Source organism: Microbacterium cucumeris, assembly GCF_058349845.2.
In genome coordinates, this window is record NZ_JBYRIZ020000007.1 from 1 (window position 1) to 101,997 (window position 101,997).

The 101,997-nt window shown below is 70.4% G+C and carries 95 protein-coding genes and 3 pseudogenes; 70 read left to right on the top strand and 28 right to left on the bottom strand.

Translation table 11 applies throughout. The annotated features are described in order from the left end of the window. Positions 1–140: 140 nt before the first annotated feature. On the bottom strand, positions 141–1,088 hold the full coding sequence (locus AC3RXZ_RS16380; protein ID WP_491494719.1) for an SRPBCC family protein: 948 nt from the start codon (positions 1,086–1,088) through the stop codon (positions 141–143). After that, positions 1,085–1,330 (bottom strand): helix-turn-helix domain-containing protein, encoded by a 246-nt coding sequence (locus tag AC3RXZ_RS16385; protein ID WP_243228392.1) that lies wholly within the window; start codon positions 1,328–1,330, stop codon positions 1,085–1,087. Before AC3RXZ_RS16385 ends, AC3RXZ_RS16380 begins: the two co-directional genes overlap by 4 nt. Positions 1,331–1,517: 187 nt before the next feature. Here AC3RXZ_RS16385 and AC3RXZ_RS16390 point away from each other — a divergent pair, with 187 nt between their 5' ends. From AC3RXZ_RS16390 to AC3RXZ_RS16415, 6 genes are all read left to right on the top strand, one after another. Next, on the top strand, positions 1,518–1,727 hold the full coding sequence (locus tag AC3RXZ_RS16390) for a heavy-metal-associated domain-containing protein (RefSeq protein ID WP_243228391.1): 210 nt from the start codon (positions 1,518–1,520) through the stop codon (positions 1,725–1,727). After that, positions 1,727–2,683, top strand: a complete 957-nt coding sequence (locus AC3RXZ_RS16395; protein ID WP_491494720.1) for a DUF8832 domain-containing protein — start codon at positions 1,727–1,729, stop codon at positions 2,681–2,683. Before AC3RXZ_RS16390 ends, AC3RXZ_RS16395 begins: the two co-directional genes overlap by 1 nt. Before the next feature lie 69 nt (positions 2,684–2,752). Beyond that, positions 2,753–5,041: a heavy metal translocating P-type ATPase gene (locus AC3RXZ_RS16400; RefSeq protein WP_491494721.1), complete on the top strand. Its 2,289-nt coding sequence runs from the start codon at positions 2,753–2,755 to the stop codon at positions 5,039–5,041. Between the two features lie 12 nt (positions 5,042–5,053). After that, a complete protein-coding gene (locus AC3RXZ_RS16405; protein WP_491494722.1) occupies positions 5,054–5,311 on the top strand; it encodes a YHS domain-containing protein in 258 nt (85 codons plus the stop codon). Positions 5,312–5,377: 66 nt separating this feature from the next. Then, positions 5,378–7,561 (top strand): heavy metal translocating P-type ATPase, encoded by a 2,184-nt coding sequence (locus AC3RXZ_RS16410; protein ID WP_498265596.1) that lies wholly within the window; start codon positions 5,378–5,380, stop codon positions 7,559–7,561. Positions 7,562–7,618: 57 nt separating this feature from the next. After that, positions 7,619–8,344: a VIT1/CCC1 transporter family protein gene (locus tag AC3RXZ_RS16415; protein WP_243228386.1), complete on the top strand. Its 726-nt coding sequence runs from the start codon at positions 7,619–7,621 to the stop codon at positions 8,342–8,344. A 52-nt stretch (positions 8,345–8,396) separates the two neighbouring features. On the opposite strand, the gene AC3RXZ_RS16420 is transcribed toward AC3RXZ_RS16415, so the two are convergent. Together AC3RXZ_RS16420 and AC3RXZ_RS16425 are read right to left on the bottom strand one after the other, a co-directional pair. Next, a complete protein-coding gene (locus tag AC3RXZ_RS16420) occupies positions 8,397–8,999 on the bottom strand; it encodes a response regulator transcription factor (RefSeq protein WP_243228385.1) in 603 nt (200 codons plus the stop codon). Continuing rightward, the gene (locus AC3RXZ_RS16425; RefSeq protein ID WP_491494724.1) at positions 8,996–10,204 is read right to left on the bottom strand and encodes a sensor histidine kinase; all 1,209 of its coding nucleotides are present in this window, start codon (positions 10,202–10,204) and stop codon (positions 8,996–8,998) included. Before AC3RXZ_RS16425 ends, AC3RXZ_RS16420 begins: the two co-directional genes overlap by 4 nt. Positions 10,205–10,361: 157 nt before the next feature. On the opposite strand from AC3RXZ_RS16425, the gene AC3RXZ_RS16430 reads away from it, so the two are divergent. Further along, positions 10,362–10,922, top strand: coding sequence for a small multidrug efflux protein (locus AC3RXZ_RS16430; protein ID WP_243228383.1), 561 nt, complete (start codon positions 10,362–10,364; stop codon positions 10,920–10,922). 30 nt (positions 10,923–10,952) lie between these two features. On the opposite strand, the pseudogene AC3RXZ_RS16435 reads toward AC3RXZ_RS16430, so the two are convergent. Together AC3RXZ_RS16435 and AC3RXZ_RS16440 are read right to left on the bottom strand one after the other, a co-directional pair. Beyond that, positions 10,953–11,960 (bottom strand): annotated as a pseudogene (locus AC3RXZ_RS16435) (carboxylate-amine ligase); the annotation flags it as partial. A gap of 87 nt (positions 11,961–12,047) precedes the next feature. Then, a complete protein-coding gene (locus AC3RXZ_RS16440; RefSeq protein WP_243228381.1) occupies positions 12,048–12,221 on the bottom strand; it encodes a CsbD family protein in 174 nt (57 codons plus the stop codon). Positions 12,222–12,922: 701 nt separating this feature from the next. On the opposite strand from AC3RXZ_RS16440, the gene AC3RXZ_RS16445 reads away from it, so the two are divergent. Next, a complete protein-coding gene (locus AC3RXZ_RS16445) occupies positions 12,923–13,129 on the top strand; it encodes a cold-shock protein (RefSeq protein WP_136034351.1) in 207 nt (68 codons plus the stop codon). Positions 13,130–13,237: 108 nt separating this feature from the next. Here AC3RXZ_RS16445 and AC3RXZ_RS16450 read toward each other — a convergent pair whose 3' ends face one another. The 3 genes from AC3RXZ_RS16450 to AC3RXZ_RS16460 are packed head-to-tail and all read right to left on the bottom strand — an operon-like array spanning position 13,238 to position 15,465. Beyond that, a complete protein-coding gene (locus AC3RXZ_RS16450; RefSeq protein WP_491494725.1) occupies positions 13,238–13,906 on the bottom strand; it encodes an HAD hydrolase-like protein in 669 nt (222 codons plus the stop codon). 39 nt (positions 13,907–13,945) lie between these two features. Next, positions 13,946–14,641: an endonuclease NucS gene (gene nucS, locus AC3RXZ_RS16455; RefSeq protein ID WP_491494726.1), complete on the bottom strand. Its 696-nt coding sequence runs from the start codon at positions 14,639–14,641 to the stop codon at positions 13,946–13,948. A 38-nt stretch (positions 14,642–14,679) separates the two neighbouring features. Next, positions 14,680–15,465, bottom strand: a complete 786-nt coding sequence (locus AC3RXZ_RS16460; protein WP_491494727.1) for a GAP family protein — start codon at positions 15,463–15,465, stop codon at positions 14,680–14,682. A 117-nt stretch (positions 15,466–15,582) separates the two neighbouring features. Between AC3RXZ_RS16460 and AC3RXZ_RS16465 the strand changes: the two genes are divergently transcribed. Together AC3RXZ_RS16465 and AC3RXZ_RS16470 are read left to right on the top strand one after the other, a co-directional pair. Next, entirely contained in the window at positions 15,583–16,761 is a 1,179-nt protein-coding gene (locus tag AC3RXZ_RS16465; RefSeq protein WP_491494728.1) for a sensor histidine kinase, read from the top strand. Continuing rightward, positions 16,719–17,420: a response regulator gene (locus AC3RXZ_RS16470; protein ID WP_491494729.1), complete on the top strand. Its 702-nt coding sequence runs from the start codon at positions 16,719–16,721 to the stop codon at positions 17,418–17,420. The genes AC3RXZ_RS16465 and AC3RXZ_RS16470 overlap by 43 nt, the downstream gene beginning before the upstream one ends. A 6-nt stretch (positions 17,421–17,426) precedes the next feature. Here AC3RXZ_RS16470 and AC3RXZ_RS16475 read toward each other — a convergent pair whose 3' ends face one another. Then, positions 17,427–18,653, bottom strand: coding sequence for an MFS transporter (locus AC3RXZ_RS16475; RefSeq protein ID WP_491494730.1), 1,227 nt, complete (start codon positions 18,651–18,653; stop codon positions 17,427–17,429). Between the two features lie 59 nt (positions 18,654–18,712). Between AC3RXZ_RS16475 and AC3RXZ_RS16480 the strand changes: the two genes are divergently transcribed. Continuing rightward, positions 18,713–19,768 (top strand): LacI family DNA-binding transcriptional regulator, encoded by a 1,056-nt coding sequence (locus tag AC3RXZ_RS16480; protein ID WP_491494731.1) that lies wholly within the window; start codon positions 18,713–18,715, stop codon positions 19,766–19,768. 18 nt (positions 19,769–19,786) lie between these two features. On the opposite strand, the gene AC3RXZ_RS16485 is transcribed toward AC3RXZ_RS16480, so the two are convergent. Continuing rightward, the gene (locus AC3RXZ_RS16485) at positions 19,787–21,286 is read right to left on the bottom strand and encodes a hypothetical protein (RefSeq protein WP_491494732.1); all 1,500 of its coding nucleotides are present in this window, start codon (positions 21,284–21,286) and stop codon (positions 19,787–19,789) included. Between the two features lie 95 nt (positions 21,287–21,381). Between AC3RXZ_RS16485 and AC3RXZ_RS16490 the strand changes: the two genes are divergently transcribed. The 4 genes from AC3RXZ_RS16490 (at position 21,382) to AC3RXZ_RS16505 (ending at position 26,076) form a co-directional block, all read left to right on the top strand. Beyond that, positions 21,382–22,449, top strand: a complete 1,068-nt coding sequence (locus AC3RXZ_RS16490; protein WP_243228372.1) for a histidinol-phosphate transaminase — start codon at positions 21,382–21,384, stop codon at positions 22,447–22,449. Positions 22,450–22,589: 140 nt separating this feature from the next. Continuing rightward, positions 22,590–23,735, top strand: a complete 1,146-nt coding sequence (locus AC3RXZ_RS16495) for a thiamine pyrophosphate-dependent enzyme (protein ID WP_491494733.1) — start codon at positions 22,590–22,592, stop codon at positions 23,733–23,735. After that, positions 23,732–24,712, top strand: coding sequence for an alpha-ketoacid dehydrogenase subunit beta (locus tag AC3RXZ_RS16500; protein ID WP_491494734.1), 981 nt, complete (start codon positions 23,732–23,734; stop codon positions 24,710–24,712). Before AC3RXZ_RS16495 ends, AC3RXZ_RS16500 begins: the two co-directional genes overlap by 4 nt. A 23-nt stretch (positions 24,713–24,735) precedes the next feature. Then, on the top strand, positions 24,736–26,076 hold the full coding sequence (locus AC3RXZ_RS16505) for a dihydrolipoamide acetyltransferase family protein (RefSeq protein WP_491494735.1): 1,341 nt from the start codon (positions 24,736–24,738) through the stop codon (positions 26,074–26,076). A 49-nt stretch (positions 26,077–26,125) separates the two neighbouring features. Here AC3RXZ_RS16505 and AC3RXZ_RS16510 read toward each other — a convergent pair whose 3' ends face one another. The 3 genes from AC3RXZ_RS16510 to AC3RXZ_RS16520 form a co-directional block, all read right to left on the bottom strand. After that, positions 26,126–26,644, bottom strand: a complete 519-nt coding sequence (locus AC3RXZ_RS16510) for a MarR family winged helix-turn-helix transcriptional regulator (RefSeq protein WP_491494736.1) — start codon at positions 26,642–26,644, stop codon at positions 26,126–26,128. Between the two features lie 45 nt (positions 26,645–26,689). Continuing rightward, positions 26,690–29,623 (bottom strand): glycosyl hydrolase, encoded by a 2,934-nt coding sequence (locus tag AC3RXZ_RS16515; RefSeq protein ID WP_491494737.1) that lies wholly within the window; start codon positions 29,621–29,623, stop codon positions 26,690–26,692. Positions 29,624–29,748: 125 nt separating this feature from the next. Next, positions 29,749–30,972, bottom strand: coding sequence for an ROK family protein (locus tag AC3RXZ_RS16520; protein WP_491494738.1), 1,224 nt, complete (start codon positions 30,970–30,972; stop codon positions 29,749–29,751). Between the two features lie 109 nt (positions 30,973–31,081). Here AC3RXZ_RS16520 and AC3RXZ_RS16525 point away from each other — a divergent pair, with 109 nt between their 5' ends. The 18 genes from AC3RXZ_RS16525 (at position 31,082) to AC3RXZ_RS16610 (ending at position 48,000) form a co-directional block, all read left to right on the top strand. Continuing rightward, positions 31,082–32,386 carry an ABC transporter substrate-binding protein gene (locus AC3RXZ_RS16525; protein WP_491494739.1) on the top strand — a complete coding sequence of 435 codons (1,305 nt, stop codon included), beginning with the start codon at positions 31,082–31,084 and terminating at the stop codon, positions 32,384–32,386. Next, entirely contained in the window at positions 32,383–33,294 is a 912-nt protein-coding gene (locus AC3RXZ_RS16530) for a carbohydrate ABC transporter permease (RefSeq protein ID WP_243228364.1), read from the top strand. The genes AC3RXZ_RS16525 and AC3RXZ_RS16530 overlap by 4 nt, the downstream gene beginning before the upstream one ends. Beyond that, positions 33,294–34,172 (top strand): carbohydrate ABC transporter permease, encoded by an 879-nt coding sequence (locus tag AC3RXZ_RS16535; protein ID WP_491494740.1) that lies wholly within the window; start codon positions 33,294–33,296, stop codon positions 34,170–34,172. Before AC3RXZ_RS16530 ends, AC3RXZ_RS16535 begins: the two co-directional genes overlap by 1 nt. A gap of 43 nt (positions 34,173–34,215) precedes the next feature. Next, positions 34,216–35,895 (top strand): glycoside hydrolase family 13 protein, encoded by a 1,680-nt coding sequence (locus AC3RXZ_RS16540; RefSeq protein WP_491494741.1) that lies wholly within the window; start codon positions 34,216–34,218, stop codon positions 35,893–35,895. 102 nt (positions 35,896–35,997) lie between these two features. Continuing rightward, a complete protein-coding gene (locus AC3RXZ_RS16545) occupies positions 35,998–36,984 on the top strand; it encodes a metal ABC transporter solute-binding protein, Zn/Mn family (protein ID WP_491494742.1) in 987 nt (328 codons plus the stop codon). After that, positions 36,981–37,826: a metal ABC transporter ATP-binding protein gene (locus tag AC3RXZ_RS16550; protein ID WP_491494743.1), complete on the top strand. Its 846-nt coding sequence runs from the start codon at positions 36,981–36,983 to the stop codon at positions 37,824–37,826. The genes AC3RXZ_RS16545 and AC3RXZ_RS16550 overlap by 4 nt, the downstream gene beginning before the upstream one ends. A gap of 8 nt (positions 37,827–37,834) precedes the next feature. Further along, on the top strand, positions 37,835–38,698 hold the full coding sequence (locus AC3RXZ_RS16555) for a metal ABC transporter permease (RefSeq protein WP_243229189.1): 864 nt from the start codon (positions 37,835–37,837) through the stop codon (positions 38,696–38,698). A gap of 24 nt (positions 38,699–38,722) precedes the next feature. Beyond that, the gene (locus AC3RXZ_RS16560) at positions 38,723–39,139 is read left to right on the top strand and encodes a Fur family transcriptional regulator (RefSeq protein ID WP_243228359.1); all 417 of its coding nucleotides are present in this window, start codon (positions 38,723–38,725) and stop codon (positions 39,137–39,139) included. Positions 39,140–39,144: 5 nt separating this feature from the next. Then, positions 39,145–40,158, top strand: coding sequence for a permease (locus AC3RXZ_RS16565; RefSeq protein ID WP_243229187.1), 1,014 nt, complete (start codon positions 39,145–39,147; stop codon positions 40,156–40,158). Further along, positions 40,151–40,936 carry a TIGR03943 family putative permease subunit gene (locus tag AC3RXZ_RS16570; protein WP_243228358.1) on the top strand — a complete coding sequence of 262 codons (786 nt, stop codon included), beginning with the start codon at positions 40,151–40,153 and terminating at the stop codon, positions 40,934–40,936. The genes AC3RXZ_RS16565 and AC3RXZ_RS16570 overlap by 8 nt, the downstream gene beginning before the upstream one ends. Continuing rightward, positions 40,926–42,689 carry a hypothetical protein gene (locus tag AC3RXZ_RS16575; RefSeq protein ID WP_491494744.1) on the top strand — a complete coding sequence of 588 codons (1,764 nt, stop codon included), beginning with the start codon at positions 40,926–40,928 and terminating at the stop codon, positions 42,687–42,689. The genes AC3RXZ_RS16570 and AC3RXZ_RS16575 overlap by 11 nt, the downstream gene beginning before the upstream one ends. A gap of 3 nt (positions 42,690–42,692) precedes the next feature. Further along, positions 42,693–43,352, top strand: coding sequence for a DNA-3-methyladenine glycosylase (locus tag AC3RXZ_RS16580; protein WP_491494745.1), 660 nt, complete (start codon positions 42,693–42,695; stop codon positions 43,350–43,352). 150 nt (positions 43,353–43,502) lie between these two features. After that, positions 43,503–43,739, top strand: coding sequence for a 50S ribosomal protein L28 (gene rpmB, locus AC3RXZ_RS16585; protein ID WP_243228355.1), 237 nt, complete (start codon positions 43,503–43,505; stop codon positions 43,737–43,739). Continuing rightward, on the top strand, positions 43,739–43,909 hold the full coding sequence (rpmG, locus tag AC3RXZ_RS16590) for a 50S ribosomal protein L33 (RefSeq protein WP_046014935.1): 171 nt from the start codon (positions 43,739–43,741) through the stop codon (positions 43,907–43,909). Before rpmB ends, rpmG begins: the two co-directional genes overlap by 1 nt. Before the next feature lie 3 nt (positions 43,910–43,912). After that, the gene (gene rpsN, locus AC3RXZ_RS16595) at positions 43,913–44,218 is read left to right on the top strand and encodes a 30S ribosomal protein S14 (RefSeq protein ID WP_243228354.1); all 306 of its coding nucleotides are present in this window, start codon (positions 43,913–43,915) and stop codon (positions 44,216–44,218) included. Positions 44,219–44,505: 287 nt separating this feature from the next. After that, positions 44,506–45,330: an endonuclease domain-containing protein gene (locus AC3RXZ_RS16600; protein ID WP_491494746.1), complete on the top strand. Its 825-nt coding sequence runs from the start codon at positions 44,506–44,508 to the stop codon at positions 45,328–45,330. A gap of 259 nt (positions 45,331–45,589) precedes the next feature. Then, positions 45,590–45,877: an HU family DNA-binding protein gene (locus AC3RXZ_RS16605; protein ID WP_243228351.1), complete on the top strand. Its 288-nt coding sequence runs from the start codon at positions 45,590–45,592 to the stop codon at positions 45,875–45,877. 122 nt (positions 45,878–45,999) lie between these two features. Then, positions 46,000–48,000: a bifunctional copper resistance protein CopD/cytochrome c oxidase assembly protein gene (locus tag AC3RXZ_RS16610; RefSeq protein WP_491494747.1), complete on the top strand. Its 2,001-nt coding sequence runs from the start codon at positions 46,000–46,002 to the stop codon at positions 47,998–48,000. 2 nt (positions 48,001–48,002) lie between these two features. Here the strand turns inward: AC3RXZ_RS16610 and AC3RXZ_RS16615 are convergent, their stop codons facing one another. Further along, entirely contained in the window at positions 48,003–49,064 is a 1,062-nt protein-coding gene (locus AC3RXZ_RS16615; protein WP_491494748.1) for a hypothetical protein, read from the bottom strand. A gap of 73 nt (positions 49,065–49,137) precedes the next feature. Between AC3RXZ_RS16615 and AC3RXZ_RS16620 the strand changes: the two genes are divergently transcribed. Further along, positions 49,138–50,529 carry an ATP-dependent DNA helicase gene (locus tag AC3RXZ_RS16620; RefSeq protein WP_491494749.1) on the top strand — a complete coding sequence of 464 codons (1,392 nt, stop codon included), beginning with the start codon at positions 49,138–49,140 and terminating at the stop codon, positions 50,527–50,529. 9 nt (positions 50,530–50,538) lie between these two features. On the opposite strand, the gene AC3RXZ_RS16625 is transcribed toward AC3RXZ_RS16620, so the two are convergent. Together AC3RXZ_RS16625 and AC3RXZ_RS16630 are read right to left on the bottom strand one after the other, a co-directional pair. Continuing rightward, a complete protein-coding gene (locus AC3RXZ_RS16625; protein ID WP_491494750.1) occupies positions 50,539–51,186 on the bottom strand; it encodes a biliverdin-producing heme oxygenase in 648 nt (215 codons plus the stop codon). A gap of 47 nt (positions 51,187–51,233) precedes the next feature. Continuing rightward, positions 51,234–51,548, bottom strand: coding sequence for a DUF2470 domain-containing protein (locus AC3RXZ_RS16630; protein WP_243228346.1), 315 nt, complete (start codon positions 51,546–51,548; stop codon positions 51,234–51,236). Positions 51,549–51,642: 94 nt separating this feature from the next. Between AC3RXZ_RS16630 and AC3RXZ_RS16635 the strand changes: the two genes are divergently transcribed. Further along, positions 51,643–52,926, top strand: a complete 1,284-nt coding sequence (locus AC3RXZ_RS16635) for a serine hydrolase (RefSeq protein WP_491494751.1) — start codon at positions 51,643–51,645, stop codon at positions 52,924–52,926. A 7-nt stretch (positions 52,927–52,933) separates the two neighbouring features. Next, positions 52,934–53,614, top strand: coding sequence for a FadR/GntR family transcriptional regulator (locus tag AC3RXZ_RS16640; RefSeq protein ID WP_491494752.1), 681 nt, complete (start codon positions 52,934–52,936; stop codon positions 53,612–53,614). 20 nt (positions 53,615–53,634) lie between these two features. Here the strand turns inward: AC3RXZ_RS16640 and AC3RXZ_RS16645 are convergent, their stop codons facing one another. The 5 genes from AC3RXZ_RS16645 to AC3RXZ_RS16665 form a co-directional block, all read right to left on the bottom strand. Continuing rightward, a complete protein-coding gene (locus AC3RXZ_RS16645) occupies positions 53,635–54,291 on the bottom strand; it encodes a response regulator transcription factor (RefSeq protein ID WP_491494753.1) in 657 nt (218 codons plus the stop codon). After that, positions 54,288–55,589 (bottom strand): sensor histidine kinase, encoded by a 1,302-nt coding sequence (locus AC3RXZ_RS16650; RefSeq protein ID WP_491494754.1) that lies wholly within the window; start codon positions 55,587–55,589, stop codon positions 54,288–54,290. Before AC3RXZ_RS16650 ends, AC3RXZ_RS16645 begins: the two co-directional genes overlap by 4 nt. A 41-nt stretch (positions 55,590–55,630) precedes the next feature. Next, the gene (locus tag AC3RXZ_RS16655) at positions 55,631–56,458 is read right to left on the bottom strand and encodes an ABC transporter permease subunit (RefSeq protein WP_491494755.1); all 828 of its coding nucleotides are present in this window, start codon (positions 56,456–56,458) and stop codon (positions 55,631–55,633) included. After that, on the bottom strand, positions 56,455–57,366 hold the full coding sequence (locus tag AC3RXZ_RS16660; RefSeq protein WP_491494756.1) for an ABC transporter ATP-binding protein: 912 nt from the start codon (positions 57,364–57,366) through the stop codon (positions 56,455–56,457). Before AC3RXZ_RS16660 ends, AC3RXZ_RS16655 begins: the two co-directional genes overlap by 4 nt. 163 nt (positions 57,367–57,529) lie before the next feature. Then, positions 57,530–57,694, bottom strand: coding sequence for a hypothetical protein (locus AC3RXZ_RS16665; protein ID WP_243228339.1), 165 nt, complete (start codon positions 57,692–57,694; stop codon positions 57,530–57,532). Between the two features lie 154 nt (positions 57,695–57,848). Here AC3RXZ_RS16665 and AC3RXZ_RS16670 point away from each other — a divergent pair, with 154 nt between their 5' ends. From AC3RXZ_RS16670 to AC3RXZ_RS16700, 7 genes are all read left to right on the top strand, one after another. Then, positions 57,849–59,009 (top strand): MalY/PatB family protein, encoded by a 1,161-nt coding sequence (locus AC3RXZ_RS16670; protein ID WP_243228338.1) that lies wholly within the window; start codon positions 57,849–57,851, stop codon positions 59,007–59,009. A 47-nt stretch (positions 59,010–59,056) separates the two neighbouring features. Continuing rightward, positions 59,057–59,833 carry an alpha/beta fold hydrolase gene (locus AC3RXZ_RS16675; RefSeq protein WP_243228337.1) on the top strand — a complete coding sequence of 259 codons (777 nt, stop codon included), beginning with the start codon at positions 59,057–59,059 and terminating at the stop codon, positions 59,831–59,833. Positions 59,834–59,912: 79 nt separating this feature from the next. Further along, on the top strand, positions 59,913–60,476 hold the full coding sequence (locus AC3RXZ_RS16680) for a Dps family protein (RefSeq protein WP_491494757.1): 564 nt from the start codon (positions 59,913–59,915) through the stop codon (positions 60,474–60,476). Positions 60,477–60,478: 2 nt separating this feature from the next. Then, the gene (locus tag AC3RXZ_RS16685; protein WP_243228335.1) at positions 60,479–61,282 is read left to right on the top strand and encodes an SDR family oxidoreductase; all 804 of its coding nucleotides are present in this window, start codon (positions 60,479–60,481) and stop codon (positions 61,280–61,282) included. A 4-nt stretch (positions 61,283–61,286) separates the two neighbouring features. Next, complete coding sequence (locus AC3RXZ_RS16690; protein WP_491494758.1) at positions 61,287–62,108, top strand: DUF72 domain-containing protein; 822 nt, start codon at positions 61,287–61,289, stop codon at positions 62,106–62,108. 32 nt (positions 62,109–62,140) lie between these two features. Then, positions 62,141–63,310 carry an FAD-dependent oxidoreductase gene (locus AC3RXZ_RS16695; RefSeq protein ID WP_491494759.1) on the top strand — a complete coding sequence of 390 codons (1,170 nt, stop codon included), beginning with the start codon at positions 62,141–62,143 and terminating at the stop codon, positions 63,308–63,310. 45 nt (positions 63,311–63,355) lie between these two features. After that, entirely contained in the window at positions 63,356–63,838 is a 483-nt protein-coding gene (locus AC3RXZ_RS16700; protein WP_243228332.1) for a MarR family transcriptional regulator, read from the top strand. 36 nt (positions 63,839–63,874) lie between these two features. Here AC3RXZ_RS16700 and AC3RXZ_RS16705 read toward each other — a convergent pair whose 3' ends face one another. Then, entirely contained in the window at positions 63,875–64,129 is a 255-nt protein-coding gene (locus AC3RXZ_RS16705; RefSeq protein WP_491494760.1) for an SGNH/GDSL hydrolase family protein, read from the bottom strand. 283 nt (positions 64,130–64,412) lie between these two features. Between AC3RXZ_RS16705 and solA the strand changes: the two genes are divergently transcribed. The 7 genes from solA (at position 64,413) to AC3RXZ_RS16740 (ending at position 71,309) form a co-directional block, all read left to right on the top strand. Then, positions 64,413–65,540 carry an N-methyl-L-tryptophan oxidase gene (gene solA, locus AC3RXZ_RS16710; RefSeq protein WP_243228330.1) on the top strand — a complete coding sequence of 376 codons (1,128 nt, stop codon included), beginning with the start codon at positions 64,413–64,415 and terminating at the stop codon, positions 65,538–65,540. A 202-nt stretch (positions 65,541–65,742) separates the two neighbouring features. Next, a complete protein-coding gene (locus AC3RXZ_RS16715; protein WP_491494761.1) occupies positions 65,743–66,693 on the top strand; it encodes an ABC transporter permease in 951 nt (316 codons plus the stop codon). Beyond that, positions 66,690–67,655 (top strand): ABC transporter permease, encoded by a 966-nt coding sequence (locus AC3RXZ_RS16720; RefSeq protein WP_491494762.1) that lies wholly within the window; start codon positions 66,690–66,692, stop codon positions 67,653–67,655. Before AC3RXZ_RS16715 ends, AC3RXZ_RS16720 begins: the two co-directional genes overlap by 4 nt. Beyond that, positions 67,652–69,226, top strand: coding sequence for an ABC transporter substrate-binding protein (locus AC3RXZ_RS16725; protein WP_491494763.1), 1,575 nt, complete (start codon positions 67,652–67,654; stop codon positions 69,224–69,226). Before AC3RXZ_RS16720 ends, AC3RXZ_RS16725 begins: the two co-directional genes overlap by 4 nt. Then, positions 69,223–70,092, top strand: coding sequence for an ABC transporter ATP-binding protein (locus tag AC3RXZ_RS16730; RefSeq protein ID WP_243228326.1), 870 nt, complete (start codon positions 69,223–69,225; stop codon positions 70,090–70,092). The genes AC3RXZ_RS16725 and AC3RXZ_RS16730 overlap by 4 nt, the downstream gene beginning before the upstream one ends. Continuing rightward, a complete protein-coding gene (locus AC3RXZ_RS16735; RefSeq protein WP_491494764.1) occupies positions 70,089–70,859 on the top strand; it encodes an ATP-binding cassette domain-containing protein in 771 nt (256 codons plus the stop codon). Before AC3RXZ_RS16730 ends, AC3RXZ_RS16735 begins: the two co-directional genes overlap by 4 nt. Positions 70,860–70,883: 24 nt before the next feature. Then, a complete protein-coding gene (locus AC3RXZ_RS16740; RefSeq protein ID WP_491494765.1) occupies positions 70,884–71,309 on the top strand; it encodes a cupin domain-containing protein in 426 nt (141 codons plus the stop codon). A gap of 4 nt (positions 71,310–71,313) precedes the next feature. On the opposite strand, the gene AC3RXZ_RS16745 is transcribed toward AC3RXZ_RS16740, so the two are convergent. Together AC3RXZ_RS16745 and AC3RXZ_RS16750 are read right to left on the bottom strand one after the other, a co-directional pair. Beyond that, positions 71,314–73,224, bottom strand: a complete 1,911-nt coding sequence (locus tag AC3RXZ_RS16745) for a helix-turn-helix domain-containing protein (RefSeq protein WP_491494766.1) — start codon at positions 73,222–73,224, stop codon at positions 71,314–71,316. Positions 73,225–73,299: 75 nt separating this feature from the next. Further along, positions 73,300–74,157, bottom strand: a complete 858-nt coding sequence (locus tag AC3RXZ_RS16750; protein WP_491494767.1) for an alpha/beta fold hydrolase — start codon at positions 74,155–74,157, stop codon at positions 73,300–73,302. A 208-nt stretch (positions 74,158–74,365) separates the two neighbouring features. On the opposite strand from AC3RXZ_RS16750, the gene AC3RXZ_RS16755 reads away from it, so the two are divergent. The 9 genes from AC3RXZ_RS16755 to AC3RXZ_RS16795 are packed head-to-tail and all read left to right on the top strand — an operon-like array spanning position 74,366 to position 84,658. After that, complete coding sequence (locus tag AC3RXZ_RS16755; protein ID WP_491494768.1) at positions 74,366–75,640, top strand: hydroxymethylglutaryl-CoA reductase, degradative; 1,275 nt, start codon at positions 74,366–74,368, stop codon at positions 75,638–75,640. Further along, positions 75,637–76,620 carry a hydroxymethylglutaryl-CoA lyase gene (locus AC3RXZ_RS16760; RefSeq protein ID WP_243228320.1) on the top strand — a complete coding sequence of 328 codons (984 nt, stop codon included), beginning with the start codon at positions 75,637–75,639 and terminating at the stop codon, positions 76,618–76,620. The genes AC3RXZ_RS16755 and AC3RXZ_RS16760 overlap by 4 nt, the downstream gene beginning before the upstream one ends. Then, positions 76,617–77,846, top strand: a complete 1,230-nt coding sequence (locus AC3RXZ_RS16765; protein WP_491494769.1) for a CaiB/BaiF CoA transferase family protein — start codon at positions 76,617–76,619, stop codon at positions 77,844–77,846. Before AC3RXZ_RS16760 ends, AC3RXZ_RS16765 begins: the two co-directional genes overlap by 4 nt. After that, positions 77,843–78,664 (top strand): FAS1-like dehydratase domain-containing protein, encoded by an 822-nt coding sequence (locus tag AC3RXZ_RS16770; RefSeq protein ID WP_243228318.1) that lies wholly within the window; start codon positions 77,843–77,845, stop codon positions 78,662–78,664. Before AC3RXZ_RS16765 ends, AC3RXZ_RS16770 begins: the two co-directional genes overlap by 4 nt. 45 nt (positions 78,665–78,709) lie before the next feature. Beyond that, positions 78,710–79,363 carry an FMN-binding negative transcriptional regulator gene (locus AC3RXZ_RS16775; RefSeq protein ID WP_491494770.1) on the top strand — a complete coding sequence of 218 codons (654 nt, stop codon included), beginning with the start codon at positions 78,710–78,712 and terminating at the stop codon, positions 79,361–79,363. Beyond that, positions 79,360–80,388 (top strand): ornithine cyclodeaminase, encoded by a 1,029-nt coding sequence (ocd, locus tag AC3RXZ_RS16780; protein ID WP_491494771.1) that lies wholly within the window; start codon positions 79,360–79,362, stop codon positions 80,386–80,388. The genes AC3RXZ_RS16775 and ocd overlap by 4 nt, the downstream gene beginning before the upstream one ends. A gap of 45 nt (positions 80,389–80,433) precedes the next feature. Beyond that, complete coding sequence (locus tag AC3RXZ_RS16785; RefSeq protein ID WP_491494772.1) at positions 80,434–81,903, top strand: amidohydrolase; 1,470 nt, start codon at positions 80,434–80,436, stop codon at positions 81,901–81,903. Between the two features lie 2 nt (positions 81,904–81,905). Then, positions 81,906–83,489, top strand: coding sequence for an amidohydrolase (locus AC3RXZ_RS16790; protein WP_491494773.1), 1,584 nt, complete (start codon positions 81,906–81,908; stop codon positions 83,487–83,489). 29 nt (positions 83,490–83,518) lie between these two features. Beyond that, complete coding sequence (locus tag AC3RXZ_RS16795) at positions 83,519–84,658, top strand: CaiB/BaiF CoA transferase family protein (RefSeq protein WP_491494774.1); 1,140 nt, start codon at positions 83,519–83,521, stop codon at positions 84,656–84,658. A gap of 9 nt (positions 84,659–84,667) precedes the next feature. Here AC3RXZ_RS16795 and AC3RXZ_RS16800 read toward each other — a convergent pair whose 3' ends face one another. Next, positions 84,668–86,146, bottom strand: a complete 1,479-nt coding sequence (locus tag AC3RXZ_RS16800) for a helix-turn-helix domain-containing protein (protein WP_243228313.1) — start codon at positions 86,144–86,146, stop codon at positions 84,668–84,670. 73 nt (positions 86,147–86,219) lie between these two features. Between AC3RXZ_RS16800 and AC3RXZ_RS16805 the strand changes: the two genes are divergently transcribed. The 11 genes from AC3RXZ_RS16805 (at position 86,220) to AC3RXZ_RS16855 (ending at position 100,862) form a co-directional block, all read left to right on the top strand. Then, positions 86,220–87,326, top strand: a complete 1,107-nt coding sequence (locus tag AC3RXZ_RS16805) for an S-methyl thiohydantoin desulfurase family protein (protein WP_491494775.1) — start codon at positions 86,220–86,222, stop codon at positions 87,324–87,326. Then, entirely contained in the window at positions 87,323–88,897 is a 1,575-nt protein-coding gene (locus AC3RXZ_RS16810; protein ID WP_491494776.1) for a hydantoinase/oxoprolinase N-terminal domain-containing protein, read from the top strand. Before AC3RXZ_RS16805 ends, AC3RXZ_RS16810 begins: the two co-directional genes overlap by 4 nt. 37 nt (positions 88,898–88,934) lie before the next feature. Further along, positions 88,935–90,527: an ABC transporter substrate-binding protein gene (locus AC3RXZ_RS16815; RefSeq protein WP_491494777.1), complete on the top strand. Its 1,593-nt coding sequence runs from the start codon at positions 88,935–88,937 to the stop codon at positions 90,525–90,527. 1 nt (position 90,528) lies between these two features. Beyond that, entirely contained in the window at positions 90,529–91,572 is a 1,044-nt protein-coding gene (locus tag AC3RXZ_RS16820) for an ABC transporter permease (RefSeq protein ID WP_243228309.1), read from the top strand. A gap of 3 nt (positions 91,573–91,575) precedes the next feature. Next, a complete protein-coding gene (locus AC3RXZ_RS16825; protein ID WP_491494778.1) occupies positions 91,576–93,372 on the top strand; it encodes a dipeptide/oligopeptide/nickel ABC transporter permease/ATP-binding protein in 1,797 nt (598 codons plus the stop codon). Further along, a complete protein-coding gene (locus AC3RXZ_RS16830; RefSeq protein ID WP_491494779.1) occupies positions 93,369–94,139 on the top strand; it encodes an ABC transporter ATP-binding protein in 771 nt (256 codons plus the stop codon). Before AC3RXZ_RS16825 ends, AC3RXZ_RS16830 begins: the two co-directional genes overlap by 4 nt. Continuing rightward, positions 94,136–95,347: a M20 metallopeptidase family protein gene (locus AC3RXZ_RS16835; RefSeq protein ID WP_491494780.1), complete on the top strand. Its 1,212-nt coding sequence runs from the start codon at positions 94,136–94,138 to the stop codon at positions 95,345–95,347. The genes AC3RXZ_RS16830 and AC3RXZ_RS16835 overlap by 4 nt, the downstream gene beginning before the upstream one ends. A 120-nt stretch (positions 95,348–95,467) precedes the next feature. Then, entirely contained in the window at positions 95,468–96,826 is a 1,359-nt protein-coding gene (locus tag AC3RXZ_RS16840; RefSeq protein WP_491494781.1) for an MFS transporter, read from the top strand. Continuing rightward, positions 96,823–98,088 carry a CaiB/BaiF CoA transferase family protein gene (locus AC3RXZ_RS16845; protein WP_491494782.1) on the top strand — a complete coding sequence of 422 codons (1,266 nt, stop codon included), beginning with the start codon at positions 96,823–96,825 and terminating at the stop codon, positions 98,086–98,088. The genes AC3RXZ_RS16840 and AC3RXZ_RS16845 overlap by 4 nt, the downstream gene beginning before the upstream one ends. Further along, positions 98,088–98,906: an enoyl-CoA hydratase/isomerase family protein gene (locus tag AC3RXZ_RS16850; protein ID WP_491494783.1), complete on the top strand. Its 819-nt coding sequence runs from the start codon at positions 98,088–98,090 to the stop codon at positions 98,904–98,906. Before AC3RXZ_RS16845 ends, AC3RXZ_RS16850 begins: the two co-directional genes overlap by 1 nt. 57 nt (positions 98,907–98,963) lie before the next feature. Beyond that, complete coding sequence (locus tag AC3RXZ_RS16855) at positions 98,964–100,862, top strand: helix-turn-helix domain-containing protein (RefSeq protein ID WP_491494784.1); 1,899 nt, start codon at positions 98,964–98,966, stop codon at positions 100,860–100,862. 42 nt (positions 100,863–100,904) lie between these two features. On the opposite strand, the pseudogene AC3RXZ_RS16860 reads toward AC3RXZ_RS16855, so the two are convergent. Together AC3RXZ_RS16860 and AC3RXZ_RS16865 are read right to left on the bottom strand one after the other, a co-directional pair. Then, positions 100,905–101,069, bottom strand: a pseudogene (locus tag AC3RXZ_RS16860) (LacI family DNA-binding transcriptional regulator); the annotation flags it as partial. A gap of 72 nt (positions 101,070–101,141) precedes the next feature. Further along, a pseudogene (locus AC3RXZ_RS16865) lies at positions 101,142–101,684 on the bottom strand (CGNR zinc finger domain-containing protein); the annotation flags it as partial. Positions 101,685–101,997: the final 313 nt, after the last annotated feature.

A 101,997-nucleotide genomic window follows, 5' to 3' on the forward strand; every position in this document is an offset into this window, starting at 1 on the left:
AGACATCCCGCGCACGCATGCGGCAGCGTTCACGATGCCTTGAGACACCCGTTCACGATGTCCTGAAACCAGACACCCCCTCGCGCACCGCAGGGCAAAGGCCTCCGACCGGATGATCCGGACCGGAGGCCTTTCGCGTGTCACCGGAAGACGCGGCTGATCGCGCTTCCCGTCTGCAGCAGGCGCATCCAGTTCAGCAGGCGCTGCAGCGGGCGCAGCATCCGCCCGATCATGCCGCGCCAGCCGGCGTGGGTGGTCCACGAGCTCGTCAGGGTCAACTGCGTTCCGCCTGCCGCGGGCGCGAGGTCGAGGGTGAGGCTCTGCGCGTTCGAGCCCGGCGCGTCGGGGAAGGTGAACCGCCAGGTGACACGGGTCGGTTCGAGTGCCTCGAGTCGCTCGATCCGGCGGGCGAGGAACGGGGGCTTCACCGAGATCGGTCGGCCGTCGTCGCGGACGGTCCGCGCTCGCGCATCCCATCCGTCGTCGTCGCGGGGTGACACGGAATCGATCATCGGCTCCCAGTCCGGCATCCGTTCGGCGTCCGAGACGAGGGCCCACACGTCGGCGATGGATGCCGGGATGAACGTCTCGAAGCTCGTGCGCGGCGTCCGGCCGGCCCGTGCGTGCCGGGGCAGGTGCTCGAGGACATCGAGCTCGGCGGTCACGGCGTCCGCCGACGTGCCCAGCTGTTCCAGGATCTCGGCGATCATGCCGCTCGGCTCGATCACGAGGCCGCGCAGCACGTCCGAGGCGCCTCCGTCGCCGGCGAGGTTCAGCACGCGCAGCGCGCGGTCGTTCCACGCGTATCCGGACGTCTCATGGAAGACGATGCGGCCGGGCTGCTCGGCATCCGTCGTCACGCCCAGGGAGCTCAGCTGCTGGGCATGCTGTGCGGCGACGGCCGTCCGCACCGCTTCGAGTGTGACGCCCTTGCGGCGCAGGACCTGACCGGCGATCTGCTCATTCAGGGTCAGAGCCATCAGCAGATGCTCGATGTCGGCCTCACGCCGGCCTTCCCGGGACGCCTCCTCCATGGCGGCGAGGCTCAGTGTCTGCATCGTCGCGGCCATGGACAGGAAGCGGCTCATGCGTTCCTCCGCGGGAACGGGATCGACGGGTCGACGCGCTTGGCGTACTTCTTGTGAACCGCCTGGCGGCTGACACCGAGCGCATCCGCGATGTCCTGCCAGCTCAAGCCGGCGCGCAGCGCCGCCTCGACCTGACGGAGCTCGAGGGTGTCGGCGAGCTTGCGCAGCGACGACACGGCGCGCAGCCCGGCGCGCGGGTCGCTGATGTCGGCGGCCGCCGAGGCGAGGGTCGTGGATTCCATGCTGTCAACCTACGTTGCTTCGCCGGTCTTGTCAACGTCGGTTGCTTGGAGTGGGTGACCAGTCTCCGAATCCCGCTATAGCTCTTGCCGCCCACCCGAAGCGGATTGACGGGAATACCCCGCCCAGGTATAGGGTTGAGTCAGATATACCCCCTAGGGGTATTCGAATCGTACGAAAGGAAGCACCATGAGCACCACCGAGTACCAGGTCACCGGAATGACATGCGGTCACTGCGAGATGTCCGTCCGCGAAGAGGTCTCCCAGGTCACCGGTGTCTCCGGCATCGATGTCAGCGCGCAGACCGGCAAGCTCGTCGTGACCGGCGACCAGCCTCTGGACGACGCCGCGATCATCGCCGCCGTCGACGAGGCCGGCTACACAGCCGTCCGGGTCTGATGAACACCGTCGGCCGGCTCGGCCTCTACGGCGCAGGACTCGTCATCGCCTTCGGCGCCGCCTACGCGGCGGCCGGGGCACTCGTGCCGGCGAGCATCGTCGCCGAATGGACCCAGGCGGGCCACGCCGAACCGGCCGGCCACGCCGAACAGGAACAGCAGGGCGCCGATCCGGCGCCGAAGGAGGAGCAGAACGTGAGCGGCGTGACCATCTCGGCATCCGGCTTCGTCCTCGACCGCGTCGAGGCCCCGGCGGAGGCCGCCACCGAAGGGACACTGTCCTTCCGCATCCTGACGACCGCGGGTGAACCCGTGACCGACTTCGAGACCGCCCACGGAAAGCAGCTGCACCTCATCGTGGTGCGCAGCGACGGCACCGGCTATCGACACGTCCATCCCGAACTGGACGCCGCGACCGGCACCTGGTCGCTGCCGTGGACGTGGGATGCCGCGGGAACGTACCGCGTCTACGCGGACTTCACGGCGGACGGCAGGAGCGCCACGCTCTCCCGCCAGGTGGACGTCGCCGGCGCCGTCGCGCCGCGACCCGCGACGGCGATCGTGACGAAGGACGAGGTCGACGGCTTCGACGTCGCCGTGAGCGGCGATCTCGTCGCCGGAACCGGCAGCGAGCTCACCATCGAGGTCACCCGCGACGGCGATCCCGTCACGACGCTCGAGCCGTATCTCGGCGCCTTCGGACATCTCGTGGCCCTGCGCGAAGGAGACCTCGCGTACCTGCACGTCCACGCCCACGGAGAGGAACCGCGGCCCGACGACCTGGCCGGACCCACGGTCGCGTTCACCGCAGAGGTGCCGTCCGCCGGCCGCTACCTGCTCTACCTGGACTTCCAGGTGGACGGCGAGGTCCGCACGGCGCAGTTCGTCCTGGATGCCGCGGCATCCGCTTCCGTGCCCGGCGAGGAGCCGGCCGACGGCGACCACGGCGGACACTGACACATCGAGAAACCACCTGCCTCGCGGCGGGAACGGTTTCTCGCCCTTCGAACTCCTGAGGAGACACACATGAGCGACACGACGAACGACGTAGCCAGCGTGGAGCTGGAGATCGGCGGCATGACCTGCGCGTCCTGCGCCATGCGGATCGAGAAGAAGCTCAATCGTCTCGAGGGCGTCACCGCGACGGTCAACTACGCCACCGAGAAGGCGAAGGTCACAGCCCCCGCCGGCTTCGACACGGCACTGCTCATCGCCGAGGTCGAGAAGACCGGCTACACGGCCGAACTGCCGGCTCCGCCTGCAGACGCAGGTCAGGCCGACCCCGAGGACGCTCCGGATGCCGAGCTCACCGCTCTGCGCACGCGCCTCGTCGTCTCGGCGCTGCTGACCGTTCCCGTCATCGCGATGGCGATGATCCCCGCCCTCCAGTTCCCGTACTGGCAGTGGCTGTCGCTCGCGCTCGCCGCCCCTGTGATCGTGTGGGGCGCCTGGCCGTTCCACCGGGCGGCCTGGACGAACCTCCGTCACGGCGCGGCGACCATGGACACGCTCATCTCGATGGGCACGATCGCCGCGTTCCTGTGGTCCCTGTATGCGCTGTTCTTCGGCACGGCCGGTGTCCCGGGGATGACCCATCCGTTCGAGCTGACCGTCGCGCCGAGCGACGGTGCCGCGAACATCTACCTCGAGGTCGGCGCGGGCGTCACGACGTTCATCCTCGCCGGGCGCTACTTCGAGAAGCGCTCCAAGCGTCAGGCCGGCGCCGCCCTGCGCGCGCTGCTCGAGCTCGGCGCGAAGGACGTCGCCGTGCTGCGTGGCGGCATCGAGACCCGCATCCCGATCTCCGACCTCGCCGTCGGCGACGAGTTCCTCGTCCGCCCGGGCGAGAAGATCGCCACCGACGGAGTGGTCGTCTCGGGGACCTCGGCCGTGGACGCGTCGATGCTCACCGGGGAATCCGTTCCCGTCGAGGTGGGCCCCGGCGACGCCGTCACCGGAGCGACCGTGAACGCCGGCGGACGCCTCGTGGTGCGCACGACCCGTGTGGGCGCCGACACCCAGCTCGCGCAGATGGCGCGACTCGTCGAGGATGCGCAGTCCGGCAAGGCCGAGGTCCAGCGTCTGGCGGACCGGGTGTCCGGCATCTTCGTGCCGATCGTCATCGCGATCGCCGTCGTGACCCTGGGGGCCTGGCTGGGCGCCGGCTTCCCGGCATCCGCCGCCTTCACGGCCGCTGTCGCCGTGCTCATCATCGCGTGCCCGTGCGCCCTCGGACTCGCGACCCCGACCGCCCTGCTGGTCGGCACCGGCCGCGGCGCGCAGATGGGCATCCTCATCAAGGGCCCCGAGGTCCTCGAGTCCACGCGCACGGTCGACACGATCGTGCTCGACAAGACCGGCACCGTCACATCCGGTCGCATGACGCTCGTCGGCGTGCACCCCGCGGACGGCGTGGACCGGGCCGACCTGCTCCGGCTCGCGGGAGCCCTGGAGGATGCCTCGGAGCACCCGATCGCCCAGGCCATCGCGAAGGCTGCGACCCAGGAGCTCGGCCCGCTCCCGGCGCCCGAGGACTTCACGAACATCGAGGGCAAGGGTGTCCAGGGCGTCGTCGACGGACACGGCGTGCTCGTCGGCCGCGAATCGCTGCTGGCAGACTGGGCGCAGCCGCTGCCCGCCGACCTCGCAGCCGTCAAGGCCGAGGCGGAGCGACAGGGCCGGACGGCCATCGCTGTCGGCTGGGATGGACGCGCCCGCGGCATCCTGGTCGTGTCAGATGCCGTGAAGCCGACGAGCGCCGAGGCCATCGCGCAGCTGAAGGCCCTCGGCCTCATGCCGATCCTGCTGACCGGTGACAACCGCGCGGCCGCCGAGCAGATCGCGGCCGAGGTCGGCATCGACGAGGTCATCGCCGAGGTCCTTCCCGCGGACAAGGCCGAGGTCGTCACGCGCCTGCAGGCCGACGGCAAGGTCGTCGCGATGGTCGGCGACGGCGTCAACGACGCCGCCGCGCTTGCCCAGGCGGATCTCGGACTCGCGATGGGCACCGGCACCGACGTCGCGATCGAGGCCAGCGACATCACGCTGGTCCGCGGCGACCTGCGCAGCGCGGCCGACGCGATCCGGCTCTCGCGCCGCACGCTCGGCACCATCAAGGGCAACCTGTTCTGGGCCTTCGCCTACAACGTCGCCGCGATCCCCCTGGCGGCGCTCGGACTGCTCAATCCCATGCTCGCCGGAGCCGCCATGGCGTTCTCCAGCGTCTTCGTCGTCGGCAACAGCCTGCGACTGCGGTCGTTCCGCAGTCGTGCGACGGAGTCATCCACGTCGGCGGTCGCCGGCTCCCACCACTGAGAGGAACACCACATGTCCGAATCGACAGGATCCTGCTGCAGCATCGACGGTCGCGGCGGCGTCGACGCCGCAGGCCGCAAGGACCTTCTCGCCCGGTCCGCATCCGACCTGGCCGAATGCCCCGTCATGGCTGGCAGCGTCGTCGTCAAGGCGGATGCCGAAGCGGCCGGGCTCTACCGAGACTATGAGGGCGAGCGCTACTGGTTCTGCTGCGCGGGCTGCGGGCCGAAGTTCGACGCCGACCCCGCGAGGTACGTCGCGGCGGCGTGAGCCGGGACGCTGTGCGGGGCGCCCGACGGCCCCCGCACAGCACGGGTGAACGAGGAGGAGAAGAGGATGTCGGACCAGCACGAGAACGGTCACGCGGGGCACGGGGGGCATGAGGAGCACGCGGGGCATGATGGGCACCGCGTTTCGACTCGCTCCGCTCGCTCAACGAGCGACGGAGGGGCTCGCTCAACGAACGAAGGAGGGGCTCGCTCCGCGAACGAGGGAGGCGGACACGAGGCCCACGGCGGGCACGGCGGGCATGCGGGGCACGGCGACCACGTCGGGCCGTTCCGGCGGCTGTTCTGGATCATGCTGGTCCTCGCCGTCCCGACGGTCGTGCTGTCGGGCATGTTCGCGATGATCCTCGGGTACCGGCTTCCCGCGATTCCCGGCCTCGGCTGGGTCTCCCCCGTGCTCGGCACGGTCATGTACATCTGGGGAGGTCGGCCCTTCCTCACCGGCGCCGTCGGTGAGATCCGGGCACGCAGGCCCGGGATGATGCTCCTGATCGGACTCGCCATCACGGTCGCCTTCCTCGCATCGTGGGGCGCGAGTCTCGGCATCCTCCATCACGAGCTCGATTTCTGGTGGGAACTCGCCCTGCTCATCGTCATCATGCTGCTCGGCCACTGGATCGAGATGCGCTCTCTCGCGCAGACGACGTCCGCCCTGGACTCCCTCGCGGCCCTGCTGCCGGACGAGGCCGAGCGCCTCGAGCACGGTCAGGTGGTCGTCGTCGCCCCCGACGATCTCGTCGTCGGCGATCTCGTCGTCGTGCGCCCCGGCGGAAGCGTCCCCGCCGACGGCCGCATCGTGGACGGACGCGCCGCCATGGACGAGTCGATGATCACCGGGGAGTCCCGCACGGTGACGCGAGGCCCCGGCGAGTCCGTGACCGCGGGCACCGTGGCCACCGACTCGGGCCTGCGGGTCGAGATCACCGCCACCGGTGACGACACCGCTCTCGCCGGCATCCGGCGTCTGGTGACCGAGGCGCAGAACTCGTCCTCCCGCGCCCAGCGGCTGGCAGACACGGCCGCCGGCTGGCTGTTCTGGTTCGCCCTGGGAGCCGCGGTCGTCACGGCGCTGGTCTGGACGCTCGTCGGGATGCCGGACGAGGCCGTCATCCGCACGATCACCGTGCTCGTGATCGCCTGCCCGCACGCGCTGGGTCTTGCGATCCCGCTGGTCGTCTCTATCGCGACCGAACGCGCGGCGCGCGGCGGCGTCCTCGTGAAGGACCGGCTGGCGCTCGAGAGCATGCGGACGGTCGACACCGTCCTCTTCGACAAGACCGGGACGCTCACCAAGGGCGAGCCTGTGGTCTCCGACATCTCGGTGATCGACGGAGAGGGCGCCGACGCCGTACTGGCTCTCGCCGCGGCCGCCGAGGCCGACAGCGAGCATCCGCTCGCCCGTGCGATCGTGCGGGCGGCGTCCGACCGCGGGCTGCCGGTCGCGTCCAGCGCGGACTTCTCCTCGTCCCCCGCCGTCGGGGTGACGGCGACCGTCTCCGGATCGACGGTCCGGGTCGGCGGTCCGCACCTGCTCACCGAGGAGCGAGCCGAGGAACTCCCGATCGCCGACACGTGGCGCGCCGACGGTGCCATCATCCTGCACGTCCTGCGCGACGGGGCGGTCGTGGGTGCCCTGAAGCTGGCAGACGAGATCCGCCCGGAGTCGCGGGACGCGGTGGACGCCCTGCACGCGCTCGGCGTCCAGGTCGTCATGATCACAGGGGATGCCGAGGCCGTCGCCCGTTCGGTCGCGAACGATCTCGGAATCGACCGGTTCTTCGCGGGCGTCCGACCCGAGGACAAGGCTGCCACGGTGCAGGAGCTGCAGCGCGAGGGGCGGAGGATCGCCATGGTGGGCGACGGCGTCAACGACGCTCCCGCCCTGGCGCAGGCCGACGTGGGTCTCGCGATCGGCGCCGGAACCGACGTCGCCATCGCGTCGGCCGGCGTGATCCTCGCGAGCGACGATCCCCGATCGGTGCTGTCGGTTATCGAGCTCTCGCGCGCCGCCTATCGCAAGATGAAGCAGAACCTGTGGTGGGCCGCGGGGTACAACCTCCTCTCCGTGCCGCTCGCGGCCGGGGTCCTCGCACCCGTCGGCTTCGTGCTCCCGATGTCGGTGGGGGCGATCCTCATGTCGCTGTCGACGGTCGTCGTGGCGGCGAACGCGCAGCTGCTGCGCCGGCTGGATCTGCGCCCCGAGGTGACGACACGCGCGATCCTCGGACGCTGAGCCGGGTTTCGCCGTCCGCCGGACTCGGACAGAATCAGGCGTGACGGACGGAGGACCATGGAAGCCGACGGTGTGCCCGGAGCCCACCCGGATGAGCCGCATACGCAGGGCCTCGCACAGCGGCTGAACTGGCTGCGCGCGGGTGTCCTCGGGGCGAACGACGGGATCGTGTCGACCGCGGCCGTCGTGGTCGGTGTCGCCGGCGCCACGGCGGACACCGGGCCAGTGTTCATCGCCGGGGCCGCAGCGCTCGTCGGAGGCGCCATCTCGATGGCGCTCGGTGAGTACGTCTCCGTCTCGAGTCAACGGGATTCGGAGCGTGCGCTCATCGCGAAGGAGAAGCGCGAACTCGCCGACGACCCCGAGGCCGAGTTCGCCGAGCTGATCGGGCTCTACGAAGCGAAGGGCCTGTCCCGCGAGACCGCGACGCAGGTGGCGCACGAGCTGACCGCCGAAGACGCCCTGGCCGCGCATCTGTCTGTCGAGCTGAACATCGACGAGGACGACGTGGTGAGCCCCTGGCATGCCGCGTTCGCCTCGGCCGTCGCGTTCGTCCTGGGCGCGCTGCTGCCGATGGCGACGATCCTGCTCGCGCCGCATCCCGCGCGCATCGCGCTGACATTCGTGACGGTGCTCGTCGCTCTCGCGATCACGGGATACGTCGCCGCGTGGATCGGCGGCGCGAACCGGGCGCGCGCGATCGTGCGGACGGTCATCGGCGGCGCGCTGGCGCTCGCCGCCACCTACCTCGTCGGCAGTCTGTTCGGCACGACCGTCGTGTGACGCGGGATGCGCCGGTCGCGGTACGGGTCGAGGATGCTGGGGCGGCCGAGGCTCAGATCCAGCCGCGCTCCTCGGCGAGGAGCACCGCCTGCTGCCGGGTCGCGACCTGGAGCTTGCCCAGCACGGCCGACACGTGGTTGCGCACGGTGCCGGGTGCGAGGGAGAGAGCGCGTGCGATCTGTCCGGTCGTCTCACCGCGGCGGCCGGCGCGGAGCACGTCCAGCTCGCGGTCGGTGAGCGGGCAGCGCTCGTCGCTCAGCGCGTCTGCGGCGATCTCGGGGTCCACGTAGCGCCCACCGGCGGCGACGCGACGGATGACCTGGGCGACCTCGTCGGCGCCGCGCGACTTCGGCAGGAAGCCCGAGACGCCAGAGGCCAGCGCGCGCCGCAGCACACCGGGGCGGGCATGGCGGGTCACGACGATGCAGCGGGTCGGGACGCGGCGGTTCAGCTGTTCGGCCACCTGCACGCCGTCGAAGCGCGGCATCTCCAGGTCGAGCAGGCAGATGTCCGGCTCCAGGCGCGTGGCCTCGGCGATCGCCTCAGCACCGTCGGCGCACTCGGCCACGACCTCGATGTCGTCCTCCAGGCGCAGCAGTGAGGCGAGGGCCGACCGGATCATCGCCTCGTCGTCGGCCACGAGTACGCGGATCATCGTGCTCCCTCCGGGACCGTCACGACGACGGTGAACTCGGTGCGCCCGCGGTCGATCCGCACATCTCCGCCGGCCTCGGCCGCGCGGCGCTCGATGCCTTCCAGGCCGGACCCGTCGGGGCTCGCGGCCGAGGAGCCGGCGTCGTTCGCGATCTCGTAGCGCCAGGCGCCGTCGGTGCGGGTCAGCGAGAGCCGCGCCCACTTCCCGCCGCCGTGACGCAGGACGTTCGTCGTGGTCTCCCGGATCACCGGTCCGAGCACGGATGCCGGGGCGGCGTCGGCCGCGGCATCCACCGTGGACTCCGCGGTCGTCCCGGCCGCCCGCAGCAGATCGACCGCGTTCGCGATCTCGTCGGTCAGCGGCACCGAGCGGAACCGCAGGGCGAGATCCCGCGTGCCCTGACGCGCTTCGTCGACGCTCGTCCTCGCGAGCCGGATCTGATCGAGCGCGGCGTCCGGGTCCTTGGCCATGAGGCGCTCGGCGAGTTCGAGCTGCAGCGCGATCACCTGCAGGTGGTGCCCCTGCAGGTCGTGCACGTCGGTCGCCACCCGGAGCCGCTCCTGCGTCGCGCCCAGGCGCGCCTCGGCGACCCGCGCCCGGTCGAGGGTCCTCAGCACGTCCCACCACCACAACGAGGTGACCGACATCACGGGGAGGAGGATGGCGAAGACGGCGAACACCCACCACGCGGCCTGCGCGGCCGTGTCCACCGCACCGGTGCGCTGATCGACGACCCACAGGGCGATCAGCAGGGCGGTGGCGGCGAGGACCAGTCGCAACCGCACCCCGCGCGGCCAGTTCAACAGCACCAGAGGCTGCAACAGCGCGATCGCCGCCACGGTCCACATCCCGGTCACCGCACCCGCGGCGACCGCGTAGGCGGCGCCGACCACCAGGGGGAGGAGGAACCGCTGCCAGGGTCCGGTCCCGGCCGTCTCGTCTCGATGCCGGTACGCGAGCAGCAGCATCAGGGTCGCGCCCCACCAGGCCAGTCCGCCGAGACCCACCACGAGAACGGCGCCGACCGTTCGACCGGTCTCGGCGAGAGCGCCCATGGCGAACAGCACGACCAGCAGTTCGAACAGGATGACGGCGGACGCCGTGTACCACCACGTCGCCGTGATGCCGCGCGCGAGGCGGCGCGCTCCGACGGCGCCGTCTCCCAGGGCTTCCGCCGCGTCGTCTCCCCCGGTCGGACTCGTCATGTCCTCCACATTACGGCCATGACACATGTCACCCACGGAACGTGCGGACCGCCCGGAATCCGGTGACAGCGGCACACTTCCCGGCCGCCGCGACGGCCGGTGAAATGGAGTCATCGCCAGGCGGAAGGGCCGCCGCGGACAACCACAGGAGCAGGACATGAACCTCATCGAGACCTTCCAGAACCTCGTCGCACAGGTGCCCGAGTTCATCCAGCCGCTGATCGTGGCCGCGGCCGGTGCCGTGCCGTTCATCGAGGGCGAGGGTGCCGCCGCCATCGGGATCATCGGCGGCATCCCCCCGGTGATCGCCGCCATCGCGGCCATCGTCGGCAACTTCGTCTGCGTCGCGGTGCTCGTCTTTATCAGCGCCGGAGCGCGCAACGCGGTCGTCACCCGGCACCGCGCGAAGGTGCAGGCCCGCGAGGCCGTCGCGGTGGGCGGCTCGGGGGCGACCGTCACCGTGCCGGTCGACGAGCCGGAGGAGAGCGAGCGCAAGGCCGCGCGGCGCGCGAAGTTCCAGCGGGCGCTGGAGCGCTACGGCGTTCCCGGTGTCAGCCTGCTCGGCCCCCTGCTGCTCCCCACGCAGTTCACCGCCACGATGCTCGCGGCCGGCGGCATCGGCAAGGCGCGCATCCTCATCTGGCAGGGCGTGGCGATCGTCGGCTGGACGACCCTCATCACGCTGATCCTGACCGGCGTGATCCACGCTGTGGCCTGATCGACCGGCGGAAGCGCAGGGCGGGTGGCGTCACGCCACCCGCCCTGCGCGTGCTCCGAGGAACCGCGCGAGGCCGGGCACTCCCCCGGTCCGCAGCGCCGCGAGCTGCCGCTCTGCACCGGTGCCGGCCGATCGGATGTGCGCGATCCGCTCGCGGACGAACGCGGTGTCGCCGGTCCGCTCCAGCTGAGGCTCGATGAGCCGCATCAATTCCTGGAGGAGCATCCGGGCGTTGGAGACCTCCCCGGTGGACGGATCGATCAGGGCGGCGTTCAATCCCTCGCGCGCCGCCATCCAGAGCGTGGCGTCGATGAGGTCGGTGTCGAGGGTGGTCCCGGCATCCTGCTCCGTCGTCAGGATCGCGCGGGTCAGGGCGGCCAGCAGGAGCGTGTCGTCCGGGTCGAGCTGGGAGTCGAACACGCGCACCTCGACGGTCGGGAACCGCTCCGACAAGCGCGCCGCCCATGCGAGGGACGCCGCGTCCGGCGCGGCGCGCACACGGATCAGCTCCTTGAGATGATGGCGGTAGTGCGCGTGATCGCGGAACAGGGGAGGGCAGCCCATGGTCGGCAGCCGCCGCATGAGGACGGTGCGCCAGCTGCGGTAGCCGGTGATGCGCGAGTGCCAGAACGGCGAGTTGCCGGCCAGGGCGAGCAGCACGGGAAGCCAGGGGCGCAGCCGGTTCAGCGCACGGACGCGGTCTTCGGGGTCGTCGATCTCGACGTGCACGTGCAGCCCGCAGACGTGATGTCCGCCGGCGATGTCGGCCAGCCAGCGGGCGATGTCCCGGTAGCGCGTCGTCGGAGAGATGTGCGCATCCCCCGTCCCGAAGGGCGTTCCGACCGGCCCGAGAACGCAACCGTCCTCGCGGGCGAACTCCGCGATCGCTGCGCGGGCTCCGGTGATCTGCTCGCGCGCCTGCATCAGCGTCTGCGCCGGAGAGGTGGCGTACTCGAGCTGGCAGGTGAGGAACTCGCTCGTGAAGGCGCCGGCGATCTCGGCATCCCCGAGGGTGCTTTTCGCTCGCGCGGCCGCGGGGACCGGGGGCGAGAGAGTCGGGGTCGAGGAAGAAGTACTCCTCCTCGACCCCGAAACGTGTCATGGCTCACCGCCGGTGCAGCGGGACTAGTCCTTGACCGCGTCCTTGACGTTCTCGGCAGCCTGCTTCACATCGGCCTTCGCCTGCTGTGCGCGACCCTCCGCCTCGAGCGTCTCGTCGTCGGTCACCTTGCCGGCCGTCTCCTTGACGTGCCCGGCCACCTTCTCGGCGGCGTTCTTGGCCTTGTCGTCGATTCCCATGTCATCCTCCTTCGTTCGGATGACCCACTCTGCGCCGAGCGGTGCTCCAGGTCGACGGGGTTGACGCACACGGCCTCAGCGGTTATCGGCGCCGGGCGGGCGGAAAGCTCGCGGTTTCGGGGGAGATGGGCGGCGGATGCGGCATCCGCGCTGTGCGCCTATCTCCTCCCGGAACCTGCGACCCGGACGGGTCCTCCCCCACCTTCACGGGCCGCGATCCGTGGTCCGAGACCATGGACGCGGCCACTCACCCTCCCCTATGGTGAAGGTGCATGTGAACGGGGATCGATCGTCACCGTCTCACCCCAGAAGACGGTTGGTTCTCCCCAGAGCCGGACGATCCTCACATGCGATTGGGCCCCCTCGAGTAGTTCAGTCCCCAATGGGCTATTCGAGGGGGCCGCTATCGAGACATCATCCCACGATTTTCCAGATTTGTCCCCCAAATGGGGGACAAGTTTCCGGATTTCGGGTTAGGCTGTATCCGACGCACCCTCCGGTCGTCTTCTGGCCCTCATCGCTCCCCCCGCGATGGGGGCCACTTCCGTTCCTGCCGCCGCTTCGGATGCCGGCGCATGACGCGCATGCAACATTTGGGTTACCTTCTTCGCGCTGGCCGTTTCCGCGAACGCCGTGCTCCACTAGCGTTAGCCGTGTCGGTGCATCCTGCGTCGGCTTTCTACCCAGCAGAACGGCAGTACATGAGCACCCAGGGCACGGTCAAGTGGTTCAACTCGGAGAAGGGCTTCGGCTTCATCTCCCCTGACGACGGAGGCGCCGACGTGTTCGCGCACTACTCCGCCATCCAGTCCTCCGGCTACCGCTCGCTCGACGAGAACCAGCGCGTCGAGTTCGATGTGGCGCAAGGCCCCAAGGGCCTGCAGGCCGAGAACATCCGCCCCCTCTGAGGGCGAATCTTCACTGAGCTCCCCGACCGGTGCGCAGATCCGCGCATCCGGCGGGGAGTTCTGTGCTTCTGAGGGCTGGCCGGGCCGGTGTCTTTCCGGGGCCGCGCGTCACGGCGTGAGCAGCAGGCTCCGCAGTTCGCCGACGTTCGCGGCGCGGAACGCCGCGTCATCCCCCTCGACCGGGTCGCTGAAGCCCCACTCGACGAAGATGACCGGCACGCCGTTCGCGGCGCCGCCCTCGACGTCGTGATGACGGTCGCCGATCAGCACGGGTCGTGACACGTCCGCCCCGCGCTCGTCGAGGCGCCGCAGCGCCTCCGCCACGATGTCGGTCTTGGACGCGAGCGTGGCCTCATCGGGTGTCGCGCCGACCGTGGTCAGGAAGGACGTCCGCAGGCCGAAGTGGTCGACGAGCGCGTCGACCTGCATCTCGGGCTTGGAGCTGGCCGTCGCCTGCGGGATGCCGTCGGCGTGCAGTTCGCGGATCAGCTCCGCCACCCCTGGGTAGGTGACCACATCGGTGGTGTAGCCATCCGCCTTGCCGAGCGTGCGGTAGAACGCCACGGCTTCCCGGGACTGCTCCGGGGTCATCCCCGCCTGGTCCTGGAACGACTGGAACATCGGCGGTCCGATCCAATGCGTGAGCTGCTCGTAGGTGGGAGCGGGGTGACCGAAGTGCGTGAGCGCGACGGTCAGGCGGCGCAGGATGCCGACGGAGGCATCCACGATCGTGCCGTCGACGTCCCACAGCACGCAGGAGTACGGGGAGTGGGGCATGCTTCCAGCCTAGGTGCGCCGGAGGGTGCGCTCCGACCGTCAGAACAGGCGGGGGACCCCGGACTCGATGCCCTTCATCTCGTCGTAGTCCAGGACGAGGCAGCGGATGCCGCGGTCCTCGGCGAGCACCCGGGCCTGCGGCTTGATCTCCTGCGCGGCGAAGACGCCGGTCACGGGTGCGAGGTGCGGGTCGCGCCCCAGGAGCTCGAGATAGCGTGTGAGCTGCTCGACGCCGTCGATGTCCCCGCGGCGCTTCACCTCGACCGCGACCGCGGCGCCCGCGGCATCCCGGACCATCAGGTCCACAGGGCCGATCGCGGTCGGATACTCGCGGCGCACGAGCGTCGTGCCCTCGCCGAGGAGCTCGACCTGTTCGGCGAGCAGGCGCTGCAGGTCGGCCTCGACGCCGTCCTTCTGCAGGCCGGGGTCGATCCCGAGGTCGTGGTTCGTGTCGTGCAGGATCTCGTAGATCTGCACCCGGAGCGCATCCCCGGTCTTCTTGTGCGTGACGCGCCAGACTTCGACGACGCCGGCGGTGGACTCCTCTTCGCCCGGAGCCTCGGTCGCGAGCGAGCACGGCGGGCTCATCCAGTTCAGCGGCTTGTAGCTCCCGCCGTCGGAGTGCACGAGCAGGCTGCCGTCGCCCTTGTGCACCAGCAGGCGCGTGGCGAGGGGCAGATGGGCGTTGAGACGGCCGGAGTAGTCGACCGAGCAGCGGGCGATGACGAGACGCACCCGACGAGCCTAACCGTCCCGGCGGCGCGCTCGGCGCGTCACCCTCCGAGGAACTCGAACAGTCCCAGCTCCGTGGCGGCGGCCCTGGCGATGAGGAATCCGAGGATGCCGATGATCCATGCGGTCGTCTCCCCCGCGGTGCGCTGCATCCAGGCGGCGAGGCGCTCGAGCGGACCGGCGATCGCGCGGGCGGCGACGACGCGGATCAGCAGCAGCATCAGCGCGGGCACGATCATCACCAGGCAGTAGCCCACGAGCGCGAGCACGCGGACCGAGGTGTCCACTCCGGAGTCGGCGAGCATCGTCATCCCGACGATGTACGGCACCATGGTGGCCACCTCGACGACCCCGGCGGCGATCGCGACCGAGACGAGCGCCCACCGCGTGGCGTCGGGGGCGAGCAGGCGTGCGCGCCAGCGTGCGATGCGTCCTTGCCCGGCCGTGTCCGCGGTCGCGGACTCGGACCCGACCTCGCCGGCTGCCGGCGGCCCCGCCGGGACCTTCTGCTTCGAGGACGTCGGGATGAGGAACGATCCGACGAGCAGCCCTGCACCGACCACGAGCCGGACTGCGGCCCCCGCCGGAGAGGACAGCATCTCCGCGGCGACGTCGACGACGTTCACCAGACCCCACAGGAACAGAAGTCCGACGACGAGATAGAAGCCCGCGATCGTGACGAGGTACAGCAGGACGCGCCCGACCCGCACCCGCCCTGGCGCGAGCAGCAGGAAGAGCGGGATGAGCAGCGTGCCGATGCTGAGGCTGTCCACGAGTGCGAGCACGGCGAGCGACAGCAGCAGCGGGGCTCCGGCGAAGATCTCCATGCGTCCAGCGTCCTGTCACGCCGTCGCGGGCGGATCGGGCGAAGGTCGCGATGGGCACTCATCCCTTGGTCGGATGTGACGGGCGGGCGGGCGTGATTGCATGGGGTGATGGAGGGGATGAGCCGATCGCGCGCCGGGGCGGCGTATCTCCGGCACCGATGGCTGCTGGATCCCCTCGCGATGGCGCTGCTCGGCGTGATCTTCGCGGCGTTCGGGTTCCGCGGGATCTGGGGGCCGTTCACCCTCCCCGGCATCGAACTGTCCCCGTGGTGGGCGCTGGCCTTCGCCCTCCCGGCGTGCGCCCTCGCGCTCGCCAAGCGCCGGCATCCGATGCTCGTCCTCGTTCTCGTGTCGCTCCTGTTCATCGGGGACGTGCTCACGGTGGGCGGCATCGGGACCCTGCTGGTCCTGCTCGACGTGCTGTGGACCGCGGTCTTCCTCGCGAGCCCGCGCATGCGCGGCATCCTCGCGGGCTGTCTCATCGGCGCCGTGGTCGTGCTGTTCGTCGCGGCCCTGTTCGCCACCCGTGCGGACCTGCCGACGGCCTTCGTGATCGCCGTGCAGTTCGGCGCCATCTTCGGCACCGACTACTGGTGGGCGGTGGCCGTGTCGCAGGCGCACGAGCTCGCCGAGCTCCACCGGCTGCGCGCTCAGGAGGTGGAGAGGCAGGCGGCGCGGGACCAGGAGGTCGCCGTGCGCCGCGAACGAGAGTCCATGGCGCGCGAACTGCACGACACGGTCGCCGGTCACGTGCTGGCCATGGCCATCAGGTCGGAGGCCGCGCTGTCGAACCCCGCGGATGCGCACGCCGATCGCGCGGCTCTGCAGGCGGTGCGGGATGCCGGGCTCGACGCCCACTCCGCCCTGCGCACGATGATCACCGTCCTGCGCGACGGCGACGCCGAGCTCGTCGCGCCCCTCGGGGCCGCCGACTGGGATCGGGCCGTCGAGTCGGCGCGCCGTTGCGGGCTGTCCGTCACGGCCGGCGAGGCGCCGCGCGGTCTCTCGGCCCCCGTCGAGCAGGCCGTACTGCGGGTCGTGCGCGAAGGTCTCGCGAACTGCGAACGTCACGCCGCGGGTTCCGCTGTCGACGTCGCGGTCGCGCGAGAGCCCGGAGAGGTGCGGGTGTCGGTCGAGTCCCGCGGCGGCCGGCCTCGCCCCGGTGCGCAGGGATCCGGCTGGGGGCTGAGCATGCTGGGCGAGCGGGTCCGTGCCCTCGAGGGCACCTTCTCCGCCGGGCCCGTCCCCGGGGGATGGTCCGTGCAGGCTTCGATCCCCGAGGAGGCGCGGTCGTGACGGCGTCGGTGCGCGTGCTGCTGGCCGATGATCACGGTGCGATCCGCGAGGGCCTGCGCATCATGCTCGAGACGCACGGAATCGAGGTCGTCGGCGAGGCCGCCGACGGCGACGTCGCGGTGCGCAACGCGGCGGCTCTGCGCCCGGACGTGGTGCTCATGGACCTGCGGATGCCGGGTCGCGACGGCGTCTCCGCGACGCGGGAGATCGTCGAGCGCGGCCTGGCCGACGTCCTCGTGCTGACGAGCTTCGACGAGGACGACCTCGTGATGGGAGCGCTCGCTGCGGGAGCGGCCGGATTCCTGCTCAAGACGGCCGATGCGCCCACGCTCGTGCAGGCCGTGCGTGCCGTCGCCGCGGGGCACGGCACGCTGGACCCGCGCGTGACCCGGCGCGCGCTCGCCGCGATCGTCTCCGCGGCCCCCACCGACACGGCCGAACCGGGCGTCGAGGTCGAGCTCACCGCCCGCGAGCGCGAGGTGCTCGACGGCATCCAGAGCGGACTGTCGAACGCGCAACTCGCTCAGCGGCTCGGGATCTCGGTCCCGACCGTGAAGACCCACGTCTCCAACGTGCTGGCGAAGCTCGGCGCGCGCAGCCGTTCGCACGCCGCGGCCCTCGTGCGCTCGGGCGCCGTGAGCATCCCCGGCGACCGGTGAACCGCGTCAGCGCACGGCGGTCTTCTGGGAAGCGGTGAGCGGACGCGCCGCTCCCGAGGCGAGACCGGATGCCGCGACGAGCGCCACCAGGATGAACAGCGTGTTCAGCAGCCCGATGTGCTCGCTGATGAGGCCGAGCACCGGCGGACCGCACAGGAACGCTGCGTAGCCGATCGTCGCTGCGGCGCTCACGCGCGCCGCGGCCTTGGCCGGATCGTCGGCGGCGGCGGACATGCCCAGCGGGAAGCCGAGCGAGGCCCCGACACCCCACAGCGCCGCACCGACGAACACGAGCGGCAGGTTCGGGGCGAGGATGAACAGCAGGATGCCTCCCGCCGCCGAGACCGCGAGGATGCGCAGCACGAGCACGCGGCCGAAGCGGTCGACCAGCGGACCGCCGAACACGCGGACAGTGGTCATCGCGACGGAGAAGACGGTGAGTGCTGCCGCACCGTTCTGGGCGCCGAACCCGTGATCCTCGGAGACGCCGAGCGCCAGCCAGTCGTTCGCGCCGCCCTCCGCGAAGGCCATGCCGAGGATGACGATGCCGAGCACGTAGGTGCGCGGCTCGCGCCAGGCCTCCAGTGCCGTGTGCGTGCGTTCGCGCCAATGGGGCTTCTCCCCCGGTTGCGCGGTGTCCAGGGCCTCGTCGCGATTGGGGACGTTCGCGATGGAGACGAACGCCGTGACCAGGATCAGCACGGCGATGACGCCCGCATGCGGCGCCACCTCGACGTGAAGCCGCGTGGCCGCCCACGCGGCACCGGCGCCGATGACCGTGCCGAAGCTGAAGAAGGCGTGGAACAGCGGGAGGATCGTCTTCCCGGCGTGCTGCTCCACGGCGGTCGCCTCGACGTTCATCATGACGTCGAGACACCCGTTCCCGAACCCGAACAGCACGAGACCGACGATGACCACGGGGAACGATCCGAGGACGGTGGCGCCCAGGCCCACCACGGCGATCCCGACCGCGAGCATGACGAGGAGCATGAGCATCCCCCGGCGCGCACCGGTCCTGGCCATGACGGCGGGACTCGTCGAGACGCCCACGATCGACGCGATTCCCATGCCGAGCAGGAGGAGCCCGATCTGGGCGTTGTCGATGTCGAGCGCGGTCTTGATGTCGGGGACGCGCGCGGCCCAGGTCGCAATCGAGACGCCGCTGGCGAGGAAGATCGCGAAGATCGCATTGCGCCACCGCACGTACTGGGATCGGGTCAGCCGGGCATCCATGCTTCACAGCGTATCGAATCGATTCGATCTGCGGAAACGGACCGCGTATCCTCGGAGGCATGGACCCAGCTCCCCGTCGCGCGACCATCGCCGACGTCGCCCGCGCGGCCGGTGTGGCCCCGTCCACGGCATCCGTGGTGTTCAGCGGCAAGGCCCACGTGGCGGAGGCCACGCGCGAACGCGTGCTGGCGGCCGCGGCATCCCTCGGCTACGCAGGACCGGACCCCCGCGCTGCATCGCTGCGGACGGGTCGCAGCGGGATCGTGGCGGTCGTGCTGGAGGGACCGGTGCGCACCGTCTTCCTGGACCCGGTCACGATCGCGATGATGGACGGCATCACGGACGGACTCGCTGAGCTGGGGGCGGCCGTGCTCCTCCTGCGTGAGGACGCCGCCGCCGAGGGCGCGAACCTGACGAACGCGCCGGTCGACGCCGTCATCCTGATCGGATGCTCCGGCCGCACCCGTCGGTCTCTCGAGATCGTGCGCGGACGCGGCATCCCCGTGGTCGTCATCGAAGGAGACGCTGGCGAGGACATCCCCCGGATCACGCTGGACAACAGGGATGCCGCGCGCGACGTCGCCCGGCATGTCCACGGACTCGGCCACCGTGACGTCGCGGTGCTCACCCTGGCCCTGGACAGCGCGCGCGAGCGCGGTCCGGTCACCCCGGAGCGCCTGGCCGCGGCGACGGTCGACGTCACGCGCGACCGCCTCGACGGGATTCGGGAGGTGTTCCCCGACGCGCCCGCCGTGTCGGCCGCGCACAGCTCGATCGACGAGGGGCTCATCGCCGGCCGTGCGCTCCTCGCGGACGAGGAGTCCCGGCCGACCGCCGTGCTCGCGCAGAGCGACCTGCTGGCCGCCGGGGTCATCCGCGCCGCCGAGGAGCGCGGACTGCGCGTCCCTCAGGACCTCAGCGTGACGGGCTTCGACGGTGTCACGGTCGACGGACTCGGCCGGCACATCCTCACGACCTCCGTGCAGCCCGCCACCCGCAAGGGCCGTGCGGCCGGCGAGCAGGCGACGCGCATGCTGCGCGGGGAGGCCGCGGTCTCCCAGCATCTGACCTGCTGGTTCCGCGCCGGCACCACGACGGCCGCGCCCGCGCACTGACTCCGTCGGGCTCCGCGGTCAGGAGTGCGGGAAGCCCAGGGGCAGCTCCTCGGGAGCGAGGTCGTAGATCGTGTACCGCCCGCAGTCCACGACGTCGATCTCCATCGTCCCGAGCGACACCTCCCAGCTCTGCGTCTTCTCATCCGCGAGCAGGAAGCTCACGGACGTGGTGTCGAAGTCCGCGCGGTTCACGAGCCAGGAGTAGCCGTTCAGCCGGTGATCGACCTGGATGAGTTGCGTCGGATCGGCCAGGTGCAGCTTCGGCAGACGCACCGTCCAGAACTGTCCCGCTCCGGTCTGGCCGGACTCGTCGATCCAGTCCGTGACGCAGGCCAGGTCCGCGTCGGGCGCCGTGGCGGCGATCGCGGAGCGCGGCACGCTGAGGCCGGCCCCGACGAGCAGCAGGACGGCGGCGGCCGCGGTCGCGGTACGGCGGACGGCAGGGGAGAACCGCAGGGTGCGGGGAGCGGCGACGAGAGCGAGGATCGGCGCGAACACGACCGGCTCGAGGTATCGGGCGGCGTTCGTCCCCAGGGCGATCGCACCGACCACGACGAGGACGGGGAGCATCCAGGCGGATGCCGCGACCAGCCGCTCACCGCGCGAGGATGCGCGCAGCGTCCGTCGCACCGCCAGGACGAGCAGCGCCACGATCACGGCCGCGGCGACCCAGCCCAGCGGCGTCGACAGGCGCTGCGCGAGCAGGTCGCCGTAGTACTGCGCCGACTCCGGCCAGAGCTGCGGCCGGGCGTACCCGAGCCCCGAGTTCTCGATCCATGCCGATAACGGAATACGACCGAGAAGGCCCACCGCCGTTCCGCCCAGGAGCCACCACAGCAGCGACAGCATCCGGGCGCGGTCGTTCTCGCGCAGGGCGGCGAAGCCGAGCACCGCTCCCAGCGGGACCGTCGCCCACACCAGGTACAGCGGGTTCGAGAGCGAGGCGACGGCCGCCACGGCCGCCAGGGCGATCAGCATGCCCCGGCGGGATCCCGGCCGGTCGCAGAGGCGACGCGCGATCCCGATCGAGACGACGACGGCGATCACGGTCGCCGAGTAGTACGTGGTCGTGAGCAGCAGCGAGGCGAGCTCGAGGGAGTCGCGGGAGGCCGAGACCTCCGTAACGGCGAGGAGCCCGAACACCGCCACCGCGATCACCGACCAGGCCACGGGTGCGCGGCCGTCGTCGCGTCGGCCCGCCACGAACCGGATCGCTCCGTACAGCGCGAGCACGTTGACGGCGGCGTTGACGAGCATCACCGCGTCGATGCCGATCGGCAGGACGAGGTGCAGCAATGCGAAAAGAGCCGACTCCGGAAGGAACAGCACCGTCGACATCGCCCAGTCCCAGCCCTGCCCCTCGAGCACGGAACGGACGAACATCGGCACCACGAGGGAGTCCCCGTCGCGCAGCAGGAGCTCCCCGCGCGCGGTCGAGACGACCTGACCCGTGACGATGACGGCGATCGCCGCCGCTGAAAGCCATCCCGCGACCTCGCGCACCCACCCGTGTCTCACGGCATCCACTCTTCCATCACCGCCTGTGGTCGCGATCAGAGCGGGAGGGAACGGCCCCCCCGATGGATCGCGACGCGCCCTCGTAGACTCGGAGCGTGACCGAGCCGATCCTGCCCCGCATCCGCCCCGAGATCGCCGCGCTTCCGCCGTACCGGCAGGGCAAGCAGGCCGGAGCCGACGCCTTCAAGCTGTCCAGCAACGAGAACCCGTTCGATCCGCTGCCCTCGGTCGCCGAGGCGCTGCGCAGAACGGTGCCGGTCAACCGCTATCCGGACGCGACCGCGGGCGCCCTGCGCGCCCGGCTGGGGGAGCGGTACGGTGTCGAACCGGATGCCGTGCACGTCGCCGCCGGTTCCGTATCGATCCTGTACCAGCTGATCGCCGCCGCGGCCTCCGTCGGCGACGAGGTGATCTATGCCTGGCGGTCCTTCGAGGCCTATCCGGGCATCCCGCTCATCGCAGGGGCCACGGCCGTGCCGGTCCCCCTGCGCGCCGACGCCACCCACGACCTCGACGCCATGGCGGATGCCGTCACCGACCGCACTCGCGCGATCCTCGTCTGCACGCCGAACAACCCGACCGGCCCCATCGTCACGAGCAGCGAGTTCGCCGCTTTCGTCGCCCGCGTCCCCGCCGACGTCCTCATCATCCTCGACGAGGCCTATGCCGAGTTCGTGACCGCCGACGGCGCTGTCGACGGGCTCGCCGAGCGCGTGTTCGAGGAGCATCCGAACGTCGTCGTCCTGCGGACGTTCTCGAAGGCGTTCGGTCTGGCGGGACTCCGCGTGGGCTACGCGATCGGGCATCCGCGGGTGCTGGATGCCGCGCGCAGCACCGGGATCCCGCTGTCGGTCACGAGCGCCGCCGAGCGTGCCGCGATCGCGAGTCTGGATGCCGAGGCCGAGCTCCGCGAGCGGGTGGCCGTGATCGTCGAGCGCCGCGCGCGTCTGCGCGACGGTCTGAACGCCCAGGGATGGGACGTGCCGGATGCCCAGGGCAACTTCGTCTGGCTGCCGACCGGAGAGCGGACCGATGAGGTCGCCGCGGCCTTCGTCGCGGCCGACCTGATCGTCCGGCCGTTCGCCGGCGACGGCATCCGCATCTCGGTCGGCGAGGAGGAGTCGATCGCCCGCGTGCTCGAGACGGCCGCCGCCCTGCGCTGAGGTCCCTCTCGGGCCATCGCGGCGCCCGGGCATCGGTCCTCGACGGCCCGGAAACCGCGGAATTCTCCGGAATCCGGGCAGAAAGTAGGGCCCCCTAGGTATGCGTGACGGGGCATGCGGGCGGGGGTAGCGTGGGGCGGGTGACCCCTCCTGAGACCCCCCTCGTGCGCGTGCTGCAGGCGGACGGCACGTTCGCCGCCTCGGAAGCCGCCGACCGGTACGTGCCGCTGATCGAGGCGATCGGCGACGCCGAGCTCGAGCAGTTCTACCGCGACATGGTCGTCATCCGCGGGATCGACACCCAGGCCACCAACCTGCAGCGGCAGGGACAGCTGGCGCTCTGGCCGCCGAGCCGCGGCCAGGAGGCCGCGCAGGTGGGATCGGCCCACGCCGCCCGTGCGCAGGACACGATCTTCCCGTCCTACCGCGAGCACGTGGTGACGCGGATCCGCGGTGTCGATCCGCTCGACATCATCAAGCTCATGCGGGGCGTCTCGCACGGCGGCTGGGATCCGACCGATCCCAAGAACGGCAACACCCGGCTGTACACGCTCGTGCTCGGATCGCAGACCCTGCACGCCGCGGGCTACGCCATGGGCCTGGTGTTCGACGGTCGCACCGCAACCGGGGACCCCGAGCGCGACGAGGCCGTCGTCGTCTACTACGGAGATGGCGCGTCCAGCCAGGGCGATGTGCACGAGGCGATGGTGTTCGCCGCGAGCTACCAGGCGCCCACCGTGTTCTTCCTGCAGAACAACCACTGGGCGATCTCGGTCCCTGTGTCGACGCAGTCCCGCGTCCCGCTCGTCGAACGCAGCGCCGGCTACGGCATCCCGAGCGTCCGCGTCGACGGCAACGACGTGCTCGCCAGCTACGCGGTGTCCCGCGTGGCCCTCGATGAGGCGCGGGCCGGTCACGGCCCGCGCGCGATCGAGGCCGTGACCTACCGTCTGGGGGCGCACACCACCAGCGACGACCCGACGAAGTACCGCGGCAGCGACGAGGAGCAGCACTGGGCGCTGCGCGACCCCATCGTCCGCATGCGGGCCTTCCTCGAGGGGCGAGGTGCCGCGGCATCCTTCTTCGCCGACGCGGACGCCGAGGCGGCCGACGCGGCCGAGGACCTGCGGACCCGGACGCTGGAACTCGGGCCGCCCACCGCGGATTCGATGTTCGCGCACGTGTACAGCGAGCCGCATCCGCTCATGGAGCAGCAGCGCGCGTGGCTGGCGCAGTACGAGGCCTCGTTCGACGAGAACCAGGCTCAGGCGGGAGGCGCGGCATGACCATCGAGACGATGCCGTTCAGCAAGGCGCTCAACGCCGGGCTGCGCAAGGCCATGGAGGACGACGCGAAGGTCCTGCTCATGGGGGAGGACATCGGCAAGCTCGGCGGCGTCTTCCGCATCACCGAGCACCTGCAGCGCGACTTCGGTCCGCAGCGCGTGCTGGACACTCCGCTGGCCGAGTCCGGGATCGTCGGCACCGCGATCGGACTGGCGATGGCCGGCTTCCGCCCGGTCGTCGAGATCCAGTTCGACGGCTTCGTGTTTCCCGCGTTCGACCAGATCACGACGCAGCTCGCCAAGCTCACCAACCGGCACGAGGGCTCGCTCAGCCTGCCCGTCGTGATCCGCATCCCGTACGGCGGGCACATCGGGGCGGTCGAGCACCACCAGGAGAGCCCCGAGGCCTACTTCGCGCACACCCCCGGACTGCGAGTGGTGAGCCCCTCGACGCCGAACGACGCGTACTGGATGATCCAGGAGGCGATCCGCTCGAACGACCCCGTGATCTTCATGGAGCCGAAGAGCCGCTACTGGCCCAAGGGCGAGGTCGATCTCGCCGGCTCGGCGGCGCCACTGCACTCCTCGCGCGTCGTGCGTCAGGGGTCCGATGTGACGCTCGTCGGGCACGGAGCGATGGTGACGACACTGCTCCAGGCGGCGGCGCTGGCGGATGCCGAGGGCACCAGCTGCGAGGTCGTCGACGTCCGTTCGCTGTCGCCTGTGGACTACGGGCCGATCCTCGACTCGGTGCGCAAGACCGGGCGCATGGTCTACGCGCAGGAGGCTCAGGGCTTCGCCAGTGTCGGCGGTGAGATCGCCGCCACCGTCATGGAGCAGGCGTTCTACGCCCTGGAGGCTCCGGTGCTGCGCGTGTCCGGCTTCGACGTCCCGTTCCCGCCCGCCAAGCTCGAAGGCGTCTACCTCCCGGATGCCGACCGCATCCTCGAGGCCGTCGACCGTTCGCTGGCCTACTGACCCGTTCTGAAGGGAATCCACCCATGAGCACGCAGAACTTCACGCTCCCCGATGTCGGCGAGGGTCTCACCGAGGCCGAGATCGTCACCTGGAAGGTCGCCCCGGGCGACGAGGTCGCGATCAACGACGTCATCTGCGAGATCGAGACCGCCAAGTCGCTCGTGGAGCTTCCGTCGCCGCACGCCGGCACGGTCGGCGAGCTGCTCGTCGCGGAGGGGACGACGGTCGAGGTCGGTACGCCCATCATCACCTTCGTGTCGGCGGATCAGGCGGCGGCTCCGGCCGAGGCGGCCGCAACCGCCCCCGAAGAGGGCGGCGGTTCGGTTCTCGTCGGCTACGGCAGCGGCAGCGGGGCGACCTCGCGCCGCAAGCGGCCGGCGCAGCGCCCGGTGCGCTCCTCGGTGGGCGTGATCGCGAAGCCGCCGATCCGCAAGCTGGCGCGGGACCTCGGCGTGGACCTCGCCTCGGTCACGCCGACCGGTGCGGACGGCGAGGTGACCCGTGATGACGTCGTGAAGCACGCGTCGCAGGCCAGCGTGTTCCGCAACATCCAGACGCCGGAGTGGGGCGAGGTGCGCGAGGAGACGGTGCCGGCACCGCAGCAGGCCCCGGTCGGCGTCGCGCGCGGCGTCGCCCCGGCATCCGATCCGGCCCAGGCCGAGGCGCGCAGCGAGGCGATCCCCGTGAAGGGCGTCCGTAAGGCCAGCGCGAACGCGATGGTGCAGAGCGCCTACACCGCCCCGCACGTGACCGTGTGGAAGGACGTGGACGCCACCCGCACGATGGAGCTCGTCAAGCGGCTCAAGGCCTCGCCGGACTACGCCGACATCCGGGTGTCACCGCTGCTGATCGTCGCCCGCGCCGTCATCTGGGCGGTGCGCCGCAACCCGATGGTCAACGCGGCGTGGGTCGAGACCGAGAACGGCGCCGAGATCCGGGTGCGCCACTACGTGAACCTCGGCATCGCCGCCGCGACACCGCGCGGCCTGCTCGTGCCGAACATCAAGGACGCGCAGGACCTCAGCATGAAGGACCTCGCCCGCGCCCTGAACCGCCTCACGCTCACGGCTCGCGAGGGCAAGACGCCTCCGGCCGACCAGCAGGGCGGCACGATCACGATCACGAACATCGGCGTGTTCGGGATGGATGCCGGTACGCCGATCATCAATCCGGGCGAGGCCGGCATCGTGGCGATGGGCACCATCAGCCAGAAGCCGTGGGTCGTGGACGGCGAGGTGCGCCCTCGCTACGTGACGACGGTCGCCGGGTCCTTCGACCATCGCGTCATCGACGGAGACAGCATGAGCCGCTTCGTCGCCGACGTCGCCGCCATTCTCGAGGAGCCCGCGCTGCTCGTCGACTGATGCGCGCGGGGTGACGACGATCCGCGCCGGACCAGGCGCACCACGTGCATCAGCGCGGGAGCGCGAGGGCGGGTGATCTGCGCGCGAGTTCGAGCATGGCGCCGCGTGCGAAGCGGGCGAGCAGGCGCTGAAGCTCCGCGATGTCCTCGTCGTTCCAGCCCTCGATGACGGAGCGGTAGTGCGCCTCGGACCCTTCCACGATGCGGTGTCCGATCTCGCGTCCCGCGGGGGTCAGGGCGACGAGGATGCTGCGTTCGTCGGTCTCCGAGGCGACGCGGGTGACGAGTCCGGCCTCTTCGAGCCGGCGGACGATCTTGCTCATGTTGGCCTTGCCCGTGCCGAGCGTCGATGCGAGATCGGTGGGGCGGAGCGCGCCTCGATAGGCGAGCTGGTTGACGACGAGGAACATGGGGATGTCGTCGGTGGGGAAGCGGACGTAGCGCATCATGGCTTCGCGCACCTCGCGACCGTCGGCCCAGTGGATGATCGACGCGATCGCGAGTCGGATGTCGAGAGGATCCTGGTCGAAGACGGGAGAGATGTCCGGTGTGGTGCTGTGCGATGTCATGGCCGTGTCCTCCGATCCGATTGTCTCAGCCGTCACCGTCCCGTTTCACCGCCAGTTCTGGACGGTGACGGGGCCCTGAAGTCCGTAGTCGCGAACCGTGGTCTGCAGGGTGGCCGGGCTTCCGCCGCCCGCCAGAGTGGCCAGGATGTCGGGGATCTGGTCGTAGTAGCCGCGCGCCAGGAGCCGGTTGTTCAGCGAGCTCGCCACGCGCACGGTGATCTCGTTCCGGCCGACGTGCACATGAGCGGTGATGTCGACGACCGGGCGGGAAGTGTCGAACCCGAGTGGCGCTGAGCTGTTCACGCTGACCGAACCGAGCCCCCCGGATGTCGAGCCCAGGTCGAGCACGACCCGTCCTTCGGGCCTCTCCCGGAGCTCGAACACGGCCCGGTACTCGCCGACTCCCGAGACGTCGGGACCGACGCGTGTCAGGTCCTTCCAGGGGCGCAGCTCGGTGTCCGGGGTCTCGATGCGCGTGACCGCGGTGGTCGGTTTGACTTCGCGGGTCTCGTATCCGAGGCCCCTGTCCTCGACGATGAGCTCGTTCTCGCCGGCGTCCCAGCTCTCCACGGCGATGTCCCAGCGGTCGATCTCTGTGAGGGTGCTGGCCTGCTCGGGGGCGGACGCGACGGCGGAGGCGGACCGGTCGATCGTGAACAGCGCCGACTCACCGGGAGCGAGTGTCACGGTCATGACGGTGTTCTCGTTCGCGGTCCGCACGCCGCGGTGGGGCGTCATCTCGCCGGTGTTCGGGTCGATCCGGTAGGGCGCTGCCGACCCGGGGATGACGATGTCGACGGTGGACTCTGCCCCGGTCTCGTAGAGGAAGTGATAGGCGAAGAGATGCAGGAGATCACCGTCTTCGCGAAGGTAGGTCAGAACGCTCCGGTTCTCGGAGGCGAACTCCGCCCGGCCCGTGACCCCGAGTCGGCGCAGAGCCTGGACGGTCTGGGCGGGATCGTCGACCTCGGCCACGGTCGGCAGCGACCGGAGGGCGGTGAGCGTCTCGGCGAGCTCACTGTCGCGTCCGTCCAGGCCGGGGGTGCGGGAGGCCGCCGCAGCATGCGTGGTGTACTGCTTGAACGCCAGCATCTTCAGCTCGCGGGCGCCGTTGACGATGAGGATCCGCAGCCCGTTCCTCGCCCAGTCCAGCAGGAGCGCCGCGGCGTCGGGGTCCAGTGTCTCCTGGTAGACGATGAGCGCCTGATAACCGGGGCCGTCGGGCTGCACCATCCCGTCGGCGAACGAGACCTCGGGATGCAGGAGCAGTGACGCGTCGAAGAACTCGTAGGACCAGCCGGCATCCTGCATCCCGAGGTCCTGCCACCAGTGGTTCTCGCGGTTGCGCATCCACCAGTTCCCGTAGGCGTGCTCGTCGGACACTCTCCTGCCGTTCTCATCGATCATGGCCATGCCCGACATGTTGTCGACGAAGTGGTCGGTCCGGAGGATGCCGACGTCGATGCGCGGACGCCCCTGCCGGAGCAGGTACTGGTAACGCCCGATGGCGTCGTTCCACAGCGGGTAGAACTCCGCGGCCGGCTGTCGCACGTCGAACCGCTCCGAGAACATCGACCACATGCCTTCGTGTCCCGGCCAGTGCGTTGCGCCCTCCGCTCCGGCGACGCTGGCCCAGCCGTGCAGGACGGTCTTGGTGACACCGGCGGCGAGCTGCGTGCGGATGATCTGGTCGTAGAAGCGGTGATCGAGCATGTGGTTGCTGGTGGTCGCACCCGTCTCGGAGGAGTACTGCTTCCCGAACAGATGCGCCGCACCCGCCAGCAGCCGGTACGCGTCGATCTGCGATGCGAACTCCAGCGACTCCGTCTCGATGCCGTCGACGGCGGGGCCCGGACGGGTCAGCTCGAACGGCAGCCCGTAGCTGATCTCGGAACGCAGGGTGATGCCGTTGGCATGCAGGAACGCCGCGAACGGCTGCAGCATGTTCTCGATGTAGAGGTCAGTGAGCGTCTGCACGTAGTCGTGACGGACCTTCTCGACCATCGCCTGCTGGTCGCCGGCGCCGTCGTAGGTGTAGGTCGTGGCGACGGCCATCATCCGGATCTGACGGACGAGGAACGGCAACCAGGGCGTGATGTCGTAGCCGCGTCGACGCTGGAACTCCTGCGCGACGGTCCGGCCCCAGAACATCCCTCCCGCGCCCCACGTGGACAGCTCGAGCGAGTCCATGTACATCTGGGCGCGGGGATTCCTGGCGATCTGCGCGCGGAGCTCAGGGGTGAGCACGGTCGAGTCCCAGTACTCGATCACGGCGTCGACGCCGTCTCGGTCGAGGTAGTTCACGGTGTAGTTGACCGTCGCCGAAGGGTTGGCGGTCTGTCCGGTCCCGTGACTCCAGAACACGAAGAGGCGCCACGGGCGGTCATCTCCCGGCGCCCACTCGAGATGCCGGTCGCGCACCCGCTCTGTGAGGTCGATCACCGATGACGAGTCCAGCGTGCCCTCGTCGACGAGCGCGGCCGCGACGACGGCCTCGAAGGTCTGCGTCTTCGGTGCGATGCGGTGCCCGGGGACGTCGCTCGTGCCGCGGTCCGCAACCAGATCGATCTCCGGCAGGACCCCCGAGAAGGTATTGCCGGCCGAGACGTCGACCGTGACGTAGTCGAGCTCTCGCGCGGCCGCCGGGTGATCGGCGTCGATGGTGGGGAGGTTCGCGTTGGACCAGTTCGTGCCGGACGTGAAGCTCACCGACATCCCGCGTGCGGTGGTCTCCTCCACGACGATCCCCGAGTCGTGCACCCATTCCTCGGAACCCCAGCCGTATCGGCCGTGGTCGATGGCCTGCTCGTCCATCGCCAGGAACTCCATCCCGCCGAACCCGAGCAGATGGGCCGTCTCCACCTCCGTGCGCAGCGTGAGATCGGTGTGGAGACCTTCGGCCAGCCACCACCGCAGCTCCGGACGGTACTCGATGGGCGGGCTCTTCAGGCGGGCGCGGTGGTCATCGAGACGTGACATGGGTTCTCCTTCGAACGGACGGCGGCGTTCTTGTGATCGCGCACCTCAAGTGCTTTGCCCAGCATACCAAGTGGTTTGCAAAGGACACTAAATCCACGTTGCGGAGATGTCGGCCTCGGGTGACCTCAGCGCCCCGCGAGGCGGCGCTCGGCGAGCTGCGGGACGGCTCGCTCGCGCGCCGCGCGGCGTGCGGTGGCGACGGCGCCGAGGGACACGACCTCGGCGCCGAGCGCCGAGGCGAGCAGCTCCGGCGCCGGGAGGTGCAGTTGTTCGGGCAGGATGCCGCGGGCGGCGGTGAGCACGGGCTCCACGCTCTCCGCCACCGCTCCGCACACGATGACCTTCGCCGGGTCGTACATGCTGCCGAGGACTCCGACGACACGCGCGAGCGTCTCGGCGACACCGCCCGTGACGAGAACGGCGTCTGCGTCACCGGATGCCGCGAGCCCGAGCAGCGCGCGGGTGTCGACCCGGTCCGAGGCGGCGAGTTCCCCGACGGGACCGTCAGCGGCGATCTCGCCGTCGTCCAGCGCTCGGCGGGCCTGGTCCTGCAGGGCGGGGCCCAGCCCGAAGGCCGAACCCACGCCGACGATGTGATCGAACACGACGCCCTCGCCGACGCCGCCGTGAGCGCCGTGCAGCACGTGCCCGTCCACCACGACGCCGCCGCCGAAGCGCTCTCCCGCGAGCAGGGCGACATAGTCCCGGCATCCGATCGCGGCTCCGCGGGGATCGGATGCCTCTGCGACCGCGGCGAGCAGGGCGTCGTTCTTGACGTCGACGATCGGCGCCCAGTCCGCCAGTGCCGCAGCGAGGCCCGGGTTCGTCCGTTCCCAGAACCCGTCCGGATGCGGCGGTGAGATGCCGTCGCGATTCACCGGCGCGGCGACGCCGATGCAAATCGCGAGGACGGCATCGCGCGACGACCCCGCTTCCTCCAGGCGGAGACGCAGCTGCTCGAGGATGGTGTCGCGACGCTCGTCGGGGGAGTGGCCGGGATCGAGATCCGTGCGGTGGTGCACGAGCGTGCGGTCCAGCGGGTCTGCGACGGTGACCGCGAGATGGGTGTCCCCGGCATCCACTCCGATGACGACGCCGAGCTCGGACGAGAGCGCGAAGCGCCTGGCCGGACGGCCCGCCCGATAGCTGCCGGCGGCGCGGGCGTTGGGCAGCTCGCGCAGGACATCGGCGCTGACGAGCGTATCGATGGCGTCGATCGTGGTCGACCGCGTCAGCGAGGTCGCCGCCATGGCGTCGGTGGCGGTGAACTCGTTCGCCGTCCACGCGAAGTCGAGCACGGCGCCGACGCTCGCGCGTCCCGTGCCGAGATCCGCAGAGACTTCCGTCACAGCTCTTGACCTCCCCGGTCGTTCAATGAGACAGTACCGTCCAGTCAAGTAAATTCGCTCACTAGATTTACTCTGCGTATCTACGTGGAGGATCGACGGAAGGACGACGGTGTCTGCGAAATCCACATCCGCGATACGAGGGGCGGCGGCTGCGGCCGCCCTCGTGCTCGTCGGCACAGCGCTCGCGGGCTGCTCGGCCGACGGTCGCGAGACGATCCGCTTCACGTTCAGCAAGCGCGAGGCGATCGCGTTCATGACCGACCTCGTCGCGCAGTACAACGCGTCGCAGGACGACGTGCGGGTCGAGATCGACACCTCCGGCGTGGACGTCGTCTCGGCGAGCTTCGTCCGCGGCAATCCGCCGGACATCATGCTCGCCAATTACAACTACGAGGTCGCGCGCTTCGTGCAGCGCTGTGCGCTCACCGACCTGTCCGGCACGGACGCGGCGGCGAGCACGCGGGACGACCTGCAGCCGCTGATGGACCAGTACGGATCGTGCGAGGGCCGGGTCAGTGCCCTGCCGTACTCGGTCATGGCGGCATCCGTGATCTACAACGAGGAGATCTTCGCCGCGCACGATCTCGAGGTCCCCCGGACCTGGACCGAGCTGCTCGCCGTGTGCGATGAGCTGCAGGCCGCCGGCGTCACCCCGTTCTACGCCACCTTCAAGGACGACTGGACGGTGGGCCAGGGCTGGTACGACTACGCGGTCGGCGGCTCGCTCGACGTGATCGAGTTCTTCGACGACCTGGCCGCCGAGGGCGCCGACGTCGGACCCGATTCCGAGGTCTCGTTCCAGAAGGACTTCGCCGACCCCATGGACCGGATGCTGCAGCTCACGGAGTCCTACGTCAACGAGGATGCGCCCAGCCGCGGCTACGGCGACGGCAACCTCGCCTTCGCCAACGGCGAGGCGGCCATGTACCTGCAGGGGCCGTGGGCGTTCAGCGAGATCGCGAAGACCGCGCCGGACCTCGACCTCGGCACGTTCCCGCTGCCGATGACGGACGACCCGGAGGACCTCGCGGTTCGGGTCAACATGGATCTCGCCGCCATGATCCCTGAGGGCTCGCGTCACCAGGAGGCGGCACGCGACTTCCTCGAGTTCCTGTACCTGCCCGAGAACATCGAGGCGTACAACGCGTCCCAGCTGGGCTTCACGCCCACGAAGGATGCCGCGGCCCCGGACGATCCCCGCATCGCCGGGATGATCCCGTACTACGACGAGGGCCGGATCTACCAGGGACCCTCGGTGCTGGTCCCGAAGACCATTCCGGTCTTCAACTACGCGCAGGCCATGGTGCTCGGGGCCGACCCTCGGACGACCCTCGCCACCATGGATGCGGACTGGGCGCGCCTCGCCTTCCGAGCGCCGGCCCCCTCGACCGAGACGAAGGAGTCCCAGGGATGAGCACGACGACGACCATCGTCACTCGAGGCGACACCAAGGTGCGACGCACGTCGCGCCGTGTCGAGCCGATCTATTATCTGTTCCTGCTGCCGAGCCTCGTGCTCTTCACGCTCGCCATCACGGTTCCCGGCGTGATCGGGATCTTCTTCAGCTTCACCGACTCGATCGGCATCGGGGAGTGGAGCTTCACGGGCCTGACGAACTACATCGCGCTGTTCAGCGACCCTGCCATCCTGCAGAGCTACCTGTTCACCTTCGGATTCTCGATCGCCACCGTGATCGTGGTGAACGTGCTCGCGTTCCTGCTGGCCGTCGGCCTCACCTCCCGGGTGCGGTTCAAGGCCGGGCTGCGGACGATCTTCGTCATCCCGATGGTGATCTCGGGCATCATCATCGCCTACGTCTTCAACTTCCTGTTCTCGAACTCGCTTCCCGCTCTCGGCTCTGCGCTGGGAATCGAGGCGCTCCAGACCAGCCTGCTGGCGAACCCGGATCTCGCATGGGTCGCGATCGTGATCGTCACGGCGTGGCAGGCGATCCCCGGGACGCTGCTGATCTACATCGCGGGGCTCCTCTCGGTGCCCGGTGAGGTGTACGAGGCCGCGGCGATCGACGGGGCCAACAGGACGCAGCAGCTGATGCGCATCACGGTGCCGCTGGTCGCGGGCTACGTCGTGATCAACGTCATCCTCGGTTTCAAGGGCTTCCTGAACGCCTATGACATCATCGTCGGCCTCACGAACGGCGGCCCCGGAACCTCCACCCGCAGCATCGCGATGACGATCATCGCGGGGTTCAACGGCGGCGACTACGCCTACCAGATGGCCAACGCGACGATCTTCTTCATCGTGGCCGTGCTCATCTCCCTCCTCCAGCTCTCGCTGACGCGCGGAAGGAACGCGTTCTGATGTCGACGCAGACCATCACCACCCAGACCCCTGAAGGACGCCGTCCCCGCATTCGCATGGAGCGCGTGAACTGGTCGGGGACGATCATCCTGCTGTTGTGCGCCGTGACCGTGCTCCTGCCGCTGTACGTCACGATCTCGATGGCGTTCAAGACCACCGGCCAGGCCGTGGACGGCAACGCCTTCTCGCTGCCGGCGCCGTTCTCGATCGACGGCTTCGTCGAGGCGTGGAACCTGACGAAGTTCCCCGTCGGCGCGGCCATCTCTCTGCTCGTCACGGCGGGAACGGTGGTCGCGACGATCATCCTCGCCGCCTTCGCGTCCTACGCGATCGTCCGCAACTGGGACCGCCGGCTGTTCCGGTACTCGTTCTTCTACCTGCTCGCCGCCATGTTCATCCCGTTCCCTGTCGTGGCGCTGCCGCAGATCCAGCTGACCGGGCGCGTGGGTCTCGACAACCCGCTGGGCGTCGTCATCCTGGCCACGATGTTCCAGCTCAGCTTCAGCGTGCTGCTGTTCACGGCGTTCCTGCGCTCGATCCCGCTGGAGCTCGAGGAAAGCGCACGCATCGACGGCGCGACCACGTGGCAGACGTTCTGGCGGCTGATCTTCCCGCTGCTCGCGCCGATGAGCGCCACGGTCGGGATCTTCGCCTTCCTCTACGCCTGGAACGACTTCATGATGCCGTCGCTGATCATCTCGGATCCGGCCTTGCAGACGCTGCCCGTTCGGCAGAACCTGTTCCAGACGCAGTTCAGCAACAACTACAACGTCTCGTTCGCCTCGTATCTCATGGCCATGGCGCCGGCGATCGTGGCCTACCTGTTCACGCAGCGCTGGGTCATGGAGGGCGTCACGCAGGGCGCCGTCAAGGGCTGACCCCACCGAAACCGCAAGAAAGACAGAAGGAGTTCTCCCTCTCATGACCGATGCGCTCGTCATCGACACCCCCGACGACCAGCAGACCCCTGCGTGGTGGCGTCAGGCCGTGGTCTACCAGATCTATCCCCGCAGCTTCGCGGACGCGAACGGCGACGGACTCGGCGACATCCCCGGCATCCTGTCACGCGTCGACTATCTCGCCGAGCTCGGCATCGACGCCGTGTGGCTGAGCCCGTTCTACCCGTCGGCGCTCGCCGACGGCGGGTACGACGTGGCCGACTACCGCGACGTCGATCCGCGACTGGGCACTCTCGAGGACTTCGACGCCATGGTGGCGGCGCTGCACGCACGCGGCATCCGCGTCGTCGTCGACATCGTGCCGAACCACACCTCGAACCTGCACGTCTGGTTCCAGGAGGCGCTCGCCGCCGGCCGCGGCTCGGCGGCGCGCGACCGGTACATCTTCCGCGAGGGCACGGGGCCGGACGGCTCCGAACCCCCGACGGACTGGCAGTCGACGTTCGGCGGAGGCGCGTGGGAGCGGGTCGAGGACGGACAGTGGTACTTCCACCACTTCGCGGTCGAGCAGCCGGATCTGAACTGGGCCAACCCCGAGGTGCGGGCCGACTTCGTGAAGACGCTGCGCTTCTGGTCGGATCGCGGCGTCGACGGGTTCCGGATCGACGTCGCCCACATGCTGACGAAGGATCTCGCCGATCCGCTGCCGAGCCGCGTCGAACTGGAGGCGATCCCCAGGGACGGCAACCACCCGCTCTTCGACCGCGACGACGTGCACGAGGTCTACGCCGAGTGGCGCGAGGTCTTCAACTCCTACGATCCGCCGCGCACCGCCGTGGCCGAGGCGTGGGTGGAGACGCCCGAACGCCGCGCGAAGTACGCCTCGGCGGAAGGGCTCGGGCAGGCGTTCAACTTCGATCTGCTCGTCGCGGACTTCGACGCCGCGCAGTTCCGCCGGATCATCACGGCGAACCTCGCCGAGGCGCTCGTGACGGGATCGTCCACGACCTGGGTGCTGTCCAACCACGACGTCACGCGTCACGCGACGCGGTACGGCCTCGCTCCGCTGAACGGCCGCGCCGTGAAGCAGGGAGCCGAATGGGTGGCGGCCGGCGGACCCGCCGAGCAGCTCGACCGCGAGGGCGGACTGCGCCGGGCGCGCGCCGCGACACTGCTCCTGCTCGGCCTGCCCGGCAGCACCTACCTGTACCAGGGGGAGGAGCTGGGCCTGCACGAGGTGGCGGAGATCACTCCGGAGCAGCGTCAGGATCCCGCGTTCTTCCGCGGGGGCGAGTTCGACGGGCTCGGGAGGGACGGATGCCGCGTGCCGCTGCCCTGGACCGCGGACGGCGCCTCCTTCGGCTTCGGCGCCGGTGGGGCGCACCTGCCGCAGCCGTCCTGGTTCGCCGACTCCGCCGTGGATGCCCAGGAGTCCGATCCGGCGTCGACGCTGTCCCTCTACCGCCGGGCCCTCGCGCTGCGCCACCGCCTGCAGGCCGGGGAGTCCCTGAAGTGGATCGAGACCGGCCGCGACGACGTGCTGCGGTTTGCACGCCCCAACGGCTGGCAGGTCGTGACGAATTTCGGCGCCGAACCGTTCGCCATGGATCCGGTCGAGGGCGAGGTCGTGCTCACCAGTGGTGCGGATGCCGCGGCATCCGTCCCCGGCGAGACCACCGTCTGGATCGCGCCGTCGTCCTGAGCCGTGAAGGGGGTCGTCTCGTTCGCGAGGCGGCCCTCTGCCGGCGTCCGCCGCGCCGTCGTCCGATTTTGAGAATCATTCTCAGGAACGTACGATGAAGGAATGAAGAAGCCCGTTGCCGCCCTCGTGCTCGTCTCCGCATCCGCCCTCGCGCTGGCCGGATGCTCGTCGACTCCGGCCGCGGACGGCGGGACGGACGGCATCACCGTCATCGCGACCACGAACATCTACGGATCCCTTGCCGAGCAGATCGGCGGCGATCGTGTCTCGGTGACCTCGATCATCGACTCGGCATCGCAGGACCCGCACTCCTACGAGGCGTCGGCGCGCGATCGTCTGACGGTCCAGGACGCGGACCTGGTCATCGAGAACGGCGGGGGATACGACTCGTTCATCGAAGACCTCCTCGAGGGCTCGGACGCCGCGACCGTCACGGCCGTCGAGTTCTCGCACGACTACCCCGGGAACGAGGGTCACGACGAGGAGGCCGAGGAGCACGCCCACGAGGAGGAGCACGATCACGCCGAAGAGGGTGACGACCACGAGGGCCACGACCACATCGAGGGCTTCAACGAACACGTCTGGTTCGACCCGCACACGATGATCCACGTCGTCGAGGACATCGCCGCGGAGCTGAGCGCGCTCGACCCGGACGGCGAGGCCGACTTCACCGCCGCAGCCGAGGACATCATCGCGGATCTGGAGGGCTACGAGGCCGACCTGGCGGACCTGAACGCGCAGTACGCGGGGACGGGCGTGTTCATCACCGAGCCGCTGCCCGGCTACCTCGCCGAGGCCGCCGGTCTCACCGACGTCACGCCCGAGGGCTTCGCGGAGGCCGTCGAGGAGGGCAGCGATGTGGCACCGGCCACGCTGCTCGCCGCGATCGAGGTCATCGAGGCCGGGGATGCGGCCGTCGTGCTCACGAACGCGCAGACCGGCGGGGCCGAGACCACACGCGTCGAGGAGACCGCGGAGGCGGCCGGCGTCCCCGTCGTCGCCTTCACGGAGCTGCTCGAGGACGGATCGTCGTACTCTGAGTGGATGGCCGACGCGATCCAGAACCTCGCCGACGCGCTCGCATCGTGAGCGCGGCCGGCGTCGAACCCGCGCAGCACGACGCCGCCCCCATCCTGACGATCCGCGACGCCGCCATCCGGCGCGGTGATCGCGAGCTGTGGGCGGGACTGGACCTCGACGTGCGTCCCGGGGAGTTCATCGCCGTCCTCGGCCCTTCCGGATCCGGCAAGACCACGTTGCTGCGAGCCATCCTCGGGCTCCAGGACCTCTCGGGCGGAAGCATCCGCGTCGCCGGCGAATCGGTGCAGCGCGGCAACCCGCGCATCGGCTACATCCCGCAGCAGCGTCCGTTCGCCCCGGATACGAGCATGCGCGCCAGGGACGTCGTCGCGCTCGGGGTGCACGGCACCCGGTTCGGATTCCCCGTGCCGCGTCGTGGCGACCGGGAGCGCGTCGAGGAACTGCTCGCGGCCGTCGATGCGGAGGAGTTCGCCGACCGCCGTGTCGGGCTGCTCTCCGGCGGCGAACAGCAGCGGCTGCGGGTCGGCCAGGCCCTCGCGGACCATCCCGATCTGCTGCTGTGCGACGAGCCGCTGTCGGCGCTGGACCTCGCGAATCAGCGCGCCGTGACCGAGATCATCGAGCGACAGCGTCGCGACCGCGGCGCAGCGGTGCTGTTCGTCACGCACGACATCAACCCGATCCTCGGCCGCGTCGACCGGATCCTGTACATCGCGGGCGGGCGCTTCGTCCTCGGCACCCCGGACGAGGTACTGCAGAGCCGCGTGCTCACGGACCTGTACGGCACGCCCGTCTTCGTGCTGCGCGCCGGCGATCGGCTGGTCGTCGTCGGGATCCCGGATGCCGAGCCCCACCACGACCATGATCACCGCGAGGAGGGCGCCGCGTGAGCGTCCCGATGGTCGAGTGGGGCGACGTCTTCTCCTTCCAGGACTACGGAGCGCTCGTCGCCCTGCTGTCGAACTCGATCATCGCCGGAGCGGTCCTGGGCCTGGTCGGCGGCCTCGTCGGGGTGTTCGTCATGCAGCGGGACCTCGCGTTCGCCGTGCACGGCATCAGCGAGCTGTCCTTCGCCGGCGCCGCGGCCGCCCTGCTGTTCGGGGGCAGCGTGGTGTTCGGCTCGATCGGCGGAGCACTGGTCGCCGCCATCCTCATCGGCCTGCTCGGATCCCGTGCGCGCGACCGGAACTCGATCGTCGGCGTGCTCATGCCGTTCGGCCTCGGCCTCGGCATCCTGTTCCTCTCGCTCTACGACGGACGCAGCGCGAATCGCTTCAGCCTGCTGACGGGTCAGATCGTCTCGGTGTCCAACCCCGACCTCGGGTGGCTCATCGGCATCAGCCTCGTCGTGCTCCTTGGCCTGCTGCTGATGTGGAACCCGCTGCGCTTCGACTCGCTCGATCCCGTCGCGGCGTCCGCCCGTGGCATCCCGACCCGGGCCATCAGCCTGGCGTTCATGGTCCTGCTGGGCCTGATCGTCGCCGTCGCCGTGCACATCATCGGCGCGCTGCTCGTCATGGCGCTGCTCGTGACCCCGGCCGCGGCCGCGATGCGCGTGGCCGCCGGGCCGCTGGTGGTGCCGCTGCTCGCCGCGCTGTTCGGCTTCGTCTCGGCCGTCGGCGGCATCCTGCTCGCCCTCGCGGGCACGCTGCCGGTGAGCCCGTACATCACGACGATCTCGTTCCTCATCTACGTGGTGTGCTGGATCGTGCAGCACCGGCGCGGCCGCGTGCGCCGGACGGCCGCTCCCAGCCGGGGATAAGGCCCGCCGCCTACAATCGTCGGTATGGCTCAGCGCAACACATGGCAGCGCGAGCGCGTGCGCGATGCCCTCGCCGATGCGCGCGGGTTCGTCAGCGCCCAGTCCCTGCACGCCACCCTCCGGGATGAGAACACCGGTATCGGTTTGGCGACGGTCTACCGTGCCCTCGCAGGTCTGGCGGCGTCCGGGGATGCCGACTCGCTGCAGAGCCCCGAAGGCGAAGCGCTCTACCGCGCCTGTTCGACGCAGGGCCACCACCACCACCTGATCTGCCGCTCGTGCGGTCTCACGGTCGAGATCGAGGCCAAGGACGTCGAAGCCTGGGCCCATCGCACCGCAGCGCTGCACGGCTTCACCGAGGCCGCCCACGTCGTGGACATCTTCGGTCTGTGCACCCCGTGCGCGAAGAGGAAGCAGGCGCAGGAGTCGGCATCCGCGTGAACACGATCACGACTCGCGATGCGCGACAGACCACCGCTCGCCGCTCGCCGCTCATCGGCGTGGCGATCGGCCTCGGCATCCTCGCGGTGCTGTTCGCCATCGATCTGCTCCTGCCCGCGCTGTATTCGGCATCCCTGCCGAGCAGGCTCCAGGACGGTCTGACGCTCTCGCTCAGCGTCCTCATCGAGGCCCTGCCGTTCGTGATCCTGGGCGTCGTGCTGTCGATCGTCGTGCAGGTGTGGCTCCCGGCCGACGCGATCCAGCGGTGGCTGCCGCGGCGGGCATGGGCCCGGCGTGCGGTGCTGTCGCTGCTCGGGATGCTGATCCCGGTGTGCGAGTGCGGAAACGTCCCCTTCGCACGCGGACTCATGATGCGCGGGCTCGCCCCCGCCGAGGCGCTCACCTTCCTGATGGCGGCGCCGATCGTGAACCCGATCGTGATCCTCACCACGCACGCGGCGTTCGGATGGGACGGCGGGATCCTCGTCGCCCGGCTCGTCGGCGGCTACCTCATCGCCAACCTCATCGGCTGGATCTACAGCCGCCACCCCTCGCCGGACGCCCTGCTCACCGAGCGCTTCGTCGCCACGTGCGACCGGGTGACCCACGAGCACGGCACCCCGACGCGGCGGAGCCTCACGCAGTTCCTCATCGAGCTGCGCGCGGTGATGCCGGCCCTCGTGATCGGCTCCGCGGTCGCGGGCGCCGTGCAGGTTCTCATCCCGCGTGACGTGCTGCTGGCGATCGGGTCGAACCCGGTGCTCTCGATCGTCGCCATGATGGCGCTGGCCATGACCGTCGCGATCTGCTCGAACGTGGATGCGTTCTTCGCGCTGTCGTTCGCGTCCACCTTCTCGCCCGGAGCGATCGTGGCCTTCCTGCTCGTCGGCCCGCTGGTGGACATCAAGATGCTCGCCCTGATGCGCACGACGTTCACCGGCCGCACGCTGGCGGTCATCGTCGGCGTCGTGCTGCTGAGCGCGTTCGTGATCGGGATCGGGGTGAACGTCTTTGTCTGAGCACGTCTCCCGTCCCCGCGCCCTCTGGTCGCGCTGGCTGGGCATCGGGCTCGCTGCCGTGATCTCGGTCGTCACGCTCGGGCTCGCCGTCACGGGGCAGCTGACGCTGTACATCAGCCCGGAGTCGGTCTGGTTCGCGGTCGCGGGCGCGATCGTGACGCTCGCCGGGGCGGTGTGGTCGTGCACGCTGCCACTCGGAGCGGAGGCCGACCACGACCACGACCACGGGACGGATGCCGCAGAGGCCGGCGCCTCCTCGGACCGGCGCCGCACCCTGGCGGCCGTCGGGAGCATCTCCGCCGGTGTGGTGGCCTCGGGCGTCGTGATCGCCGGGCTCGTGCTGCCTCCCGCATCTCTGTCGGTGGAACTGGCGATGTCCCGGGCCGGCGACGACGGGTCCCTGTTCGCCGGCGCCGACACCGTGACCCTCGGCGTGGCCGACACCTCGACCTTCGGTGTGGGCGACTGGGCGAGCGTGTTCTCCACCGCGACGCGACCGGAGAGCTACGACGGCTCGACCGTGACGCTCACGGGGTTCGTCACCCCTGGCGGCGGCGACGACGAGATGAGCCTCACGCGCCTGGTCATCACGCACTGCGTGATCGACGCGCAGCCGGCATCGATCCCGGTCGTGTCGGCCTCGTGGCAGAGCGACTACGAGGTCGGGCAATGGGTCGAGATCACCGGAACGATCACGGCGGATGCCGACGGTTCCCTGAGCGTGGAGCCCACCGAGGTCACCCCGATCGACGAGCCGGGGGACCCGTATGAGTACTGACTCGCCGACACCGCGCACACGCGCCGAGGCCCGCGCTCTGCGGGCAGCCGCAGAGGCGGCGGAGGCCGCGGAGAACCGCACGGATACCGCCGGGGCGGACGACACGGGTGTCGACCCCGCCGGTGCGCCGGAGGTGGCGGCGTCGGACGACGTGGATGGTCGTCCCGATCCCGTCGAGGCGGCGCCCGAGCGCGCGCCCGACCCGACGGATGTTGAGCGCGCGTCTGCGCCTTCGGCTGCCGAGGCCGAGCCGGGGGTTTCCGAGCCGGAGCCGGCGCCCGAGGCTTCCGAGGCAGAGCGGGAGCCGGAGCCGGAGCCGGAATCCAGGGATGCCCCCGACGACCGTCGACCGCAGGAGCCGAAGCGGCGCGAGCCGACGCGCGACCGGCGCTTCGGCATCCTGCTCCTGTCCGTCCTGGGCGTCCTCGTTCTCGTCGGAGCGACGCTGGGCGTCCTGAGCCTGACGCAGGGCCCGCGCCTCAGCGGCGTACAGGTCGACCCGGCGCAGGCGATCGAGGTCTCCGGAAGCCGGGTGATCCTCACCGCGAACCAGCCCCTCGCCGAGATCGATCCCGCCCAGGTCAGCGTCGAGCCGGCGGTGCCGTTCACGGTCGACGCCTCCGGACGCAGCATCGGCATCCGTTTCACCGTCCCCCTCGATGACTCGACGACGTACAGCGTGCGCGTGGCGGATGTCTCCGGAACCGGCGGCGGACCCTCGACGGAGCTCACCACGACGTTCACCACCCCGGCGTCCGAGGTGTTCCTGCTGCGCCGGGATGCGGACGAGGAGGGCAACGACCGCATCTTCCGCACCGACCTGACCGGCGAGCAGGCCGTTCCCGTTTTCACCGCCGAGCGCATCGACGACTTCCGCGCCACCACCACCCGGCTCGTCGTGGCCGTCGAGGACGAGGACGGCTCGTCGGTCCTCGTGATGAACCGGGACGGCTCGGATCAGCGCGAGCTCACGCTCCCCGGGGACGGCTTCGTCACGGGGGTCCAGGTCTCGGATCGCGGCGGTCTGGTCGGATACACCTATTCCGATCGCGAGCTGACGGACACGAGCGGCCGCGCGAGCGTGCTCGTTACCCAGCCGCTCGACGGGTCCGGCGAGCCCCGGATCGTCGAGGTCGCGGACGCCGAGGCGAGCATCGCCGAGTGGCAGTTCGTGCCGGATTCCGCCGCGGTGCTGTTCATCGACTGGGAGGGCGCTCTCGCCCTGGAGGACCTGTCCTCGGATGCCGGGACGCAGGCCATGGGCAATGCGATGAGCATCATGGGCGTCTCCCGCGGCACGTACACGGCGATCATCGAGCGCACGGACGGCAGCGTCGTGCAGCTGAACCTCTCCGACGGCTCGGAGGAGCCGCTGCCGGCCTCCGACCCGGACTACGGCACCGCGACCTCCATCACGCCGTACCCCGGTGGCACGCTCCGCCACATCGTGACCCGCGACGCCAACGGCCTGCCGACCGGGCAGTCCGTGATCCGGGTGGATGACGACGGGGCGGCCACGCCGATCCTCGAGGTGCCGAGCACCGACACGATCCTCCAGGTCTGCGCTTCGCCGAGCGGTCAGTACACCGCTGTCGTCGTCGCGCCGGATCTCGCGAACAACCCGTACGACGACCTGCTCGCTCCGCTGCCGCAGACGATGCACACGCACCTGCTCGACACGGCCTCCGGCGAGGAGCTCGTCGCGGTCAACGGCTTCGACATCTCCTGGTGCGAAGCGGGACCGGTGTTCTGACGCATGGTCCTGCATCGCGCCGATCGCGCGGAGCTCACCGGCCTCCCGCTCGAGGTGGCACCGCGTCTGCTCGGCGGACGGCTGCGGACGATCGTCGACGGGGATGCGGTGACGTTGCGCATCACCGAGGCGGAGGCCTATCACGGGCACGGCACGGGCGACGTCCCGGACCCGGGCTCGCACGCGCGGATGGGGCGCACGGCGCGCAACGCCACGATGTGGGGTGAGCCCGGCCACCTCTACGTGTACCTCAGCCACGGCATCCATTCCTGCGTCAACGTCGTGTGCGGCCCGGACGGGGTGGCGGGCGGTGTGCTGCTGCGCGCCGGCGAGGTCGTGGAGGGACAGGATGCCGCGGCATCCCGATCCGGCAGGACGGGCCGCGACCTGGCCAGGGGACCCGGGCGCCTCGGCCAGGTGTCCGGTCTGCGGCATCCGCGCCACGACGGGATCGACGCCGTCACCGGCGCCGAGCATCACGGCGCTCTCGCCGAGCTCTGGCTCGACGATCCGCTGGACGAGGTCGCGAGCGGACCGAGGGTCGGGGTCGCGGGCGTCGCCGGGACCGGTGCGTTCCCGTGGCGCTTCTGGATCCCGGGGGACGTCACCGTCTCGCCGTTCCGGTGGGGGCGCGGGGCCGCCGCGGCATCCATGTCGTCCTGAGTGGTCGGAGTGCTCCGAGGGATGCTAGACTGACTCTTTGTCTGCGCACGCTCCTGTGCGCAGTTCGCATGCCGGCCCTCCCGGGCGGCACGCAGACAAGGGATCTTGGGTGAGACCGTCCGGTCTCACGGTATTGAAGGAGTACTCATCATGGCAGCAGTGTGCCAGGTGACCGGTGCTGTTCCCGGCTTCGGTCACAACGTCTCGCACTCGCACCGCCGGACGAAGCGCCGCTTCGACCCGAACGTGCAGAAGAAGACCTACTACGTCCCCTCGCTCGGTCGTAAGATCACGCTCAACGTGTCCGCCAAGGGCATCAAGGTGATCGACGCCCGCGGCATCGAGAAGGTCGTCGCGGATCTCCAGGCGAAGGGTGTGAAGCTCTAATGGCCAAGAAGGCACAGGACGTCCGTCCGATCATCAAGCTCCGCTCGACGGCGGGCACCGGTTACACCTACGTGACCAAGAAGAACCGTCGCAACACCCCCGACCGCCTCGTGCTGAAGAAGTACGACCCGGTGGTCCGCAAGCACGTCGAATTCCGCGAGGAGCGTTGATCCATGGCTAAGAAGAGCAAGATCGCTCGCAACGAGCAGCGCAAGGCGGTCGTCGACCGCTACGCCGAGCGCCGTGCCGAGCTGAAGAAGACCCTCGTCGACCCGAACGCGTCGGACGAGGCCCGCGAGGCCGCCCGCGTCGGCCTGCAGAAGCTGCCGCGCAACGCCTCGCCGGTGCGCGTGCGCTCGCGCGACGCCATCGACGGCCGCCCCCGTGGCGTGCTGACGAAGTTCGGCATCTCGCGTGTCCGCTTCCGCGACATGGCCCACCGTGGCGAGCTGCCCGGTGTGACCAAGTCCAGCTGGTAAGCAGTTCTCGAAAAGGCGGGGTTCTTTGGAACCCCGCCTTTTTCGTGCGCGCATGCTTCTTCGCGCACGGAGGGAGGAGTCCGCACGTTCCGGAGGAGCGGATAGTGCGAACGACTCCTCCCGTTCTCGCGTTCCCCTCCGGTTCGCATGCGGCTCACGGTTCGGATGCCGTCGCGCACCGCACTCGTTCTGCACGGATGCGACCCTGAGAGGCGTTGTCCACCGAATCCGAGGATGCCGCGAGAGGCGTCGTGCGCAACGCAGCCCGCGTCCGGGACCCTCATGCGATGGACCCCGTCATCGAACTGCGCAGGCTCGGCGGTGTGGCGCGGGTGCGAGCGCTGCTCGACGCCGGTGTCACGTCCCATTCCTTGCGTGTGGCCAAGGAGTCAGGAGCGGTGAGGAGGATCCGCAACGGCTGGGTCGCCCTCCCCGACGCGGATCCGCTCCTCGTCGGCGCCGCGCATCGCGGTGTCGTGCTGACATGCATAACGCTCGCCAAGAGGCACGGACTCTGGGTGCGCAAGCCGGATGCGCTGCACGTCGGGGCGCCGCCGAGCTCCGGTCATGTGGTCGCGCCGAAGGCCGTGGTGCACTGGAACAAGCCCGTCGTCCCGCGGATTCCCGGAACCGTGGAGGACCATCTGGTCAATGCACTGGTCATCGCGACCTCCTGTCTGGTCCGCGAGGATGCCATCGCACTGTGGGAGTCGGCCCTGCGCAAGAACGTCGTCCGGAAGCACGAGGTGCTGCGTCTTCCGCTGACCGCCCGCGCACGGAGCATCGTGACGGGGGCGTCGCTCTGGTCCGACTCCGGGCTCGAGTCGATCGTCGTGCACCGATTGGGCTGGCTGAAGCTGCCGATCGTGCAGCAGGCATGGATCCTGGGGCATTGGGTCGACCTGCTCATCGGTGATCGACTGGTGATCCAGATCGACGGAGGCACGCACGTCGGCGCGCAGCGCACCGCGGACATCGCGCATGATGCCCTGTTGAAACTGCACGGCTATCACGTCATCCGGATCGGTTACGACCAGATCATGAACCACTGGCCAGAAGTGCAGCTCATGATCATGACGGCGGTGGCGCAGGGGCTTCATCTCGCGCGCTGACCGAATCGGAGGAGATCCCCTGATTCGGAGGAGCAATCCGGCACTTCGGCCCTCCGTTTCGTGCGTTCACCTCCGAAACACGCGCGGCGCACTGTGACGGAAGTGACGAAAGTGACCCGACACGCCGCCGAAAACGTCAAAACCCGCGAAATGACGCGGAAATGTCGGCCATGGTTGGTACATTCGAGGCGGTCGATCGACCAACGGGGGCATCCCCGCAACCAACAACGCGACGGGATCCTCGTCGCTGGAGGATGACATGGCTGACAAGTCCATCACCAAGACCGAGCTCGTCGCGAGCATCGCTTCCGCCACCGGCCAGAGCCAGGCCGCCGTGTCCGGTGTGCTCGACGCGCTGTTCTCCTCGGTCTCCGACGCTGTTGCCAAGGGCAGCAAGGTCTCGATCCCGGGCTGGATCTCGTTCGAGCAGGTCGACACGGCCGCCCGCACGGGCCGCAACCCGCAGACCGGCGCCGAGATCAAGATCCCGGCCGGCAAGCGCGTCAAGGTGACCGCTGGTTCCAAGCTCAAGGCTGCCGTCAAGTAAGACGCTCCTTCCACGAAGGCCGCTCCGGAGGGGGCGGCCTTCGTGCGTCCGGGGCTGCCGACCCCGGCCGCGGACGCAGCCGCCTGAGAAGGCGCACTCGCCGCGCCGCGTAGGCTGGAGAGGTGACCACCCCTGCGCGGCGGGTCTCGGCGTATCGCATCGCCGGTCCCGTGATCCTCCTCATCGCCGGAGTGGTCGCCACCCTTCTCGCCCTCGTCTACGGCGGAGCCGCCGAGGCGCCGCGCCTGCTCGATCCCGGCCCGATCGTGCGCTGGGGCCTGCCGTTGGTCAAGATGCTGACCAACGTGACCGCCGCGGTCATGCTCGGCTCCCTCGTGCTCGCGCTGTTCGCTCTGCGACCCGGCACCAAGCCCTTCGAGCGCGCGATGGATGCCGCCTCCGCAGGAGCCGCGGCCTTCACGGTCGCGGCCGCGACGAGCGCCTTCCTCACCTTCATGTCGGTGTTCAACCCGACCCTGAGCACCGACCGGCTGTTCGGCGAGCAGCTGGGGAACTTCCTGCTGAACACCGCGCTCGGCCAGTCCTGGACCATCACGACCCTCATGGGCGCAGTCGTCACCGTGCTCGCGTTCGCGTGGCGCACCTGGACGCCGGTGCTGCTGACGGCGATCCTCGCCGCGGCATCCTTCCTGCCTCTGGCCACGCAGGGGCACTCCGGTGACGTCGCCGGCCACAACATCGCGGTCAACTCGATCCTGCTGCACACGATCGGGGCGGCCGTCTGGCTCGGCGGACTCCTGCTCGTCGTGCTGCTGCGGCGCACGCCCGAACTCGAGGTCGCCTCCCTCGTGCAGCGTTATTCCACGCTCGCCCTCGCCGCCTTCGCGGTCGTCGCGGTCTCCGGTCTCGCCCGTTCGGTCGTCGCGCTGGGGGACTGGAGCCAGCTCGCCACGCCCTACGGCGGCATCCTCATCGCGAAGGTCGTCCTGCTCATCGCGATGGGCGCGCTGGGCGCCTGGTATCGCTCGCGTCTCATCCCGAAGCTCTCCGGTGAGCACAGCCGAGGTTGGTTCTGGATGCTCGTGCTGTGCGAGGTCGCCCTCATGGGGCTGGCCTCGGGCGCCGCGGCGGCGCTCGCCCGCACCGAGCCGCCTGCGGGAGACACACCGCCGGCCGTGCGCACGCCGGCCGAGATCCTCACCGATTCACCGCTGCCGCCGGAGTTCACGCTCGACCGCTGGTTCACCGAGTGGAACGTCGACGTGCTCTGGCTCGTGCTCGGCGGTTTCGGGCTGGTGTTCTACCTGGTCGGCGTCCGGCGCCTGCACCGTCGCGGGGACCGCTGGCCCATCCATCGCACGGTGTTCTGGGTGTTCGGCGTCCTGCTGCTGATCTGGGTGACCAGCGGCGCGATAAACGCCTATCAGGACTACCTGTTCAGCGTGCACATGATGGGCCACATGCTGCTGTCGATGGCGATCCCGCTGCTCCTCGTCTCCGGAGCGCCCGTCACGCTCGCGCTGCGGGCCATCCGCAAGCGCGAAGACGGCACGCGGGGCGGACGCGAGTGGATCATGTGGGCCGTGCACTCGCCCTTCGCCCGAGTCGTGACGCATCCCTTCGTCGCCGCCGGCATCTTCATCGGGTCGCTGTGGGCGTTCTACTTCACCGATCTGTTCCGCTGGTCGATGTATGAGCACCTCGGCCACGAGTGGATGATCGCGCACTTCCTCATCTCCGGCTACCTCTTCGTCATGAGCCTGATCGGGGCCGATCCCGTGCCCTATCGCCTGCCGTACCCGGGGAGGCTCATCACCCTCATCGCCGTCATGGCGATGCACGCCTTCTTCGGCATCGCGATCATGATGCAGACCGGCCTCATGGTCTCGGAATGGTTCGGCGCCATGGGCCGCACCTGGGGGCCCACGCCCCTGGAGGACCAGTACATCGGAGGCGGCATCGCCTGGTCGATCGGGGAGATCCCCACTCTGATCCTCGCGATCACGGTCGCCATCCAGTGGAGCCGGAACGACTCGAAGCTGCAGCGCCGCCGGGACCGTCACGCCGACCGCACGGGCGATGCCGAGCTGGACGACTACAACGCCCGCCTGGCGGAGCTCGCCGCCAAGGACGCCAGGACCGCCGCGCGCGAGGGCCGCTGAGATCAGCCGGTCTGCGGGGACCCGACCCTGATCGACGCCGAACCGTCGCCGAGGATCGTGATGGTGCCGTTGACCTGGAACGGGACGTCCTCCGAGACGTGCTCGACCGAGCCGTCGAACAGCGAGCGGATGTCGACCTCGATGTGCGCCACGGCATCCGTCGCCGGGATCACCCACGACCGTCCGTCCGGTTCGACCGCCACGACCGGCTGCTGGGCGATCGACCACGTGGGCAGATCCTCGATGCGGTTGTGCACCTCGTAGCCGAACGGGCACGCGGTGGGCTGGAGCACCTGCTGGGTGGTGCAGTCCGTGAGGAACTCCTCCACCCGCTGCTGCACGATGTCGACGAACTCCTTCGTCGCGGTCGCGGTGACGTCGACCGGGGTGGCGGTGAGCGGCGCATCCGCGAGGATGCTGACACCGGGCGACTCCGAGATCGCGGTGTCCACCGTGACCGAGTACAGCCCGGGCGTGAAGACGAGAAGAGACAGCGCGGATGCCGGATCGGCACCGGCTCCGGATGCCGAGACCTGGCCGCGCTCGACCGTGAAGCCGTTCACGGCGAAGCGATCGGCGCCGACGAGCGACAGCTGCACGGCGGCGAGCGGGCTCGCGCTGAAACGCCACCGCGGTGCCACGCCGAACCAGCCGTCCTGCTCGACGTGGAAGGTGCTCTGTCCCGGCTGCCCGTTGGCCGTGTACGACACCGTGACGTCGCTGACTCCCTCTTCATAGGACGTCGAGACCACCGCGACGTCGTCGAGGGGAGCGAGGGCCGCCTGGCGCAGCAGCGCTTCCGAGGCCGTGGGGTCGATGCCGGCATCCTCGAGCGTGACCCGGTCGACCGCGACGCCGGGGATGAGCAGGGCATCCGCGGCGCGTCCCGCGGACAGCAGATCCAGGTAGCGGGTGACGAACGCGGCCGGACTGTAGAACTGCTGGTACAGAGCGGCACCGCCGGCACCGAGCGCGGCGATCAGGAGCACGCCGATCAGGGCGAGGATCGACAGATCGGCCCCCAGGCGCGGGCGCCGGGGCGACCTGGGCGCAGGCTGCTCCATGGCGTCAGTCTATGAGGGGGGTCCTGAGACGAAGCCGAGCGTTGCCGTCGGTGACGCCGACGCGCGACGTACCATGGAGGTCGTGTCCCTCCCCGCCCTCTCCGCCGAACAGGAAGCCCTCTTCCGGCTCATCGAGGACACCGACGAGCACGTCTTCGTGACCGGACGGGCGGGTACCGGCAAGTCCACGCTGCTGCAGCACTTCGCGTGGAACACCAAGAAGCAGATCGCCATCTGCGCGCCGACCGGCGTCGCCGCGCTCAACGTCGAGGGGCAGACGATCCACTCGCTGTTCCGCCTGCCGATCGGGCTCATCGCCGACAGTGAGATCGACCAGAACGACGCCACCCGCCGCATCCTGAACGCGATCGAGACCCTCGTCATCGACGAGGTCTCGATGGTCAACGCCGACCTGATGGACGCGATGGACCGCTCCCTGCGTCAGGCGCGGGGACGCAGGTCGCAGCCGTTCGGCGGCGTCCAGGTCGTCATGTTCGGAGACCCGTATCAGCTGGCCCCGGTGCCGCCGCGCGGAGACGAGGCGCGCTACATCCAGGACCATTACCGTTCCTTCTGGTTCTTCGACGCGAAGGTCTGGGCGGGCACGACGCCGGGGGAGGACGACGGGCTGCTCGATCTCGGGCGGCACGGGGCCCAGCTGCACGTGCGAGAGCTCATCCACATCCACCGGCAGTCCGACGACGGGTTCAAGTCGATGCTCAACGCGGTGCGGTACGGGCGGGTGACGGCCGAGATCGCGAACGTGCTGAACACGCAGGGTGCCCGGCCTCAGCCGCAGCCCGAGCCGGGCGAGGTGCCCATGATCACGCTCGCCACCCGCAACGACATCGTCAACAGCATCAACCGGCGTCATCTCGCCGCGCTCGGCGGGCGCGAGCAGACCGCGAAGGCGGAGATCAACGGCGATTTCGGTCGAGGAGAGGCGAACTATCCGGCGGATGCCGAGCTGAAGCTCAAGGTCGGCGCCCAGGTGATGTTCCTGCGCAACGACACCGCCATGGCGGGCGAGCCCCCGCGCTGGGTGAACGGCACCATCGGCACCGTGACCCGCATCATGGGCGGGTCCGTGCGCGTGGAGATCGACGGAGAGGAGGTCGACGTCGAGCCCGCGGTGTGGGAGAGGTACCGGTACGCCTACAACCCGCTGACGAAGACGCTGTCGCGGGACGTCGTCGCGGAGTTCACGCAGTTCCCGCTGCGACTCGCGTGGGCGGTGACCATCCACAAGTCGCAGGGGAAGACCTACGACCGCGCTCTGATCGACCTCGGGTCGGGCGCCTTCGCCCCCGGGCAGACCTACGTGGCGCTCAGCCGCCTGACGTCGCTGGACGGCCTGTACCTCTCGCGGCCGCTGCGGCCCAGTGACATCCGCGTGGACGAGGACGTGCGGCGGTTCATGCGGGCGGCGTGGGAGCGCAACTCCACGCCCGAGGTCCAGGCCTGAGCCGTCCGGTCAGGCGACCGCGCGGGCGCGGTCGAGGTCCTCGAACAGCTCGGTGTTGAACCGGTAGGCGAGCAGGACCTCCTCGATCACGCGCTCGCGCTCCGCGTCGTCCCACGGCGCCGCATCCAGCTGTTCGCGGTAGACGTCCTTGAACGCCTTCGGGTCGGCGATGTCGTCGAACAGGTAGAAGCCGATGCCGTTGGTCTCGAACCCGAACCGCCGCTGCATGACACGGCCGATGAACACGCCCCCGGACAGGTCGCCGAGGTAGCGCGTGTAGTGGTGTGCGACGAAGCCTCCGGGCCAGGTCGCACCGACCTGCCGGATCCGGTCCACGTAGCGCTGCGTGGTCGGCAGCGGATGGATGAGCTCGCGCCAGGAGGATCCGAGCAGGAACTCGAGGTCGGCTTCGAGCGCCGGGAGCCGGGTCAGTTTGTCGCTGAGGAACACGGACGCCACCGGGTCGCGGCGCATGCGTTCGCCGGCGGCCTCGAGGGCGGCGTAGATGAAGTAGTGCTGCGCGACGAGGGCGATGTAGTCGTCGCGCGAACCCTCGCCCTTGAGGAGATCGGCCATGAACCCGGCGTGCTCGCTGCGCGAGTGCGAGCCGGAGGAGCGCTCGCGCAGGGCGGCGGAGAAGGACAGGATGTCGGCCATGCCCTCAGTGTAAGGGCAACCTAACCTGACGTGAAGGGCGGATCGGCTCAGCCGTGCGGGCGGGGCTCGACGCCCAGCCGCGCGCACGCCTCATCGTAGAGCGCGACGACCTCGCGGCGGACGGCCGGACGCTCCGAGATCGGACCGCCGGGCCACGGCACGCGCAGCTCCTCCTCGGCATCGCCCCTGGTGATCCGCCAGACTCCCGCCTCGCCGTCGAAGCCGGTCATCCGGGCGGCCGTGACCTCGGAGTCGGACGCCGCTGCGAACGCCCGCGCGATCAGGAGATTGTCGTCGGCGTGATCGCCGTTCATGTGGCGCAGCACAGCCGTGACCACGTCGGCGTCGAAGAGGTGGGGCACGCTCTCACTGTAGGACCTGCAGGGCCCGGGCGGTCGAGGGTGACTTTCAGGATGCGGCCTCTAGACTCTGTGAAGACACCCCGGGAGTGGATACATGCACCTTCTGTCGTCGCGCCGCCGCTGGCGCGCAGCAGCGGCCTCCGCCGTCGCGCTCGCGCTCGTCCTGACGGGCTGCTCCGGTCAGTCGGATGCCACGTACACGCCCCCTCCGCAGGTGGACGGGTCGCTGCCGGACGACATGGTCGCGCAGCTGCAGGACGCTGTGAACAACGCCATGACGGCGGCCGGGGCCTCCGGCGCGATCGTCGGCGTCTGGGTACCGTGGAGCGGGCAGTGGGTGTCGGCGACCGGGACGCAGGCGCAGGGCGACGAGACCGAGGTCACCACGGACATGGCCTTCCGGGTCGCCGACGTGACCCGGCTGATGACGTGCGACGTGCTCTACGGCCTGGCGGACGACGGGGTCGTCGAGCTCGATGCGCCGGTGCCGGATCTCGTGTCGGGCGTCGCGGACCTCGACGACATCACGCTGCTCGACCTGTGCAACGGCACCGGGGGCATCGGCTCCTCCGAGGCCACCGTCAAGAACGCGTGGCTCACGACCCCCGGACGCGTGTGGAGCCCGCTGGAGCTCGCCGGATTCGGGCTCGGTCGCGCCCCCTCGACCCCGCACACGGCCTGGCGCGACTCCGACGCGGGCTACCTCCTGCTCGGGCTCGCCCTGCAGCGGGCGAGCGGCATGAGCGCCTCCGACCTCATCGAGAAGTATGTGTCCGAGCCGCTGGGGCTGCAGAACACCGGCCTCCCGGGGGCTGCGCCGGCCGCGGCATCCGACGGGGCCGTCCTGCGCGGCAACTACGCGCCGGCGGTGGAGGGCGGGTTCAACTGCACCGCGCCGGTCGATGTCAGCGTGGCATCGTCGAGCATGGGCTTCACCGACTCCGGAGCGGTCTCGACGATCGACGAGCTCGGGACGTACATCCAGGCCGAGGCTGCGCAGGCGCTGCGCGCCGAGGGCGCCGAGCCCGACCGCTTCGGCGCACCGCTTCCCGTGTCGGCGGACGCGCCGTCCTGGTACCAGGCCACCGGCGGCGGGTTCCTCGTCGGCTCGATGATCGGGAACCACGGCTGGACCGCCGGCTACGCCACGGCCGCCTATTCGGACCCCGCGACCGGATTCACGGTCGCGGTGACGCTGAACAACTCGTCCTCCGGCTCGACGATCGCCGCGTGGCTGGCGTGGGAGCTCGCCGCGATCGCGTCGAAGGCTCCGGCCGCCGAGGGCGAGACGGCACCCGAGTTCGGGCTGCCGTTCACCGCCGAGCAGTACCACTCCCAGATCGCCGAACGCGCGATCTGCGTCCCGCCTGCCGGGTGACGTCGCCGTGGCCGACCGCCCGACCGGCTCGCAGAAGGCCGTCGAGACGCTGACCTTCCTCAAGGCGAGGATCACCCGCGGCGACTGGCCGATCAACACCCGCATCCCGCGGGAGTCCGAGCTGATGGCGATGATCGGGGTCGGCAAGTCGACGGTGCGGGAGGCCGTGCGCGCGCTCGCGAGCCAGGGGATGCTGGAGCCGATCAAGGGCGTCGGGACGTTCGTGCGCTCGCGCACCCCGGTGACGGCCGTCGTGACGGACTTCCTGGCCGAGTACGCGCTCGGGGACGTGCTCGTCTACCGCCGTGCGCTCGAGATGGAGGCGGTGCGTCAGGCGGCCGTGCACCGCACGGCCGCGCAGCTCGCACAGTTGCGAGCCGTGTACGAGCGCGATCTCACGATCACGGCCGGTACCCCCTATGTGCAGGAGCTCAGCGAGACGCCGGGCAGCTTCCACCATCTCGTGTTCGAGGCATCCGGAAACCGCCTGCTCACGGGCCTGTTCGTCGCGGTCATGCCGCTGATCCGGAGCGCCGTGCGCTCCGGACGTCTCGCGCACGGCGCCGACCTCGGCGTCTTCGACGAGGACCACGCCGGCATCCTCGCCGCGATCGAGGCGCAGGACGCCGTGGCCGCCGCGCTGGCGATGGCAGCCCATCTGGATCACGACCTCGTCGTCGTGGACTGAGCGTCCGCGGAGCCGTCCGATCAGTCGACGAACCCCAGCCGGTGGGCGAGGATCACGGCGTGGATGCGGTCGCGGGCCTTGATCTTCGTCAGCACCCGGCCGACATGTGTCTTCACGGTGGACTCGCTGAGGAACAGCGTCCCGGCGATCTCAGCGTTCGTCCGCCCGCGCGCCATCTCGAGGAACACGTCGCGCTCGCGCTCCGTGAGCGACGCGGTCGGATCGTGCGCCGGCTGCGGCGCGGCGAGCCGCGGTCCGATGTGCTCGAGCAGGCGGCGGGTCACGCGCGGGGCGAGCACGGCGTCCCCGCGGTGCACGGCGCGGATGGCTGCGAGCAGCTCCTGCCGCTGCGCGTCCTTGAGCAGGAACCCGCTCGCACCGGCGCGGATCGCCCCGAAGGCGTACTCGTCGAGGTCGAAGGTGGTGAGGACGAGGACACGGGTGCCCGGATGCGCGCGCACGATCGCCTCCGTGGCTGCGATCCCATCCGTGCGCGGCATCCGGACGTCCATCAGCACCACGTCCGGCTCGAGCGCCGCCGTGCGGGCGAGCGCCTCGGCGCCGTCGCCGGCCTCGCCCACGACGACCAGGTCCTCCTCGGCGTCGAGCACGAGGCGGAACCCCATGCGGATGAGTTCCTGATCGTCGACGAGGAGCACGCGGATCGGCTCGGTCATGCGTCCTCCTGTGCGTCCGGCGGTGTGCTCGCGGATCCGCCGGGTCTCGACGACATCGAGGTCTGCGGGAACTGCGCGCGCAGTCTCCATCCTCCCGTCCCGGTCGGTCCGGCGTCGAGGGTTCCGCCGACGTGCGTCACGCGCTCGGCGAGTCCGCGCAGGCCGTACCCGCCGGGAGAGGTCGTGTCGGCGGCGGCATCGTTGACGATCTCCACGACCACCGGGTCCACCGAGCGGTCGATGCGCACCGACACCACGGTCGCGAGGGGAGCGTGCCGCATGGCGTTCGTCACGCCCTCCTGGACGATGCGGCCGATCGCGAACTCCACGGGTTCGGGCAGGCGGGCCTCGCCGGCGACGGTCAGCGCGACCGGGTATCGGGCCTGCTGCGCCGCGGCGACTGTGGTGCGGGGATCGACGGGGCGGGTCGGCGCGAGGGGCGCGTCGGCGTCGCCGTCCCTGAGCACGCCGAGCATCGCGCGCATCTCGCCCAGCGCACCTCGTGCGGTCGCGGCGGCAGCGGTCGAGGCGTCCTTCGCCCGTCCCGGATCCGGGGTCGCGGCCGCACCCTCGGAGAGAGCCACGATGACGGTGAGCGAGTGGGACACGACGTCGTGCATCTCGCGGGCGATGCGCGCGCGCTCGGCGGAGGCGGCGAGCCGGGCCTGCTGGTCCCGCTCGACGAGCAGTTGGCGGGACCGGTCGATGATCGCCTCCACGTAGCGCTTGCGCCCGCCGACGTTCGCGCCGATGAGGGTGCCGATGAGGGCGAGCACGAACTGCCCGAGGACGGCGTTGATCGCCGATGGGAGCGGGAGCGCTCCGGAGAGCTGGAGTGCCGCGGCGAGCAGAGTGAGAACGCCCATGCCGATCCCGAAGCCGATCCACGCCGTCCGGGTCGAGCGGTACACGGCCATGCCGTAACTGGTGACGATGAGCAACGGCCCGCCGGCGGGATCGAGCGCGAGCAGGTAGGCCACGGTGACCGCATAGGAGGCGATGAGGGCGACGGTCGGCCAGCGGCGGCGGCGCAGCAACAGGGCGCAGGCGAGGAGGGCGAGGATCCCGATCCCGATGCTCGCGCCGAGCGACGGGGGCTCACCGGGTGCCACGAGGGTGGCGGGAGTCAGCGACAGGGCCAGGCAGACCAAGGCGATCAGCACGTCCGCGACCAGAGGATGCCGGGCCCAGAACCGCCGGATGAATCCCGGGGGACGCGGCAGCCGCAGCTCCTCCGCCGTGACATCCCGTTCCAGGGTGCCACCGGCGGAGGAGCTGCGACCGCTCGAGCTCGACACGGGCTCGACTCTACGCGTCGATGATCCTCGGTGACGCGCTCTCACGCGTCGCGGGTGCGGAGCACGGCCCACCCTCCCAGCATCCCGGCGGCGACCCAGGCGGCCAGTGCGAGATACGCGACCTCCGGGGTCAGGCCGTCGGCTCCGTCCGGTACGGGGTTGATGGCGTACTGCGCGGCGGACATCGGCAGGTAGCGCGAGGCCTCTGCGATCCACTGCCAGGCGTCCCCCGCCATGGTGAACGTCATCGACACGATCGGCAGCACGAACAGCAGCCCGACGGTCGCCGCGATCGCGCCGGCGCCGGAGCGCAGGATGAACCCGAAGGCGACTCCGATCAGCGCGAACACGGCCATCGCTGCGGAGGCGAGCAGGATCGGTCGGATGGTGACATCGAAGTCCGACCAATCAAGACCCAGCCCCTTCGACTCCGCGATCGGGGTGATGACGAGAGCCGCGCCGAAGAAGATCACGAGCGACGCGATGAAAAGCAGCGCGGCGAGCACGACGGCCTTCGCCGTCAGCACCATGCCGCGCACGGGCGTGGCGGTGAGGGTGGAACGGATCATTCCGGTGGAGTACTCGCCGGTCACCGAGATCGCGCCCAGGATGCCGGCGAGCAGCATCGTGAACTGGATCGGTGAGACGACCGCTTGGATCATGGGGAACTGGTCTGCGGCACTGACCGTCGAAGCGATCAGCGTGGCGATCCCGACCGTCAGCAGGGCGGTGATGCCGATCGACCACCAGGTCGAGCGCAGCGTGGCGATCTTGATCCATTCGCTGCGCAGGGTCCGCAGGAAGTTCAGTCGGTACGGCGACGTGACGTGCGTGACGCGTCGCGTGCCCTCCGCGGTCATGGTGCTCATGCGATCTCCTTGGTCCGGTATTCGACCGAGTCGCCGGTGAGCGCCAGGTAGGCGTCCTCGAGCGATCCGATGGTGGGGGTGAGCTCGTGCAGGGGGATCCCGCAGTCTGCGGCGATGTCGCCGATGCGGGACGCCGGAAGCCCCACGACCTCCAGCAGGTCGGGTTCGGTGCTGACGATCTCCACGTCGGCGTGCGCGACGGCCTCGGCCAGCGCCGCGGCCCGCGGTGTGCGGACGCGCACCGTCGTGGCCGTCCATGCCCGCACGAGGTCGTCCAGCGATGCGTCGGCGAGCACGCGGCCGCGGCCCATCACGATGACGTGATCGGCGGTCTGCGCCATCTCGCTCATCAGGTGACTGGACAGCAGGACCGTGCGTCCCTCGGACGCCGCGTGGCGCACGAACTGGCGGACCCAACGGACGCCCTCCGGGTCGAGTCCGTTGACCGGCTCGTCGAGGATGAGGGTGTGAGGATCGCCGAGCAGCGCCGCGGCGATCCCGAGGCGCTGTCCCATGCCGAGGGAGAACTTCCCCGCTCGCTTCCTGGCGACGGGCGTGATGCCGGCGAGGTCGATGACCTCGTCGACCCGCGAGGCGGGGATGCCATGCGTCGCGGCGAGAGCACGCAGGTGGTTCCGCGCGGTGCGGCCGGTGTGCACGGCCTTGGCGTCCAGCAGCACCCCGACCTCGGTCAGCGGCGCGCGCAGGCGCCGGTACTCGACGCCGCCCACGGTGGTGCGCCCCGAGGTCGGGCGGTCGAGTCCGACGATCATGCGCATCGTGGTCGACTTGCCGGCGCCGTTGGGGCCGAGGAAGCCGGTGACGGCTCCCGGACGGATCGTGAAGGACACGTCCTGGACGGCCGTCTTGTCTCCGAACCTCTTCGTGAGGCCTTCTGCAGTGATCATGCTCCGACGCTACGGATGCCGGGGATCATCGCGCGTCCCCCTGCAGTACCGTCGTGCTGCGCGTCCGATGGCACCGCAGGACCACGGACATCAGAGCAGGAGAAGGCCGCCCGGACGCGCGAGTCTGGGGTCCTCGCGCGCCCGGGCGGAACGGAGGGCGGTCTCAGACCCTGTTGCGTCCTCCGATGACGCGGAACAGGAACGCGATCAGCGCGATGACGCCGACGATCAGGGCCACCCAGAGCAGCCAGTTCAGCGCCGCGTTCAGGCCACCGACGATGGCGAGGACGATGGCGATGACGATGATGACCACCAGTGCGATGTTCATGGAACGACTCCTTCGCTCGTGTTGTCTCGATCATGGCCCTGTTCCCGCCGATCCGCCATGAGGGTTGACGCGCCGTCGCGCGCGATGCTAACCGCGCGCATCGCCCCGCGACGGTCCCGTGCCGCGAGAATGGAAGGCGACGATGAGGAGACACATGGCACCGCACCCGTTCGACGCGATCACGGCAGACGACCTCCGCAGGGCCGGCAGCGTGAAATGGACGACGTTCCCCGACACGGTCGGCGCCTTCGTCGCCGAGATGGACTTCGGGGTCGCGCCCGCGATCACCCAAGCCGTTCACGCGTCGCTGGACGCCGGGCTCACTGGTTATCTGCCGAAGGCTCTTTCGGACGAGCTCACGGCGGCCACGGCATCCTGGTACTCCGAGAAGTACGGCTGGTCGGTGCCGGCCGAGCGGGTGCGTCCCGTGCCGGACGTCATCGCCGCGTTCGAGTTCGCGATCGAGCGCTTCACCGCTCCGGGGGCCGCGGTCATCGTGCCGACACCGGCGTACATGCCGTTCCTCACGGTGCCCGGTCGTCTCGGCCGGCGGGTCATCGAGGTGCCGAGCGTCCTCGAGGACGATCGATGGGTGATGGATCATGCGGGCGTCGCGGCCGCGTTCGCCGACGGCGGGGAACTGCTCGTGCTGTGCAACCCGCACAACCCCCTCGGCACGGTCGCGACACGCGAGGAGCTGTTGGCCGTCGCCGCGACCGTGGATGCCGCGGGCGGGCGCGTGTTCAGCGACGAGATCCATGCGCCGCTGGTGTACGCACCGGGGAAGCACATCCCGTATGCATCGGTGTCGGACGTCGCCGCCGCGCACACCGTCACCGCGGCATCCGCCTCGAAGGCGTGGAACCTCGCGGGGTTTAAGTGCGCCCAGCTGATCCTCTCGAACGAGGAGTCCGTCCGGCTGTGGGAGGAGGACGGCGGCTGGGCGGGGCACGGAACGGCGACCGTCGGCGTGGTGGCGAACATCGCGGCGTACACGGGCGGTGAGGCCTGGCTGGACGACGTCGTGGAGTACCTCGACGGCAACCGGCGCGTCCTCGCCGAGATGGTGGCCGAGATCCCCGGGGTGAGCGTCGTCATGCCGGAGGGCACGTACATCGCGCTGCTGGACTTCCGCGGCACAGGGCTCACGGGGGACCTCGGGGCGTGGTTCCGCGAGCACGCCGGCGTCGCGATGACGGACGGTGCAGCGTGCGGCGAGGCCGCGGTGGGCTTCACGCGATTCGTGTTCGCGACGCCTCGGCCGGTGATGGTCGAGGCGATCGAGAGGATCGCCGCAGCTCTCGCCGCGCGCTGAACGCGCGCTCGCTTGACGCGCCGGCTGCAGGGGTGTTGCCTGGGAGGATGCGTCACGTGACCTCGGCCGACGGAACATCCATCGCCCTGCACACCGTCGGAGACGGACCAGCCGTCGTCATCGTGAACGGCGCGCTCTCGACGGCCCGCGACGCCGGCCTGATCGCGCGGGCGTTCGCGGATGCCGGGTTGCGGGCGGTCACGTACGATCGGCGTGCCCGCGGAGACAGCGGCGACGCGCCGATCGCCGCTCCGGAGCGCGAGGTCGAGGACCTCGCGGCGGTCATCGCGGCATCCGGTGACGACGTCGCGGTGGTCGGCCACTCCTCGGGCGCGATCCTCGCGCTGTACGCCGCCGGGGAAGGCGTACCGATGTCCCGGCTCTTCCTGTCCGAACCGCCCTTCCGATTCGGCGAGGACGACCCGGCTGCGGATCTCGCCGTTCGGCTTCAGGCGCTGATCGACGACGGACGCCCCGGCGACGCCGTGGTGCTGTTCCAGCGCGAAGCGGTCGGTCTCCCGGAGGCGTTCATCGAGCAGTTCCGGAACTCGCCCGCTTTCGAGCAGGTGGCGGCACTCGCCCGGTCCACGGTGTACGACACCCTGCTGACCCAGCGCACGTCGACGCCGTCCGCGGCGATGCGGGACGTGCGGATGCCGGTCACGATCCTGCGGGGCTCGGAGACCATGCCGATCCTCGTCGCCGCGGCATCCCGGCTGGCCGAGGAGATGCCCGCGGCGGAGTTCCTCGAGGTTCCCGAGTCGGTCGCGCACCGGATGGATCCCGAGGCGACTGCACGGATCGTCGCCGCGCGGGTGCGCTGAAGCTCAAGAAGCCTTTCCGGGCGCCATCCGGCTGTCAAGCCCCTCCTGCGCCGGCATTCGCGTGCCTACCGTCGAGCGCATGATGGCAACCACGAAGACATCCGCGACCAAGGCATCCTCTTCCCGCGCGGCGCGCGGCGGAACCGGCGAGAAGCGCACCCGGCGGCAGAACGCCGAGAAGGGCTTCGCCGCCTCGCCGGAACTGAGCGCGCATCTGCAGGCTGTCCTCGTCGACCTGCTGGAGCTGTCGATGCAGGGCAAGCAGGCGCACTGGAACGTGGTCGGCAAGAACTTCCGCGACACGCACCTGCAGCTCGATGAGATTGTCGCGGCGGCGCGCGAGTTCAGCGACACGATCGCCGAACGCATGCGGGCGCTGCACGCGGTGCCGGACGGCCGCAGCGGCACGGTCGCGTCGACGACGACACTTCCGGAGTATCCGCAGGGCGAGATCGACACCGCCGAGACCGTCGACATCGTGACGGCGCGGCTCGAAGCGGTTGTCGGCACGATGCGCGACGTGCACGACGGCGTGGACGAGGAGGATCCGACCAGCGCCGACATCCTGCACGCGATCATCGAGAAGCTCGAGCAGTACGCCTGGATGGTCAGCGCCGAGAACCGGACTCCGGTCGGGAGCTGATCGTGGACGTCGAGGAGGAGCCGCGCCGCGCCATCGTGACCGGAGCTGACTCGGGGATCGGGAGGGCGACCGCCGTCGCGCTCGCCGCCGAGGGCGTCGACGTCGCGATCACCTGGCATTCGGATGCCGCGGGAGCCGAGGACACCGCCGAGGAGGTGCGCTCGCACGGCGCCCGTGCCCTCGTCGCACGGCTGGACGCGCAGGAGATCCCGGCGTGCGGGGATGTGATCGATGACCTGGTCGCCGAATTGGGCGGGCTGGACGTGTTCGTCAACAACGCCGGAACCGGGCTGCGGACGCCGTTCCTCGACGTCGGGCTCGACGAATGGCGTCGAGTGCTCGACGTCGATCTGACCGGGGCCTTCGTGTGCCTGCAGCGTGCCGCGCGGCACATGGTCGCCGCCGGCCGTGGCGGCCGACTGATCGCGGTGACGAGCGTGCATGCGCATCAGCCGATGGTGGGATCCAGCGCGTACGACGCGGCCAAGCACGGCCTGTCGGGGCTCATGAAGAACATCGCCCTCGAACTCGGCGGCCGCGGGATCACGGCGGTGAGCGTCGCCCCCGGCGAGATCGCCACGCCCATGACCGGTCAGACGGATCAGGATCCCCGGTGGGAGGAGCGCCCCGGCATCCCGCTCGGCCGGCCCGGCGACGCGCGCGAGGTCGCCGCCCTGATCGCGTTCCTCGCCTCGCCGGGGGCCGCCTACATCTCCGGCACCTCGATCGTCATCGACGGCGGGATGCTGCAGATGGGCCCGCAGGCCGGCGCCGCGATCACGCAGCATGGATGGCGGACGGTGTGAGCGGATGCCGTCGGCTCCCGGGGTGCGGATCGGCACGTCCGGATGGCGTTATCCGTCCTGGCGTGGAGACTTCTACCCGCGCGGGCTGCCGCAGCGCCGAGAACTGGAGTACATCGCCTCACGGTTCCGCAGCGTCGAGCTGAACGGATCCTTCTATTCGCTGCAGCGGCCGGAGAGCTATCGGCGATGGCGCGAGAGCGTGCCGGAGGGCTTCGTCTTCGCGGTCAAGGGGTCCCGTTACATCACGCACATGCTGCGGCTGCGGGACGTCGAGCAGGCCCTGGCGAACTTCTTCGCCTCCGGCGTCCTCGCGCTCGGCCCGGCCCTCGGGCCGGTGCTCTGGCAGCTTCCCGAGCGGGAGGAGTTCGATGAGGATGCGCTGTCGTCCTTCCTGAGGGCCCTGCCGCAGTCGACGGGGGAGGCACTCGCGCTGGCTCGGCGGCACGACGAGCGGATGCGGGGACGCACGTGGTTGTCGATCGAGGGCGATGCGCCGCTGCGGCATGCGCTCGAACCCCGCGCCGTCTCGTACGAGGCCGCGACCGCGACACTCGAGCGGTTCGGGGTCGCGATGGCGGTGGCGGACACCGCAGGACGCTTCCCTCGCTTCGCCCCCTCGGACGCGGATTTCGTCTACGCGCGTCTGCACGGGTCGCGCGAGCTGTATGTGAGCGGATACACGGACGCCGAGCTCGACGCGTGGGCGGAACGGATCCGGGGATGGGCGGATGCCGGGCGGGACGTCTATGCGTATTTCGACAACGACGCGCACGGTCACGCCCCGCATGATGCGCTGCGACTGGCGGAACGGAGCCGCTTGGGCTAATCTCTCTAAAATAGAGAGAAATGGGGGACGCAATGCCCAAGGCACTGGTCATCGGCGCGGGTTCGGCAGGACCCGCCGTCGCGCAGCTGCTGACGCGCCACGGATGGGACGCACCGGTCTTCGAAGCACGTGCGGCGCTCGACTCGGCGGCGGGACTTTTCCTGAACGTCGCCGTCAACGGTCGGCGCGTGCTCGACCGACTGGGCGTGACGACGCGCCTGCTCACCGACGCGCATCCCGCCGGATTGATGCAGATGTACAGCGGTCGCGGCCGCCTGCTCGCCACGGTGCCGAACGGTCCTGCCGGTGAGCCGGACGCCGGGGGAGTCGTCGTGCGTCGGGGGTGGTTGCAGCAGGTGCTGTGGGATGCCGCGGCCGATGCCGGCGTGCGAATCCACACCGGGCGGCGACTGGCGCAACTGGATGTGGAGGCGGAGGGCGTGCGCGCGCGATTCGCCGACGGACACGTCGAGCACGGCGACATCGTCATCGGCGCAGACGGCGTCGGCTCCGCCGTCCGCCGGTGGATCGCTCCGGAGGCGGCGGCCGAGTTCACCGGACTGGTCGGGGCCGGAGGGTTCGCGCGCGTGCCCGATCTCGCGCCGACACCGGGCATCCAGCGATTCGTCTTCGGCCGGAGGTCTTTCTTCGGTTACCTCGTCCGTGAGGACGGCACCGTCTACTGGTTCGCCAATGCGACGGCGTCCGCGCCCCCAACGCGATCCTCCTCCTCGATCGACATCCTCGCCCAACTGCGAGAGCTGCATGGCGGCGATCCCGATCCCGTGCCCGCGATCCTGGCGAACACGACGACGGACATCGGCGCGTACCCGATCTTCCGGCTGCCGACCGTGCCCCGATGGTGGCGCGGCCGGGCGGTCGCGGTCGGCGACGCCGTGCACGCGACGAGTCCCTCAGCAGGACAGGGCGCGTCGTTGGCGCTCGAGGACGCCGCCGAACTCGCCGCTCAGCTCGTGCGCGCCGATGGACACGAGGCCGCATTCGCGGCGTTCGAGGCGTCTCGACGATCCCGCGCGGAGAGGGTGGTCGCGTACGCCGCGGCGCTCGATCGTCAGAAGAAAGTGAAGGGCGGACGCGTGGGCACCGCCTTCCGGGATGCGATGCTGCCGCTGTTCCTGCGCAACGCCACGACGGACACCCGTTACGACTGGGTGTTCGATCACCGTCCGCCGGAGATCTGACGCGGTCGATACGCTGGGGCAGGAGAGACGCCTCAGGGGGACCGCATGTCAGAATCTCAGGACCGCGCCGCCGCGGTCGCCCGGCAGGGTGAGGTCATGCGGGAGTTCATGGCGCGCGCCGTGCTCTTCCAGGATGCGGTCGCCCGTTCGGCCGGGCTCAACGGCACGGATCTGCAGGTCGTGGGCCTGCTGCTCGACGGCGGTCCGGCGACTCCGGGGGATCTCGCCGCCCGCACCGGCCTGACGACGGGCGGTGCGATCACGACCGCGATCAACCGATTGGAAAGCGCCGGGTACGTCGTCCGCAGCCGTGATGTCTCGGACCGCCGCCGCGTGATCGTCTCCGCCGTGCCCGAGCGGCTCACCGCCGCGGTCGGTGCCGTCTACGACGGCGTCGCGCGACGGTGGGGCGACTACATCGCGACGCTGAGCGACGAGCAGCTCGCGTTCGCGAACGACTTCCTCGCGCGCGCCGCGGACTTCAATCGCGACGAGATCGAATCCTTGCGCGCGCGTGGGGGCCGATGAGGAGGAATCGATCCGCCGCGCACGCTCGCGGGCCGACTATCGCAGGAGAGGGGCGAGCGCGGCGGTCAGCCGCTCGCCCATCAACCGGTATCCCACGGCGTCCGGGTGCACGCCGTCAGAGAGCAGGTGCGCGTCGTCGAAGCCGAGGATGCCCGGGCCGTCGATGAGATGCAGCCGCTCGTCGTCGGTTCCTGACACGACCTCGGCGATGGCCTCGCGCATCCCCGCCAGCGTGACGCCCACCGCGTTCGGCCTCTGCTCCAGTCCCGGCGCCACGATCGGGGTGATCACGGCGATCGGCACCTGCGGGTGGGCCGCGCGGACCTGATCGAGGAATCCCGCGACCTGCGGTTTCCGCTTCGCGGGGGGAGGCCTTCGTGCGCGGACCCGTCTCCGAAACGTCCTGGAAACGCCCCGCTCTCTTTCGTGACATACCCGGCGCTCGCGCGTGCCCACCGCACATTCGCGAGCGCCGAGCATGGGATGTCGATCCATGGTCCCGGTCCGGCGACCGGCTCACACTGACTCTCGACGAGCCGGTGAGCCGCATCGGCCCGGGGAGAGACGGAGCATCATGGAGTCGTTCGAGGTCGCAGTCGTCGGGATGGGTGCGCTCGGCAGCGCCGCCACGTATCACCTGGCCCGCAGGGGCGCGAAGGTGGTTGCCCTCGAGCAGTACGAGCTGGGCCACGTGCGCGGCGCGTCGCACGACACCTCCCGGATCGTCCGCACCTCCTACGGCTCCAGCGCGTACGTGCGGCTCGCGCAGTCCGCGTACCGCGACTGGGCCGAATTGGAGGAGGAGTCCGGCGAGCGGCTTCTGACGATCACCGGCGGGATCATCCTCCTTCCGACCGATGGTCCCTACGCGGCCGCGGACTTCACGGCCGCCCTGACCGAATGCGGGGTGGAGCACGAGCTGCTCTCCCCCGCCGAGGTCCGGTCGCGCTGGCCGCAGTTCCACGTGCCCGACGGCGTCGAGACGGTGTACACGGCCGACACCGGAATCGCCCATGCCGCCCGCACGGTCGCGACGCTGCAGATGCGCGCGCGGGTGCATGGCGCGGAGATCCGCGACCGCACGCCGGTGGAGAGCCTCGGACCCGACGGCGACGGCGTCATCGTCCGGACCGCACGCGGCGACATCCGCGCCGGCAAGGTGATCCTCGCAACGGATGCCTGGACCAACGCACTCCTCGATCCGCTGGGCGCGAGCATTCCGCTGGACGTCATGCAGGAGCAGGTGAGCTACTTCCGTCCCGCGGCGGCGGAGGACTACGACCGTTCTGTGTTCCCGGTGTGGATCTGGGAGGACGACGAGTGCTACTACGGGTTCCCGACCTATGGAGAGCCGACCGTCAAGGCCGCTCGCGACGTCTCGGAGAACCGGATGGCTCCGTCCGAGCGGTCCTTCGAACCCGCACCCGCCCTCACGGAGCAGCTGGCCGGGTTCATGGCGTCCCTGCTCCCGGGATCCGGATCCGTGCTGCGGACCGTGACCTGCCAGTACGCGCTCACCCGGGATCGCCGATTCGTGCTCAGCGCCCTGCCCGAGCATCCGGACATCATCGTCGGCCTCGCCGCAGGGCACGGGTTCAAGTTCACGCCGGCGCTCGGCAGGGTGCTGGCGGAGCTCGCACTCGACGGCGAATCGACGGACGACCTGAGCGAGTTCACCGCCGCGGCGGCGATGGCCGTCTGAGCGATCCCGATCGCTGCAGCGCCTCAAGAACCCCTCGTGCCATGGAGGAACCACCCATCATGCGACTGTTCCCGTGGGATGCCGCACCGTACATCCGGCGTCGGCCGCTGAGTAGCGTGACCGCCATGTCATCGACGACACCCGCCGTTCTCGGACCCTGCGACCGCGCGCCCGCCGCGGCGTCCGCCGGAGCGACGGCGCGATGACCCGCTACATCGTGTCGAGGATCCTGTCCTCCCTCTTCGTCCTCTTCGTGCTGTCGGTGCTCGTGTTCTCGATGGTGCGGATCATCCCCGGAGACCCGCTCGCCGCATTCGTCGACCCTGCCAATCCCGACCCGGAGAAGCTCGAGGCGCTGCGCACCGAGCTCGGCCTCGACCAGCCCTGGATCACGCAGTACTTCAGCTGGCTGCTCGGCGTGGTGCAGGGCGACTTCGGCCGCGCGATCACGATCCCCGGAGAGGTTTCCGACCTCGTGGCGGCGCGCCTGCCGCTGAGTCTCACGCTGGCGGTCATGGCGACCGTGTTCGGGACGGCGCTCGGCATCCCTGCGGGCATCCTCGCCGCCACCCGGTGGAGGCGGCTCCCGGACCATGTCGTCCGCGGACTCTCCTTCGTGCTCCTGGCGACACCGCCCTTCGTCCTCGGCACCGTCCTCATCCTCGTCAACTCCCTCACCCTGAAGCTGCCGCTCGTGGGGTACGCCGGGGCGGAGGGCGATCCCCTGCGCGCGTTCGGGGTGCTGATCCTCCCGGCGCTGCTGATCGGCATCGTGCTCGCCGCGATCATCGCCCGATACACCCGGGGCACCCTCCTCGACACCCTGGGCCAGGACTTCGTCCGCACGGCGCGGGCGAAGGGGGCGTCACCGAGACGACTCGTGACCGGGCACGCCATGCGCAATGCGCTGATCCCCGTGATGACCGTGATCGGCATCGAACTGGCGGCTCTGGTCGGCGGGACGGTCGTGATCGAGGCCGTCTTCTCCCTGCCGGGCATGGGGTCGCTGCTGCTCACCGGCATCCGCTCCTCGGACTACCCGATCATCCAGGCGACCGTGCTGCTGATCGGGGTCGTGTACGTCGTGATCAACTTCGTCGTCGACCTGCTCTATCCGCTGATCGACCCCCGAGTGAGAGTGCACGCCCGATGACCGTCACCAGAGAGCTCGCCCTCGCCGAAGTCGCCGGCCGCCGACCACGCCGCCGCCGGTTCGGCCCGTCCTTCTGGAGCGGTGCCGGCATCCTCGTCGCGATCCTCGCGGTCGCAGGATGGATGACGCTGTGGCCGCCCTACGACCCGTTCGCCGCCTCGGGTCCGGCGCTGAGCGGACCCAGTGCCGAGCACCTGCTCGGCACTGACAACCTCGGACGCGACACGCTCACCCGACTCGCGCTCGCCGCCAGGACCAGCCTCGTCATCTCGGGTGCCGCGGCCCTGCTCGGCGCAGTGATCGGGACGTTCTTCGGTCTCATCGCGGGCTACGTCGGCGGATGGGTCGACTCCGTCATCATGCGGGTGGTGGACGCCATGCTGGCCCTGCCCGCGATCCTCGTCGCGCTGGTGGTCGGCGTCGTGATCGGCAACGGTCCCGGTCCGCTGATCCTCGCTCTCGGCCTGATCTTCGCCCCGGGCTTCGCCCGCGTGATGCGTGCCCCGGTGATCGCGCTCCGAGAGCGGGACTTCGTGCTCGCGGCCACCCTGAGCGGAGTGCGCCCCGCGCGCGTGGTCGCCGAGCATCTCCTCCCGAACGTCCTCACGCCCCTGTTCGTCCAGTTCGCGTCGGTCGCGTCGCAGGTCGTGCTGATCGAGGCGGCGCTCAGCTATCTCGGCCAGGGCGTGCAGGCTCCCGAGCCGTCCGCAGGACGCATGATCAGCGAGTTCACCCGTTTCATGCAGATGCAGCCGCTGCTGATCATCCTCCCCTCGCTCGTGATCATCCTCCTGTCGGCTGCGTGGAACCTTCTCGCCGACGGGATGCAGGACTACCTCGCGCCCCGGCGCGAACCCGCGTTCTCGCTGGGCGGAGCATCGCGCCGCCGGCGGGTCGCCGCCCCCGACCGCACCACCGCATCACCCTCGCAGGACACCCGAACAGAGAAGAGGCCCTCATGAACAGACGACACCGGGCAGCGGCGGCGGCACTCGCCGTGGCGACCCTGACCCTCGCGGGCTGCGCATCCGCCGGCGACTCCGGGGGCGGATCCGCGGATGCCGGCGAACCGGTCTCCGGCGGCACGCTCACATGGGGCGTTCCCGCCGAACCGTCCGCCGGAGGCGTGGACCCGATGGTCGCCTCGGCGATCGCCGCCGAGGTCATCGACTCCATCGCCTACGACACCCTCCTCACCCGAGACGACGACGGCACGGTGGAGCCGGCACTCGCGACCGAGTGGGAGCAGACCGACGAGCTGACCTGGGTCTTCCAGCTCCGCGACGACGTCCTCTTCGCCGACGGCTCACCCTTCGACGCCGGCGACGTCGTGTACTCGTTCGAGACCCGGAAGGACGGCGGCTCCAACGCCACGTATCTCAGCAGCATGGAGAGCGTCGAGGCGACCGGCGATCACGAGGTCACCTTCCACTTCAGCCAGCCGGACGGCACCTTCCTCGACGCGGTCTCGGCCCGCCAGACCTTCTTCATCGTCAGCGAGGAGGCCTACGGAGGCGCCACCGAGGAGGAACGTCAGACCACCACCGTCGGGACCGGCGCCTACCAGGTGACCGAGTGGAAGCAGGGCGTCTCGATCACGATGGAGAAGAACGAGAACTACTGGGGCGACGAGCCGTACCTGGACGAGATCGTCTTCGAGCTCTACCCGGACGAGAACACCCTGCTCGCGGCCGTGCAGCAGGGAAGCGTGCAGGCCGCGGCGTTCATCGACGGCAGCCTGGCGCAGCAGGCGGAGGCCTCCGGATTCACCCTCGGCGACGCCGCATTCCGGCAGAACCTCGCCATCTACGTCAACCCGGAACAGGGCCCGCTCGCCGATCTCGACGTGCGTCGCGCGTTCTCACTGGCGCTCGACCGGCAGGCCCTGGTGGACACCGCGATGCTCGGCAACGCCGGGATCTCGTTCGTGCCGCCGGCCGGCGACCCCGGTGCGACGGATGCGTCGGAGCTGCCCTATTACACGCGCGACGTCGACGAGGCGAAGCGACTCCTCGAGGAGGCCGGGCAGCCCAACCCGGAGATCACGCTCAGCTACATGGGAGACGTCGCGGCAGCGCACCATCCCGTCTACGAGATGATGCAGCAGCAGCTCGCCGAGGCGGGCATCACGCTGAACCTGGAGGCGACGCCGCTGTCCGAGATCGCGCCGATCTTCACGTCCGGCGAGACCTGGACCGACCTGGTGGCGATCCCCGGCAGCCCTCGTGCCTCCGCCGTGTTCTACCTCGAGCCCGTGCTGCTCGAAGGGGGCGTGTACAACCATTGGGAGGGCAATCCCGACGCCGACAAGGCGCGTGAGCTGCTCATCGCGGCCAAGTCGGCCGCGAGCCCCGAGGAGTACGAGGACCTCGTCGGGCAGCTCGCGGAGGAGGCGGCCGACAAGGCGCTCGAATTCGTGCCGGCTGCTGTGCCGGTGTACTTCGAGGTCTGGGACGCCGCGAAGCTCCAGGGCTACGAGAACGACGTGTTCTATTCGAGGTCCGGACTCGACAGCGCCTGGCTCGCCCGATGACGGATGCCGCCGAGGCGCTCCGCGTCGACAACCTCACCATCTCCTACGGATCCGCACCCGCGTCCGTGTCCGGAGTGTCCCTCCGGGTTCGCCAGGGGGAGATCGTCGGCGTGATCGGCGAGTCGGGAAGCGGGAAGTCCAGCGTCGCGCTCGCGATGATGGGCCTGCTTCCCGACTCCGCACGCGTGTCGGCCGACCGCATGACGGTCGCCGGGATCGACGTGTCCGCCGCCACGGAGCGGGAGTGGGCGCAGGTGCGGGGTGCGAAGGCCTCGATGGTCTTCCAGGAGCCGATGTCTGCGCTCAACCCGTGCATGCGCATCGGCGCGCAGATCGCCGAGGTGCTGCTCATCCATGGCGCCGCCGACCGCAGGCAGGCGCGTGCCCGCGCGCTCGAGATCCTGCGGCTCGTGCAGATGCCGGATGCTGAGAAGCGACTCGACTACTTCCCGCACCAGCTCTCGGGAGGTCAGCGGCAGCGCGTCGTGATCGCGATCGCAGTGGCCGCCGGCCCATCGCTCCTCGTCGCCGACGAGCCGACCACCGCGCTCGACGTGACGGTCCAAGCGCAGATCCTCGACCTCATCAAGAGCCTTCGCGATGAGACGGGCATGGGCGTGCTGTTCATCAGTCACGACCTGGGCGTGATCGGCCAGCTGTGCGAGCGGGTGGCCGTCATGTACCGCGGGCGCGTCGTCGAAGCCGGGTCGGCGCGACGCGTCCTGGAGGATCCGGGTCATCCTTACACCAGGGCACTGCTCGAGAGCATCCCGCGGCCATCCGTTCCGGTGAGGTCTCCCCTCGCGGTGATCCCGCCCGTCAACGACTTCGCCCAGGTCCCGGCCGTGCTGGAGGAGGCCTCATGACCGACGTCCTGAGGGTCAACGACGTCACCCAGCGTTTCGGGCACGGCGATGCAGCGATGACCGCACTCGACGACGTGAGCCTTCGGGTGCGCCGCGGGGAGACCCTCGGGCTCGTCGGCGAATCGGGGTCCGGCAAGAGCACGCTCGCGCGCGCCATCCTCCTGATGCGCAAGCCCACCGCCGGAACGATCGAATTCGACGGCGTCGACATCACCGGCCTGCGCGGGCGGGCGCTGCGTCGGCACCGTCGTCGGGTGCAGATGGTCTTCCAGGATCCCAACGACTCCCTGGATCCGCGCTTCTCGGTCGCCCGGTCGATCGCCGAACCGCTCGTCGCCGCCGGCGTCGGCCCGAAGGAGCGCCGGCGACGGATCGCCGACTCGCTCGACCGCGTCGGGCTTCCGATGGAGGCCGCCGGACGCTATCCGCACGAATTCTCCGGAGGTCAGCGGCAGCGGATCGCGATCGCCCGCGCCATGGCGGCCGAGCCCGAGTTCGTCGTGCTCGACGAGCCGACGTCCGCGCTGGACGTCTCCGTGCAGGCGCAGGTGCTCAATCTCCTCGTGCAGCTGCAGAACGAGACGGGGGTGACCTATCTCTTCATCACCCACAACCTGTCGGTGGTCCACCACATCGCCCACCGCGTCGCCGTGATGCACCAGGGCCGGGTCGTCGAGGAGGGCACCGGCGAGCAGGTGATGAACGCGCCGGAGCATCCGTACACGCAGCGCCTGCTGGAATCCATGCCGGTGCTCTACCGCACCTGAACCCGCGCCCGAGGAGTCGAGAACATGCGCGTGCAGCGACAGGGCGACAACGCCCATGACTGGGAGCTCTACCGCGGGCGAGGTCGGATCGGCATCGAATGGTACTTCCAACAGACGACATCACTGCCGATCTCGGTGATGCGGTATCGCCTCGAGCCGGGAGCCGAAGAAGGCCAGCATCATCATCTCGGCGGCGATCCCACCAGCTGCTCACCGGACGGCTCCGATGAGATGTACATCGTGACCCGCGGCGAGGTCGTCATCATTGCGGGGGACGAGCGGCGCGTCCTGCGCACGGGCGATGCGTTCTATGCCCCCGAGGGCATGCAGCATGGCGTGCGCAACGACTCGGATGCCGTCGCCGAGCTCGTGCTCGTCTTCGGGCCACGAGGGGCGCATCCCTTCCCGCAGAGCGGAGTCGAGACGTTCGATCCGGAGGCGGCGCGGTAGGGGCTCAGGTCGTCGGACCCTGCAGCCGCTCGCGCAGCTCGTCGAGGCGCACGGCGATGCTGAGCCGGAACATCCGCTCGTCGTCGCGCCACCCGGACCCCAGCACATGGTCGAGACGATCGAGGCGCTGCAGGATCGTGTTCGTGTGGAAGTTGAGCGCTCGAGCCGTACGGGTGGGGCTGGCGTTGTTGCGGACGAAAGCCCGCAGGGTTCCGAGCAGGTCGGCGTTGCGTTCCGCGTCGTACTGCCGGACCGGGCCGATCGTGTCGCGCAGGAAGGCGGACAGGCCCTGGGCGTCGGTGTCGAGGACGGCCGAATAGGGCAGGAACTCCTCGACGTGAGCGGTGAGGTCGGTCAGCTCGAGAGCCGCGAGCAGGCGGGCAGTCCGCCGGGCGGCCTGGAACGAGACCGCCAGCGACGCCTTGGCGGGAGGCGGGACGACCACGGCGACAGCATCCTGGATCGAGGCGGCGACCTGGGTGCGCAGCCGATCAGGGTCGATTCCGCCGCGGCGAGCGGACACGGCCGCGACGACGAAGCCACGGTACTCGCCGACAAGGGCGTGCTCGTCGAGCAGCCGTACCGCCGCCCGGGCGGCCGCCGCCTGCTGGTCGCCGGGGACCGAGAGCAGCAGCAGCGCATCGAGGTCCTCCAGGTCGACGCCGAGACGACGGGCGCGACGCTCGACGTCCGATCGGCGCTCCGGCACGTCGTCGAGCAGGTCGGCGACGAGCTCGCTGCGCACGCGGTGATCCGCGCCGGATGCGGCCTCCTGCTGAAGCTCCAGCAGGGCCCCGACCTGGGCGGCACGCTCGACCGTGCGCAGGTCGACGGCACCGAGTTCGAAGTCGCCGTCGCCGAGGAGCAGAGCGCCGAAGTGCCGGCTGCCTGCGGTGAGCGATGCGACCGCTCGGACACCGGCCCCCGCGACGGGGACGCAGTGACCGTGCCGTCGGCTCTCGGCCAGCGCGTCCCGTACGCGATCGTCGAGCGCGAGCATGCCCGGCGCCAGCGGCAGGCCGGCAGCGGCGATCACGTTCTCCTGTGCATCGATGATGGCGACCGCTCGTCCGAGCGCCGAGGCCAGCGTTTCGGCCACGGGACCGAAACCGCCCCCGGCGAGCACGGCCTGCACGAGTTCCTGGTGGACCGTGTTGGCCCGATCGCGTTCGACCAGATGAGCCGTGAGGCTCTCGAGGGTGCGCCGGCTGGCGTCCTCGGAGTCCCGCAGGTCGCGCAGGGTCTGGGTCGTCTGGAGGATCACCGAGGCGTGATCCGCGAGAGCGGAGAGAAGCGCGACCTCGTCGGGAGTGAAGCTCTTCTCCTCGCGGTTGCCCACGAAGAGCACCCCGAGCACGTCATCGCTGCTGAGCATCGGCACGCCGAGCAAGGAGACCAGACCCTCGGCCGAGACGGCGTCATCGATGCCGGCGTCGTGGCGGTCGGCCGTGTAACCCGTGTAGTCGGCGACCCATTGCGCGGTGCGGGACTCGACGACGACACTCGCGAGGCCGCGCCCAGGCGGCACGCGCAGGGTCTGGAAGGACGCGCTCACGGAGCCGCTGGTCTCGCGCACCCGCAGCTCCGAGGTGTCGGGGTCGAACTCGGACAGGTAGGCGAGGTCCACTCCCATCATCTCTCTCGCCCGCTGCACGAGGCGAGCGAGCACGGCGTCGCTGTCGCGCAGCTCGGCCAGCTCCCTGGCGCTCGAGAACAGAGCCGTGAGCTCATGCTCGCGGCGGCGCAGACGCGACAGCTCGCGCTGGATCCGGGCGACGCGGTCGGCGATCGCCGCGGCGTCCGCGTCATCGGCGCCCAACCGCCGCAGAGCATCGCTGACGCCGGTCGGGCCGACGAGCTCCGAGTCGTAGGCCGCGTCCAGGAGCGACGCGATGGCATCGTCGTGCTCGGGCATCCTCGTCCCTTCGGGGGAGGGCGGCGCCTCCCTGCTCACGATCTCAGTGTCGAGCATGCGGACCGACCTCTCAAATCAGGCGGCCGCGCGCAGCTCCTCGCCGCGCTCGGCGGTGCGCAGCAGGGCATCGGTGAGCACCGGCCACAGCTCGTGAGGGATGAGGTGCCCCATGTCGGCGTGCATCTGGAGCTCGGAGCCCGGGATCGCCTCGGCGATGTCGACGGCCGCAGCCCAGTGCAGCACGTCGTCGTCGCGCCCGTGGAACACGAGGGTGGGCACGATCACCGACCTCAGCGCCTCCAGGCGCTCGGGGGCGCGCCGCAGGGCCGCCCACTGCCGGGCGTAGCCCTCGGGGAGGTAGCCGCGGTCGTACGCGATGCCGGCCATCTCCCGGTGCCACTCCATTTGCGAGTCGTACCGGCTCGCCGGCCCCGCCTCGACTGCGGAAGCGGCGTAGGCGACGGCCTGCTCACGCGTCACGCGCACCGGCTTCTCGGCGAGCTCCGGTCGTTCGCCGTGGAGCACGTATCGGGGCGATCGGCCGGGGATCGTCGAGAGGAGCCCGAGGCTGCGTACGCGCTCCGGGTGTTCGATCGCGAGCATCTGCGCCATCATGCCGCCCATGGAGTGCCCGGCCACATGCGCCGACTCGACGCCGAGGTCGTCGAGGATGCGCAGCACGTCATCCGCCATGTCGCTCAGGCCGTAGCCGCCGTCCACGTCCTCTTCGCCGCCGAAGCGCTGCGAGAACCCGGTGTCGCGGTTGTCGAAGCGCACGACCCGCAGTCCGCCGGAGGTGAGCGCCGCAACGAGGCGCGGATCCCAGCTCAGCAGCTGAGCGCCGCCTCCCGAGATGAGCACGAGCACGGGATCCTTCTCGGACCCGAACACCTCGTAGTAGAGCCGCACGTCGGCGGATTCCGTGAAGGGCATCGCTTCTCCTCGCTTTCGGGAACGGGACCAGCGCTCGGGTCGTGCTGCGAGTCTAGGGTCGCTCCGCGAGAGAGGTGATGTGCCGACCGCATACAGAGAGAGCGGGACGATGAGTGTTCCACCCATCGTCGGCCCTGTCCTGCGTTCCTAGTGTCGTCCTTGACCACAGCGCCGAGGACGCGGTCGCTGTCACTCAGAAAGGTGGCCGATGTCGATCAACAGCCGGATCTCAGGATTGCGCGATCATGCGCCGGACGAGCGGCTCGCCCTCGTCGCCCACGGCGCGGGTCTGGAGTCGGACGCCCTCCGGGCCCTGCGCCCGGACGCCGGCCTCTCGCTCGCCCAGGCCGACCACATGATCGAGAACGTCGTGGGGCTGATCGGTGTCCCGGTCGGCGTGGCGACCAACTTCGTGATCGACGGGCGCGACCGGCTCATCCCCATGGCCACGGAGGAGCCGAGCGTCGTCGCCGCCGCGTCCAACGCCGCGCGCATGGCACGCGGGCACGGCGGCTTCACCACCTCGTACACCGGCGACATCATGATCGCCCAGATCCAGGTGCTCGACGCGGGAGAGCCCCACGGCATCCGGTTCGCCCTGCTCGAGGCCAAGGACGAACTGCTGGCCCTCGCGAACGAGCAGGACCCGATGCTCGTCTCGCTCGGCGGCGGCGCTTTCGACATCTCCGTCCGCGTGCTCCCGACCCGCGCCGGTGACCAGGTGATCGTGCACCTCCACGTCGACGTCCGCGACGCGATGGGGGCGAACGCGGTCAACACCATGGCGGAGGCGATCGCCCCGCGCATCGCCGAACTCGCGGGGGCCCGCACGCTCCTGCGCATCCTCACCAACAAGGCCGAACTGCGCCTCACCCGCGCGCGCGCCGTCTTCGACGCGGAGCTGCTGGGCGGCGCGCAGGTGGTCGACGACATCGTGGCCGCGAGCGCCTTCGCCGAGGCGGATCCGTACCGCGCCGCCACGCACAACAAGGGCATCATGAACGGCATCACCGCCGTCGTGCTCGCGACCGGGAACGACACCCGAGCCGTCGAGTCCGGATGCCACTCCCACGCCGCGCGCTCCGGGCGGTACACGGCCCTGTCGCAGTTCGAGAAGAACGCCGACGGCGACCTCGTCGGTACGCTCGAGGTGCCGCTCGCCGTGGGACTCGTGGGAGGCGCGACGCGCGCGCATCCGACCGCGCAGGCCGCCGTGACCCTCCTCGGGGTGCAGACGGCTCGCGAGCTCGCGAGCGCGATCGCCGCCGTGGGCCTGGCCCAGAACCTGGCGGCATGCCGCGCGCTCGCCGCCGAGGGCATCCAGCGCGGGCACATGACGCTGCACGCCAGGACGGTCGCCGCGAGCGCCGGGGCCGACGTGCACGAGATCGGCGCGGTCGCGGCACGGATCGTCGCGGATCGACGCATCCGTGTGGAGTACGCCCGAGAGGTGCTCGACGAACTGCGCAGGACCGGCTCATGACCACCGCCCTCCCCGAACCCCGGGTCTTCCGCGAGGAGGGTCTGCCCGCACGGGTGACGGTGTTCGAGGTCGGTCCCCGGGACGGACTGCAGGCCGAGACCGACATCATCCCGGCCCGGATCAAGGTGCAGTTGTGCCGACGGCTCTACGCGGCCGGCAGCCGTGACCTCGAGGTCACGAGCTTCGTGCCGCCGGCCTGGATCCCGCAGCTCGCCGACGCGGAGCAGGTCGTCGCGGAGCTCGACGTGCCGGACGGCGCGCGTGCCGTCGGTCTCGTGCCGAACCTGAGAGGCCTGCAGCGCGCGATCGACGCGGGCGTTCGCGAGGTGTCGGTCGTCGTCAGCGCCACCGAGTCGTTCGCGCAGGCGAACCTCAACACCACGCGAACCGGCGCGATCGACCGCGCCGTCGAGGTGATCCAGGCCGCGAACGCCGAGGGGGTCCCGGTCCGGGGGTACGTGTCCATGGCGTTCGGGGATCCCTGGGAGGGCGCGGTCGATCTCGACGCGGTCCTCACGGCGACCACCGCGCTGCACGACGCCGGCAGCCGCACGGTCGCGATCAGCGACACGATCGGCGTCGCGACCCCCGGTCATGCCACGGCGGTGATCGAGGCCGCACTCGCCGCAGGCGTCCCCGTGGAGCGCATCGCGCTTCATCTGCACGACACCTACGGCCAGTCCCTTGCGAACGTCCATGCGGCGCTGCGCCTGGGGGTGGCCGAGTTCGACTCGTCGGTCGGCGGGCTCGGCCGGTGCCCGTACGCGAAGGGCGCGACCGGTAACCTCGCGACGGAGGACCTCGTGTGGATGCTGCACGGTCTCGGCATCGAGACCGGGCTCGATCTTCGCGCGCTGGCCGCCACGACGCTCTGGCTCTCACGCATCCGCAGCACCCGCCCCGCGTCCCGCATCGCCCGCGCCTACGCGGCGGCGGGACTCGACACCCCCGACATCGCCCAGGAGGTCACGAACACATGATCGACACGACGCTTCCCGCACCCGGGGCGCTCTCCGGCGTCATCGTCGTCGACCTGTCCCGCGTGCTCGCCGGGCCTTACGCCGCGCAGATGCTCGCCGACCTCGGGGCCACCGTGATCAAGGTCGAGAACCCGCGCGACCCCGACGTGTCGCGCGGGTTCCCTCCGTACCTCACCGACGGGATCGAGGAGTTCAGTGCGTATTACGCCCAGTACAACCGCGGCAAGCTCGGGGTCGGGCTCGATCTCGCCACGGCCGAGGGGAAGGAGGTCCTCAAGGACCTCGTCCGCCGGGCCGACGTGCTCATCGAGAACTTCCGGCCAGGGACCATGGACAAGCTCGGGGTCGGCTACGAGGTGCTGCGCGAGGTGAACCCGCGCCTGGTCTACACCGCCATCTCCGGGTACGGTCGCACGGGTTCGCGCAGCCGCAGACCCGCGTTCGACAACACCGCCCAGGCGGCCGGAGGGATCTGGTCGATGAACGGCTACGCCGATCAGCCGCCGGTGCGGGTCGGCGTCACGATCGGCGACCTGTCGGCCACGCTGTTCGCGGTGGTGGGGACGCTGGCCGCCCTCCGGCACGCCGAGGCGACGGGCGAGGGCCAGGTGGTCGACGTCGCCCAGGTCGACAGCATCGTCGCCCTGACCGAGACGGCGGTCGTCGACTACACCGTGAACGGAACCGTCGCGTCGCCGCAGGGCAACGCGCACGCGTGGGTGAAGCCGTACGAGCTCTTCGACTGCGCCGACGGCCAGGTGTTCTTCGGGGCCTACACGGACAAGCTCTGGGACGCGAGCTGCGATCTCTTCGGCACTCCCGAACACAAGGCGGACCCCGAGATCGACACGATGCGCAAGCGATTCGACCCCGACGTGTACGAGCGACGCGTCAAGCCGATCGTGGCCGGGTGGCTCGCGAGCCGGACCAAGCAGGAGCTCGAGGATCTCGCCGGCGACGTCGTGCCCCTGACGGCGGTGAAGAGCATCGGCGAAGTGGTCGAGGACCCCGGCACGGCGGAGCGGGACATGATCGTCGAGGCCGACTACGGCGAACTGGGCGTTCTCCGCATGTTCGGGCAGCCCATCAAGCTGTCGGCGACGCCCGCCACGCCCGCCCGCACCGCGAATCGCTTCGCCGAGCACGCCGACCAGGTGCTCGCCGATTTCGCGGGATACGACGCCGTGCGCATCGCCGAACTCCGCGCGGAGGGGGCGCTGCCGTGAGCGTCGTGCGCACCGAGCCGATCACGGCGTCGACGGTCGAGGCCTACCGCGGCACGTTCGCTCCCGGCGAGGCCGGATACGAGGACGGCGAGGAACTGCCCGCCGCTTGGGAAGGCGTCTTCTTCCCGTTCGCCGTGCCCCTCGCGGACCTGCGCCCCGACGGCACACCGGCCCGGGACGGGGTCGTGCCCGAGATCGACCTGCCGCGGCGCATGTACGCCGGGGAGACGACCGACTTCCTGCGTCCGATCCGCATCGGCGAGGAGGTCGTCCAGACGACTGCGCTCGGCGACGTCGTGGAGAAGACGGGATCCCGCGGCCGCCTGACGTTCGTCGACATCGTGCGCGAGTACGCGGTGGGCGGCGAGATTGCCGTGCGCAGCACCTGGCACGACGTGTTCCTCGAGGCCGCCGACCCGGACGTCCCGGCGAGGGCCCCCAGACCCGATCCGACAGTCGCGGAGGCGGCCGAATGGACGCAGGAGCTGACGCTCGACGCGCGGCAGCTCTTCCGGTTCTCGGCGCTGACCTTCAACACGCATCTCATCCACTACGACCGGGCGTGGGCGCGCGAGAGGGAAGGCCTGCCGGACCTCCTCGTGCACGGACCGCTCACCCGGATCCTGCTCATGGACGCCGTTCGGAGCCATGTGCCAGGGCGACGGCCCGCGCAGCTCGGCATCCGGGCGATCGCTCCGATACTGGTGGACCGCCCTCTGCGCATCGTCGGACGCTCCGACGGCGCGACGACCACAGCGGCGGTCCTCGACGCCGAAGATGTCGTGCTCGCGACCGCCGACGTCGGGTGGGTCGCCTGAGCGGGCGGCGACCGATCCCACTCAACGCTTCCGACAGGAGAGTCCATGAGGCACAACCCCGACTACGCCCTCGATGACGTCGACGCCGTGCGCGCGCTCGTCCGCGAGAACCCGTGGGCCAGCATCGTCACCCATGTACCGGGGGAAGGGCTCGTCGCGTCGCACTATCCGGTGCTGCTGGACGAGGATGCCGACGGCATCGTGCTCCTCAGTCATGTCGGCCGTCCCGACGAGCGGCTGCACCGGCTCGGCGAGCACGAGGTGATGGTGATCGTCTACGGTCCGCAGGGCTATGTGTCACCGGGCTGGTATGGCGTCTCGCCCGCCGTTCCGACCTGGGACTTCGCGGTCGCGCACCTGCACGGCACGCCGGAGATCCTGTCCGACGAGGAGAACCTGCGGGTGCTCGATCGCCTGGTCGAACGGTTCGAGCGTCCGCTGCCCGAGCCGTTCCTTCTGGCTCGGACGCTGGAGAACACCGCATACGCCGAGCGCATCGTGCACGGCACGGTCGGTTTCCGTCTGCGCGTGCAGCGCTTCGAGGCGAAGGACAAGATGAGTCAGGACAAGCCGGCGGACGTCATCGGGCGGGTCGTCGAGGCGCTGCGCCGTCCCGGGCCGTACGAGAACCCGAGACTCGCCGACCGCATCGCGGCCGTCAACGGGCAGCGCCTCGGCGAGAGGGAGATGACGTCGTGACGCGCTTCGTGGGAGTGGCGGACATGATCGAGTGGATCTCGCGGCGCGGCGCCGAGACGATCATGACCGAGATGGCCGACACCATCGAGTCCGACTTCCGTCGGTGGGAGTCGTTCGACAAGACCCATCGGATCGCGAGTCACACGCCGTTCGGGGTGATCGAGCTGATGCCCGTCAGCGATCCGGACGTGTACGCCTTCAAGTACGTGAACGGCCATCCGTTCAATCCGGCGCGAGGCTTCCAGACCGTCACGGCGTTCGGCGTGCTGGCCGACGTGCACAACGGATATCCCGTGTTCCTCGCCGAGATGACCGTGCTGACGGCCCTGCGCACGGCCGCGACCTCGGCGATGGTCGCGCGTCGTCTCGCCCGTCCGGACTCGACGACGATGGCCATGATCGGCGCCGGCAGTCAGGCCGAGTTCCAGGCGCTCGCCTTCCGCGGGGTCCTCGGCATCTCGCGGCTGCGCATCTACGACGTGGATCCGGCTGCCTCGGAGAAGTTCGTCCGCAACCTCGCGTCGCGCGGGTTCGACATCACGGTGTGCTCCTCGGCAGCCGAAGCCGCCGCCGGCGCGGACATCGTGACGACATGCACCGCGGACAAGGCGGTCGCGCAGGTCCTGACGGATGCCGAGGTGGTACCCGGCATGCACATCAACACCATCGGCGGCGACTGCCCCGGAAAGACGGAACTGGACCCGCGCATCCTCGAACGCGGTCCGGTCTTCGTCGAGTACGCCCCGCAGACGCGGATCGAGGGCGAGATCCAGAACGTCGCTCCCGACTTCCCCGTCACGGAGTTCTGGCAGGTGCTCACAGGCGCCGCCGTCGGCCGCACGTCCCCGGAGCAGGTGACGATCTTCGACTCGGTGGGTTTCGCGATCGAGGACTTCGCCGCGTTGCGGCACGTGCGGACCGACCTGGTCGGCACCGGCCTCGGCGAGGACATCGACCTCGTCGCCGCCCCCGAGGATCCGAAGGATCTCTTCGGATTCACGACGTCCCCTGTCCCCGTAGGCTGACCGCCGAACAGCATGCGCGCTCGGATGAGCGCCGAGAGGAGCATCATGACCGAGTCCCTCACCCTCCGCGGCGTGCGTCCGTACGATGCCGCCGAACCGGTGGACATCATCGTGAACGGCGGCGTGATCACGGAGATCGCGCCGACCGGAAGCGTCGCGCCCACCGGAGAGGTCGTCGACGCGGACGGCCGTTGGGTGGGCCCGGGACTCTGGGACGCGCATGTGCACTTCACCCAGCACGTCATCCGTCGCCGGCGGCTCGACCTCACGGGCACGCGCAGCGCGGACGATGTGCTCGAGATCGTCCGGCGGGCGCGCGCCGAAGGCGCGCCCCTCACCGACGGGATGCTGATGGGCTACGGGTTCCGTGACGGGCTGTGGCCGGTGCCCGCGAGCCTCGCGGCGCTGGAGGGCGCCGTCAGCGACATCCCTGTGGTGCTCGTGAGCGGCGATCTGCACTGCGGGTGGATGAACCGCGCTGCCGCGAAGCGGCTGGGCGTGGAGCTGGATGAGACGGGTCTTCTGCGGGAGGGGCCGTGGATCGGGCTGCTGCATTCGTTCGACGAGGCTGCGCACCTGCCCGCCGATGCCTACGCCGAGGCGGCCGCGGCAGCCGCCTCCCGCGGTGTCGTCGGCATCGTGGAGTACGAGAAGACCGACAACGCCGCCGAATGGTCGGCCCGCACGGCCGGCGGCCTCACGTCTCTGCGCGCCGACATCGCCGTCTGGCCCGATGCGCTGGAGTCGGCGATCGCGGACGGACATCGCACGGGCGAGATCGTCGACGAGGCGGGACTCATCACGTTCGGACGGCTGAAGGTCGTCGTCGACGGCTCGCTCAACACCCGGACGGCGTGGTGCTGGGATCCCTACCCCGGAACGGACCCCGCACATCCGCATGCGTGCGGCATGGAGAGCGTGCCGATCCCCGAGCTCCGGCGGCTGCTCGAGCGCGCCCGCGGCGCCGGCATCGAGGCGGCCGTGCACGCGATCGGCGATCGCGCCAACAGCGAGGTGCTGGACACCCTCGAGGCGCTCGGCATGAAGGGTGTGATCGAGCACGCTCAGCTCGTCCGCGAGGAGGACTTCCCCCGATTCGCGCAGCTCGGGCTCATCGCCAGCGTCCAGCCGGAGCATGCGATGGACGATCGCGATGTCGCGGATCATCATTGGGCCGGGCGCACCGGCCGTGCGTTCGCCTTCGGATCGCTGCACCGCTCCGGCGCGGTACTTCGCCTGGGCTCGGACGCGCCCGTCGCCCCGCTGGATCCGTGGATCTCGCTGAGCGCCGCGACCACGCGAAGCCGCGGCGAACGCGACGCGTGGCATCCGGAGCAGCGTCTCGACCTCGACGTCGCGCTCGCCGCATCCGTGCGCACCTCGCTCGCAGTCGGGCAGCCGGCCGACCTCGTGCTCAGCGATCACGATCCGTACGCCTGCGACCGCGACCAGTTGCGGAACATGCCCGTCGCGGCCACGCTGCTCGGCGGCCGCTTCACCCACCGGGCGCTGTGAGCATGGCGAGCCGGACCTTCACGAACGGCCGCGTCTTCACCGGCGAATCCGAGACGCGCTTCGCCTCGGCGTTCCGCATCACCGACGGCCGGATCGACTGGGTCGGCGAGGCCGCCGACGTCCGGGATCCGGACGCCGTCGATCTCGGCGGGCGCACGGTGCTGCCGGGACTGCTCGACAGCCACACCCATCCGGCGCTTCTGGCCGGCACGGCCGCCGCCGTCGAGTGCTTCCCGCCCGCCGTGCTCTCGCGCGACGATCTGGTCGAGACGCTGCGCGCGCATGCTCGAGCGAGCGACTCGTCGGATGCCTGGATACTCGGCCGCGGGTATGACGACACCCGATTCCCCGGCGGTGCCGGGCCGACGGCCGCGGACCTCGACCGCGTCAGCACCGAACGCCCCGTGCTCGTGTGGCGCTGCGACGCCCACTCAGCGGTGTGCAACACCCGCGCGCTGGAGATCGCCGGCATCGATGCGACGACCCCCGATCCCGAGGGCGCCCGCTTCGAGCGCGATGCCGACGGGGTGCCCGACGGCGTGCTGACGGAGATCGCGGCCGTGAACGCCGTCGCGCGATTCGTCCCTGCGCCGACCAGGGACGAGCAGATCGCCGCCCTCGTCGCGCTGGGGGAGGAATGGGCATCGCGCGGCATCGTCGCCGTGTGCGATCTGCTGTCCAGCCGGATCGACGAGCCCTTGGCGACGTTCCGCGCCGCGGCCGAGCGCGGTCTGCGTACGCGTGTCGCGCTCTACCCGGGATGGGACCCTGAGGCCCCGCTCGCCGATCTCCGACCGGATGACCGCGAGGGGCGCATCCGCATCGGGGGCGTGAAGGTCGTGCTGGACGGCGCGTACTCCAACCGCACGGCATGGGTGCATGAGGCCTACCCAGGCTCCTGCGACCACGGTCTGCGTCTCGTCGACGATGCCGACGTGCTCGCGGCCGGGGAATGGGCGCGCCGCAATGGCGTGCAGCTGGCCGTTCACGCCATGGGCGACCGCGCCCTGGACCGGGTGGTGGAGCTGTTCGAGGATGCCGAGCCCTGGCTCGACGGCATCCCGTCGGTGCGCATCGAGCACGCGACCATCGTGAGCGACGACTACCTCCAGCGGCTGTCCTCCGCGCGGATGACGTTCGGGATCGCGACCCACACCGTCTTCTTCTTCGCCGAGTACGACGGCTACGAGAAGGCCCTCCGCGTCGAGCAGGTGCCGGACGCCTATCCGATCGCTCGCCTGTACTCCGGTCTCGGGGCGCTCGCGCTGTCCTCCGATCGCCCAGCGACGGCCTGGAGCGGTGCGGACGACGTCATGCTGTCAGTCGAGGCGGCTGTGCGTCGGCGCACGTACAACGGCGTCGAGTTCGGGCCCGAGGCGGCCATCACCGTGCCGCAGGCGCTGCTGCTGTACACGTCCCGCGCCGCGACGCTGTCGCCGCTCTCCGGGGTCGGCGCGCTCGTGCCGGGGTCGGACGGCAGCTTCGCGATCCTGGACCAGGACGTGTTCTCGGCGCCGGCGGAGGACATCTCGCGCGTGCGGGTCGCCGAGACATGGATCCGTGGAGAGCAGGTCTACGTCCGCTGAGCGGGCGACGGCCGTGGAGGGACGAGCAGATGAGCGACGAGTTCCGCCCGCTGGAGGGCATCCGTGTCATCGACTTCACGCGGCTGCTCGCCGGACCGTACGCGACCATGACGCTCGCCGAACTCGGCGCCGACGTGATCAAGGTCGAGCAGCCGGGCATCGGTGACGAGACGAGACACTGGGGTCCGCCCTTCGTGCACGGCTCGAGCGCGTACTTCCATGCGATCAATCGCGGCAAGCGCAGCATCGCCCTCGATCTCACCGACCCCGCGGACATCGAGACGGCCCATCGGCTGATCGGAACCGCGGACGTCCTGGTGGAGAGCTTCCGGCCCGGTGTGGCGAACCGGCTCGGAATCGGAGCGGCCGCGATGCGCGAGCGCTTCCCCCGGCTGGTCTATGCGTCGATCAGCGGATTCGCGCAGGACGGCCCCCTCGCCGGTGAGCCGGGTACTGCGGTCACGGTCGAGGCGGAATCCGGCCTGATGCACGTCACCGGGTACGAGGACGCCGACCCGGTGCGCTCGGGAGTGGCGATGGTGGACATCGCCACGGGCCTGTCGATGATGGGCGGAGTGCTCGCCGCCCTTCTCGAGCGTCAGCGCACGGGTGTCGGGCGACGCCTGGAGTTCTCGCTGTTCGCGACAGCGCTGAGTTCGCTCGGGACGGTGATCGCCGCGACGTCGGCGGGCGGACCTCCGTCGAAGCCGTGGGGCAGCGCGCATCCGTCGATCGTGCCGTACCGGGCGTTCGCGGCGGCGGACGGGCATGTCGTGCTCGGGGCGACGAACGACCCGATGTTCGCGCGGCTCGTGGCCGCGCTCGACCTCGGCGAGGAACTGGGAGCCCCGCGGTGGGCGGGCAATCGGGAGCGGGTCGAGGGACGCGACGAGCTGGAGAAGATCCTCGCGGCCCGGGTCGCCGCGCTCCCGCTCGAGACGGTGGTGGAGCGGCTGCGCGCGGCGCGCGTGCTGGTGGCCAGGGTCCGCAGCCCCGAGGAGGCCGCGCGCAGCGCGCAGGCGCAGACGCTGGGGCTGATCGAGGAGGACGACGGCCTGTCGGTGGTCCGTTCCGCGATGGGGACGAACGGCACCGTGCGGCTCGCGCGCGCTCCCGAGCTGGATGCCCATGGGGCGCCCTTGCGCCAGGAGCTTCGGGATCGCGTCTGAGGATCGCCCTCAGCCGGCGGCCAGCAGGCGCACGCGGCAGGCCAGCTCGACCGCGAACCGGGCGTCCGGGTCGTCGAGATCGATGCCCAGCAGGTCGCGGATGCGCCGCATGCGGTACCCGACGCCGTTGGGGTGCAGCATCAGCTCCCTCCCGGCATGGACGAGGGATCCGCGGTGCGCCAGATAGGCGAGCAGGGTGCGCGTCGACGTCAGGGCGCGTTCCGGGCCGAGGTCGTCGAGGGGCCGGAGGATGTCGTGCAGGAGCTCCCTGCTGATCGGAGAGGCGTAGAGGTCGAGCAGAACGCGGCGGAGTCCCGTGACGTCCGTGAGCTCCACACCGCCGAGGCGGCCGGCAGCGATCGCCGACTCCGCCGCGATGCGCGCCTCGGCGGCGGACTGCCGAAGCCCCAGGGCGCCGACCTGCGGCGTGCCCAGACCCAGCGTGTAGGCCCAGTCGGCTCCGGCGAGCTCCTGAGCGCGCTGCTGGACGCGCACCGCGACCTCGCGCACGCGGCGCTGATGGTCGCCGGCGCCGTGCTCCTCCGTGCACACGAGCATCAGGTCGTCCTGCAGGAAGGCCACATGCCAGAGCTCCTCCCGTGCTTCCACGAGTTGCAGCGCGAACAGCTCGAGCGCCGGCTTCACGCTGCGCGGTGCCTGGGCGTCCGGGTCGTTCCGGCGGGTCGGTGCCAGCCACGCGACCACGTGCGACTGGGGAAGCGGCAGGCCGAGACGCGCGGCCTGCGCGACGAAGCCGTCCGCGCGGGAGGAGTCGGCGAGGACCAGCTCCACCAGCAGATCGGCACGCGACTGCGTGGGGGCGTAGCGGTCGCGACTCTGTCGCTGGGCGACCCGCGACAGCAGCGAGGCGATCACGGGGAGTGCGACCTCCGTGGCTCCGTCGGCGCGCTCGGCGACCAGCCGCCCGATCACGACCTCCCCGATGAACACGGCATCGGCGTCGCTCCATGACACGGACGGATCGGATGCGACCCGGAGCTCGGTGCCGAGACCGGCCGCCGCGGTGGAGAGGATCGTGTCGGTCGTGCAGTCCTCGTCGGCGGCGGCCTCGGTGGCGAGGGCGACCGCGCGCGCACCGCGCATCATGGCCTCGGACGCGCCTCCGGAGATCGCACGGTCGACGGTCTTGGCGAGGTCCGCCGCGCCGACTCCCGTCGCCGAGAACACCGGCACGCCGCCCCGGTCGGCGAGGACCCTGGCGGTCTCGGCCAGCGTGAGGGGGGCCGTGAAAACGAGTCCGGCGAGCCCGCGCGCGCTCGCCTGGCGCAGGGCCACGTCGATGCGGAACGGCGGCGGCTGCTCGTCACCCGGGATGATCGCGAGCGTTCCGGCGGCGAGAGCGTCGACGCGATCGACGGCGGCGAGATCGACGCGGCTGACCTGGCGCTCGTCGATCGGGCCGGCGTGCAGGCGCAGGCCCAGGCGTCCGGCGTCCTCGTGCAGGTCTCGTAACGAGTACTGTGCCATGCGCACAGTATGCCCGGAAACACTGGATGCTCGGAACATTGTCGCGGCCAGTGCGCCTCCGTACCGTGAACACATGGCCCAGACTTCCTCCGCCGCACGCACCGCGGCGCCGATCACCGAGATCACCGCGGATGACATCGCCGCCCTCGGCGTCGGCACCGCGATCTTCGGCACCGGCGGCGGCGGCGCCGTGTACACCGCCCAGATCATGGTCGAGAACGCCCTGCGCGCCCACGGTCCCGTCCGGCTCGTGACGGTCGACGACCTCGGCCCCGACGATGTCGTGATCCTGATGTCGGGCATCGGCGCCCCGACCGTCGGCATCGAGATGCTGTCGGCGACGGGCCAGATCCACGCGCTTCTCGCCGAGGCCGAGCGGCTGCTCGGACGCAGGGTCACCACACTCATGGCCGCGGAGATCGGCGGCAGCAACGGCGTCCAGCCGATCGGCTGGGCCGCGCGACTGGGTCTGCAGATCCTGGATGCCGACGGCATGGGCCGTGCCTTCCCCGATGCGGCGATGGTCGCGATGAACGTCGCCGGCGTCGCGTGCGAGTGGGCGGTGCAGAGCGACGTCGTCGGCAACATCTCCGTCATGAAGACGATCGATCTGCACTGGCTCGAGCGTCACGCACGCGCACTCACCGTGGCGAGCGGCTCGATCTGCATCGGCGCGCACTATCCCATGACCGCCGACACCGTGCGCGGAGCGGTGATCGAGGGCACCGTGAGCGCCGCCATCCGGGTCGGACACGCACTGATGTCCTCCTCCGACCCGGTCGCAGCCGTCGCCGCCGAGCTCGACGCGCGCGTGCTCATGACCGGCAAGATCACCGATCTCGATCGCCGCACGGTCGGCGGATTCGTCCGCGGGTCGGTGACGATCACGGGCACAGGAGCCGATCGCGGACGCCTGCAGCGTCTCGAGCTTCAGAACGAGAACCTGCTCGTGCTCGAGGACGGCGAGGTGCTCGTGAGCGTCCCCGACCTGATCACGATCATCGACGCCGAGACCGGTCATGCCATCACGACCGAGATGCTGCGCTTCGGGCAGCGAGTCTCGGTGCTCGCCTGGGCCTGCGACCCGATCTGGCGGACGCCCCGCGGCCTCGAGCTCGCGGGACCGGCGGCGTTCGGCTACGACCTCCCTTACGTCCCCTTCGAAGGAGTGGCCCGATGACCGCCCGCGACCTCTCCATCGGCGTCGACGTCGGCGGCACCAACACCGACGCCGTCGTCCTCGACGGCGAGGGCGCCGTGCTCGCGTGGACGAAGCGGGCGACCACCGACGACATCACGGGCGGCATCCGTGCCGGGATCCGCGACGTGCTCACGACGATCGGCGAGGACCGGTCCCGTGTCTCGCGGGTCATGCTCGGCACCACGCATGCGACGAACGCGATCGTCCAGCGGCGGCAGTTGGACAAGGTCGCGATGATCCGCTTGGGAGCGCCTGCCGCGACCGAGTATCCGCCGCTGACCGGCTGGCCCGAGGACCTCGTGCGCATGGTGCTCGCCGATTCCGCGATGCTCGGCGGCGGCCACATGGTCGACGGCACCCCCATCGCGCCGCTCGATCGCGACGGCATCCTGCGCTTCGTGGACGGCCTCGACCACTTCGACGCGATCGCCGTCGCCGGGATCTTCAGCCCGTCGTCCCCGGAGCAGGAGCTCGAGGTGGCGGAACTGCTGCGCGGCCACCTCGGTCAGGACACCCGGGTGTTCCTGAGCCAGGACATCGGCCCGACGGGCCTGCTCGAGCGCGAGAACGCGACGCTGCTCAACGCCGCGCTGTACAGCGTCGCGCGTTCGGTGACGGATGCCCTCGTCACCGTCGTCGCGGAGGAGGGGCTCGACGCCACGACCTTCTTCGCCCAGAACGACGGCACATTGATGTCGCTGGACTTCGCCGCGCAGTACCCGGTGCTGACCATCGGCTCGGGTCCCGCGAACTCCATCCGCGGCGCGGCCTACCTCTCAGGTCACGACGACGCGATCGTCATCGACGTGGGCGGCACGACCTCGGACCTCGGCGTCGTGGTCGGCGGCTTCCCGCGCGAGTCGACGCTGCCCCGTGAGATCGGCGGAGTGCGCACGAACTTCCGCATGCCGGACATCCTCAGCGTCGGCATCGGCGGAGGAACCGTCGTGGACATCCGGTCCGGACGCGTCGGGCCGGATTCGGTGGGCTACCGCATCGATCGCGAAGGTCTCCTGTTCGGCGGGTCGACACCCACGCTGACGGATGCCGCGGCGCTGTCCGGCAGTCCCGTGGCCGGGCGCTCCCTGCCCTCCCTCGACCAGGCGACGGCTCAGGCCCTCGAGCACGCCCTCGCCGTCGTGGCCGATCGCCTCGAGGAGGCCGTCGAGCGGCTGTCCCTCGGCCGGGTGGACATCCCCCTCGTCGTCGTGGGCGGCGGCGGGTTCCTCGTGCCGGACCGGCTCGCCAGTGCGGGCCGCATCCTGCGCCCCGACCACGGCGGGGTCGCCAACGCCGTCGGCGCGGCGATCTCGCTGGCCGGAGGCCGTGCGGATCAGATGGCGCCGATGGGCGAGCGAGAATCCGCCATCGAACAGGCGTCCGAAGCGGCCATCGCCAAGGCGATCCAGGCGGGCGCCGATCCGCTGCAGGTCTCGGTCGTCGAGGTCCTCGAGACCCACGTGCCGTACACGGCGCAGCCCACCGTCAACGTGACCGTCAAGGCCGCGGGTCCGCTCGCGCGGCTGTCCGCCGAGGTGCCGGCCCGCTGACCGCAGCTTCACCCCCACCCGAAACCAGGAGATCGCTATGAAACGCAGTACCGCAGTACCCGTGGCCGCCGCTCTCTCCGCCCTCGCGCTGACGCTGGCGTCCTGCGCGGGTTCGACCGATCAGCCGTCGGCGGAGGAGGAGGGCGACTTCGTCTCCGGCGGCACCTTCGTCACCGCCGTGAACGACGACCCGGGCGACCTCAACCCGTTGAAGGCGATCTCGCCCGACACCTGGGGCGTCGTGAGCCTCGCGTACGAGTCGCTGATCTCCGTCACCCCCGACGGGGAGTTCGAGCCCTGGCTCGCCGAGAGCTGGGAGGAGACCGGCACCGAGGTCGTCTTCACGCTCAAGGAGGGCATCACCTGCTCCGACGGGTCCGAGTTCACGGCTCAGACCGTCGCGGACAACCTGAACTACAACGCCGACCCGGCCAACGCAACGTTCTCGTACGGCTCGGTCATCGACGAGAACGTCTCGGCGGTCGCCGACGGCGACACGGTCACCGTCACGAGCGCCGTGAACTCGCCGTTCCTCGCCGTCAACGTCGGCACCATCCTGATGGTGTGCGACGCGGGGCTCGCCGACCCCACGACCTTGTCCGACACCACCGACGGCACCGGCCTGTTCGCACTCAGCGACGTCAAGCCCGGGGACACGTACACCTTCACCAAGCGGGACGACTACACCTGGGGACCCGATGACGTGACCAGCGAGACCGAGGGGCTCCCCGACGCCATCGAGGCGCGCGTCGTCACCGACGAGAGCACCGCGGCGAACCTGCTGATCTCCGGCGAGATCAACGCCGCGTCGATCTCCGGAGCGGATCGGGCCCGCCTCGACGGCGCAGGCCTCACCCACGTGGGCGTGCGCAATCCCGTCGGGATGATGCTGTTCAACGAGAAGGAGGGGCGCCCGTTCGCCGACCCGCTCGTGCGGGAGGCGCTGTCGATCGCAATCGACCGCGAGGAGGTCGGCACCGTCATCGCCGACGGCGAGGGGCTCGAACCGGTCTCGCTCGTCACGAAGACGCCGCTGCTCTGCGTGGCGGACGGCCCCCGATGGGAGCTGCCCGAGACCGACCTCGACCGTGCGGGCGAGCTGCTGGACGAGGCCGGCTGGGCGCTCGAGTCGGACGGCCTGCGCTACAAGGACGGTCAGCCGCTCACGATCAAGTTCGTCTACAACGCACCCACATCGACGCACGCCCCTGCGGCCGAACTGGTCAAGGAGACCTGGGACGAGCTGGGCGTGACGACCGAGCTCGCCGCGAACGACGCGGCCGCCTGGTCGGAGCAGCTGTGGTCGACGTTCGACTGGGACACCGGCTGGATCCAGGTCGCTCCCGGCGGGCCGCTCGTGCTCTCGACGTTCTTCGACGGCGCGATGCCCACCGACGGCGGACTCAACTTCATGTGGGTCGAGAACCCGGAGTACTCCGCGCTCGTCGACGAGGCGTCCAGCGCCACCCCGGAGGACACCTGCGGGATCTGGCAGGATGCCGAGGCCGAGCTCATCGAGCGATTCGACGTCTTCCCGGTGATCGACAACATCCTGCCCACCTACCAGTCGGGGGCGGTGTTCGATCAGCCGAACTACATCCTGCCGACGTCGATCCGGATGCTGGGCTGACATGACGACGACTCCTCCTCTCCCGACCGCCGAGGTGGCCGACGCGAGCACGGCCGCCCTGGCGGCGCGAGCGGAGGAGCGCCGTCTGCGCCGAGGGCTCTCCCCGCGCACCGCGTTCCTTCTGCGCCGCCTCGGACGGCTGGTGATCTCGCTCGCCGTGGTCGTGGTCGCCTCGTTCCTGCTCATGTACCTCGTGCCCGGCGACCCCGTGCGCGCGGCGCTCGGGCAGAGTGCGACTCCGCAGCTCGTGGAGGCGACGAGGGCGCAGCTCGGGCTCGACCGTCCGATGTGGGAGCAGTTCCTCCGATTCGTCGGCGGGCTGTTCACCGGTGATCTCGGGGTATCGGTGCGGTTGCAGCGTCCGGTGGCGGACGTCATCGCGCAGCGCTTCCCGACCACGCTGCTGCTGGCCGTGCTCGCCTTCGCGATCGCCGTCGTGTGCGCCCTTCCCGCAGGGATCGGCGCCGCGGCGCTGGCCCGCTCCGGCCGCCGGCGAGGACTGTCGATCACGCTCTCGGGCGTGCTCGGCATCCTCATCGCGGTACCCAGCTTTCTCGTCGCGGTCGCACTGATCGCCCTCTTCGCGGTGCAGCTCGGCTGGCTTCCGGCGGCCGGCTGGGGCACGCCGGCGGATGCAGTGCTGCCGGTCATCGCCCTCGCCGTCGGGCCGCTGGCGTACCTCGTGCGCATCGTGCAGGTCGAGATGATCGCGGTGCTCGACACGACCTACATGACCACGGCACGAGCGAAGCGGCTGCCGCGACGCCTGATCCACCTCCGGCACGCGCTGCCGAACATCGTCACGGCGTCCCTGACGGTGGGCGGGATGACGCTGGCCGGCCTGACCGCGGCGACCGTGCTGATCGAGACCGTGTTCGCCATCCCGGGTCTCGGCATGATCATGGTCTCGTCGGTGGGCGCGAAGGACTACCCGATGGTGCAGGGCATCGTCATCGTCTACGCGCTCATCGTGCTGGGCGTGAATCTCGTCGTGGACGTGATCCTCGCCACCATCGATCCGCGTTCGTCCATCACGGAGGGCTGAATCATGTCCCTGCGCACGAAGCTCCTGAATCCCACGACCATCGCGGCGGTGGTCGGATCCGCCCTGCTGCTCTTCCTCGCGATCGCGGGGCCGGTGATCTGGGGTGCCGCGGCGGAGGCCACTGACGTCTCATCGCGGCTGCTCGGTGCGAGCGCCGCGCACCCGTTCGGCACGGACGAGCTCGGGAGGGACATCTTCGCCCGGGTGCTGGCGGCGACGCGGCTCACGCTGGTGCTCACGCTCGGAGCGACGGCGATCGCGCTCGTGGGCGGGATCGTCTTCGGGCTGGTCGCGAGCATCCTCCCGAAGTACCCGCGCCGGTGGTTCACCGGGCTCCTCGACATCCTGCTCGCGTTCCCGTGGCTGCTCATGGTGCTGTTCTTCACCGTCATCTGGGGTGCGACCGCGACCGGCGCGATGCTCGCGATCGGCTTCGCCGGAGTCCCCTCGTTCGCGCGGCTGGTCTACAACCTCGCTTCATCGGTGTCGGGCCGCGACTACGTGCGGGCCGCGCGTGTCGTCGGTGTCGGCCCGATCGGCATCCTGTGGCGTCATGTGCTTCCGAACATCGCCAATCCGTTCTTCGTCAACGCGGCCGCGACGGCGAGCGTCACGCTGCTATCCTTCGCCGGCCTCTCCTTCCTCGGGCTGGGCGTGCAGGCCCCCGCCTACGACTGGGGCCGGATGCTGCAGGAGGGCATCCTGCGCATCTACGTCAACCCGCTCGCCGCGATCGGCCCGGGCATCGCGATCGTGCTGGCCGGCCTCGTGTTCACCCTGCTGAGCGAAGCTGTCGCCGGGGCGCGGGGGCAGGGCTGGCGGGCCGTCGCCGCGCGGGCCGTCGGCGGAGTGACGCTGAGCTCCCGTCGCCGCGCTCCTCACTCGGAGCCGACCGCCGATGCAGCGGACGTGGTCGCCGAGATCTCCGGCCTGCACGTCGCCTTCCCGACCGCCGACGGCGGTCTCGTGGAACGCGTGCGCGGTGTGGATCTGCGCATCCTCCGGGGTGAGGTCGTCGGCATCGTGGGGGAGTCGGGATCGGGCAAGTCGCTCACGGCGATGGCGCTCGCGGGGCTGCTCGGTGACGACGCCCGCCTCACGACCTCGGTGCATCGGTTCGACGACATCGACATGACCCGTCCGCTGACGGCCTCCGACCGTTCCCGGCTCGGCGTGGAACTGGGCATGATCTTCCAGGACCCGCTCACCTCGTTGAACCCCGCTCTCACCGTGGGCCGCCAGCTCACGGAGGTCCCCGAGGTCCACATGGGCATGCGCCCGGCCCAGGCACGCGTGCGGGCGGCGGAGGCGCTGACAGCGGTCGGCATCGCCGACGCTCCGTCCCGCCTGAAGCAGTACCCGCACGAGTTCTCCGGCGGCATGCGTCAACGAGCGATGATCGGCATGGCGCTGACCGGCCGGCCGCGACTCATCATCGCCGATGAGCCGACCACGGCGCTGGACGTGACGGTGCAGCGTCAGGTCATGGGCGTCCTGCACCGCGCCCAGGAGGAGACCGGAGCGGCCATCGTCTTCATCTCCCACGACATCGCGCTGGTGTCGGCGTTCTGCGACCGGGTCATCGTGATGAAGGACGGACTCATGGTCGAGAGCCTGCCGGCCGAACGCATCCGCGAGGAGGCGACGCACCCGTACACGAAGGCGCTGATCGCGTGCCTGCCCGACATGACGAGCGACCGGACGCAGCCACTGCCGGTGATCCCCCCGGAGCTGCGCCCGGACGCGCTCGACGAGCAGACTCTGGACGGGTCGCCGCTGGATGAGGAGGTGCCCGCGTGAACGCGCTGGAGATCACGGACCTCAGCGTCCGGTACGGACGCATGCGCGTCGTCGAGTCCGTGAGTCTTGCGGTGCCGAAAGGACGCACCGTCGGACTGGTCGGCGAGTCGGGGTCGGGAAAGAGCACGATCGCGGCCGCCGCGGTCGGCCTGGTCCGACCGGAGAGCGGATCCATCCGGGTCGACGGCGTCGAGGCGGCCGGTGCGGGAGCCGCTGCGCGTCGAGCCCGTCGCCGCATGCAGCTGGTCTTCCAGGACCCGTTCTCGGCGCTCGACCCGCTCATGCCCGTCGGCGACTCGATCGCGGAAGCGCTGCGGGCGACGGGGCGCCGGTTCACCCGGGCGGAACGGGTCGCGCGGGTGCGGGAGCTTCTCGCCCTCGTCCACCTGGACCCCGATCGGGCGGACGAGCGTCCGGCCGCGTTCTCCGGCGGGCAGCGGCAGCGGATCACCATCGCACGCGCCCTCGCGGGGGAACCGTCCGTCCTCATCGCCGACGAGGTGACGAGCGCCCTGGACGTGTCGGTGCAGGGCGCGATCCTCAATCTGCTGCGCGAGGTGCAGCAGGAGCTCGGGCTGTCGATGCTGTTCATCTCGCACAACCTCGCGGTCGTCCGATACATCAGCGACGAGGTGTGCGTCATGCGTCACGGGCGGCTGGTGGAATCGGGGCCCACCGAGGCGCTGCTGGCGGACCCCGCCGACCCCTACACGCGGGATCTCCTCGAGGCGGTCCCGGTACTCGGAGAGAGGATGCGATTCGGATGACTTCCCCCGTCGACGACAGCTCGTTCGCCCACGCTGCGGAGGCTCTGCGCGAGGAGCTCGTCGGTGTGCGCCGCGAGCTCCACCAGGCCGTCGAGATCGGCCTCGACCTTCCGCGGACGCAGGAGATCCTGCTCCGGGAGCTCGACGGCCTGGGGCTCGAGATCAGCACGGGCGCCTCTCTGTCGTCGATCACCGCCGTCCTCCGGGGCGGGAGGCCCGGCCCCGTGGTCCTGCTGCGCGGCGACATGGACGGCCTGCCCATCGCCGAGGCGACGGGGCTGCCGTTCGCCTCCGCATCCGGCGCGATGCACGCGTGCGGCCACGACCTCCACATGGCTGGAATGCTCGGCGCGGTGCGCGTGCTCGCGGAACGCCGGGCGGAGCTCCCCGGCACCGTCGTGTTCATGTTCCAGCCCGGTGAGGAGGGACAGGCCGGCGGGCGGATCATGATCGAGGAAGGGGTTCTCTGCGCCGCCGGCGAGCGTCCGGTCGCCGCGTACGCCATCCACGTCGACAGCGCGACGCCGCGCGGCCGCCTGGTCACACGCGAGGGGCCGATGATGGCGAGCGCGAGCGCCCTGCGGATGACGCTTCACGGCACGGGCGGGCATGCCGCCTTCCCCCAGCTCGGCATCGATCCGGTGCCCGTGGCCGCGCAACTCATCCTCGCGGTGCAGACCTTCACCGCGCGGCGCCTGCCGGCGACGGACCAGGCCGTGATCTCGATCACGCGTCTGAGCAGCGACTCGGAGGCGAGCAATGTGCTGGCTGCGGCCGTGCACCTCGAGGCCAACATCCGCACGCTCTCGATGACGACGCTCGAGACCGTGCGCGCGGAGCTTCCGGCGCTGCTCGCGGGCATCGCCGAGGCGAACGGATGCCGGCTCGAGAGCGAGTTCATCGCCTCGTACCCCGTGACGTACAACGATCCGGTCGAGACACGCGCCGTGCTGGCCGTGCTGGACGAGCTGGTGGGAGCCGAACGCGTCACGCGCCTCGAGGCGCCGTCCATGGCCTCGGAGGACTTCTCCTACGTCCTCCAGGAGGTGCCGGGCACGCTGGTGTTCGTCGGCGCGGCACCCGAGACCGGGCCTCTGCCGCTGCATTCCGAGAATGCAGTGTTCGACGACTCGGTCATCCCTCTGCAGGCGTCGGTCCTCGCGGAACTCGCCTGGCGGCGGCTCAAGCGCGACCCGTTGCGGGGGTAGCTCTCACGCACATGGTCCCGCGCCCGATGTGGTCGCGTTCGCCATGGATCGCCCTCGCCCGACCTGTCAGGCTGGCTCCGCCCGGCGTCAGCGGAGACGCCGGTGGAAGGGAACGCACTCATGACTTCGGCCTCCACCGACACCCGGAACCCAGCCCCGGAATCCGGCGCCGACGACGCCTCGTCGTCGCGGCAGATCCGCACGATCGTCGCGTCGAGCGTGGTCGGGACCACCGTGGAGTGGTTCGACTTCTTCGCCTACTCGACGGCGGCGGCGCTGATCCTCAACAGCCTGTTCTTCCCCGACTACGACCCCCTCGTCGGCACGATCCTCGCTTTCGGCGGCATCGCCGTGGGTTACTTCGGCCGACCGCTCGGCTCGATCGTGTTCGGGCACTTCGGCGATCGCATCGGCCGCAAGCGGATGCTCGTGGTCTCGCTGGTGCTGATGGGAGCCGCCACCTTCCTCATCGGGCTCCTGCCGACGTACACGGCCATCGGGGTCGCCGCGCCGATCCTGCTCATGCTGCTGCGTTTCGTGCAGGGACTCGCTCTCGGCGGCGAGTGGGGCGGTGCGGTCCTGCTCGTCGTCGAGCACGCCTCCCCGAGAAGGCGCGCCTTCCTGGGCAGTTTCCCGCAGGTGGGTCTCGCCGTCGGGCTCACGCTGTCGACGCTCGTGTTCCTGCCGCTCGTGGCGCTGCCGGGCGACGCGTTCTCCGTCTGGGGATGGCGGGTGCCGTTCCTCATCAGCGCCGTCCTCGTGCTGGTCGGGCTGTTCATCCGTCTGAAGATCACCGAGACGCCGGAGTTCGAGCGGATGCGTCGTTCGGGGCAGGCCGTCCGCGTGCCGCTGTGGGAGACGCTGAAGACGCACACGGCCCAGGTGCTCCTCGCGGCCCTGAGCTTCGCGGTCATCGGCGCCGTGTTCTACATGCTCTTCACCTTCAGCCTCACCTACGGCACCGAGTTCGTCGGCCACGCGCAGTCCGAGATGCTCACGATCGCGACGATCTGCTCGCTGCTGGCGCTCGGAGGCCTCCCTCTCGCCGGCCGGCTCGCCGACCGATTCGGCGTCACCCGCGTGTTCGCCGTCGGGACCGTGATCTCGATCGTCCTCGCGTTCCCCGCGTTCTGGCTGATCGACACCGGCAGCCTGGCAGCCGCCTTCGTGGCCTACATCGCGACGACGGTCGGCTTCTGCGCGACCTACGGCACGCTGGGCGTCCTCTATGCGCAGGCGTTCGACGTGCGCATCCGCTACACCGGGATGTCGCTCGCCCTCGGCATCGGCACCATCGTCGGCTCGGCGTTCGTCCCGATGATCTACCTCGAACTGCTGACGGTCTTCGGCGGATCCTGGGCGATCGCGCTGTACATCGTCGTGGCGGGCGTCGTGACGCTCGTCTCGGCCACTGCCCTGCACCGCATCACGCGCCGGCGGGGCGCTCTCACCCCCGCCTCGGAAGGAACTCCTCGATGATCGACGACCTCACCCGCGCCCTGTTGAACGACCGGGGAGGGATGGATGCCGCGCCGGGATCGCTCGCGGGGGTCGTCGTGCTCGACATCACCCGTGTGGTGGCCGGCCCGTACTGCTCGATGATCCTCGCGGACCTGGGCGCCACCGTGATCAAGATCGAGAATCCGGACGACCCGGACTACACGCGCACGTTCCCGCCGCTGCTGCCCCGCGACGGGGAGGAGCCGCTCAGCGGCTTCTTCGCGCAGTACAACCGCAACAAGCTCGGCTTCACGCTGAACCTGAAGAGCCCGGATGCCGCGCAGGTGCTCGACCGGCTCGTGCAGCGCGCCGATGTGCTGGTCGAGAACTTCCGGCCGGGCACGATGGATCGGCTCGGGCACGGCTACGAGCGGCTGCGCGGGGTGAACCCGCGACTCGTGTACGCGGCGCTGAGCGGCTACGGGCAGTCGGGCCCCTACCGCCTGCGTCCGGCGTACGACAACAGTGCGCAGGCCACCGGAGGCCTGTGGTCGATGAACGGCGAAGCCGGCCGCCCGCCCACGAGGGTCGGCACCATCATCGGCGACCTCGCGGCGAGCCTGTACGGGGTGATCGGGGTGCTCGCCGCGCTCCGTCACGCCGAGCAGACCGGCCAGGGGCAGCTCGTGGACATCTCGCAGCAGGACTCCGTGCTGACCCTGACCGAGAACGCGGTGGTGGCCTACACCGCCGAGGGCGAGGTCCCGAAGCCGCTCGGCAACGAACACCCGTTCGTGCGTCCGTACGAACTGTTCCCCTGCCGGGACGGGTTCGTGTTCTTCGGCGGCTACACGGACAAGTTCTGGCGCATCTCATGCGAGACGTTCGGGTCGGCGGCCGACTGGGACGAGCATCCGGACCTGCACGCGATGGCGGCGCGCTTCGATGCGGACGTCTACCGCGAGAAAGTGCGCCCCATGGTCGTCCGGTGGTTCGCCGACCGCACCAAGAGCGAGCTCGAGGCGCTCGCGGGAGATCTCGTCCCCTTGAGCGCCGTGAAGGACATCGGCGAGGTCGTGGAGGATCCGCAGATCGCGGCTCGCGGCATGATCGTCGCCAACGAATACCCCGGTCACGGAGAGCTGCGTACGTTCGGCTCGCCCGTCAAGCTCGATCGCACTCCGCCGCGCACCGCCGGCCTCGCTCCGGAGAAGGGCGAGCACACCGATCGCGTGCTGACGGACTTCCTCGGGTTCTCCGTCGAGGACGTCGAGGCGCTGCGCGCCGGAGGGACGGTCTGATGGGCATCCGTCTGGAGCGATCGGGATCCGTCGCCGTCATCACGATCGACCGGCCCGACAAGCTGAACGCCCTGACGCTCGCCATGTACGAGGAACTGGGAGCGGCCTTCGCCGAGGTGCGCGACGATCGCCGCATCGGCGTGGCGGTGCTGACGGGGGCGGGCGATCGCGCCTTCTGCGTCGGCGCCGACCTCGGGGAGTCGATCCCCGCGCTCACCGAGGAGCGGTTCGACATCAGCGAGTGGGATGCCGCGCACCAGAAGCACTCCACGCTCGAGAAGCCCGTCATCGCCGCGGTCAACGGCCTGTGCCTCGGCGGCGGATTCGAGATCATGCTGTCCACCGACATCCGCCTGGCCGCCGAAGGCGCGCAGTTCGCGCTCCCGGAGACCGGGGTGGGCGTCGTGCCCGCCGGCGGGACCCTCGTGCGGTTGATCCGTCAGATCCCGTACGCGTTCGCGATGGATCTGATGCTTCGCGGTGGTCGGATCGACGCCGAGACGGCGATGCGCTACGGGCTCGTGAACCGGGTGGTACCCGCGGCGCAGCTGCAGGACAGGGCGCTCGAGGTCGCCGAAGAGCTGCTCACCCGCAGTGCCACGGCTCTCGCGACGGTGAAGCGGGCCGTGAGGGCGCTCGCCGATCTTCCCGAGGACGAGGCGTTCCGTCACGAAGCCGTGCTCGGGCAGCAGGCGTTCGCGAGCGACGACGCGCGCGAAGGGCTGGCCGCCTTCGCCGCGCGGCGTGCTCCCGCCTTCCCCTCGCGCTCGCCCGCGCCCGCGCCCGCAATCGCCGAGGCGGGGCGTGCCGACGGCTGACGAGGCCGCCGCTCGTAGACTGCAGGCAGTCCGGATTCCGCTGCTCGAGGAGGCGCGTTGAGCGAGAACCGCGCGATCCCGTCTGCGCTGGTGCGCGAGGTCGTGGCCGCGACCCGCGCGGAGCCGGGCGAGAGCACCGCCCCCCTCGCGACGCTGCTCGCCGAGGCGGACGTCTCGGCGGTCGAGGTCGAGGAGCTGCTCGACTCGGTGCAGGAGTCGCAGCAGCAGACCGCGCGACTGCGCAGGAGGACGGCCGAGCTCGAAGCGCTGTTCTCGACGGCCCGCGAGCTCGTGCGATTGCAGGACGTGACCGACGTGCTGCGGCGGCTCGTCGAGCGCGCGCACCAGCTGATGGGCACCGACGTGACCTATCTGTCCGAGGTCGACAACGCGCACGGCGACCTGCGCGTGCGCTACTCGGCCGGAACGGTGACGCCGGAGTTCCGCGATCTGCTCGTGCCGGCGGGGTACGGGCTGGCGAGCCTGGTCGCGAGTACGCGCGAGCCCGCCTGGGTGAGGCAGTATGCGGGCATGGCTGAGGCCCCGCATGACCCGGCCATCGATCTCGCGGTCGGCCGGGAGGGGCTCGTCTCGTTCCTCGGCGTGCCGCTGGCCGTGGGCGACGAGGTCCTCGGCGCTCTCTTCGCGTGCAATCGCTTCGCGCACGATTTCACGCCGGATCAGGTGCTGCTGCTCTCGGCGTTCGCCGACCACGCGGCGGCCGTCCTGCACAGCGCCCGGGTGCTCGCCGAGAGCGCTGCGGCGCGTGCCCGTGCCGAGGGCGCCTATCGTGAGCTCGAGCGGCATCTGGCGACGACGCAGGTCGTCAGCGGCATCCACGAGGAGCTCACGGCCGCGGTGATGTCGGGAGCGACCCTGGTCGACCTCGTGGCGACGGTGTCGGAACGGCTCGGTCGAGCCGTGCTCGCCGTCGATGAGTCGGGGCGTCCCTTCGAGGCGCCGAGCGGCAGCACGGACGGGTTCCCGGGGCGGCGCGTTCTGGCCGAGGCGATCCGGTCGAGCCGTGCCAGCGGGCACGCGGAGTCGATCCGCGGGGATGGCAGGACCTGGCTGGTCGTCGCGGTGCTCGGTGCGGATCGGGTGCTCGGGGCGATCGTGGCCGAGGACGTCGACTCGCTCCCCGATGATGTCGCCCGGCCGACGCTCGAGCGTGCTGCGCACGTCGCCGCGCTCGTCTCGTTCAAGCGCGACGCCGTGGCTGCCATCCGCGCCGAGCGGCGGTCCCGGCTGCTGAGCGCGGTGCTCGACGGGACAGCCGAGGTGTCTTCGTTGGAGGCCGAGGTCACGGGTCCGATCGTCGGCGCGGCGGTGATCGAGGTCCGCGGGCAGGAGGGTGCGCTCGCTGCGGCGGCGGATGCCGTGGGCGATGAAGGGCTCGTGGCCGCGCGCGATTCGCATCTGGTCGTCGCCTGGACCGTTCGTGATCAGGAGGCCGCGACCGAGCGGGTGCGCCGGGCGCTCGCGGCGCGCTTCGGCGACGGGGAGGTTGCCGCGGTGGTCGGTCCGCCCGCTGCGGACCTGCCGGCTCTGCGTGCTTCCGTCGAGCGGGCGACGCAGGATCTGCGCGTGCTCGCGCCGCTCGGCATCACCGGGGCGACTGTGCGGTCCGAGGACTTCCTGCCGTATCACGCGCTCGCCGCGGGCGAGCCCCACGTCGTTGCGCGCTTCGTCGACGGTGTTCTCGGTCCTGTGCGCGAGTGGGATGCTCGACGCGGCACCGTCCTCGTCGACACGCTCTGCGCGTACTTCGACGCCGGGGAGAACAGGCAGGGCGCCGCATCGACGCTGCGCGTGCACACGAACACCGTGCAGCAGCGTCTCGACCGGATCTGGACGCTGCTCGACGGTGATCCCGCCGACTCGGAGTACCGGTTCCGCGTGCAGGCCGCCGTGCGGCTGGAGCGGTTGCGGCGGTCGCTCACCGGCGAGGTCTGAGTCTTCGCGCGGGTCTGGTCGTCACTCGCCGATGTGCTCGCGACGTCCGGTCCGCAGTTCGCGGGCGGCGAGATTGGGTCGGTAATCGAGTTCCGCGATCGCCGCTTCCACGCGTTCCCGCGTGCCCGGTGACACGGGAACCGCGCCGGTCACGACGTTGGACACCGTCTTCATGGAGACGCCGGCCAGCGCGGCGACGTCCAGCATCCGCGGCGGGCGGTCGCGGGGTGCGATCGTGTCGGACTCGGACGCCTCGGGCGAGTTGCGCCGGCGCATCTTGATGTAGTTGCCGCAGCCCGCCATGGTGCACCACCGACCGGATCGGTTGCGCGATGCGTCCCAGTACGCCCATCGGCACGAGTCGCGGGAGCAGGCCTTCACGCGGGTCCAGCTGCCGTCGGCGCGGGCGGCGTCGAGGGCGGCCAGGACGGGATCCAGGAAGGACGCGGAACTGGAGCTCAGGCGCGCATCGCCGCCGTCCCCGAAGCGGAGGTGCATCGGGAGCTCGGCCAGTGCCGCATTCAGCCGTGGGATCGCGCCTGGGAGGGGCTCGTGTCCGGCGTGAGTGAGCAGAACTTCGCGCAGGCCCTCGCGGATGCGTTGCGCCAGGGCGAGATCCTCCGCGGTCGCGGTCGCGGTCGCGGTCGCGGTCGCGGTCGCCGTCGCGGTCGCCGTCGCGGTCGCCGTCGTGCCCGTGCGTGCGTGCAGCCAGTCCGTCAGTGCGCGCGGCGATTCCCACGTCTCGTCGTCGGTCTGCCATTCGATGGTGTTCACGAAATCGATCAGCAGCTGCGCCGCTGGCGGCGTCCTGTCGGTGGCCATGACACCAGTGAAACCGGTTTGCCGGTGCGCGTCAATAGGCCGGTAGCCGGTAGCCGGTAGCCGGTAGCCGGTAGCGGGTCGCCGGTCGTCGGTCGCGGGATCGATTCATGGGGTCCCGGGCGACGGAGGGGCGCACCATGGCGCCGGGTCTCCACGTGCGCACGCCCGTCCTCCACGCACGTACGCGCACGCACGTCCTCCACGTACGCACGCGCGCACGCCTTCTACGCACGCGTGTGTGTGCGCCGGTGCTGTCAGGCGGCGAGGGTGTATCGGGCGGTGCCGCCGAGGCGTGGGGTGCGGGAGGGGTCGA

Coding starts and splice junctions, on each gene's coding strand:
- AC3RXZ_RS16695 (WP_491494759.1), top strand. CDS start 62,141: ATGCCCAAGGCACTGGTCATCGGCGCGGGTTCGGCAGGACCCGCCGTC.
- AC3RXZ_RS16405 (WP_491494722.1), top strand. CDS start 5,054: ATGTCCGAATCGACAGGATCCTGCTGCAGCATCGACGGTCGCGGCGGC.
- AC3RXZ_RS16395 (WP_491494720.1), top strand. CDS start 1,727: ATGAACACCGTCGGCCGGCTCGGCCTCTACGGCGCAGGACTCGTCATC.
- AC3RXZ_RS16535 (WP_491494740.1), top strand. CDS start 33,294: ATGTCGACGCAGACCATCACCACCCAGACCCCTGAAGGACGCCGTCCC.
- AC3RXZ_RS16795 (WP_491494774.1), top strand. CDS start 83,519: ATGAGCGACGAGTTCCGCCCGCTGGAGGGCATCCGTGTCATCGACTTC.
- AC3RXZ_RS16510 (WP_491494736.1), bottom strand. CDS start 26,644: ATGACATCGCACAGCACCACACCGGACATCTCTCCCGTCTTCGACCAG.
- AC3RXZ_RS16625 (WP_491494750.1), bottom strand. CDS start 51,186: ATGGCCGACATCCTGTCCTTCTCCGCCGCCCTGCGCGAGCGCTCCTCC.
- AC3RXZ_RS16810 (WP_491494776.1), top strand. CDS start 87,323: ATGACCGCCCGCGACCTCTCCATCGGCGTCGACGTCGGCGGCACCAAC.
- AC3RXZ_RS16840 (WP_491494781.1), top strand. CDS start 95,468: ATGACTTCGGCCTCCACCGACACCCGGAACCCAGCCCCGGAATCCGGC.
- AC3RXZ_RS16755 (WP_491494768.1), top strand. CDS start 74,366: ATGTCGATCAACAGCCGGATCTCAGGATTGCGCGATCATGCGCCGGAC.
- AC3RXZ_RS16665 (WP_243228339.1), bottom strand. CDS start 57,694: ATGAACATCGCACTGGTGGTCATCATCGTCATCGCCATCGTCCTCGCC.
- AC3RXZ_RS16430 (WP_243228383.1), top strand. CDS start 10,362: ATGAACCTCATCGAGACCTTCCAGAACCTCGTCGCACAGGTGCCCGAG.
- AC3RXZ_RS16500 (WP_491494734.1), top strand. CDS start 23,732: ATGACCATCGAGACGATGCCGTTCAGCAAGGCGCTCAACGCCGGGCTG.
- AC3RXZ_RS16530 (WP_243228364.1), top strand. CDS start 32,383: ATGAGCACGACGACGACCATCGTCACTCGAGGCGACACCAAGGTGCGA.
- AC3RXZ_RS16690 (WP_491494758.1), top strand. CDS start 61,287: ATGCCGTCGGCTCCCGGGGTGCGGATCGGCACGTCCGGATGGCGTTAT.
- AC3RXZ_RS16815 (WP_491494777.1), top strand. CDS start 88,935: ATGAAACGCAGTACCGCAGTACCCGTGGCCGCCGCTCTCTCCGCCCTC.
- solA (WP_243228330.1), top strand. CDS start 64,413: ATGGAGTCGTTCGAGGTCGCAGTCGTCGGGATGGGTGCGCTCGGCAGC.
- AC3RXZ_RS16800 (WP_243228313.1), bottom strand. CDS start 86,146: ATGGCACAGTACTCGTTACGAGACCTGCACGAGGACGCCGGACGCCTG.
- AC3RXZ_RS16735 (WP_491494764.1), top strand. CDS start 70,089: ATGACCGACGTCCTGAGGGTCAACGACGTCACCCAGCGTTTCGGGCAC.
- rpmG (WP_046014935.1), top strand. CDS start 43,739: ATGGCCAAGAAGGCACAGGACGTCCGTCCGATCATCAAGCTCCGCTCG.
- AC3RXZ_RS16740 (WP_491494765.1), top strand. CDS start 70,884: ATGCGCGTGCAGCGACAGGGCGACAACGCCCATGACTGGGAGCTCTAC.
- AC3RXZ_RS16765 (WP_491494769.1), top strand. CDS start 76,617: ATGATCGACACGACGCTTCCCGCACCCGGGGCGCTCTCCGGCGTCATC.
- AC3RXZ_RS16825 (WP_491494778.1), top strand. CDS start 91,576: ATGTCCCTGCGCACGAAGCTCCTGAATCCCACGACCATCGCGGCGGTG.
- AC3RXZ_RS16645 (WP_491494753.1), bottom strand. CDS start 54,291: ATGACCGAGCCGATCCGCGTGCTCCTCGTCGACGATCAGGAACTCATC.
- AC3RXZ_RS16715 (WP_491494761.1), top strand. CDS start 65,743: ATGACCCGCTACATCGTGTCGAGGATCCTGTCCTCCCTCTTCGTCCTC.
- AC3RXZ_RS16745 (WP_491494766.1), bottom strand. CDS start 73,224: ATGCCCGAGCACGACGATGCCATCGCGTCGCTCCTGGACGCGGCCTAC.
- AC3RXZ_RS16450 (WP_491494725.1), bottom strand. CDS start 13,906: ATGCCCCACTCCCCGTACTCCTGCGTGCTGTGGGACGTCGACGGCACG.
- AC3RXZ_RS16475 (WP_491494730.1), bottom strand. CDS start 18,653: ATGGATGCCCGGCTGACCCGATCCCAGTACGTGCGGTGGCGCAATGCG.
- AC3RXZ_RS16775 (WP_491494770.1), top strand. CDS start 78,710: ATGAGGCACAACCCCGACTACGCCCTCGATGACGTCGACGCCGTGCGC.
- AC3RXZ_RS16790 (WP_491494773.1), top strand. CDS start 81,906: ATGGCGAGCCGGACCTTCACGAACGGCCGCGTCTTCACCGGCGAATCC.
- AC3RXZ_RS16845 (WP_491494782.1), top strand. CDS start 96,823: ATGATCGACGACCTCACCCGCGCCCTGTTGAACGACCGGGGAGGGATG.
- AC3RXZ_RS16615 (WP_491494748.1), bottom strand. CDS start 49,064: ATGGAGCAGCCTGCGCCCAGGTCGCCCCGGCGCCCGCGCCTGGGGGCC.
- AC3RXZ_RS16605 (WP_243228351.1), top strand. CDS start 45,590: ATGGCTGACAAGTCCATCACCAAGACCGAGCTCGTCGCGAGCATCGCT.
- AC3RXZ_RS16390 (WP_243228391.1), top strand. CDS start 1,518: ATGAGCACCACCGAGTACCAGGTCACCGGAATGACATGCGGTCACTGC.
- AC3RXZ_RS16400 (WP_491494721.1), top strand. CDS start 2,753: ATGAGCGACACGACGAACGACGTAGCCAGCGTGGAGCTGGAGATCGGC.
- AC3RXZ_RS16700 (WP_243228332.1), top strand. CDS start 63,356: ATGTCAGAATCTCAGGACCGCGCCGCCGCGGTCGCCCGGCAGGGTGAG.
- AC3RXZ_RS16675 (WP_243228337.1), top strand. CDS start 59,057: ATGCGTCACGTGACCTCGGCCGACGGAACATCCATCGCCCTGCACACC.
- AC3RXZ_RS16415 (WP_243228386.1), top strand. CDS start 7,619: ATGGAAGCCGACGGTGTGCCCGGAGCCCACCCGGATGAGCCGCATACG.
- AC3RXZ_RS16560 (WP_243228359.1), top strand. CDS start 38,723: ATGGCTCAGCGCAACACATGGCAGCGCGAGCGCGTGCGCGATGCCCTC.
- AC3RXZ_RS16505 (WP_491494735.1), top strand. CDS start 24,736: ATGAGCACGCAGAACTTCACGCTCCCCGATGTCGGCGAGGGTCTCACC.
- AC3RXZ_RS16760 (WP_243228320.1), top strand. CDS start 75,637: ATGACCACCGCCCTCCCCGAACCCCGGGTCTTCCGCGAGGAGGGTCTG.
- rpsN (WP_243228354.1), top strand. CDS start 43,913: ATGGCTAAGAAGAGCAAGATCGCTCGCAACGAGCAGCGCAAGGCGGTC.
- AC3RXZ_RS16725 (WP_491494763.1), top strand. CDS start 67,652: ATGAACAGACGACACCGGGCAGCGGCGGCGGCACTCGCCGTGGCGACC.
- AC3RXZ_RS16805 (WP_491494775.1), top strand. CDS start 86,220: ATGGCCCAGACTTCCTCCGCCGCACGCACCGCGGCGCCGATCACCGAG.
- AC3RXZ_RS16445 (WP_136034351.1), top strand. CDS start 12,923: ATGAGCACCCAGGGCACGGTCAAGTGGTTCAACTCGGAGAAGGGCTTC.
- AC3RXZ_RS16410 (WP_498265596.1), top strand. CDS start 5,378: ATGTCGGACCAGCACGAGAACGGTCACGCGGGGCACGGGGGGCATGAG.
- AC3RXZ_RS16730 (WP_243228326.1), top strand. CDS start 69,223: ATGACGGATGCCGCCGAGGCGCTCCGCGTCGACAACCTCACCATCTCC.
- AC3RXZ_RS16670 (WP_243228338.1), top strand. CDS start 57,849: ATGGCACCGCACCCGTTCGACGCGATCACGGCAGACGACCTCCGCAGG.
- AC3RXZ_RS16470 (WP_491494729.1), top strand. CDS start 16,719: ATGGTCCGTGCAGGCTTCGATCCCCGAGGAGGCGCGGTCGTGACGGCG.
- AC3RXZ_RS16440 (WP_243228381.1), bottom strand. CDS start 12,221: ATGGGAATCGACGACAAGGCCAAGAACGCCGCCGAGAAGGTGGCCGGG.
- AC3RXZ_RS16835 (WP_491494780.1), top strand. CDS start 94,136: ATGACTTCCCCCGTCGACGACAGCTCGTTCGCCCACGCTGCGGAGGCT.
- AC3RXZ_RS16575 (WP_491494744.1), top strand. CDS start 40,926: ATGAGTACTGACTCGCCGACACCGCGCACACGCGCCGAGGCCCGCGCT.
- AC3RXZ_RS16600 (WP_491494746.1), top strand. CDS start 44,506: ATGGACCCCGTCATCGAACTGCGCAGGCTCGGCGGTGTGGCGCGGGTG.
- AC3RXZ_RS16545 (WP_491494742.1), top strand. CDS start 35,998: ATGAAGAAGCCCGTTGCCGCCCTCGTGCTCGTCTCCGCATCCGCCCTC.
- AC3RXZ_RS16380 (WP_491494719.1), bottom strand. CDS start 1,088: ATGAGCCGCTTCCTGTCCATGGCCGCGACGATGCAGACACTGAGCCTC.
- AC3RXZ_RS16635 (WP_491494751.1), top strand. CDS start 51,643: ATGCACCTTCTGTCGTCGCGCCGCCGCTGGCGCGCAGCAGCGGCCTCC.
- AC3RXZ_RS16680 (WP_491494757.1), top strand. CDS start 59,913: ATGATGGCAACCACGAAGACATCCGCGACCAAGGCATCCTCTTCCCGC.
- AC3RXZ_RS16655 (WP_491494755.1), bottom strand. CDS start 56,458: ATGAGCACCATGACCGCGGAGGGCACGCGACGCGTCACGCACGTCACG.
- AC3RXZ_RS16465 (WP_491494728.1), top strand. CDS start 15,583: ATGAGCCGATCGCGCGCCGGGGCGGCGTATCTCCGGCACCGATGGCTG.
- AC3RXZ_RS16385 (WP_243228392.1), bottom strand. CDS start 1,330: ATGGAATCCACGACCCTCGCCTCGGCGGCCGCCGACATCAGCGACCCG.
- rpmB (WP_243228355.1), top strand. CDS start 43,503: ATGGCAGCAGTGTGCCAGGTGACCGGTGCTGTTCCCGGCTTCGGTCAC.
- AC3RXZ_RS16620 (WP_491494749.1), top strand. CDS start 49,138: ATGGAGGTCGTGTCCCTCCCCGCCCTCTCCGCCGAACAGGAAGCCCTC.
- AC3RXZ_RS16480 (WP_491494731.1), top strand. CDS start 18,713: ATGGACCCAGCTCCCCGTCGCGCGACCATCGCCGACGTCGCCCGCGCG.
- AC3RXZ_RS16660 (WP_491494756.1), bottom strand. CDS start 57,366: ATGATCACTGCAGAAGGCCTCACGAAGAGGTTCGGAGACAAGACGGCC.
- AC3RXZ_RS16515 (WP_491494737.1), bottom strand. CDS start 29,623: ATGTCACGTCTCGATGACCACCGCGCCCGCCTGAAGAGCCCGCCCATC.
- AC3RXZ_RS16555 (WP_243229189.1), top strand. CDS start 37,835: ATGGTCGAGTGGGGCGACGTCTTCTCCTTCCAGGACTACGGAGCGCTC.
- AC3RXZ_RS16420 (WP_243228385.1), bottom strand. CDS start 8,999: ATGATCCGCGTACTCGTGGCCGACGACGAGGCGATGATCCGGTCGGCC.
- AC3RXZ_RS16540 (WP_491494741.1), top strand. CDS start 34,216: ATGACCGATGCGCTCGTCATCGACACCCCCGACGACCAGCAGACCCCT.
- AC3RXZ_RS16580 (WP_491494745.1), top strand. CDS start 42,693: ATGGTCCTGCATCGCGCCGATCGCGCGGAGCTCACCGGCCTCCCGCTC.
- AC3RXZ_RS16460 (WP_491494727.1), bottom strand. CDS start 15,465: ATGGAGATCTTCGCCGGAGCCCCGCTGCTGCTGTCGCTCGCCGTGCTC.
- AC3RXZ_RS16720 (WP_491494762.1), top strand. CDS start 66,690: ATGACCGTCACCAGAGAGCTCGCCCTCGCCGAAGTCGCCGGCCGCCGA.
- AC3RXZ_RS16750 (WP_491494767.1), bottom strand. CDS start 74,157: ATGCCCTTCACGGAATCCGCCGACGTGCGGCTCTACTACGAGGTGTTC.
- AC3RXZ_RS16785 (WP_491494772.1), top strand. CDS start 80,434: ATGACCGAGTCCCTCACCCTCCGCGGCGTGCGTCCGTACGATGCCGCC.
- AC3RXZ_RS16850 (WP_491494783.1), top strand. CDS start 98,088: ATGGGCATCCGTCTGGAGCGATCGGGATCCGTCGCCGTCATCACGATC.
- AC3RXZ_RS16820 (WP_243228309.1), top strand. CDS start 90,529: ATGACGACGACTCCTCCTCTCCCGACCGCCGAGGTGGCCGACGCGAGC.
- AC3RXZ_RS16425 (WP_491494724.1), bottom strand. CDS start 10,204: ATGACGAGTCCGACCGGGGGAGACGACGCGGCGGAAGCCCTGGGAGAC.